At 41.9% G+C, this 89,167-nt stretch carries 71 protein-coding genes and 2 pseudogenes (1 of these 73 running past the window's edge); 34 read left to right on the top strand and 39 right to left on the bottom strand.

The window, feature by feature from the left end:
* On the top strand, positions 1–1,336 hold a 1,336-nt coding region (locus V7K49_RS34445), incomplete at its 5' end, for a bluetail domain-containing putative surface protein (RefSeq protein ID WP_335209736.1).
* A 22-nt stretch (positions 1,337–1,358) separates the two neighbouring features.
* Here V7K49_RS34445 and V7K49_RS34440 read toward each other — a convergent pair.
* Positions 1,359–1,754, bottom strand: a complete 396-nt coding sequence (locus V7K49_RS34440; protein WP_335209734.1) for a hypothetical protein — start codon at positions 1,752–1,754, stop codon at positions 1,359–1,361.
* A 605-nt stretch (positions 1,755–2,359) separates the two neighbouring features.
* On the opposite strand from V7K49_RS34440, the gene V7K49_RS34435 reads away from it, so the two are divergent.
* On the top strand, positions 2,360–4,201 hold the full coding sequence (locus V7K49_RS34435) for a choice-of-anchor Q domain-containing protein (RefSeq protein ID WP_335209732.1): 1,842 nt from the start codon (positions 2,360–2,362) through the stop codon (positions 4,199–4,201).
* 301 nt (positions 4,202–4,502) lie between these two features.
* Here V7K49_RS34435 and V7K49_RS34430 read toward each other — a convergent pair whose 3' ends face one another.
* Together V7K49_RS34430 and V7K49_RS34425 are read right to left on the bottom strand one after the other, a co-directional pair.
* The gene (locus V7K49_RS34430; RefSeq protein ID WP_069069307.1) at positions 4,503–4,772 is read right to left on the bottom strand and encodes a hypothetical protein; all 270 of its coding nucleotides are present in this window, start codon (positions 4,770–4,772) and stop codon (positions 4,503–4,505) included.
* 58 nt (positions 4,773–4,830) lie between these two features.
* The gene (locus tag V7K49_RS34425) at positions 4,831–5,148 is read right to left on the bottom strand and encodes a hypothetical protein (RefSeq protein WP_335209730.1); all 318 of its coding nucleotides are present in this window, start codon (positions 5,146–5,148) and stop codon (positions 4,831–4,833) included.
* Positions 5,149–5,220: 72 nt separating this feature from the next.
* Between V7K49_RS34425 and V7K49_RS34420 the strand changes: the two genes are divergently transcribed.
* Positions 5,221–6,519: a cation:proton antiporter gene (locus tag V7K49_RS34420; RefSeq protein WP_335209728.1), complete on the top strand. Its 1,299-nt coding sequence runs from the start codon at positions 5,221–5,223 to the stop codon at positions 6,517–6,519.
* Between the two features lie 186 nt (positions 6,520–6,705).
* Here the strand turns inward: V7K49_RS34420 and V7K49_RS34415 are convergent, their stop codons facing one another.
* The 5 genes from V7K49_RS34415 to V7K49_RS34395 form a co-directional block, all read right to left on the bottom strand.
* Positions 6,706–7,134: a hypothetical protein gene (locus V7K49_RS34415; RefSeq protein WP_334867139.1), complete on the bottom strand. Its 429-nt coding sequence runs from the start codon at positions 7,132–7,134 to the stop codon at positions 6,706–6,708.
* A gap of 519 nt (positions 7,135–7,653) precedes the next feature.
* The gene (locus V7K49_RS34410) at positions 7,654–8,760 is read right to left on the bottom strand and encodes a saccharopine dehydrogenase family protein (protein WP_335209726.1); all 1,107 of its coding nucleotides are present in this window, start codon (positions 8,758–8,760) and stop codon (positions 7,654–7,656) included.
* A 116-nt stretch (positions 8,761–8,876) separates the two neighbouring features.
* Entirely contained in the window at positions 8,877–10,391 is a 1,515-nt protein-coding gene (gene crtD, locus V7K49_RS34405) for a C-3',4' desaturase CrtD (RefSeq protein ID WP_335209724.1), read from the bottom strand.
* A gap of 425 nt (positions 10,392–10,816) precedes the next feature.
* Positions 10,817–12,793 carry a pentapeptide repeat-containing protein gene (locus V7K49_RS34400; protein ID WP_335209722.1) on the bottom strand — a complete coding sequence of 659 codons (1,977 nt, stop codon included), beginning with the start codon at positions 12,791–12,793 and terminating at the stop codon, positions 10,817–10,819.
* 473 nt (positions 12,794–13,266) lie between these two features.
* The gene (locus V7K49_RS34395; protein WP_335209720.1) at positions 13,267–13,470 is read right to left on the bottom strand and encodes a hypothetical protein; all 204 of its coding nucleotides are present in this window, start codon (positions 13,468–13,470) and stop codon (positions 13,267–13,269) included.
* Between the two features lie 429 nt (positions 13,471–13,899).
* Here V7K49_RS34395 and V7K49_RS34390 point away from each other — a divergent pair, with 429 nt between their 5' ends.
* The 5 genes from V7K49_RS34390 (at position 13,900) to V7K49_RS34370 (ending at position 18,562) form a co-directional block, all read left to right on the top strand.
* Entirely contained in the window at positions 13,900–14,373 is a 474-nt protein-coding gene (locus V7K49_RS34390) for a DUF29 domain-containing protein (RefSeq protein ID WP_335209718.1), read from the top strand.
* A gap of 292 nt (positions 14,374–14,665) precedes the next feature.
* Positions 14,666–16,453 carry an aspartate--tRNA ligase gene (aspS, locus tag V7K49_RS34385; protein ID WP_335209716.1) on the top strand — a complete coding sequence of 596 codons (1,788 nt, stop codon included), beginning with the start codon at positions 14,666–14,668 and terminating at the stop codon, positions 16,451–16,453.
* A gap of 121 nt (positions 16,454–16,574) precedes the next feature.
* Positions 16,575–17,747, top strand: a complete 1,173-nt coding sequence (locus V7K49_RS34380; RefSeq protein ID WP_335209714.1) for a DNA cytosine methyltransferase — start codon at positions 16,575–16,577, stop codon at positions 17,745–17,747.
* Between the two features lie 3 nt (positions 17,748–17,750).
* Positions 17,751–18,332, top strand: a complete 582-nt coding sequence (locus tag V7K49_RS34375; RefSeq protein ID WP_335209712.1) for a restriction endonuclease — start codon at positions 17,751–17,753, stop codon at positions 18,330–18,332.
* An 83-nt stretch (positions 18,333–18,415) separates the two neighbouring features.
* Positions 18,416–18,562 (top strand): hypothetical protein, encoded by a 147-nt coding sequence (locus V7K49_RS34370; protein WP_335209708.1) that lies wholly within the window; start codon positions 18,416–18,418, stop codon positions 18,560–18,562.
* A gap of 124 nt (positions 18,563–18,686) precedes the next feature.
* On the opposite strand, the gene pirA is transcribed toward V7K49_RS34370, so the two are convergent.
* Positions 18,687–18,842, bottom strand: a complete 156-nt coding sequence (gene pirA / locus V7K49_RS34365; protein ID WP_335209706.1) for an arginine synthesis PII-interacting regulator PirA — start codon at positions 18,840–18,842, stop codon at positions 18,687–18,689.
* A 111-nt stretch (positions 18,843–18,953) separates the two neighbouring features.
* Between pirA and V7K49_RS34360 the strand changes: the two genes are divergently transcribed.
* From V7K49_RS34360 to V7K49_RS34350, 3 genes are all read left to right on the top strand, one after another.
* Positions 18,954–19,757 carry an SAM hydrolase/SAM-dependent halogenase family protein gene (locus tag V7K49_RS34360; RefSeq protein WP_335209704.1) on the top strand — a complete coding sequence of 268 codons (804 nt, stop codon included), beginning with the start codon at positions 18,954–18,956 and terminating at the stop codon, positions 19,755–19,757.
* A 292-nt stretch (positions 19,758–20,049) separates the two neighbouring features.
* Positions 20,050–21,495 (top strand): alpha-L-fucosidase, encoded by a 1,446-nt coding sequence (locus V7K49_RS34355; RefSeq protein WP_335209702.1) that lies wholly within the window; start codon positions 20,050–20,052, stop codon positions 21,493–21,495.
* The gene (locus tag V7K49_RS34350; protein ID WP_335209700.1) at positions 21,492–21,632 is read left to right on the top strand and encodes a hypothetical protein; all 141 of its coding nucleotides are present in this window, start codon (positions 21,492–21,494) and stop codon (positions 21,630–21,632) included. The genes V7K49_RS34355 and V7K49_RS34350 overlap by 4 nt, the downstream gene beginning before the upstream one ends.
* Before the next feature lie 359 nt (positions 21,633–21,991).
* Here V7K49_RS34350 and V7K49_RS34345 read toward each other — a convergent pair whose 3' ends face one another.
* A complete protein-coding gene (locus tag V7K49_RS34345) occupies positions 21,992–24,010 on the bottom strand; it encodes an ATP-binding protein (protein ID WP_335209698.1) in 2,019 nt (672 codons plus the stop codon).
* Complete coding sequence (locus tag V7K49_RS34340; protein ID WP_335209696.1) at positions 24,007–25,278, bottom strand: DUF4255 domain-containing protein; 1,272 nt, start codon at positions 25,276–25,278, stop codon at positions 24,007–24,009. The genes V7K49_RS34345 and V7K49_RS34340 overlap by 4 nt, the downstream gene beginning before the upstream one ends.
* A gap of 670 nt (positions 25,279–25,948) precedes the next feature.
* Here V7K49_RS34340 and V7K49_RS34335 point away from each other — a divergent pair.
* Complete coding sequence (locus V7K49_RS34335; RefSeq protein ID WP_335209694.1) at positions 25,949–27,862, top strand: protein kinase domain-containing protein; 1,914 nt, start codon at positions 25,949–25,951, stop codon at positions 27,860–27,862.
* Positions 27,863–28,326: 464 nt separating this feature from the next.
* Here the strand turns inward: V7K49_RS34335 and V7K49_RS34330 are convergent, their stop codons facing one another.
* Positions 28,327–29,928: a peptide ligase PGM1-related protein gene (locus V7K49_RS34330; RefSeq protein ID WP_334867115.1), complete on the bottom strand. Its 1,602-nt coding sequence runs from the start codon at positions 29,926–29,928 to the stop codon at positions 28,327–28,329.
* Between the two features lie 738 nt (positions 29,929–30,666).
* Here V7K49_RS34330 and V7K49_RS34325 point away from each other — a divergent pair.
* Both V7K49_RS34325 and V7K49_RS34320 read left to right on the top strand, forming a co-directional pair.
* Positions 30,667–31,530 carry an SDR family oxidoreductase gene (locus V7K49_RS34325; protein WP_335209692.1) on the top strand — a complete coding sequence of 288 codons (864 nt, stop codon included), beginning with the start codon at positions 30,667–30,669 and terminating at the stop codon, positions 31,528–31,530.
* 565 nt (positions 31,531–32,095) lie between these two features.
* The gene (locus tag V7K49_RS34320; protein ID WP_273768621.1) at positions 32,096–32,353 is read left to right on the top strand and encodes a hypothetical protein; all 258 of its coding nucleotides are present in this window, start codon (positions 32,096–32,098) and stop codon (positions 32,351–32,353) included.
* A 76-nt stretch (positions 32,354–32,429) separates the two neighbouring features.
* Here V7K49_RS34320 and mgtE read toward each other — a convergent pair whose 3' ends face one another.
* Positions 32,430–33,827 (bottom strand): magnesium transporter, encoded by a 1,398-nt coding sequence (mgtE, locus tag V7K49_RS34315; RefSeq protein ID WP_335209690.1) that lies wholly within the window; start codon positions 33,825–33,827, stop codon positions 32,430–32,432.
* Between the two features lie 1,177 nt (positions 33,828–35,004).
* Between mgtE and V7K49_RS34310 the strand changes: the two genes are divergently transcribed.
* Positions 35,005–38,037: a PA14 domain-containing protein gene (locus tag V7K49_RS34310; protein ID WP_335209688.1), complete on the top strand. Its 3,033-nt coding sequence runs from the start codon at positions 35,005–35,007 to the stop codon at positions 38,035–38,037.
* Positions 38,038–38,083: 46 nt separating this feature from the next.
* Here V7K49_RS34310 and V7K49_RS34305 read toward each other — a convergent pair whose 3' ends face one another.
* From V7K49_RS34305 to V7K49_RS34295, 3 genes and pseudogenes are all read right to left on the bottom strand, one after another.
* Entirely contained in the window at positions 38,084–39,634 is a 1,551-nt protein-coding gene (locus V7K49_RS34305; protein ID WP_335209686.1) for a mercuric reductase, read from the bottom strand.
* Between the two features lie 360 nt (positions 39,635–39,994).
* Positions 39,995–40,231: pseudogene (locus tag V7K49_RS34300) on the bottom strand (glycosyltransferase); the annotation flags it as partial.
* Positions 40,228–40,629, bottom strand: coding sequence for a CU044_2847 family protein (locus V7K49_RS34295; RefSeq protein ID WP_335209684.1), 402 nt, complete (start codon positions 40,627–40,629; stop codon positions 40,228–40,230). The gene V7K49_RS34295 and the pseudogene V7K49_RS34300, both read right to left, overlap by 4 nt.
* Positions 40,630–40,763: 134 nt before the next feature.
* Between V7K49_RS34295 and V7K49_RS34290 the strand changes: the two genes are divergently transcribed.
* Positions 40,764–43,661, top strand: a complete 2,898-nt coding sequence (locus V7K49_RS34290; RefSeq protein WP_335209683.1) for an nSTAND1 domain-containing NTPase — start codon at positions 40,764–40,766, stop codon at positions 43,659–43,661.
* Between the two features lie 173 nt (positions 43,662–43,834).
* Here the strand turns inward: V7K49_RS34290 and V7K49_RS34285 are convergent, their stop codons facing one another.
* The gene (locus V7K49_RS34285) at positions 43,835–44,173 is read right to left on the bottom strand and encodes a hypothetical protein (RefSeq protein WP_335209681.1); all 339 of its coding nucleotides are present in this window, start codon (positions 44,171–44,173) and stop codon (positions 43,835–43,837) included.
* Positions 44,174–44,424: 251 nt separating this feature from the next.
* Here V7K49_RS34285 and V7K49_RS34280 point away from each other — a divergent pair, with 251 nt between their 5' ends.
* Complete coding sequence (locus tag V7K49_RS34280) at positions 44,425–44,886, top strand: cupin domain-containing protein (RefSeq protein ID WP_335209679.1); 462 nt, start codon at positions 44,425–44,427, stop codon at positions 44,884–44,886.
* 234 nt (positions 44,887–45,120) lie between these two features.
* Here the strand turns inward: V7K49_RS34280 and V7K49_RS34275 are convergent, their stop codons facing one another.
* Together V7K49_RS34275 and V7K49_RS34270 are read right to left on the bottom strand one after the other, a co-directional pair.
* On the bottom strand, positions 45,121–45,678 hold the full coding sequence (locus V7K49_RS34275; protein WP_335209677.1) for a DUF2808 domain-containing protein: 558 nt from the start codon (positions 45,676–45,678) through the stop codon (positions 45,121–45,123).
* Between the two features lie 22 nt (positions 45,679–45,700).
* Entirely contained in the window at positions 45,701–46,138 is a 438-nt protein-coding gene (locus V7K49_RS34270) for a DoxX family protein (RefSeq protein WP_335209675.1), read from the bottom strand.
* Between the two features lie 204 nt (positions 46,139–46,342).
* Here V7K49_RS34270 and V7K49_RS34265 point away from each other — a divergent pair, with 204 nt between their 5' ends.
* The gene (locus tag V7K49_RS34265; RefSeq protein ID WP_335209673.1) at positions 46,343–48,517 is read left to right on the top strand and encodes a DEAD/DEAH box helicase; all 2,175 of its coding nucleotides are present in this window, start codon (positions 46,343–46,345) and stop codon (positions 48,515–48,517) included.
* A gap of 34 nt (positions 48,518–48,551) precedes the next feature.
* On the opposite strand, the gene V7K49_RS34260 is transcribed toward V7K49_RS34265, so the two are convergent.
* Positions 48,552–49,436 (bottom strand): SMP-30/gluconolactonase/LRE family protein, encoded by an 885-nt coding sequence (locus V7K49_RS34260; RefSeq protein ID WP_335209671.1) that lies wholly within the window; start codon positions 49,434–49,436, stop codon positions 48,552–48,554.
* A gap of 255 nt (positions 49,437–49,691) precedes the next feature.
* Between V7K49_RS34260 and V7K49_RS34255 the strand changes: the two genes are divergently transcribed.
* On the top strand, positions 49,692–50,417 hold the full coding sequence (locus V7K49_RS34255) for a Uma2 family endonuclease (RefSeq protein ID WP_334864264.1): 726 nt from the start codon (positions 49,692–49,694) through the stop codon (positions 50,415–50,417).
* Between the two features lie 54 nt (positions 50,418–50,471).
* Here V7K49_RS34255 and V7K49_RS34250 read toward each other — a convergent pair.
* The 3 genes and pseudogenes from V7K49_RS34250 to V7K49_RS34240 form a co-directional block, all read right to left on the bottom strand.
* Positions 50,472–50,591: pseudogene (locus V7K49_RS34250) on the bottom strand (NAD-dependent epimerase/dehydratase family protein); the annotation flags it as partial.
* A gap of 324 nt (positions 50,592–50,915) precedes the next feature.
* A complete protein-coding gene (locus tag V7K49_RS34245; RefSeq protein WP_335209669.1) occupies positions 50,916–51,854 on the bottom strand; it encodes an NAD-dependent epimerase/dehydratase family protein in 939 nt (312 codons plus the stop codon).
* Positions 51,842–52,117: a hypothetical protein gene (locus V7K49_RS34240; RefSeq protein ID WP_335209667.1), complete on the bottom strand. Its 276-nt coding sequence runs from the start codon at positions 52,115–52,117 to the stop codon at positions 51,842–51,844. The genes V7K49_RS34245 and V7K49_RS34240 overlap by 13 nt, the downstream gene beginning before the upstream one ends.
* Before the next feature lie 15 nt (positions 52,118–52,132).
* Between V7K49_RS34240 and V7K49_RS34235 the strand changes: the two genes are divergently transcribed.
* The 6 genes from V7K49_RS34235 (at position 52,133) to V7K49_RS34210 (ending at position 57,639) form a co-directional block, all read left to right on the top strand.
* A complete protein-coding gene (locus V7K49_RS34235) occupies positions 52,133–53,275 on the top strand; it encodes a glycosyltransferase (protein WP_335209665.1) in 1,143 nt (380 codons plus the stop codon).
* 112 nt (positions 53,276–53,387) lie between these two features.
* The gene (locus V7K49_RS34230; protein WP_298917371.1) at positions 53,388–54,146 is read left to right on the top strand and encodes a sugar transferase; all 759 of its coding nucleotides are present in this window, start codon (positions 53,388–53,390) and stop codon (positions 54,144–54,146) included.
* A gap of 517 nt (positions 54,147–54,663) precedes the next feature.
* Positions 54,664–55,743 carry a GDP-mannose 4,6-dehydratase gene (gmd, locus tag V7K49_RS34225; protein ID WP_334864256.1) on the top strand — a complete coding sequence of 360 codons (1,080 nt, stop codon included), beginning with the start codon at positions 54,664–54,666 and terminating at the stop codon, positions 55,741–55,743.
* A 23-nt stretch (positions 55,744–55,766) separates the two neighbouring features.
* Positions 55,767–56,711, top strand: coding sequence for a GDP-L-fucose synthase family protein (locus V7K49_RS34220; RefSeq protein ID WP_334864254.1), 945 nt, complete (start codon positions 55,767–55,769; stop codon positions 56,709–56,711).
* A 73-nt stretch (positions 56,712–56,784) separates the two neighbouring features.
* A complete protein-coding gene (locus V7K49_RS34215) occupies positions 56,785–57,360 on the top strand; it encodes a 5-formyltetrahydrofolate cyclo-ligase (RefSeq protein WP_335209663.1) in 576 nt (191 codons plus the stop codon).
* A gap of 90 nt (positions 57,361–57,450) precedes the next feature.
* A complete protein-coding gene (locus V7K49_RS34210) occupies positions 57,451–57,639 on the top strand; it encodes a hypothetical protein (protein ID WP_335209661.1) in 189 nt (62 codons plus the stop codon).
* 301 nt (positions 57,640–57,940) lie between these two features.
* On the opposite strand, the gene V7K49_RS34205 is transcribed toward V7K49_RS34210, so the two are convergent.
* Complete coding sequence (locus V7K49_RS34205) at positions 57,941–60,418, bottom strand: DUF3883 domain-containing protein (protein WP_335209659.1); 2,478 nt, start codon at positions 60,416–60,418, stop codon at positions 57,941–57,943.
* Positions 60,419–60,911: 493 nt separating this feature from the next.
* On the opposite strand from V7K49_RS34205, the gene V7K49_RS34200 reads away from it, so the two are divergent.
* The gene (locus V7K49_RS34200; protein ID WP_335209657.1) at positions 60,912–61,748 is read left to right on the top strand and encodes a carbohydrate ABC transporter permease; all 837 of its coding nucleotides are present in this window, start codon (positions 60,912–60,914) and stop codon (positions 61,746–61,748) included.
* Positions 61,749–61,769: 21 nt separating this feature from the next.
* Here the strand turns inward: V7K49_RS34200 and V7K49_RS34195 are convergent, their stop codons facing one another.
* Both V7K49_RS34195 and V7K49_RS34190 read right to left on the bottom strand, forming a co-directional pair.
* Positions 61,770–62,423: a sugar transferase gene (locus tag V7K49_RS34195; RefSeq protein WP_334864246.1), complete on the bottom strand. Its 654-nt coding sequence runs from the start codon at positions 62,421–62,423 to the stop codon at positions 61,770–61,772.
* 413 nt (positions 62,424–62,836) lie between these two features.
* Positions 62,837–66,886, bottom strand: coding sequence for a hypothetical protein (locus V7K49_RS34190; protein ID WP_335209655.1), 4,050 nt, complete (start codon positions 66,884–66,886; stop codon positions 62,837–62,839).
* Positions 66,887–67,448: 562 nt separating this feature from the next.
* Here V7K49_RS34190 and V7K49_RS34185 point away from each other — a divergent pair.
* The 4 genes from V7K49_RS34185 (at position 67,449) to V7K49_RS34170 (ending at position 71,107) form a co-directional block, all read left to right on the top strand.
* Entirely contained in the window at positions 67,449–68,150 is a 702-nt protein-coding gene (locus tag V7K49_RS34185; RefSeq protein WP_298917304.1) for a Crp/Fnr family transcriptional regulator, read from the top strand.
* A gap of 10 nt (positions 68,151–68,160) precedes the next feature.
* A complete protein-coding gene (locus V7K49_RS34180; protein ID WP_298917301.1) occupies positions 68,161–68,898 on the top strand; it encodes a DUF2232 domain-containing protein in 738 nt (245 codons plus the stop codon).
* Positions 68,899–68,960: 62 nt separating this feature from the next.
* Entirely contained in the window at positions 68,961–70,214 is a 1,254-nt protein-coding gene (locus tag V7K49_RS34175; RefSeq protein WP_335209653.1) for a nicotinate-nucleotide--dimethylbenzimidazole phosphoribosyltransferase, read from the top strand.
* Positions 70,215–70,891: 677 nt separating this feature from the next.
* Positions 70,892–71,107: a PEP-CTERM sorting domain-containing protein gene (locus tag V7K49_RS34170; RefSeq protein ID WP_335209652.1), complete on the top strand. Its 216-nt coding sequence runs from the start codon at positions 70,892–70,894 to the stop codon at positions 71,105–71,107.
* Positions 71,108–72,088: 981 nt separating this feature from the next.
* Here V7K49_RS34170 and V7K49_RS34165 read toward each other — a convergent pair.
* Positions 72,089–72,460 carry a hypothetical protein gene (locus V7K49_RS34165; protein WP_334864236.1) on the bottom strand — a complete coding sequence of 124 codons (372 nt, stop codon included), beginning with the start codon at positions 72,458–72,460 and terminating at the stop codon, positions 72,089–72,091.
* A gap of 356 nt (positions 72,461–72,816) precedes the next feature.
* Between V7K49_RS34165 and V7K49_RS34160 the strand changes: the two genes are divergently transcribed.
* Positions 72,817–73,974, top strand: coding sequence for an extracellular solute-binding protein (locus tag V7K49_RS34160; RefSeq protein ID WP_335209651.1), 1,158 nt, complete (start codon positions 72,817–72,819; stop codon positions 73,972–73,974).
* Positions 73,975–74,063: 89 nt separating this feature from the next.
* Here the strand turns inward: V7K49_RS34160 and V7K49_RS34155 are convergent, their stop codons facing one another.
* The 4 genes from V7K49_RS34155 to V7K49_RS34140 form a co-directional block, all read right to left on the bottom strand.
* A complete protein-coding gene (locus tag V7K49_RS34155) occupies positions 74,064–74,639 on the bottom strand; it encodes a hypothetical protein (protein ID WP_334864232.1) in 576 nt (191 codons plus the stop codon).
* A 54-nt stretch (positions 74,640–74,693) separates the two neighbouring features.
* A complete protein-coding gene (locus tag V7K49_RS34150) occupies positions 74,694–75,467 on the bottom strand; it encodes a class I SAM-dependent methyltransferase (protein ID WP_335209650.1) in 774 nt (257 codons plus the stop codon).
* Between the two features lie 414 nt (positions 75,468–75,881).
* The gene (locus V7K49_RS34145) at positions 75,882–77,135 is read right to left on the bottom strand and encodes a hypothetical protein (protein ID WP_335209649.1); all 1,254 of its coding nucleotides are present in this window, start codon (positions 77,133–77,135) and stop codon (positions 75,882–75,884) included.
* A 126-nt stretch (positions 77,136–77,261) separates the two neighbouring features.
* Positions 77,262–78,293: a hypothetical protein gene (locus V7K49_RS34140; protein ID WP_335209647.1), complete on the bottom strand. Its 1,032-nt coding sequence runs from the start codon at positions 78,291–78,293 to the stop codon at positions 77,262–77,264.
* 301 nt (positions 78,294–78,594) lie between these two features.
* Here V7K49_RS34140 and V7K49_RS34135 point away from each other — a divergent pair, with 301 nt between their 5' ends.
* Positions 78,595–78,825, top strand: coding sequence for a type II toxin-antitoxin system HicB family antitoxin (locus V7K49_RS34135; RefSeq protein ID WP_334864226.1), 231 nt, complete (start codon positions 78,595–78,597; stop codon positions 78,823–78,825).
* Between the two features lie 61 nt (positions 78,826–78,886).
* On the opposite strand, the gene V7K49_RS34130 is transcribed toward V7K49_RS34135, so the two are convergent.
* From V7K49_RS34130 to V7K49_RS34115, 4 genes are all read right to left on the bottom strand, one after another.
* Positions 78,887–79,504, bottom strand: a complete 618-nt coding sequence (locus V7K49_RS34130) for a Uma2 family endonuclease (RefSeq protein ID WP_335209738.1) — start codon at positions 79,502–79,504, stop codon at positions 78,887–78,889.
* Positions 79,505–79,665: 161 nt separating this feature from the next.
* Positions 79,666–81,474, bottom strand: a complete 1,809-nt coding sequence (locus V7K49_RS34125; RefSeq protein ID WP_334864285.1) for an ABC transporter ATP-binding protein — start codon at positions 81,472–81,474, stop codon at positions 79,666–79,668.
* A 439-nt stretch (positions 81,475–81,913) separates the two neighbouring features.
* The gene (locus V7K49_RS34120; RefSeq protein WP_334864224.1) at positions 81,914–83,044 is read right to left on the bottom strand and encodes an aldo/keto reductase; all 1,131 of its coding nucleotides are present in this window, start codon (positions 83,042–83,044) and stop codon (positions 81,914–81,916) included.
* A 99-nt stretch (positions 83,045–83,143) separates the two neighbouring features.
* The gene (locus V7K49_RS34115; protein WP_273768592.1) at positions 83,144–83,641 is read right to left on the bottom strand and encodes a bifunctional nuclease family protein; all 498 of its coding nucleotides are present in this window, start codon (positions 83,639–83,641) and stop codon (positions 83,144–83,146) included.
* Positions 83,642–83,981: 340 nt separating this feature from the next.
* Here V7K49_RS34115 and V7K49_RS34110 point away from each other — a divergent pair, with 340 nt between their 5' ends.
* Positions 83,982–84,662 carry a riboflavin synthase gene (locus tag V7K49_RS34110; protein WP_334864221.1) on the top strand — a complete coding sequence of 227 codons (681 nt, stop codon included), beginning with the start codon at positions 83,982–83,984 and terminating at the stop codon, positions 84,660–84,662.
* Between the two features lie 55 nt (positions 84,663–84,717).
* Here V7K49_RS34110 and V7K49_RS34105 read toward each other — a convergent pair whose 3' ends face one another.
* A complete protein-coding gene (locus V7K49_RS34105) occupies positions 84,718–86,274 on the bottom strand; it encodes a M23 family metallopeptidase (RefSeq protein ID WP_335209645.1) in 1,557 nt (518 codons plus the stop codon).
* A gap of 90 nt (positions 86,275–86,364) precedes the next feature.
* The gene (locus V7K49_RS34100) at positions 86,365–87,183 is read right to left on the bottom strand and encodes a biotin--[acetyl-CoA-carboxylase] ligase (RefSeq protein ID WP_334864217.1); all 819 of its coding nucleotides are present in this window, start codon (positions 87,181–87,183) and stop codon (positions 86,365–86,367) included.
* A gap of 77 nt (positions 87,184–87,260) precedes the next feature.
* Between V7K49_RS34100 and pgeF the strand changes: the two genes are divergently transcribed.
* Positions 87,261–88,037, top strand: a complete 777-nt coding sequence (gene pgeF / locus V7K49_RS34095; protein WP_334864215.1) for a peptidoglycan editing factor PgeF — start codon at positions 87,261–87,263, stop codon at positions 88,035–88,037.
* A 5-nt stretch (positions 88,038–88,042) separates the two neighbouring features.
* Here pgeF and V7K49_RS34090 read toward each other — a convergent pair whose 3' ends face one another.
* Both V7K49_RS34090 and V7K49_RS34085 read right to left on the bottom strand, forming a co-directional pair.
* Positions 88,043–88,411: a hypothetical protein gene (locus tag V7K49_RS34090; RefSeq protein WP_335209643.1), complete on the bottom strand. Its 369-nt coding sequence runs from the start codon at positions 88,409–88,411 to the stop codon at positions 88,043–88,045.
* 123 nt (positions 88,412–88,534) lie between these two features.
* Positions 88,535–89,167, bottom strand: partial view of a hypothetical protein gene (locus V7K49_RS34085; RefSeq protein WP_335209641.1) — the 3' portion only. It continues 33 nt past the right edge of the window; only the last 633 of its 666 coding nucleotides appear in the window; its start codon lies off the right edge, out of view; the stop codon is at positions 88,535–88,537.

Here is an 89,167-nt window from a genome sequence, read left to right as displayed (position 1 = left end):
TTCTGTCCAAACCTCTACTTATGATGCCAAGGGCAACCAGACATCCACGAGCAGTGACTACAACGGCGACGGCAAAGTTGATTCTGTCCAAACCTCTACTTATGATGCCAAGGGCAACCAGACATCCACGAGCAGTGACTACAACGGCGACGGCAAAGTTGATTCTGTCCAAACCTATACTTATGATGCCAAGGGCAACCGGACATCCATGAGCACTGACTACAACGGCGACGGCAAAGTTGATTCTGTCCAAACCTATACTTATGCTTATGATGCCAAGGGCAACCTGACATCCACGAGCACTGACTACAACAACGACGGCAAACTTGATCGTGTCGAAACCTCTACTTATGATGCCAAGGGCAACCTGACATCCTTTAGCACTGACTACAACGGCGACGGCAAAGTTGATTCTGTCACAACCTCTACTTATGGACGCGCATCCGCTAGCTATGACTTTAACAATGATGGTGTAATTGATGCTGTTGGCATCTACAGCTACGATTTTAACGGCAAGCTGACATCACAAAAAATTGACAAAAATAATGATGGCATCTTTGATGAAGTCACCGCTTATAGTTACGACGCTAACGGCAAACAGACTGCACAGGTAGCTGACAAAAATAATGATGGCATCCCTGACGAGATTACGACTTTCAACTATGATCGCAACGGCAAACTAATTTCCGCAGATATTGACAACAACAGTGATGGCATTACTGATGCAGTTGCCACTTATCTGTATGATACCAATGGTCAATTAATCAGCAAAACCACCACAGACGGAAATGTGCCAAAGATTACCTTAGACGGTGGTAACGGTGCAGATGAACTCAGTGGTGGGGCTGGTAATGATCAAATTTCCGGCAAAAATGGCAACGATAAACTCTTTGGATTAGCCGGAAATGACAAACTAGTTGGTGGTAATGGTAATGACATCCTCAATGGTGGTGCTGGGCGTGATACCCTCACAGGCGGTTGTAGCGCTGATAAATTTGTGTTCAGTAGTCTGAGTGATTCGCTGCTGTCTAGCTTTGATAAAATAACTGACTTGAACATTTGTCAAGATAAAATTGATGGGCTATATGCAGTTAGCGCGACTAATTTAGTTCAACTTGGCAAAGTTGCAAGTCTAAATCTCTCAGATGTACAACAGATATTGACTGCAACTGCTTTTGTAGCTAAAGGTGCGGCAACTTTTACCCTTGGTACAGGCAATCATCAGCAGACTTTTCTGGCACTCAACGATAACACTAATGGATTCTCTGCCCTCACGGATGCCGTGATTGAGATTAGTGGCTACAAGGGTAACTTAGCCTCCTTAGCAGTTGTATAATCAGACTACCGTTCAGGTGTGACTATAAACCGACTAATTCCCTAGATTCAAAATCGGTAAGTTGTTGAGCGATCGCTAATCTTGCTTCTAACTTAGCTACACTAAACTGGTTACGCAGATATTCCAAATGAGCGATGGCATTTGCTTTATCAACAGTTAATCGAATTTGGGTGTCTATTGACTTTTGATATTCCTGATTCACAAGCAGCACTTCAAAGCGACGAGCCTTGCGTTGAGCATCATTTTTCAAATCCATCTCAAAGGCGGCGGTGCGATCTGCATTGCCTTCAAATCGGTTAACTTGGTGCTGCACTGCCATCAACTGAGAGTCTATTTCATTAGCCCGTTGGGCAGCTTGTGCGATGCCTTCGGCAAGGGCTTCGCCCAACGCAGCTGGATAATGACTCAGTTGCATCATTTAATAATTTTCCTCTCATGTCAAGAATCTAGTGTTTAAGCATAAGACCAACCCTGGAATCCATTTTCCAAAAGGCTGTCACAGAGCAGTTTTACACTTAACCAAGCTGGGTGGACGCTATATATCTATTATAGTATAAATGTACTGAATTAGGGGATTAAAAGCTATGTCTGAGGTGCAGATATAGCGATCGCTATCCACCAAAAACTTACAGTAACTTTACTGTATCCTAGCAAAAATGAAGTTAAAATGAACTCTCAATAAATTTTCAATCATAATCTCCTATTTGTATATAATGTTTGCTAAACAATTGTTTTTAGTTTAAGTATATTTTCATAACCCTCCAGAGTTTGAGAGGATAATTCCCTAGAGATTTGGCTTTGAGAATAAATAGTTTTGGTTGAGTAGTCGCAAAACCCAATTCAATTTTGGGCAACGTACCTCACCAAATCCTGTGACTGATTTCTTGCACACCTGACACAGCGCTGTTTCCGGCAGTGTACTGGTTTTTAGTGGTTCCTAAAATACTCGAACCACTACAAGTGCGAGTTTTTAGCGGCATCTTTTAATTCCCCTGAGAATGAGAAAAAATCGGAGTAACATCAATGTCTACATTTACCGTCACTAACACCAACAACAGCGGTGCTGGTTCACTTCAGCAGGCAATACTAAATGCCAATACTCTAGCAGGAAAGGACATCATTAAATTTGGTGGGTTGTTTACTGATGCGATCGCTGATACCATCATTCTTGCTGGTAGTAGTCTAAGTATCACAGATGACCTGAAGATTGACGGTACAGGGGCGGACTTGCTCACTGTTAGTGGTAATAATGCTTCTCGTATTTTTGAGATAAGCAGTCATGCCACTGTTGAAATCAAAGGATTGACTATCACCAAGGGCAATAGTTATAGTGATAATTCTGAAATTCTGGGGGGTAGTGGCATTTACAATAAAGGCACCCTGACGTTAAGCAACACCAGCATCAGTAGCAATAATGGAGACACGGGGGGCGGCATTTACAATACTGGCAGCCTCACGGTGAGCAACAGCACCATCAGTGAGAATACAGCGGGTTTCCGCGGCAGTGGCATCTACAATACTGGCACTCTGAAAGTGAGTAATAGCACGATCAGTGACAACACGGCAAGTTTCTACGCTGGCGGCATCTACAATGATGGTGGTATCCTCACAGTGAGCAATAGTACCATCAGTGGCAATAATGGAGGATCAACTTACGACTCAGAAGGCTTCGGCGGCGGCATCTACAATAGTGGCGGCACTGCGACCGTGAGTAACAGCACTATTAGTAACAATGGTGGAGGCAATGGAGGTGGCATCTACAATAGTGGCACTTTGTTAGTGAATAACACCACCATCAATGGCAACTCTATATTCGCTTTCGTTGGTGACAGCGACATCGGTGGCGGCATCTATAACAGTGGCATCGCAACAGTGACTAACAGCACCATCAGTGGCAATAAAGCGCACTTTGGCGGTGGTATTTACAATAATGGTGGCACCTTAACGGTGAGCAACAGCACTATCACGCTCAATACTGCTTTCGGGCTCGAACTTATACATTATAGTGGTTACGAGTATGGCGATGGTGGCGGCATTTACAACTCTAACTCTGGCACCATCATAGTGAAAAACAGCATTGTCGCTGGCAACTTTGACACCTCCGACTACGATCCAGGTAATGCTATCAACCTTGATCTAGTAGGTAAGTTCATTAGCAACGGCTATAACCTCATCGGCAGCCTTGGTAGCAGTACAGGCTTTAATGCTAGGGAACAGTTAACTGTTGCCATCACAGAAGTTATCGATACTACCTTGCGGAATAACGGCGGCCCGGTAAAAACTCACGCCCTAGTCACCGGTAGCCCTGCCATCAACGGTGGCAAGAATGCAGACGTACCTCTTGATACCACAGATCAGGATGGCGACGGCAACATCACTGAACAAGTACCATTTGACCAACGTGGTTCTGGCTTCGCTCGCATCTCTGGCGGTAAGGTAGACATTGGTGCATTTGAGGCAAAAGTCAATGTCATCAATGGCAACTGTGGAAGCAATACTCTCAATGGTACTGCTGGCGATGATATTATCACTGGCTATCACGGGAAAGATACGATCATAGGTGGTGCAGGCGCAGACTCGTTCGTTTATACAAATATCCAGGATGCGGGCGATACGATCGCTGACTTTAAAACAAGTACTGACAAGATTGTCCTACGGCAACTTTTCCAAAATTCTGGTCTAGCCAACCTGAATTTTGCCAGTGCGATCGCCGGCGGCTATTTGCGCTTCGAGACTAAGGGAACTAGTGCGATCGTTTTAATTGATCCAGATGGTTCATCTGGAAAAGGTCATGCTGTCAACTTTATTACCGCCAGCAATGTGTCTACCGCTGCTTTGAACAACGCCATTAATTTTGCGTTCTAAGATTAAGTCCGCTCATATACCCCAATCCGCTTGGGTTGAGAAAATTTGGCGTTGCTGATCATGAAATGATTTCGCCCAATTTGAAACGAATTTTCAATGGTTTCAACCGCCAATTCATCCCGCATTTATGCAACACCGAAAATTTATCTGTTTAGGTAGGCAGGGGGAGAGAAAAAGGTTTATCCCAAGCGTATTGTCATATACCCATGATTTCGTTAGCCATCAGACTGAAGTCTGCGGCTACACAAAGTAAGCCTGTTTATACAGGCTAATTATTCTCTACTAAACTTTGCACTATAGCTCAAGCCGCTTCCCGCAGTTGTGGTTGTGAGGGCACACTCACCTCTGGAAATGAAAGCGAGAGTTGTTCTGCTTGAGGTACCGCCGCTTGCTGCAAAACTTGAACTTCGATATTCACGCTCACCAAATAACTGCCTGTATCAGCACCAACCGCTTCAGCAATTAATTTGGCAATGTCTGGGCGTTTTGCAGTCAGGGGGTCACGTAAAATACACCGATCCCATTCATGCTTGGCAGTCGGATTGAGGTTGAGAATGTAATGCTTCATCATCGAACTAACCCTTGAATCCATCTTCCAGAAGGTTTTCACAAAACCCTTATGCATTTGGCTAGGCTTTGTGGACGCTATCTACATTATAGTATATTTGTACTAAGAATGGTGATGTCTGAGTGAGAAAGTAGAGAATATAGACCATTCGGAGGAGCGCACAGCTGTGCATTAGCGATATTCGCGTGCTACATCCCATTGTTTTATCCAGACGCGAATAATCTAAAGCGTGATGCCGTACCCCTACGGGGAAGCAAGCTACGCGGAGCGTCTCGTAGAGAAAGCGGGCAAAGCCGACGCCAAATTTATCTATTTCTTTCTTCTCTAATTTGGTAGCCTGTTTGAATCGCCAATTCCTAATACCAGAAAATCTGCCCATAGGTTATTTGTAATAAAAAGCTATTGCAACTAAGCTTACAAAGCAACACCTAATTTTTATATAAATCGCTATATGGTAGATACCTATATTATTGACCTATTTGTGATTGGTCTACTTTTGCTGATGGTCACATTAGGGTCAGGTTGGATTGCTCGCTTACCTCTTTCTTTTGCCCTTATTTACCTACTAGTTGGTATATTTCTAGGCCCTTACGGCTTAAAACTTGTTCAATTACGTCAAAATGAAGTTTTCAATGCCGAACTGCTGGAGAAAATAACAGAACTTGTAGTAATTATTTCTGTATTTGGCTGCGGCTTAAGAATTATTCGTCCTCTAAAGTTAGGGGTTTGGGATATTACGGTGCGATTGATTGTATTTCTGATGCCAATTTCAATTTTTGCTCTGGCTGTTGTGGGTAAATTGTTTTTAGGGATGAATTGGGGAGAAGCGATTTTATTAGGAGGAATTCTTGCACCCACAGATCCAGTATTAGCATCAGAAGTACAACTGACCGATACAAATGACCAAGATGAATTGAGATTTGGTTTAACTTCTGAAGGTGGTTTAAATGATGCTTTAGCTTTTCCCTTCGTTTATTTTGGCATTCATACATTAGAAAATGATAACTGGGGCAGCTGGTTTAAACAATGGATTGCAGTTGATTTAATTTGGGCGATCGCAGTTGGCATTATTATGGGAATTGTTATTGCCAAATCTATAGTTTGGATTGAACAAAAAATCCAAAAACGCCGTGCTACTGATGAGTTAATGGAAGATTTTGTTGCTATCAGCACAATTCTACTAACTTATTCTTTAACAGAAATGGTTAATGGCTATGGATTTCTGGCAGTATTTGTTGCTGGGTTAGTTGTCCAACGCAGTTACAGAAATCCTGAAAAGCCGCTAGCACAATTGGAATTTGTTGAGCAAATTGAAAAGCTACTGGAAGTTGGGACAATTTTACTATTAGGTTCAATATTATTATTAAAGCCAATGCTCAATTATGCTGGGCAATCTTTGATAGTGATAATTTTGTTATTCTTAATAATTAGACCTGTAGGAGTTTGGATTAGCACAATAGGTAAACGTCCTCTAGAATCACACCGTCGAACCATGCACCCAGGAACTCGGTTGTTATTTGGCTGGTTTGGTATTCGCGGTGTTGGTTCTTTATATTATCTTGCCTACGCGTTTGGTCATGGCTTAAAAGGTGAAGTAGCCGAAAAAATTGCTTGGATAACTTACACTACTATTATCGCTTCTGTGATTATACATGGTATTAGCTCAACTCCATTAATGAAGTGGTATGAGCGCAATCTTGCTAATCAGAAAAAGACTACCCCTCGTGCCACAATAGATGAATTTGAGTAAAAGCAATTTTTGTATGTTGTGTTATTGCTGAGAGTACGGCACTATCAATAATTTAAGGTGCGTTAGCCTTCGGCATAACACACCCTACTATTTAATTTTCTAAACCTGACTCCAAACCGGAGAGAGGCTTTGAATCTTACTTTGCGTCGTTTGTCGAGAAGGAGTTAGGGATTAGGCTTATATTTCCTATTTACCTGTCACCTTTTCAATAACTTCTTTCGCTTTTTCACCGAAACTTTCTGGGGGATTTTGTTCTCTCTCAGCCTTCAAATTCCTTTCGTAAGCCTTCTCCATAGTAGTAAGGCTTCCTGCATCTTTTACTGCTTCTTCATAAGCTTCTTCTCGTTCTTCCTCTTGAACGCCAACGCCTGGGTCATATTCGTTAGCGCGATTAATTTTTTCTTCAGAAATTGGTTTATACTCTGGAGGTATTAGCTTTAATTCTTCAAGAGTAGTTGCATAACTAGCTTGCTGAATAAAAATGAACGAACCTGACAAGCTGATGGAAATCATCAAAGCAAGAACCAAAAAGCTGGAACGTAACGTTTGCTTTAAAGTTAATAGAATTTTTTGCATGAAAAAATCTCCTTTTTTTATTTTATGAGCCTTGGTCATGTATAAATATATTCAATATTTAAGGCTCACAGGCATCCTAAGTGTTTAAGTACAGTTCTTCCTTCTACCGCAGGGTATATTAATTTTTACCTATAGTTCAGTTAATGCTATCTGAACCTTTTAGGTTTTAGCACTACCTACATTTTTGTAATAGTCAAATTGTCGTCCTTACTGACATCCTCTCCAGAAATAAATTTCAGCACCTCATAGCTAAAGTCCATCCAAGTGGACTGATATGATTGACAAAATTCCATATTCTGGTAAATGTGTCATTGGCTGGGGCTTAGAGGATGTCTGAAAAGTGTACCAAATGTATAATTTGTCATTCTGAGCCTGACAAAGTGGAGCAAAGAATCGCAATTTACTGTAGGTTGATGAGATGCTTCACTACGCGATCGCTTCCAGCATGACATTTATAACTTCTCAGACATCCTCTTAGAGCAGTGTTGATGGATTTGTAAACAGGAGTGGAAGTTACAGGAAATGAGGAGATGATTCAGGTTTTGGCATTTTCTAAAGCTACAACCAACTTTGATTAATTTTAATTCCTCGACTTTGCATTACCTCTTCAAATAAATTTGTTGGTAGTGCTTCTTCCACAGCAAAAACACCTGGTTTGTTGAGTTTACCTTCTAGCAATAATTGGGCAATAGTACCTGTGCCGCAACCAGAAGCCACCGCTGTATTTTCATGCACTACAGTTGAACAATAAACGGCTGTTTCACCATTTTTTTGCCCTGTAACTTCTGAACGAACTGCTACCCCAATTCCACTAAAATTATTAGTGACATCTGTCATCGAATGGCTGACGTGAGACAGAAATTCAATCATGTAACGACGCTGCATTAACCACTTGGGAAAAACGTGTGCCGCAATCCAAGTTAGGTGATTGTAAAAATCGGGAACAGAGCCAAACTTAGTAATTACAGTTTTTACTGATGGGAAAGCTTTGGGCAGTGTAAAGGTTTCTGGCATATCAAACCAGTAAACTCCGCTGCGTCCATAGGGAGGTGGAAACTCAACTAATTCTCTTTCACTATAAGGCTTGATTACCTGCCATTTTCCATCTATCCAAGTCTCAAAAGGATACTGCAACCCCAGAAAAGTTGTCCGCATCACTGTAATGCCAGCACCACCAGAACCCGAAACCAAATAACTTAAATGGATCTTTTCTGCTTGATCAAATTGTTCAACGCCTTGACGGACCATGCTGTTAGAAATACCAGGAAAAATGCCAGTATTAATAATTGCTGTCACACCAGCAGCAGCTGCTTGTTCATTATACTTGAGAGCTTTGCTGGTATAGGAACGATGGTCGCTGACATCTACATAGTTAACGCCTAGAGCAATACAGGTTTCGAGAACATTAGTATCTCGATAGTGAAATGGGCCAGCACAATGGATGACTAAGTTAGAGTTTGCGATCGCATCTCGCAGCTTGTCAACTTCTGCCAAGTCCAATACCAAAAACTGCACTTGTCCTCCTGAAGACAAGCTAACAGCCTTCCCAAACTCCGCAGAACGTCCAGTAATCGTAATTTGTGCCTGCGTATGGGTAGCTAGATCCTGAGCAACAGTGCTACCAATCCGCCCCCGTCCACCAAGAATTAAAACGCTGTCTGTCATTACTCCAGATTAGCAATACTAACCTTATTTCAGCAGTTTTCTGTCCCATTTGTCATCAGTTACAAGTATGACTTGCCTGCAAACGAAGGAGGACTTATCAATTATTGGTAGTTAGATCAGTTTTGTGCCTCAATTTGCCTGACTACCGTTAGCGCCGAATAACTTACCCCAGCAGTACCTTCGCCGGGATGGGTAGAATCACCAACTAACCACAGATGCGAGATTGGTGTCCGATTGGCGAACCCAAAGGGGCCAAAGGTGGGTATTCTTTGACCAATGCCACCAACTATACCGCGATCGCGGGCTGTGAAATGGGCAAAGGTGCGCGGTGTTGCGGCTTCTTGATGAATAATCGTTTCTGGTTTGAGATAGAAGTATTGGGCAAGACGAGCGATCGCTTGGAGGGTAAACTTTTCTTTTAGTCCTTGATAATTTTCAGTCTGCCACCACTGTGCAGGATCGACAAATGAAGAAGCAATAATTGTGGCTTTACCATTTGGGGCGCGGCCGTCTCCAGGATGACTGACGGAAACAAATAGAGAATTATTTTCGCCAATGGGGCCATTGACATCGTACATAAATTGCAGATGGGGAGGGCATCCAGGCGGAATCGCGCTGGCATCTACACCCAAATAAATCACAAACGCGCTCGATGCTTGGGGCAGTTTTTCCACCCGGTTTTGATAACCAGATGGGGCTTGTTCTCCCAATAACTGCACCAAGTTTTGCACGGTGACGTTAGTAACTATGTGGTCAGCGGCTTCTGTCCAGACATCGCCAGTTTTCTGATTTCTAATGACTACAGCAGTAGCTTTGCCATTCTCTACTTTGATTTGTTCTACAGTGTGGCGCATCAACAATTTGCCGCCATCTCTTTCTAAGGATTGTACCAGGCGATCGCTTAGTACTTGCATACTTCCCTGGAGGTGAAACAATCCTTGGGGTAGTTGGGATACACTCAATGCTGTTGCAGCATAAAGTAATGCTGTCTTCTCTGCATCCACCTGGGAATACAACTTCAGTTGCAAATCTAAAAAAGTCCTCAGTCGTTGGTCATTTCCCAGTCCACATAAGCGTAAAGCATCTCCTACCGTAAACAAGGTGAAGGGTACAGTAATTAATGTACTGGGACGCAGCGCTTGCGTTAGCTGCCACAAATCCCATAAATTACGTGGTGGTAGCACTGGATCGCGTCCTTGAAATTCCCAACTGGCATTAAATAAAGTTGCCATCAATTGCCAGAACGGTTCGCTACCAGGAAACTGTTTTTGTCGTTCCTCTTGCCATTTCTCTTGGTCGCGCCAGACATTAATCGGTGTGCTTTCCCCAGGTAAATAGACCGCACAAGCAGGATCACAAGGCGTTGCTTTTGGTAAATCTATTGACAATTCTGAGAAAATGCGGTGGTGAATTCCCCCTGGTTCCAACCCTGCCACCTGAGTTGCTCCCACATCGAAGGTAAATCCCTGCCGTTTAAACGTCGAAGCACAGCCTCCGGGGACAAGAGCCTGATCCAAAATTAAGACGCTGTAACCTTTATGAGCTAATAATGCTCCAGCAGTCAGTCCACCTATTCCGGCACCGATAACGATGACATGAGAGTTACTTTTGTCAAGAGAAATGCTGGACATTGATTAGTTTATTTAAAATTCTTAATACTTTTACTTATAATTTTACCTTAATCTCAAAGTTGAATGGGGTCGAAGAGTGCTGGTGTACACAAGTCATCGAATTACCCCCCTTAATCCCCCCTTATAAAGGGGGGAAACCGGAAAATCTGGTTCCCTCCCCTTTATAAGGGGAGGGTTAGGGTGGGGTAAATTTACGCCTAAATGCAAGTGAGTAGACTGTTTCAGACTTGTGTATACACCATAGCCTTACTAAGGAGAGGGACAGGTTTTGCGTAGCATAACCTTTCTTGAGGTATCTCAGGGGTTGCACGATAAATCTTAAATGGCCTCATCAAAAATTTGTATGTACACGGGGGTTAAGGGGGATCTAAAAGTGCCTAAATTCACAGCGAAACACTTTTTAAACAACCTCTTAATTTGACACGCTACCCTAAACCCAAAAAATTTGAAATCAACGGTAACAGATTGCTGCACTGTTCAACCAACTTTGTGGCACTGGGTAAACTAGAAATTGTCCCTTTTAAAATCTTTATAGCCGTTTTTGCCGCCTTTTGCATCGTCCCCTCTTGAGGACTTTTCCCCGCTTCAGCTAAGGCTTTCACCTGTTCTAATGCCTCAGCTTTATCTTCTTGCGGTAAATTTGTATCTGCCTCAATCGCTGCTTGCAATTGCGTCAACAATTCCTTAATTCCCGGTTTATCTGGTTCGGGAGACGCTGCTAACTCCTTGATAGTATTTGTTACCGTACCGCTAATATCGCCCAAATTCAAAGCTTGTCCACTGGCATTAAAGTCTCTGCCAACACTGCCAATTTCAATTTTCCGGCTGGCATCATTGCTGTTAGTCATATTTTTATTCTCAACTTTATTGTCAACTTGAACATTAATTGGTTTATTCGCTAATAATCTTACAATCTCTGTCATCTCTCCACTTTGTTGTCGATAAACGACTATCTGCTCATCTTTAGCTTGTAATTGTGCTTTATATTTTTCTTCTACAGCTTGCAATGCCAGTTGATAACTTTGTGTAAAATCACTATGAATCTTTTCTTTGTCGGCATCAACAGGTACACCAACTTTAACGACTACTACGCCATCACCTTTATTTTCAATACTTTGTAGGGCTAACTCTGTATCTTCATTTTGATTTTTTACATTTTCAAAGGCATTAACAAAAGCCTTCCAATTAATGCCATTATCAAAAATTAAATCAACAGTATTTAAAACCTCTTCAAACAGTTTAGTAAATTCGCCTGGTTGAAAGTCGCCACTACTGGGACGGCGTTCGCGGTTGTCAGTTCCAGGATTGGGGTGTTCTAGAAGATAAACAAAGCGACAATCAACATTATTTAACTGAGTTGTACTTTCAATATTCCATGCTTCCACACAAGCACCAGTCATTTGGGCGCTAGTGAAATTAGTACCAACAGCCTGAGCTAGAGTTAAATTTGCCCACTCTAAACAAGCGCCTTGGAAGGTTGCTTCAGAAATATTAGCATCTTTGAGATTTGCCTCTTTTAAATCTGCACCTATGAGGTTAGCGCCTTTAAGGTTAGCACCAAGATATGATTTTTTTCTCCCATTGCAGCTGATGAGTAAATTGAGAACAGCAAAGTTAATTAGTATAGTGTTGTCTACTCTGGCAAGGTCGAGTTTTTTGACTTCATAAAAACGAGTGCGTGTGAGGTTGGCATTTCTGAAATCTGTATTTTTGAGAATTGCACCTGTAAAGTCAACATCAGTTAAATCAGCGCCACAAAAGCTAGTTCCACCTGTAGCAGCAAAGGCTATAGCGAACGAGCGAACCCAAGCGTCTTTTTCATTTCCAGCTAAACTACGCCAGCCAATGTAAGCGTTAAATAATGTAAAGGCTAAGGCTCCGGCTAAGGCGACGGCTCCGGCTAAGGCTCCGGCTAAGGCTCCGGCTCCGGCTAAAGCTCCGGCTAAGGCTCCGGCTCCGGCTAAAGCTCCGGCTAAGGCTCCGGCTCCGGCTAAGGCTCCGGCTCCGGCTAAGGCGACGGCTCCGGCTAAGGCGACGGCTCCAAAACCTGCTATTAAACCCTTACGAATGGTAATAATACAAAAAACCAGCAGCAAAATTAGGGAGACTATCCCGATGATAAAGTTTTGAGTATTATGAAAGTTAAAAATATATGCTACCAATATACCAAGGAAGATTGAGAAAAACCCTGATAGTCCTGATAGCAGCCACGAGACTATGAGCAACCCAATTGTCCAACGTCGCTGTAGTCCTGCCTTAACACCTGTAAAATTAGCATCTTTAAGAATCGCGTTGGTAAAGTTTGCCCCTCTAATATCCGCCTTGCTAAAGTTGGCTCCAGTCAAGTTTTGACCTTTAAAAGAGCGGCCTTGGAGGTTTTGACCGGAGTAGTCTGGCGGCATAATCACTAATTTGTAATATTTCGACTGCGCTCAATACAAGTTCGTAATTCGTAATTAAGAAAGTCAGATTAAATCTGGGTTTGCGGGTTTGAATCTGGTGGCAGATTTTAGATAACTGGTGTTACTGAGATTTTATACAACTTTGCCCTGTGATATTCCCGATTTTGGGAAATTTTCATCAATATTGCAACTGTAGCGGTCTAACTCGTGACAGGAGCGGTCTCCCTCGTGCCGGGAGCGGTCTCCCTCGTGCCGGGAGCGGTCTCCCTCGTGCCGGGAGCGGTCTCCCTCGTGCCGGGAGCGGTCTCCCTCGTGCCGGGAGCGGTCTCCCTCGTGCCGGGAGCAGTCTCCCTCGTGACGGGAGCGGTCTACCTCGTGACGGGAGCGGTCTCCCTCGTGCCGGGAGCATTGCGTAGCAAAGAGAAGCGATCGCAAAGCCTTTTGGGAACGCTCCACGAACATTCTGCTTTGCTTCATTCGCAATGACAATCTATCATCATGCCAAAGACAGGTTTATCAGCTTGAGGGTTAGCCATCAAATAAGCTAATGCTTGTGGCAAAGCTGACCAAACCGAAAGCGTAGTTTTTTGAGACACCAACACCATCACCCACAACTGATTTTGCAGCACCAAAACGTCAATCCGTCCACGCAGTAATTCTTCTCCATCATTTAGCACTAACTTTACTGTTGACTAGGCGGCAATTTTAAAAGGAGGATCGTAAAATCCGGCGATCGCTACTAAGGGAGACACCACCAACAATTTCACTGTCCCCTCTAAAAAATCACCTTCAGCCCGATGATATAGATATCTGCGCCGCAGTACATCGAGAGAAGTTTTTTCAGCTTCTGTAATTCCAGGTAATTCTTCAGACCATTCTGGAAAAAACTCCTCGTCCTCAATTCGGACTAAACCGAATCGGGTATGGGCATCTGTTAAACTAATAATCGCTGCTGTCTACGTCATAGCTTTTCACTTATCAATACAACTAAACGCCACTTTATTAGCATAAGTTCTTCTACTGGCGATCGCATGTCCTGGGCTACTCTAAAATTAGATTATTCTCCGAAATAACAATTTCCAGATGTGCCAAAAATTTAATGTTATATGAACAATCAACTGTATGAACGAGATTTTAATCTGTGGCGAGAAAGCATTATTGAGCAGATTAAAGAACATCGATTTAATGATATAGACTGGGAGCATTTGCTTGTAGAATTAGAAGACATGGGGAAGTCAGAGAAACGGTCATTTATAAGTAACTTAACAATCTTGATTGCTCATTTACTCAAGTTAACCGTTCAATCTGATGCTCCTGAGATGATGAAAACAAGCTGGTATAGTTCTGTCACAGAACATCGTTTCCGAGTCAACAAGGATTTAGAAGAAAATCCTTCTTTTAAGAACTATATTACTGAAGTCCTTTCTCAAGCCTATGCCGATGCTCGCAAACTGGCAATCAAAGAAAGTAAAAAAGCTAAATTAGGAGTCAGAAAACTAACGGACACAGAATATCCTCTCGATTGTCCTTTTTTGATAGAACAGTTATTAGATGAAGATTTTTATGGAGACAGTGATTAATAGTTATCAGTTGTGTTCCATAGTTAAGTTACCCAAAAAATATTGTAAAAATGAGAACATTGTATTATGGGAAACATGGTGGTGCTGGGACACGGTGAGAGTATCTGATAATTTCTTAGCCTGATCGCGTCTTCTTTCACCTTTTGCGTCTCACCTACTCCCCCAATCGACCTTTGCCAAATTGGCGTGAGATTATTGTATGTTTATTACTACAATTACTATTGATGCTAGATAATGGGAAGGCTTTGACATTTTCTTGCCAATCTAGCCCAGATAAACAGAACTAACACTTATGCGAACTCACTATTGCGGCGAACTCCGAAAAGAACATATTGGAGAAACAGTTACCTTTTACGGATGGGTAGACCGTCGCCGCGATCACGGTGGTGTGATATTTTTAGATTTACGCGATCGCTCTGGAATTGTCCAAATCGTCAGCGATCCGCAACGCACCCCAGACTCATACGAACAGGCGAACGCCCTACGAAATGAATATGTTGTCGAAATCATCGGTAGGGTAACGCACCGTCCCGAAGAATCCCTGAATCCCCGCCTACCAACAGGCGAGGTGGAAATCTACGCCGATAAAATTCAACTCCTCAATGCTGTTCGCAAACAGTTACCTTTCCAAGTTTCCGTAGCTGACACCGAGACAGTGCGCGAAGACTTGCGGCTGAAATATCGCTATTTAGATTTGCGACGCGAACGGATGGCACAAAATTTGCAACTGCGTCATCAAATTGTCAAAGCGATGCGTCGTTATCTGGAAGATTTGGAAGGTTTTATCGAAGTCGAAACCCCAATACTTACCCGTTCAACCCCAGAAGGGGCGCGGGATTATGTTCTACCCAGTCGCGTCAATCCTGGTGAGTGGTATGCTTTGCCGCAATCACCCCAGCTATTTAAACAATTGCTGATGGTATCCGGCTTAGACAGATATTATCAGATTGCCCGTTGCTTTCGTGATGAAGATTTACGCGCCGACAGACAACCGGAATTTACCCAGTTGGACATGGAAATGAGCTTCATGTCCCAAGAAGAAATTATCGAACTAAACGAGAAGTTAGTTTGCCATATCTTCAAAACAGTTAAAGGAATTGAGTTACAGCGCCCTTTTCCCCGTCTCACTTATGTCCAAGGGATGGAACGCTACGGTAGTGATAAACCAGATACCCGCTATGGTTTGGAATTAGTTGACGTCTCAGATATTGTGAAAAACTCTAGTTTCAAAGTCTTTCGGGACACCGTTAACAATGGTGGGATTGTCAAAATCCTCCCCATTCCCAACGGTAACGATGTAATTTCTAATGTCCGGATTAAACCAGGCGGTGACTTATTTAAAGAAGCCAGCGAAGCCGGTGCGAAAGGTTTAGCTTACATCCGCGTCAGGGATGATGGCGAAATTGATACCATTGGCGCGATAAAAGACAACCTCAGCGTTGAACAAAAACAAGAAATTTTACGCCGCACAGATGCAAAAGCTGGACATTTGCTGTTGTTTGGGGCTGGTGATGCTGCTACAGTTAATAAAACATTAGATAGATTACGGCAAGCGATCGCTAGGGAATTTGAGTTAATTGATCCAGAAAAAATCAACTTGCTGTGGATTACAGATTTCCCAATGTTCGAGTGGAATGCTGACGAAAAGCGCCTAGAAGCACTGCACCACCCGTTTACAGCACCGCATCCTGATGATTTGAGCGACTTAAAAACTGCACGCGCCCAAGCTTACGACTTGGTACTCAACGGCGTGGAAGTTGGCGGTGGAAGTCTGCGGATTTATCAGCGAGAAATTCAACAGCAGGTGTTTGAAGCAATCGGTTTATCTGCTGAAGAAGCACAAAGTAAATTTGGCTTTCTCTTAGAAGCATTTGAATATGGTACACCGCCGCATGGTGGCATCGCTTACGGTTTAGATCGTTTAGTGATGTTGTTAGCTAGAGAAGAATCCATTCGAGATGTAATTGCTTTTCCGAAGACACAACAAGCGCGTTGTTTGTTAACAGATGCACCTTCGAGTGTAGATGCTAAACAGTTGAAAGAATTGCACGTTGCTTCGACTTATAAACCAAAGTCTTAGTGAACTAGGGAATTGTCTAAGTAGGGTGGGCAATGCCCACCATTTAAATGAATTGAAAAGGCAAAGATAATGAATAATATACCTCTTTGTCCACAGCCATAACTTGTTTCAAAATCTGTAGATGACAACAAACAAACTCAAAGCCTTAAAGCTTTTTGCTGGGATCGGTGGCTTTCGCCTGGGTATGGCAAATGCAAATATTCAAACAGTATGGGCGAATGATATTAACGAACTTTGCTGTAAAGTTTATGAAAGTAATTTTGGCAAAGACTCTATTGTTTTAGGCGATATCAACGAAATCTCCATCTTAGATATTCCCAATCATGATATTTTAACTGCTGGCTTCCCTTGTCAACCTTTTAGTCCTGCTGGTAAAAAACTTGGCGTGAGAGATATAGTTAGGGGAACACTATTTGAGCGCATTATAGAAATATTAGACCAGAAGCAGCCAAAATACTTTTTTTTGGAAAATGTAAAAAGACTTTTGACGATGGAAAACGGCTATCATTTTAGATTAATTTTAAATGCACTTTCTGAATTAGATTATTTTCTCGAATGGCGAATAATTAGCCCCCTGAGCTTTGGTATCCCTCAAAATAGAGATAGAATTTTTATTTTTGGCACAAAATTAAACTCAACAGATATAGTCCCTAATAGTTTAGAAAAGCTCTCAGTTTTTTTAACTAAAGAAGACAATATTTTACTGCCAAATCTCGAAGCTCCATTGGTAAAATACATGTTGCCAATTATGACGATGAAAAGGAAAAACGATAATTGGGGAATTGCCTATAAAAATCAGATGTTCACTCAAAATATTTCATCATTGCCTAACATCAAGCCGAGAAAGAGGCTTCAGGATATTCTTCAGGATGAGTCAATGGTAGACACCCAGTTTGATTTTACTGCCGATACATTGGAGCGGATTAAGCAAAGTAAGCCTGTAAATCGTTATTGTAATGGAGTTGAAATTTTGTACAATCAAGATGGAGGCGCGAGACTTGGTTATACCATATTCGGAACTAATGGCATTGCATCAACATTGACTGCCTCAACATCAAGGCATTATGAACGCTACCAAGTAGACGATAAATTTCGACGTTTAACTAATACTGAATATGCCCGACTTATGGGTTTTCCTGATGATTGGTGTCAAGTTGCCAGAACTTACGATCAATACGCATTATTTGGGAATGCAATTGTACCAGCTTGTGTAGAGTGGGTGTGCAAAAGAATTGGTCAAAGAAACTTTGAATTGAGTAAATCTGGTTGGCAACAATTAACTTTGGCTATTTAAAAAATGGAAGTGCTAACCTTATCTTTCCTCAAAACTGCTGCACGAGATTTTTGTGTTGTACTTAGTGCAACACCGATTCCTAATTTGTACGGGGTTACAGATGGCAAAGCAGTAGGAACATATGTTGAGTTTACTTTTAATCAAGATTTGTCTACAAAGTATGAATACATCCTTGGTAGTGCTGCTTTAGGAATTGATTTTCCCGGATTAGAAGTTGATTTAAAAGTGACATCAATTCGTCAGCCCCAATCTTCTTGCCCCTTTCGTAATGCTAGTCAAAAGGTGTATGGATTGGGCTATCATCTGCTGATATTGGCATATGAAAAGATTGATAAGCATAGCTCTCGTACTGCTAATTTAAAATTCCAGAATATTGCCTTTGTATCAAGAGAAAGAACTGGAGATTATCAAACAACTTACGGGCTAAGAGAAATCCTACGCCGTAATGGCAATAAAGAAGATGTAATAGCATTTTTAGAGGAACGCAATTTTCCATTAGATGAAATTGGGCGTGAGATACTTGCAGAAAAAATTTTGCAGCAACCGCCAGAAATTGGCTACCTGACAATTTCTAATGCACTATAGCTACAAGCGAGCAATGGCTGACTGAAGTTGAGTTAGGTTTATGTCTGTGGGAAGGCGTATATGAAGGTAAGCGAGATGTTTGGTTGCGGTGGTGTGACGCTGAAGGTAATGTGATTCCTACTGGTGCAGAACGAGCCGAACAAGAGCGAGAAGCTAAAGAAACTGCCCTGCAACGGGCTGAACGGTTGGCAGCACAGTTACGAGCCTTAGGTGTTGAACCAGAAGTGTGAAGATAGAGAGTGATGTAGTCCAATTAATTGAAAAATGCTCTGAAAGCGAAATTGCCAGAAAACCACCTAAAAAAAACCCGCCGTAGCGGGTTACACAACAAACTAAGAACATTGAAAACTTGATTTAGCTGGAATACCTCATCTCAGCTTCCAGTTGACGAATCAGTTGTTCGTCGCCTTTTGCTCTGGCTACTTGCAAGCGATGCTCTAGGCTTTTTTGAATATTCTCTCTGTGAGCTTCTCGTGATTTCCTGGCACTTTGTAGTCTACTTTGATTCATAGTGATTACCCTGTTTAATTTTTTGTTTTATATCTTATATCCTTAACATAACATACATTTTGTAGCTTTTGCTACAGAAAATTCTATTTTAATATATGTTTTAGCAAAAACATGTCTAAGAACCAGATAGATCAACAACCCCTCATGACTTTGTTGAGCGATTTCGGCGATCGCGATGTTTATGTAGGCATAATCAAGGGAGTCATCGCCCAACTCAACCCCAGACTGACGGTGGTAGACTTAACGCACCAAATTCCGCCGCAAGACATCGCCGCAGCCAGGTTTTGCTTGATGAATGCTTATCCCTATTTCCCAGTTGGGACAGTGCATCTGGCAGTAGTAGATCCGGGTGTGGGAAGCAAGCGACGAGCGATCGCAGTAGAATTTGCTCAAGGGTTTCTGGTAGGCCCAGATAATGGTATCTTTAGTGGGGTACTTAGTCAAAGTCCAGCGATCACAGCCGTTGAACTCACAAATCTTAACTATTGGCGAACTGCTCAACCAAGCAAGACTTTTCACGGTAGAGATATCTTTGCACCAGTGGCAGCTAATCTTGCTAGTGGTGTTTCCCTCAAACAGCTAGGACAAGAAATTGATCCAGCAAGTTTGGTAAAGCTGAATATAGGCGAGTGCAAGCAGACAACCACTGGCATAGTGGGTTGCATTCAATATATTGACAATTTTGGCAACTTAGTGAGTAACATTGCAGAGAGTTACGTACAAGGCAAAACTTGGTGTGTGCAAGCTGCTGGGTTGAGTATACCAGGCTGTGAAACTTACAGTGATGTCAACGTAGGAGAGATAATAGCTTTAGTTGGCAGTCATGGCTGGGTAGAAATTGCCATTAATAGCGGCAATGCTCACTCGCAGTTACAGTTAGATTTGCAAGAAACGCTTCAAGTTGTGCTAACTTAAATACCGCACTTCGTGAGTGCCGCATCAAGAAAAACATCAAATTTTGTACCCGTCTCAAGAAGATGTCCTCCAGACTACCGGGAATTGGTGCTAGTAGTGCGATTGAGTTGCTACAGTCGCCTTATTCCTTTTCCCTCAAGACATTAATTCCTCTTGTCATCTCAAAATGAGCCAACGGACAGTTCTAAATGGGGTTTGCAATGCATTCTCCCTGGTGATACTTTTAAACGCTTAATTGCTGCTGACGAGATCCAGTTGTAAAATTATATATCCCTCAGTCAGGAGCATTCTGATGTTTAGGCTTTTACTATTTATACTAATTGTTACAGGATTCCTAAGTAGCTTTTTGAATCTGACAGCCTCTACTGCCTTTGCAGAACAAATATATAAACCAACAAATGAGTCGCTATCAAAGCATGAAGTTCCAGAGTGGTTCAAAGATGCTAAACTCGGCATTTTCATTCACTGGGGCGTGTACTCCGTACCTGGTTGGGCACCACTCACTGGTGAACAGAACAAGGTAGTTGCAGAACGCGGTTGGGAATATTGGTTCCAGCACAACCCTTATGCTGAATGGTACTACAACTCCATGAAACTTGAGGGCAGTGACACCTATAAGTATCACCGTGCAACCTACGGTAAAAATTTCACCTATGACGACTTCATTCCCACCTTCAATGCAGCCATCACAAGGTGGAATCCATCTCAATGGGCAAAACTGTTTTCTCAAGTAGGTGCGCGGTACGTTGTGCTGACGACCAAACATCATGATGGCTTCCTCTTATGGCCTAGCAAAACCACAAACCAGTCAGGACGAGTGGCGGCGCGGGATATTGTAGGCGAACTGACACAAGCAGTTCGTAAACAAGGTATGCGTATGGGTCTGTACTACTCCGGCGGTATTGATTGGTCTAAACAAGACACAACGGTGACAGACTTTAACACCTTGATCGCAGCTATTATCCAAGAAAAAGCTTACGCTGAATATGCTAACGCTCACTGGCGCGAACTCATTGACCGCTATCAGCCATCTATCTTATGGAATGACCTTGGCTACCCTGTTGGTCAGGCGAACGGGATTATGGCTTACTTTTACAATCACGTACCTAACGGTGTCGTTAATGACCGCTTTGACTTAAATGGGCAATTCGGTTTACACTTCGACTTCTCCACACCTGAATATAGTCAACTCAAAAAAATCGAACCAAAGAAATGGGAAAGCACAAGGGGTTTAGGTTACTCGTTTGGTTACAACCAGAATGATACCGACTTGAACATGATTTCAGTAGATGAACTGGTTGATTCATTCGTTGATATTGTTAGTAAAAACGGCAACCTACTGCTCAACATTGGTCCAAATGCCGATGGTTCAATCTCCAAACTGCAAACTGAACGGTTGCTCGGCTTAGGTAAGTGGCTAGATGTAAATGGTGAAGCCATCTTTGGCTCGCGCTATTGGATACGTTCAGAAGATGTATCTACTCAAGGTATCCGAGTGCGCTACACCACAAACAAAGGTAATTTGTATGCTATCTTGCTTGATACTCCGATGAGTCAGACGCTGACAATCCCAGGACTAATTCTGCCGAAAAATGCAAAGATTACAATGCTAGGGGCAACAGGTAAACTTAAGTGGCAACAGTGCGGACAGAATTTATTTGTCACTCTACCGGATATGTCTGCGGTGAAAAAATCACCAGCCTACACGTTGAAAATTAGCCAGATACCTCTTTCATGAAGCTCAGAACGTACTGGCTTCGCCAACGCCAACTCTTGGAGACGCTGCGCGTTGGCGTTGGCGAAGCCTTTGGTAGAGAAGCCTCTGGTAGAGTTGTGCGGTATCCTGCGGGTTCCCCAGTTCCTTTATGCCGGTGAACTCGTCCACCGGACTGGCTCACCGCTAAGAGCGTCTACGTTAAAAAATTGACTTTGATAATAGGGTTTTAGCCTTAACCCAAGGTATTGTTACAAGCAGATATTTTTTCTAGTCTTGCACCATAATTTTAGTACAGAAGATGGACAGATTGCTGCCGATGCTACTAATAATGGGAAATAAACAGCAAGTGATCTGTTTAGTTGTCTTAGTTTAAGGAGATAAACAGCAAAGATTGATCGCTGCTCAATCATTCACAGCGTTTAAAGTGGGTGTGAGGAAGCAGATGCGGTTAATCGGGCGACGATAAACCCATTTATGATTTATTTCCCGACAATTCTAATACTAAGTTGATTTCAAATCACATCCACCCCCCAACTTCCGCGTCAGTTAAAGGTTTCTCTAACTTGGTATATTCTGCCTGAGCAGCCCGCAACACATGTTTCATCTGCACTGGTTCCCCAGCATCGGCAGCTATAAAAGCTGCATTTAAGGCTATGTTACGGATATTACCCCCAGCGACATTTAGCCGTGCCAATTGCAGAGCATCTAAGTCTGCGGTTGGGGTGTCGGCTGGAAAGACGCGTCGCCAAATCTGTGCTCGTTGTGTTGTATCTGGGAAGGGGAACTGCACTACGAAGCGAATCCGCCGCAGAAAGGCTGTATCAATTGAACTCTTCAGATTAGTAGTCAGCACTGCTAAACCTGGGTAGCTTTCCATGCGTTGCAATAGATAGCTGACTTCGATGTTGGCATAGCGATCGCGGGCATCTTTGACTTCACTGCGTTTGCCAAATAAAGCATCAGCTTCATCAAATAACAAAATCACGCCGCCTTGTTCTGCGGCATCAAACACCCGGCGCAAATTCTTCTCTGTCTCCCCAATATATTTGCTGACTACCGATGATAAGTCAATACGATAAAGGTCGAGGCGCAATTTCTGGGCCAGCACTTCTGCCCCCAAGGTTTTACCTGTGCCACTAGCACCTGCAAATAGAGCGCTGATTCCCAATCCCCGCGCACTCTTGCCACCAAAGCCCCAATTGTTATATACAGTACTTCGTTGACGGACATGAGCCGCAATGTCCCGGAGAACTTGTTTCTGTGCGTCTGGTAATACTAAGTCCTCCCAATCACCAGATGGCTCAATTCGCTGGGCGAGTTCATCCAAGCGGGGACGTGCTTGCACCCGGCAGGCATCCCATAAAATGCTAGTGATATCTTTTTCTGGTGTTTGTGCTAATTGTCCTGCGGCTTCTACACAAGCAGCGCGAATAGTTGCGGCACTTAGGTTAAACTGCTCTACTAGGGTTTTAACTTGCCCGTTCATTTGCGGTGCGTAGACGCGAAGCGTCTTGTCGTCAGACATCGCACCTAGTGCATCTTGCCAAACTGCACCTTGTTCTTTGATAGTTGGTTGATGCACGTCAAAGTTAACTACCAGGCGTTGTGATAAGCCTATCCGTTCCCGACTCGTAACGATTAAAAAGCCTTTTGTGCATTCCATGAAACGAGCGATCGCATTCAGCCGCGCCGGATCATTGGTGTCCAGTTCGTTGCAGTCTAGAAGTAAGGCACTGTTACTTAAAATTGTCTCGCGAGTCCACAGGCGGATGAGATTATCCAACTCGCTAGATGCTAATGGAATGACTTGTGCAGGCATTACCCACAGGCTTAAGCCCTGGAGTTGACAAATTGTGGCGGCAATGGCGCGTTTGCTATCAGTTTCTTTACTACATAACTGGATAATTGGCAAGCTATTAACCTTGTAAGCTTGTGACCAAACTGCTGCTACTCGCTCTGCTAAATCTTGGTGCGAGGGGACTAAATCACTAACCTCTTGCAATGGTTCAATGATGCCAGCTAGCCGTTCGTCAAGATATTGAATGCCCGTGAGATAATGTAAAATCCGCTCCTCAATTCTTAGGGGACTGAGGGTAAGGGAATGACCGTCACCAATTTGAATTAACCGCCAATGACGTAAGGGAGCATTTGGAGCGATCGCATCCCAGTGGACGTGAGGTAAAGCTGCCAGAGCTAAACTCAAGGTTGGGTAAGCTCGTTGTGAATCGCCGTTTATTGTAGCACACAATTTCACAAAATTTCCATTCAATTCCATCCCTGCACACAACAGCAACAAATCACGTTCAAAGGATGAGAGGCGAAACATTTTGCATACTCTCTCCAATGCTGATGGTGCAGGCATAGCAGCAGCTGCTTCCTGTAGCGCTTGCTGTAAATACTCTTGGTTTTTCTCCTCTGGTTGATTTTGCTCCCTTGCCGTGTAATTTTCTAAAATACCAGACACCAGCGCTAGGGCTGCTGATAGATAGCGGTAGTTTGCCTGATTCCAATTATGATTAATTGTTGTAGCATTCATAGAATTGTCACCTGTGGCGAATCATATTCTCCAGACTGATTCTTGTGCAGTGGACTTTGTGCCCCATCTACCTGCGCCCGGACAATATAAGTTCCTGGTTTGACATTTTTGACAGGAATCGTGATTGCATCAGTATCTTCGGTGCGTGATGCAACCAAGAAAGAGTAAGCTACCGGACTATCACCTGCCACTTCATTGAGTAACAAAAATACCCGCTGTGCCTTACCAACTTTGGGCTGGAATTTAACGGTAATTTCTGCTGCGCGTAAATTGTCGCCGCTATTTTCCACTTGAGTGACGAATGCTGTAATTGTTGGATGGAGGACAAAAGCCGCAACGTTTGATTCAACTAGATGATCCGTTTGCCCTGCATTGCCCATTGTTAGATGTACAACTTGGACACTCTGCACACTTGCGTATAAATTTGGCGGGACTAACAGGCTGATCTGTGTTTCTTTGACTTCCTGAGGTACTATTAATGTCTCCGTATTACCCAAACGAACTTGTGTGATCTTACCGCGTAACCGCTTACCACGAATCACTAATGTTGTGCCTGCAACAATCATTTGATCAGTCTTTGCCGGAGCCATAACTTGCTCTATATTCGGTTGAGACAAGGGCATCATGTAGAAACCTTCAGACTTGTCATTGCTACTCTCAATCAATACCATTGACGCCAGATAGGTAGCTGAAGGTCGATAGTGCGTTTGGAAAGCAGACCATAACTTAGAAGTTTCTTCCATGTTAAAAAACTCTGGAGTCAGTTTTATCTGCCCAATTTCTTCAGCTAAATCAGATACAGATATACCTGCCACAGCTTGCGAAAAAGCACTTGAGGTATTGGTTGTAGATGCATTTATCAGAGTATTCTTAATAATATCAGATGTAATAACTGATGTTTTGTGTAATAAATGCATTGCATAGCCTAGTAAAAGCTCCGTCTGAAAATCCTTGGCTCCGTAAGCTGTTATTAAGTAATGAAGGTCAAGAGCTAGTGGTGGAGTCAAAGAGCGCGGTTTTCCATTAATCTGTGAGTGCTTGCTCCGAAATTCCTGAGATACCCAATCGACATTTCGATTCTGCGTCACTTGATAGAGAAAGAGATTCAGTTGAGCACGTGCGTCAGCTTCAACTGAAATTCGATCAGGCGGTAGGGCAGTTACAATTACATCACCAACACTAGCAGTGATCGGATCACTGACTAAACCATTTTCCAGCAAGACTTTTAGTACTGCTGTCACGGCGGCTATAGAGAGCACATTACTCATTCTCATTCCTCATGGCAATAGCACGTATCAATCATGGATGTCAGAACAAACTGACAAAACATATTTTGCAAAACTTGAAATATTCTGTAACGGAGACTATCTGCACGGCATACAAAAGCACATTAATAACTACTAGTACACCACGGCGTAAATAGAGCAACCATTTAAAATCCCTAAGGAGCTTATTCCATAATACTTTTGACTTTTGACTTTTGAATGAGTTACTTCCGCCTTGCGGTACTAGTGTGTCAAGCTTGACTTGCTAGGTTCGTAATTTGCGTTTTAGTGATAAACTGCAAACTACGAACAATCCCACCTCTCAATTACTTCTTGATCCACTACTACTTATTAGCAGATAAAAGTAACCTTAATTCGATGAGTAGAGTCTGCTATAGCTCAAAATGAGTAAAAAATAGTCACGCTGACGACCCTCGTCGAATTTGCGTTAAGTTAACATCAGGAACAAAGTTCAACTGTCATCGGTCTTAATTTTAAACATTTTATCAAATTGCTAGGATTACTTTTATGTTAATCTAAGTATAATTAAAAATATCAGTTGTAAAAATTACGAGTATATATTTAGTTTACGAAGCAAGCACTTATATTTGTAATACTAGTACTATCTCTGACTAAAGCTAACACTTTAAAGTAACTAGGATGGGTTGCCCAGATGAAATCCCCACCTTCTTCAAATTCTTGGATTGGTCGTTTCGTAGGTGATAATCAGCGATATCGTTTAGACAGACGGTTAGGCGGGGGTGGCATGGGAGAAGTCTTCCTGGCAACGGACACCCGTGTAGGTCAGCAGGTAGCGTTGAAGTTGCTCAAAGATACGCTGGTGGCATCGCAAGAAATGAGAAAGCGTTTTGAGCGTGAGGTGGCAGTTTGTGCTGCTTTGCAAAGTGACCACATTGTTAAGATTAGTGACTGTGGAGTCACCCCAGAAGGTTTTCCATTTTACGTAATGGAATATTTGCGGGGGCAAACGCTCGGACAACTACTGCTGCGCGAAAAGCGGCTACCTGTTGAGCGGACGGTGAAGATTATGGCGCAAGTTTGCAAGGGTCTACAGCTTGCCCATCAAGGAGTTACTCTCCAACGGGATGGCGGAAAAACTACTGAACATATTCAGGTAGTTCATCGTGACCTGAAACCAGATAATATATTTTTAGTGCCTACAGATTTGGGAGAGTGGGTAAAGGTTTTGGATTTTGGTGTTGCCAAAATTCGGAGTGAATCTTTAGAAAATTCCAACATTACAAATATAACTAGTACATTTATCGGGACATTTCGTTACGCACCTCCTGAACAAATCCAAAGCGATAAAAACCTAGACGCTAGAGGTGATATTTACAGCTTAGGGATTATCCTTTATGAAATGCTGAGTGCAGCCGACCCATTTGGAATTAGCATTAAGGGTAGTCATATCAGTGAAGCTTCTTGGGTATTAGCTCATGCTTATGAGCCACCGAAACCACTGCGATCGCAACCAGGGTGTGAGAATTTACCCGTACAAATAGAAGCGGTGGTGATGAAATGCCTCCACAAGAACCCAGCTAACCGATTTGCAACAGTAGAAGAACTGAATCAGGCTTTGCAAGCTGCTGCCAAATTTGTCACAGGGACTACTCCACCGGAAGAGATTACTGGGCAATCGCAACCTCCTTACAATCAAGGTTCAAATCACGAAACTGTTCCGAGACAATCGAACGACGACACCATTCTGCGTCCTCCATCTCCGTATAATCAAGGTTCAAATCACGAAACTGTTGCGAGACAATCGAACGACGACACCATTATTCGTCCTCCATCTGAGTACAATCAAGGTTCAAATCACGAAACTGTTCCGAGACAATCGAACGACGACACCATTATTCGCCCCCAATCTGCATCCAATCAAGATTCAAATAACGAAACCGTTCCGAGACAGTTTAACCCGATTGAGCAAAACCAACCTGAGTCAAGCGTTCCTCCCCTTCAGACTGGGCACAATCAAGGTTCAAATAACGAAACTATTCCGAGACAGTTTAACCCAGTTGAGCAAAATCAACAGAGTCCTGTGAATAATCCGAACGCTAGCAAACAGGATGTAACGTTGTATCAACCGCGACCTGCATCTAATCAAGGTGGGCAACAAGTGCCACCAGATAAGACGTTGTATCAACCGCGACCTGCATCTAATCAAGGCAAACCACAAGTGCCACCAGATAAGACGTTGTTTCAACCGCGACCTGCATCTAATCAAGGCGGGCAACAAGTGCCGCCAGATAAGACGTTGTTTCAACCGCGACCTGCATCTAATCAAGGCAGACCACAAGTGCCGCCAGATGTGACGTTGTATCAACCGCGACCTGCATCTAATCAAGGCAGACCACAAGTGCGAACGGATGACACTATTTACCAACCAAAGCTAAACGAGCAGCTAGCTAGGAGAATTACTCCCAATTTCTTGCGAATCCTGGGAGTGGTCTTAGCTATTGGGCTGACTTTAGCATTAGTAACCTATATATATACTCAATTTCAATCTCGTAAACAGCCAAGCAATCAGCAAGGTTTACCTAATAAGGAACGGATTCAGAACTAATTAGCTAATTAGCAATGAACTACCCCGCTCATCTAAGAAGATGGGCGAGGTTTCTGACGCATCCTAAACGGCTAGTTACTTAAACCCACCGCAATGGGTAGAAGTAGAGCTATCCGATTCTGCCTCAAGACTAGCGGTAGAGCCGCAATTGAAGAGCATTTCCAGCCAGAGGCTGGAAACGAGGTTTTTAAAAGGGTTTGAGCTTAAGTTGACACCAATGGACCGCGCTGGCTCCCCAATGCACTGGCCCGTCTACACGAGGCAAATTCAAGCCCTGAATTTTTCCTTAGTCCGCGCAGGCTAACTACCCTGCCAGAAGCCTTTGACTACCTTTGTATAGCCAAGCCAATGCGATGGTCGCGAAGCGAACCGCCTTCGGCATCGCAATCCGGTTCGGTTAAGATCCCCCCGTCTACGGCGATCCCTTAAATAAGGGGGTTAAAGAATGTTGCAAACGACATTTATTAACTATATTCATCCCAAGCCACGGGAAAAGAATAATCTGAAAACGCCGATAAATTCTGATTGTTGCTGCGGGTTTCTTCATCCAGAACTTTGATAACTTTGTTATAAATGTCTTGTGCCTGCTGCGGGGAATCACCGATGCTGGTTAATCCCAACTTGCCAAACTGCGAAAGACAACCTATAAGATGAAACACTGTGCCCGTTTCACTACAGCTGTCAAAGTGCAATCTGTGTTCAGCAATGATATCCATCAAATTATTCGGTAATAATCCCTGGTAGCGCTCTTTTTGCAGATTATCAGTGGCGGTGTAGTATTTTGGACGACCTTGCTGAGTATAAAATAAACCCGTGGAAAGGTCATAGCGACCGTTTGTTAATAATTTCAGGGTCATGAATGGATGAGTCGTGCCGCCTTTACGCAGGTTAATTTCGATCGCCTGAATATCCCACTCTCCGTTACCCTTGTCAACGGCGATAAAATCTAATCCAAATCGTTCTAAAGTACCTTTCTCTGCTAGTTTTCTGCCAACTTGTAATCCCAATTGCTGTAATTGCAACCGATAGCTTTCATCAGCTGGGAAGCGACAACCAAGATAAATCTGACCGTCTGGTCCTCCGAGAATTTGGTCGTGGGTTGAAAGGATTTCCACTTCGCCATTGGGTGTGATCCTTCCTTGGACGCTGGGCGATCGCTTAATTTCCCCTTCCACAAATGCTTCAGCGAGCGCCCCTAACTCAGGGATTCTTCCGGAAAAATGATCCCAAGTCTCTTGTTTTGCTTGAAAGCGCATTGTTGAGAAGCGATCGCTAATTGCTGCTACCCTTTGGGCCCGAGTTCCTTTGCCTGGAGCGACATTCTCAATTGGTCTAAAGTCTAGCAGCGCATTCCCTTCTCCAGAAATGCCTTCGTTGAGTTTCACTACTACCCGTTTTAATGTTGGTTGGCGTTCCCACAAATCACTAGTAGCTTCTGCCAGATCTGTGTGGTTCCAAACTTTTTCGCAGCCATCTGGATAAGGTACTCCACTTTCGGCAAAGATTTGCCGACTGCCACTTTTTGTCCCCCAAATCTGTAAATCTGGTGCAGCAGCATACAGTGGTACACCTAATTTTACAGACAACTCGCCTTCCCACTGCGTAGAGTTGTAGCAGATCATAAACGATTTGTCTAGCCTCAAAGCTTGATGAATCCGCTCTAGCAGGCGGGGGCGTTCTAAAATCTTTTGGCTTAGAGGCTTAAGAGAGGAATCGTAAGTAGAAAGTAGCAGCAAGCGATTGCGAGCATGAGAAAAGGGAATTCCTGGCAAAAGTTGCAAGTAATAATCAATGATACTAGGATGCAGTGGTACTGATGTCACATAGATCAGCCGAGTCCGGGGATTCTGCAACCGGATCAAGGAAAATAGTAATCTTTCTTCATAATGCTCGCAGCCTTCGATCTTTTGGAGTTCGCCCTGGTCGATACTCAGAGAGGGAATAATTAAAATATCTGCTTCACTATTGTCAAATAGCTCGCTCGTTTTCCAGCGATCGCGTAGAGTTAATTGTAAGTTGCGAAACTTTTCAACTTGTTCTAACTCAGAAATATTTTCTATTGCCATAACCCCAGCCCTCAAATGATTTCAATGTAGCGCACCATGCAGGCTTTTGGATTATTAGTTTCAGGACTAGTCGTCAGATACTTTTGTAAGGAGTTTAGTTTGCAAGAAAATAGCTATGCAGATATCAGCCAAAATAAATATTAAAATTAACGAAAATTGATGGTATAAAGGTAGGTGTTTTTGCAAAGACGAAGTGAGAAAGTATAAATCTTTATTTTCATTGAAATCTTTATTTTCATTTATCGAAAATGGCACGATTATTGAGCCGATAGAGATGATTATAAACTAATTAAGTTACTCTCACTTATTTAATTGATTCTCCGTCTTCAGGTTGAGTAAATTTCAGTTTTTTTACCTCTCAGGAGCGATAAAGTAGAGCAATATAATAGTTAACTTGAAAGCAGGTGAAAACGAGAAATCCTTCATCAGATGAAAGTTGTGTACTTATTTTTCGTTATCAGCTTCATAGCGTGTATCAACTGTGAAGATAAATGATCTAAGCTGCGTGTAGTTGCCAGCAATAAGTACGTTTAGCAACTATTGGGGTGTATAAACGCCTAAAATTGCAAATGGCATGTGGGAGCCAAAGCAAAAAACAAACCTTGGATCGAAAATTCTATCCGAGGTTTAGTTTTGGAATGAGAATTGCTGGGATGAAGGAAACAAGGAGAACACGGGGAATAACCAATGCCCCATGCCCAATTCAATATTCAATATTCAATTACCAAGACAAAACCTATGCCTAAATCAAAAGAGAAAAAATTACAACCGCCACAGGAACAGCAAACACCAGGTGTTGAATCAGAAATGACACCAAAACCCAAAGCAGATGATGCCCAGTATCAGGGTAGTGGCAAGTTAAAAGATAAAGTAGCATTAATTACGGGTGCAGATAGTGGTATTGGTCGTGCTGTAGCGATCGCATTTGCTAAAGAAGGTGCAGATGTGGCGATCCTTTACTTGAATGAACACGACGATGCCAAAGAAACAAAACATTTAGTAGAAAAACAAGGGCGTCGTGCAGTAACTATCGCAGGCGATATTGGCGATGAAACTTTTTGTCAGCAAGCTATCCAACAAACAGTTGGTGAGTTTGGTAAACTTGATATTCTGATCAACAATGCCGCCGAACAACATCCTCAAGAAAGTATTGAGGAAATCACCAAAGAACAATTAGAGCGCACTTTCCGGACTAATATATTCTCGATGTTTTTCATGACTAAAGCTGCACTCAAGCATTTACAAGCAGGTAGTTCTATCATCAATACCACATCAGTAACAGCTTATAAAGGTAACCCAGAACTACTAGATTATTCTTCCACAAAAGGTGCGATCGTTGCCTTTACTCGTTCTTTATCACAAAATTTGATGTCAAAAAAGATTCGAGTTAATGCTGTTGCACCAGGACCTATTTGGACACCTTTAATTCCCTCAACTTTCCCCGAAGATAAAGTTGAAATTTTTGGCAAACAAGTACCAATGGAACGAGCAGGACAACCAGAAGAAGTTGCTCCTAGCTACGTATTTTTAGCCTCTGATGATGCTTCTTATATGTCTGGTCAAGTGTTACATGTCAATGGTGGAGAAGTTGTCAATGGTTAAGTAAAATAGTTAGGAGTCATTCAATTTGGGATTTTAGGTTTTTCCTTTAATCCCAAATTCAAAAACCCAAGTTGGCATTTGAAATTTAGAGTTATAAATTTTTAACTTTTAACTCCTAACTCTACCGAATTTACAATGTTTAAATTTTGGATAATGGAATTGTTGGCGGAGCTTCTCGTAGAGAAGATTTTTGAGATCCATTATTTAATGCATGTTTGTCCCTTGCGCGTCTGGTAGAGTTGCCCCCGAATTGAAACGCGAGTATAATTCTATTATCCAAAATCCTTGCATTAATTGACTTGCCCACTTCGGCTACGCTCAGTGCATCGCCTGACTTGATTGCTGGGGTCAATCCAAAATCTAAAATCGTTCGACTGAGCGACTTGTACTAAGCGACTTATACTGAGCGACTTGTACTGAGCGCAGCCGAAGTAAGTCGAGATAAGCCGAAGTCTAAAATCCAAAATTGATTGACCCTAATTGTCTTCCATTGGAGGGATGAGTCAATGTGGAAATATTGATAATCTGTCTAGCAGTAAACATTTAAGAAATAATAACTACGTCTATGGCATCTCCTACACCCCTGCATGGCACGGAACTAGTAGATTGTGCTAGAGCAAATGCCAAGGAAGGAATTGAAACTGCTGCTTATCAATGTGGCTATGGTCAAGACCTCAACAAATTTGCACGAGAACTGAGACAAGCTTGTGAAGAAATGAATTTACAAGTGAAGGAACTCAGCGGATTGATTACTGACCAGGACGCGATATTACAATTGGGTACTGGCGAAATTGTTGCTCCAGATACGGAATCAGAATTGTAAAAGTTAGGAGTGAGCAGTGAGGAGTTAGGAGTTAGGAGTTTTGAATTAAAAAAATATTTAACTTATAACTCATAATTCATAATTTTAAAATTACCCGCGCCAAATTGAAGTAAATTAAAACGCCAACAACATCAACTGCTGTGGTAATAAATGGTGCTGACATTAATGCCGGATCTAAACGAAGGTAGCGAAATAGAAACGGTAATGCTGAACCAGAAATAGAAGCTAAAATAGAAATCGCTACCAGACTAGCGCCTACAGCGATCGCAACTTCTAATCTTCCTTGGAGAAAATAAGCCCAGACAGTAGCGATCGTACCTGACATTCCTCCCAATAATACCCCAGCCATCGCCTCCCGGCCGATTACCTGCAATGCCCCAAGCGATCGGATTTCATCGGTATTCATCCCACGAATCACGACTGTGGAAGACTGGGCACCCACATTACCACCAGTACCAGTCAGCAACGGCATAAACGCTGTCAGTGTCACCACTTTTGCCAACATATCTTCTTGCGACTTAATAATTGTTCCTGTGATGGTATTGGTTACAAGTAAGACCAATAACCACACGACCCGCTTCCGAGCAATTTCCAGTAAATTCATCTGAAAATAATTGTCGCCCCCCGACTGCACACCACCCAAGGCATAGATATCCTCGGTGGTTTCCTGTTGCAGAATATCAATCACATCATCCACGGTAACAATACTTACTAGACGCTGTTCCCGATCTACCACAGGCACAGCCAGAAAGTCATATCTTTGGATTAATCTTGCAACTTCTTCCTGGTCTGTATCAGTGTGGACAAACACCACATCACGGGTCATAATTTCGCCAATAATTTGCTCAGGCTCAGACGTGACCAACTCCCGTAACGAGACAATCCCCGTTAAGCGCCTTTCTGCATCAGTGACATAAAGATAATAAATCATCTCACTGGCATTAGCAAAGTTGCGAATTCGCTCTAGGGCTTGAGATACTGTAAAGTTTTCTTTCAGCGAGATTAACTCTAGCGTCATGATTCGCCCAGCAGTATCAGCTTCATAACCCAATAGTTGGGCTGTAGCTTGACGTTCTGCTGGACTCAGTTGTTCTAGCAGGCGATTGACGACTTTTGCTGATAATTCATCAAATAACCTAGCTCGGTCATCTGGCGACATTTGATCGACAATATCGCGGACTTCCTGGCTTTTAAGTTCGTCGATTAACTGTTCTTGAACACTGTAGTCGAGATATTCATAAACTTCGATTGCCTCATCTTTAAAAAGCAAGCGAAAAGCCAAAGCGTGCATTGCTTCTGGCAAACCCTCAATCGCCTCGGCAATATCCGCAGGCTGCACAGGTACGAGAATAGCTTTTGCTCCCTGCAAGTCTCCCGCTTCTAGGAGCATTTGCAGCTGAGTCCGCACTAAACCTCGCAATTCCCTGCGTGAGACATTCTGGATGGTAGAGCTTAAATTGTTTGTCTCAGTCAAAGTCCACTTTCCTCAGCCAGTTTGAACAAGGTTGCTGCCCCTAGTCTAGGGGAAAGTGGGAATGTAGAACGTCAAACTTGTAATTTTTCCGACTTTGAGTAAATTGAAACTTTTTGTAACTTAACGAAATAATCGGGGTTTCGGACGCTGGATAGTTCACCTATAACAGGGTGAGGAGAAAAGTACGATCATCGAGTAATTCCAGCAGATTGTGTTCCCTAGCTTAAATGCACGATTGGTGGGGCATTTGCAAAACTTTTCGCTCCACTGACTTTAGGTTACTACTATATGGTTCTTGTAACAAAGATATGAATTTACAGTCAATATCAAGCAGAGATAAATAATACTTCTTCAAATCTTTAAATATAAAAAACTTTTCTTTATACAACTTTTATATAAATTTTATTTATCTGGACAAAAAACATGGGATTATTCGGTAGGTTGACAAGTTTATTTAAAGATCATCAAAAATTTGATTATTCCTTTAAAAAGGTATAAATCAATGTGAATTTTTAAATAAAGTTCCACAAAAAAGATAGACATAACACTGTGATCTAGTGTCAAATGTGTAGTTGATTAATCCAAGAACAATACTTAAACTAAAATATGTAAAGTTATCATTTTTAACTACTTAAGTATGCACCTGCCCTGATTGGGTGTTGCTTTACTCAAACTTAATGCACCTGCATATCAGTAAGATTAGAAGCTTTCAATAATGGTGATTTATAATTTTTTTTGATTAAATTCACCAAATTGAATTTATATATATCAAAAACTCAGAAATTTGTCGAAAGAAAACAAAGATTCATAAGGACTAATACGCCCTTCAAGTAATCTTTAGTATTTCTTGTCATACATATTTTTCTATATATCTGCTTTCCGAAAAGATATAGGAAAATATGTCACGTCATGCTCTTTTATTTTTATGTTGATACAAATAGGCAGCACAGTAGTAAAGCGGATGAGGGAAGGAGAATACATCTAAGGAATAATTTGTATCAGCAATTAAGTGAAATCGGATAAGCATTCATTAATAAGCTAATCTTTATTAGCTTATTAATATGTTTAAACCTATCATTATTACGCATTTTAACCTTGAAAACATTAAACATAAAACTAATCCTAAAGCATTGATGACTGGCATTAGTTTTAGCTCTATTGTGAGGCATATATCTCAATGAATTCACAGAATAAACAGTTGTCAACAGCTGCAAGTCCAACAATTGCTGCTCCACCATCTGGTCTAGATCAGGCACAACTCAGCAGTATTTCTGCTAAGTCTAGCAGCAGCGTACTCTCTCAAGGAGATGGACTCAAAGCCGAGTACTACGACAACAAAGACTTCACTAACCTGAAGGTAACTCGCACAGATCCGACGGTGAACTTTAACTGGGGCCAAGGTTCTCCAAATCCATCCATAGGTGCTGATACCTTCTCAGCGCGTTGGACAGGTCAGGTGCAAGCCAAGTACAGCGAAACTTACAAGTTCTACACCACTGCTGATGATGGTGTGCGACTGTGGGTCAATGGTCAGCAAATCATCAATCAGTTTGTCAATCAATCTGCCACAGAATCAAGTGGCTCAATCGCACTGGTTGCAGGTCAGAAGTATGATATTAAACTTGAGTACTACGAAAATACCAGCTATGCCGTTTCTAAACTGGCTTGGTCAAGTTCCTCTCAGACCAAGGAAATCATTCCCCAGTCCCAACTGTATAGTAATGTCAACACACCTACTAATGGCAACGGACTCCAAGCTGATTACTACGACAACAAAGACTTCACCAACCTGAAGGTAACTCGCACAGATCCGACGGTGAACTTTAACTGGGGCCAAGGTTCTCCAAATCCATCCATAGGTGCTGATACCTTCTCAGCGCGTTGGACAGGTCAGGTGCAAGCCAAGTACAGCGAAACTTACAAGTTCTACACCACTGCTGATGATGGTGTGCGACTGTGGGTCAATGGTCAGCAAATCATCAATCAGTTTGTCAATCAATCTGCCACAGAATCAAGTGGCTCAATCGCACTGGTTGCAGGTCAGAAGTATGATATTAAACTTGAGTACTACGAAAATACCAGCTATGCCGTTTCCAAACTGGCTTGGTCAAGTTCCTCTCAGACCAAGGAAATCATTCCTCAGTCCCAACTGTATTCACCAGTCCTTCAGTCCACTATCACCTTAGGATCATCTTCTACGACTGTGAACGAAGGCAGTGGTAGTGTTACCATAAATTTGCTGAGAACTGGTGATTTAAGCAGCACTTCTTCAATCAAGTATGCAACCATAGCTGGTACTGCCAAAGCAGGAATTGACTACGGAAGTGAAGGCACCGAAAGCGCTGGAACACTTATTTTTGCGGCGGGACAAAGCAGCAGACAGATATCCATTCCGATCAATGACGATTCATTAGCAGAACCAGATGAAACTTTTAATTTTGTGATTGATCAGCCAGGGGGGGCAACACTAGGACTCCAAAGAACTATCGGAATTACGATTCAAGATAACGATCGCTCTAGCCTCGATTTCACTCAGCCAGTAGTTAATGAGGGTGCGGGTACTGCTACGGTGACAGTTACACGGGGTAATGCCTTGGGGGCTGCTAGTCTGGACTACATAACTGTGAATGGGACTGCTAAAGCTGGATCTGACTACAAGGCTGTATCTGGAACCTTAGCCTTTGCAGCAGGACAAGCCAGTAAGAATATTCTTATCCCCATTATTAATGACACCGTTGGGGAGCAAAATGAAACGTTTACTTTGAAGTTCAGTAAGGCAGTTGGAGTGCAACTAAATACTCAACAGACAACTGTCACTATTATCGATAATGACTCTGGTAACTTTGCAGTAGATACGGTAGCTTCTGGTTTGACTCAACCTACAGCTTTTGACTGGACATCTGACGGTAAGCGCATGTTCATTGCCCAGAAAGATGGGGTAGTGCGAGTCTTGAACAACGGCACCTTATTATCAACACCATTTATTGATATTTCTGGACAAGTTAATGATACGCGCGATCGGGGTTTGTTAGGCATTGCCGTACATCCAGATTTTGGCAAAAATCCAAATGGCAACAACTATGTTTACCTGTTGTATACCTACGATCCACCAGAAACCAATCCAAAGAATTCTAAGAACAATCCCAATAGCACATTGGACAATCCTGATGAGAATGGGAATCGGACTGCACAGCTAATTCGGGTGACAGCTGACCCCAAGACTAATTACACTACTGCCATTGCTGGCAGCCAAGTTGTGCTGCTGGGTACTAATGCCACTTGGGATAATATCAGCCACCCAGATGGAAATAGTACAAATGTCTCACTTGGCTACGCACCATCAGGAATTATCAACAAAGATACTGGTAAGCGGTTTACCAGCTTGCAGGATTATCTGAATAATCTCGATAAAGTCGAAGATGTCCAGAATTTTATAGCCAACGATAGTGAATCTCACTCAATTGGTTCTGTGCGCTTTGGTACTGATGGTTCTCTGTTTGTGAGTATAGGAGATGGCACTTCCTACAATGGCATAGACCCCCGAGCAATTCGTGTCCAGGATGTCAATAGTCTGTCCGGCAAGATCCTGCACATTGATGCGATTACTGGTAAAGGCTTATCAAGTAATCCTTTTTACAACGGAGATCCCAATAGCAATCGTTCCAAGGTTTATGACTTAGGTTTGCGTAACCCCTTCCGTTTCACAATTGATAAGAAGACTAATACCCCTGTTATTGGTGATGTTGGCTACTATCTTTACGAAGAGGTCAATGTCGGAAAACCAGGAGCTGACTTTGGCTGGCCGTTCTATGAAGGTGGCCTTGATGCGAATGGCAATATCGTCAGCCTGAAACAACCAAACTATGCTAACCTAGATGCAGCGAAAGCCTTCTATAGTAGTGGCAAAACTGTTACAGCACCAGTTTACACCTACAAGCATTTTAGTTCCAATTCGATTGTTTTGGGTGATTTTTACACAGGCAATACTTTCCCCTCAATCTATCAAGGTGCCTTATTCGTTGGTGATTTCAGTCAAGGAACTATCGATGCTTTGACATTCGATAGTCAGGGCAAATTTGTCTCAGTTAAGCGGTTTGCTACCCTGACAGAAAAACAAGGAGTGGCTGTACAAATCACTACTGGACAGGATGGCAATCTGTATTACGCAGACATCGCCAACGGCAACATTGATCGCTTCCGACCTGTTTAAAGATCACATAACAGTGAACAGTCAGATAACTGTTCACTAATTTTGGTCAAGATAACTTTGTCAAAAATCCCAACAATTTTTTAGTATTTGATGTCAAGAGGGTAAGACAATAAGCATCAGCTGCTTTTTTAATAGCTTCGGCTTGAGTGGGATAAGGATGAATTACACTGCTTAACTTACTCAAACCGATCTTATTCACAATTGCCGTAGTTACAACTGATATCATCTCACTCGCGTGACTGGCGACAATAGTTGCACCGATAATTTCATCAGACCTTTTTTTATGGTGGATTTTGAGAAATCCTGACTCTTCACCATCTGCGATCGCTCGGTCTACACTACTAAAAGGGATCTTAATTGTCGTCACCTCAATCCCCAACTTCTGCGCCTCGTGTTCGCACAATCCTACGTGGGCAATTTCTGGGTCAGTATAAGTTACCCAAGGCATCACCAAACTACTAAGTTTGGAGCGTCCCAAGCCAAAGGGAGAAAACAGGATATTTTTAATCACAATCCGCGCCGCTGCATCAGCAGCATGGGTAAACTTCCAGTTCATACAGATATCACCAGCTGCATAAATTTTGGGATTGGTCGTCTGGAGATAATCGTTTACTTTCACACCTTGGCGCTGATCATATTTTACCCCCACTGCTTCTAAATTCAGACCTTCCACATTTGGCGATCGCCCCGCACCGACTAAAATTTCATCTACTGTTACCGAATCTCGATGACCATTGGAGGAAAAGTAAAGCCGTTTCCCCTGAGTAACTGTTACCACTTCTTCCAACTTGGAATTTAGTACCACGCGAATTCCTTCGCTAATCAAAACCTTTTGGAGAATTTCAGCGGCCTCAGCGTCTTCTTTATTCAGAAGATGAGAACCGCTATGGAAAAGTACCACCTCAGAACCCAAGCGTCGGAAAGCTTGCGCCAATTCGCAACCAATGGGGCCGCCACCAATCACCGCCAAACGTTCCGGTCGTTGAATCAGGGAAAAAACCGTCTCATTAGTTAGATAACCCGCCTTTTCAATTCCCGGAATCGACAGTTGTGCAGCCCTAGTGCCAGTAGCAATTACAGCTTTTTTAAACCGGAGGGTTTTGTCGCCAACTTCCACGGAATTTTTACTCGCAAATCGACCGCTACCCAAAAAGACATCAACACCCAAGAATGAGAAGCGCTCCGCCGAGTCGTTATGGCTGATACTAGCCCTTATCCGCCGCATCCTTGCCATGACTTTGGGAAAATCAACATCAATATTATGTTGGGGAATATTAACTCCCAAGTCTTTAGCATCCCTGATTTCGCCAACGACGCGAGCAGAGCGAATAATAGTTTTAGATGGTACGCAACCAACATTTAAGCAATCCCCACCCATGAGATGCTTTTCAATTAACGCCACTTTTAAACCCAAATCCAGACCTGCTGCGCCTGCCGCCACCACTAATCCCGCCGTACCAGCACCAATTACTACCAAGTCGTAAACATCTGCCGGTTGAGGATTAACCCAATTTGGGGGATGGACGTGAGACACCAACTTTTGGTTATACTCATCCATTGGGCGAACTGTGACTCTCTCTAAATCTGAATTGGACATTGGTGGAACCTCATTTGAGAATTAAAAATGCTCAAGTCAACGCCTTTGCGGTATTCAAAATTAAGAATTCCGATAAATTTAGGCGGCTCAATCTTTTATTGTTAATGGTTGTTTAACAACGAATACAGCCTTTCAACTGTTTTGTCCGTCTGGAATTGACAGATTCTATTGAAGTTTTCCTGTATAAAGGTTTCAGCAATGGATAATTTATCTTTAGCTGATTAGATATTGGTGTAGAGACGCGTTAAAAGCGGCACGAAGTGTAATTTCGTGTTTCTAGAAGGTTTTTGAAATCACGCAAAATCATTTTCATCCCTGAATTCAGCAACGCCTGAATTTTTAATTGCCACTTACTTCCTCGTTCATTTGCACAGCCCGACCGGGAGACGATGAGATAATTTTGACACTTAAAGACTGAGCAATTTCTACTGTGCCATCCTCTAAGCCAGCATCTACTATGATTACTTCTATATCTTTACTGGGTTGAGTAGTTGCGTTGGCGTAGCCCACCGTAGGTATCGCTTCTTTGATATTCCCCGCTTCATTGAGTACCGGAATAATAATATAAATTTTGACAGCACTAATATTCTGACTCATGATTGCTGAGTTTTCTTTTCCAGTTGGTCAGGAAATGAACACTCTACCGTTACCTTAAGATTGCTCTCAGCCGTGCCTTTAGTTACGTAAGGTATACCTGCTTCACCACCAACTTTGATCCCAAATTCAAGAGTGACTTTATTAATATTAGCAATAGGAATTTTCTTAAAAGCATTGAGTGTATAAACAGTGTAAGCCCGGATTGTACCTTCAATTGCTTGGAAATTTTGCACTATCTGTTTTTGTGCAACATCAGCATCCCATCCCTTATCAATTAGGGCTTCTTCCTCTCCCTGTGGGGAAACTTCGATGCTAACTGGTGGTGCATCTACATTATCTGTGGCTTCAATGTAAATAATCGTGCCATCTTCTAACTGGATAGGTGTGAGTTGAGTCATGGGTAAATCTTGGATAAAAGAATTGCGTGTAAGGTAGCACAGCTGTAGTAACCTACAAATTTTTACGGAAAATGCGGTAAATTTCTTGTAAAAGCTGGAAATAATTCGGCACAACTATCATAGGGCTTTCCAGGATGAGTCGAGACGCTTTGGTGGTGGGAATTAATACGTATGACCGCTTAAAATGTCTCAACGCACCAGCTGCGGATGCTGAAGCGATCGCTCAAATCTTACAACAATATGGTGAATTTCAGGTAACGCGGCTCCCAGCAGTCAAAGATAAGGAAAATGAGACGATTCGCATTGGTAAGCAAACTAAAGTTGCTTTAACTCAGTTAGAAAAAGCGATCGTCCAATTATTTAAGCCAGATGGGAAGCCGCCAGACACAGCGCTACTGTATTTTTCTGGTCATGGATTGCGGAAAAATCTCGGAATTCAGGAAGGTTTTTTAGCAACGAGTGAAGTCAACCCTGATACAGGTAATTGGGGATTATCTCTACAATGGCTGCGACGACTGCTGCAAGAAAGTGAAGTAAGACAACAAATTGTGATTTTGGATTGCTGCTATAGCGGGGAAGTGCTAAATTTTGCAGAGGCAGATCCAGGCGATCGGGGTAAAGGAAGAGACAGGTGTTTTATTGCTGCTTCTCGTGATTTTGAAGTAGCTTTTGAAGAGATTAACAGCCAACACAGCGTCCTAACTGCCGCACTACTCAAAGGTTTGGAACCAAAACAATACTGTTGGGTGAGTAACTACACCTTAGTAGACTTGCTTAATCAAGAACATCACCCCTTCCCCCAGCGTCCCATTTTTGCTAACTCTGGTGAAGCAATTAATTTCACCCGCAAATGGAATTCTTCTCCTGTTAACTCTACGGTACAGGTATCAGCTATTTGTCCTTACAAAGGGTTGTCATATTTTGATTGCACAGAAGCAGATGCCAATTTATTTTATGGCAGAACAGTGTTAACCGACGAGTTATTAGAAAAAGTGCGATCGGGTAATTTCCTCGCTGTGTTGGGAGCATCAGGAAGTGGCAAATCTAGTGTTGTCAGAGCGGGTTTACTTTATCAATTAAAGTTAGGACGCAGGTTATCAGGTAGCGATACTTGGCAGTTGAAAATATTTCGACCAGGGATTAACCCCTTACAAAATTTAGCCCTAGCATTTGTAGAATCAGAATTATCAGATATTGAACGCGCATCACAGTTAGCAAAAGCAGAAGAATTAATTGCTAAAGGCGCAGTTGGTTTAGGACAGTTGATTACTGCTGCACAAACTCAGCGCGTAGTGCTAGTGATAGACCAGTTTGAGGAAGCTTTTACTCAATGTCAAGACATTACAAAACGACAGCAGTTTTTTGAATGTGTGTTAAGTGCTTTGCAGCGTGATGATAATAAACTCTGCCTAATAATCACAATGCGGGCTGATTTCTTGGGCAAATGTCTGGAACAAGAGTATGGCGGACTAGCTAAGAAAATTCAAGAGCATTTAGTAACAGTAACACCGATGAATCGGGAAGAATTAGAAACAGCAATTATCAAACCTGCTGAATATATGAACTTAGCAGTAGAACCGGAATTAGTTTCTCAGATGATTGCAGATGTAGAAAATTCACCAGGGAGTTTACCGTTGTTGCAGTACACGCTGACAGAACTATGGCAGCAAAGAACTGAAGAACGGTTAACCCTAACTATGTATAGCAAACTAGGTGGAGTCAGGGGAACCCTGCAAACACGCGCTACAGAAGTTTATGAGTCATTATCACTTGAGGAACAGCAAGCAACAAAGCGGATTTTTTTAGAATTGACGCAGTTGGGAGAAGGAACAGATGATACGCGTAGACAGGTTGTGCAACGAGATTTAGTTACTTCAGAGTATCCAGAAGCTACGATCAATAGAATAATTCAACGGTTAGCTGATGAGAAGCTAGTTGTCACCAGTACCTTATCTAATCAAATTGCTGTGGTAGATGTGGCACATGAAGCACTAATTCGCCATTGGTTACTATTACGCGAGTGGATTGAGGAAAGTCGAGACATACTGCGACAAAAGCGGAAAATTGAAGCGGCGGCTGTTGAATGGCGAGATAGGCGAAGGGTAAAGGATTATCTCTTTCAGGGGAAGCGGTTAAGAGAAGTAGAAGATTTTCAGAAGCAACAAACTGAGAACTTAAGATTATCTGACTTAGCTATTGAGTTTATTCAAGCAAGTGTCACACAAAGACGGGATAATCGCTTTTGGTCAATTGCTTTTTTCTTAATTATCCCGCTGGTTTTATCAGTAGTTGGCATAGTTATTGAGAAATCGATTAGGATAAACCAACTTTGGCAAACTGTTGATGCTGCTAGAGGAAAGGAGTTTAGTCCGGCAAGAATTGAAGCACTTGAAAAACTGATGCAAGCTGGTGAGAGTCTAGCTAAGAATGATTTCAGCCATGCCATCCTCATCGGTGCCAACCTCAGCAGTGCCAACCTCAGGGATGCCGACCTCAGGGATGCCGACCTCAGGGTTGCCAACCTCAACAGTGCTGACCTCAGCAGTGCCGACCTCAGGGGTGCCTACCTCAGCGGTGCCAACCTCAGCAGTGCCAACCTCAGCAGTGCCAACCTCAGCCGTGCCGAACTCAGCCGTGCCGACCTCAGCCGTGCCGACCTCAGCGGTGCCAACCTCAGCGCTGCCTACCTCAGTGATGCCTACCTCCGCAGTGCCGACCTCAGCCGTGCCGACCTCAGCGGTGCCAACCTCAGCGCTGCCTACCTCAGCGGTGCCGACCTCAGCAGTGCCAACCTCAGCAGTGCCAACCTCAGCAGTGCCAACCTCAGCAGTGCCAACCTCAGCGGTGCCGACCTCAGCAGTGCCAACCTCAGCAGTGCCAACCTCAGCGATGCCGACCTCAGTGGTGCCGACCTCAGGTACGCCAAAAACCTTACTCCTGAGCAAGTTAAATCTGCTAATAGTTGGAAGAAGGCAAAATATAACGAGGATTTTCGTGCCAAGCTCGGTTTACCACTAGAACCAGCTAAGTGAATACTTTGGGGTTGCGTTTTTACTTCTAACCAATCCTGCAATGCAACTTTTTGCAAACTTTTTCTACATTATTATTCGACTAAAATGTAGTTGTTTTGCGGTCTTCTTTGCGTCTATGGGCAAAACAAAAAGATTTATTTGTCAGAGCGAGTAAAGCTCACAAGACTTAGAGATTACTTTGCTGGCAATGAGTTTTTATAATTAAGCGATCGCAGCAAACAAAAATGAACCTTAAAGTTAGTTTGAGGAACCTTAAAGTTAGTTTGAGGAACCTTGAAGTCGGTTTGAGGAACCTTAAAGTTAGTTTCAGGAACCTTAAAGTTAGTTTGAGGAACCTTGAAGTCGGTTTGAGGAACCTTAAAGTTAGTTTCAGGAACCTTAAAGTTAGTTTGAGGAACCTTAAAATCGTTTTGAGGAACCTTGAAGTCGTTTTGAGGAACCTTGAAGTCGTTTTGAGGAACCCTAAAGTAGCTTTTGCGAACTCTGCATCTAATTTGAGAAAATGGCATCAAAGAGCGATCGCTCTTTTCAGAGATTGCTTCGTTCGCAATGAGTTTTTATAATTAAGCGATCGCAGCAGACAAAGACAAACCCTGTAGTTAATTCCGGGAACCTTGTAGTTAGTTCCGGGAACCCTGAAGCTACTTCCGTGAACCTTGTAGTTAGTTCGGGGAACTCTACATCTAATCTTAAAAAATGGCATCAAAAAGCAATTATTAAGTGCAATAATTCACAATAAATCTGTTTCTCAATTGGTAATTCAATGATTATTAATCCCCAAGAAGTACCTAGTGAAATACGCACAAATTACCCTGATGAGTTCAAGCCAATGGTTGCAGGAAGAATACGGCAACAGTTAGGTAACTTTGCAGGATTGCAGAACTTTGGAGTAAATCTAGTAAAGTTAGAGCCTGGAAGCTATTCTTCTATAAGACACTGGCATTCTCATCAAGATGAGTTTATCTATGTTTTGGAGGGTGAACTGACATTAGTCACAGATAGAGGTGCAGAAATTCTCACACCGGGAATGGCAGCAGGATTTCCCGCAGGTGAGGCAAATGGACATCATTTCGTAAATCGCTCATCGGTGGTTGCTATTTATTTAGAGGTAGGAGATCGTACTCCCAATGACAAAGTTACTTACCCTGATGAAAATTTGATGACAACAGCTAGCCCTGATGGTAAGTCTAGAAAACTTATTCGTAAGGATGGCACACCCTATTAAATTTAGTCCTAATTTGGTCTATTGGTTCTCAATCAGGTGATCTGTGATTGAAAAGCGATACCTACGGTGGGCTACGCCAACGCTACCGACAAGTTCGCTTACAATTTAGCTAAATTTGATGTCATCTTGAGGATAATCCCCATGAGTGCGATCGCTCACTTGCCGTATTGGTTCTCAATCAGATTAAACTGTCGTGATTCCACAAAGCGTTTGACGGAATGCACCCTATGGAAACTACCACCCTCCCCTATTGCTGTAAAACTGAAACCGTCCAAAGCCGAGAAATTGTCCGTGGGAATTTTCACCCACTGGGAACGCTGTCACACCTAGTAAATAGACACCAGAAAAGCTCGGATTCTTCACAGGGCGGAGGGCGATTGTGACTGTCTGTCCTGGAGTCACAGGCGGATCAAAGTTCACAGTAACTGTTCGTGTCTTGCGTTCGCTGGTGACTGCGCCTAGTGTAAGTCGCGTTTCTTTGCGATCGCTTTTTCCGACAAACGCGTAGGTATCATTAAGATCGTAGCGGATGTTTTCTGATCCCTCCCTCTGGGCGATCGTTACCTTCTGAAGAGGTTCTCCAGCATTATCCGGCAGGTTGATAGTGAAATAGTAAGTTGCGCCCCAAATATTCACATCTTTGTAAGTAGTTGTCGCGTCAACGAGTTTCGGCGGTTGGACAAAGTAGACTATGCCATCTCTAAGCTGCACCGCTTGAGTCACCGGAATGGCAACTCCCCCAATACTTATTGCTAACGAGAGTGTTATCCCAAACAAAATTGCAACGCGCATGATTCTGATATAAAAAACGCACTTATTTCAATTTTAGTTCTTTGGGAATGAGTGACTTGGGAATGATAGAAGCTTGTTTTTCCGAATTAGAAGATTTCGTGTACCACCAAGCCCAAGCAATTAAAACTGCTTGAAAGGGAAGCCTGACTACGTGTACCCAAGGTGAATTTGGTATATGTTCTAACTGAATATGATTAACCGCCATATTGATATTGGCAGGGTAAACCGCAATAAAAAGAGCAATAAGTCCCCAAGCAGCAGCTTGACTTACAGGCGGGACTAATAAGCCGATACCACCCAAAATTTCATAAAATCCACTGAGATAAACTAATCCTAAAGGGTAAGGAAGTTGCGGTGGCATAATTTTGACATACGGTTCTGGAATAATAAAGTGTGTCGCTCCAACCACAATGATGCATATAGCAAGGACGACACGTAATATTTCCTTATACTTATTCATGGGTTTTGCCTGATTATATACTTGTCCCTATTGCTTCAGTTTGGTTTATGGATGTTAATCTGTCTTGAGTCAATAGGAGTAAAAATCGGCAAAATTTTCTAAAATACCACTTACTTCAGAGATTCATCTAATTGCCCATCATATCTTACAGCTATGTGAGCGATTCTTTAACGCTCACGTCGCTAACAATTATTCATAAAAAATATGAGCGATGCCTTTAGCCGACTTGCACCCTTCATCCAAGAATATATTTATCATCACCAGTGGACTGAATTGCGGCCAGTTCAAATTGCCGCTTGTCAAGTTATATTTGACACTGATGCTCATTTGCTAGTTACTGCTGCAACTGCTGCGGGTAAAACAGAAGCAGCCTTTCTGCCAGTTTTGACTTTATTACATGCTAATCCTGCTGCAACAATAGGAGCATTATATATTAGTCCCATTAAAGCTTTAATTAATGATCAATTTGAGCGTCTCAACGACTTACTCAAGGAAGCAGATATTCCAGTTTGGCGCTGGCACGGTGATGTTTCTCAAAGTCAAAAAAGTAAGCTTTTAAAAAATCCTCAAGGCATTCTCCAAATTACACCAGAATCTCTAGAAAGTTTGTTAATTAACAAAAATAACGACCTAGTTCACTTATTTGGTGATTTAAGATTTGTGATCATTGATGAAATTCATGCCTTTATGGGTTCAGAACGCGGTTGTCAAATTATTTGCCAATTACAACGTTTAGCAAAGTTGACACAAAAACAACCGCGCCGTATTGGTTTATCGGCGACTCTGGGTGATTATTCAACAGCTGAAAATTGGTTGTGTTCTGGAACAGAGAAGCCAGTAATTACACCGCAAATTCACGGGATAAAACGCCAAATCAAACTAGCTGTAGAACATTTTTATATTACTGATGAAGTAGATGAATCAGAAACAACAGCTTATGAACAATATATTTTCAACCTCAGCAAATCTCGTAAATGCCTGATATTTGCTAATAATCGGACACAGACCGAATCTGTAATCGCGTCTTTACGACAAATTGCTACAGAACAAAAACTACCAGATATATATCATGTGCATCATGGGAGTATATCTGCTAGCTTGCGGCAAGCAGCTGAAAATGCGATGCGTGAACCCAACAATCCAGCTGTTACTGCCGCCACCCTGACTTTAGAATTAGGCATAGATATCGGTCATTTAGAGCGAATTATTCAGTTAGAATCACCCTTGTCTGTAGCTAGTTTTTTACAGCGCTTAGGACGCAGTGGTAGAAGAGGTGAAGCTGCCGATATGCGCTTTATCTGCGCTGAAGAGAAACCATTATCAGAAGCTTCTCTACCAGAGCAAATCCCGTGGCAACTTTTGCAGTCTATCGCTATAATTCAACTTTATTTAGAGGAGCAATGGATTGAACCAATCAGACCGATTAAATACCCTTTGAGTTTGCTTTATCACCAAACAATGAGTATTTTAACCGCAGCGGGCGAAATTTCACCTAATACCCTAGCTAAACAAATTTTTAATCTGTCAAGCTTTGCTGCTATTTCCAAAGAAAATTTCCAATTATTGCTCCGCTATTTAATTGATATTGGTCATATTCAGCATACTGAACAAGGTAAATTAATCCTGGGTTTGGCAGGAGAAAAGGTTGTGAGAAAATTTCAGTTTTATGCTGTCTTTGCTGAACAGCAAGAATATATTGTTAAGCAAGGTGCAACAGAAATTGGTAGTATCGTTACACCGCCTGCTGTTGGCAATCAATTTGCTTTAGCTGGGAGAACTTGGGAAGTCGTAGAAGTTGACTTTAAAAAGAAGGCTATTTTTGTTAAACAAGCCGAGGGGAAAGCTAGTATTTATTGGCGTGGTGGTGGTGGCACTATTCATACCAAAGTTCTGCAACGAATGCAGCAAGTTTTATTTGAAAATGTCGAGTATAGCTATTTGCAAAAAAATGCTTTGCAACGTTTACGTAAAGTTCGCCAATTAATGCAGCAGGTCGGATTAGATAAACAAAATATATTGCAATTGGAAAAAGGTAAATGCTGTATTTTTCCCTGGATGGGTACAGTTGCTTATCGCACTTTAGAAAGATTACTCAACTCCTACTGTCGAGAATCGTTGGAAATTATCAGTATTGGCGGAGTAAATCCATATTATTTCACAATTAAATTAGGCAAAGATAAATTTAAATATCTTTATCATGAAATTAGTTCATTGTCTGAGCAAAGAATTAGCCCAGAAGATTTACTCACTACTTCAGAAGCACCGGAAATTCAAAAGTATGATCAATTTATTCCTCATCCACTTTTACGAAAAGCTTTTGCTAGCGATTATTTAGATATGAGAGAGCTAAAACAGCAAGTGGCACTGTGGAGAGAATAAACAATAGCACAATACTTTAATTACCTGAAAATCGCTATAATTCCTGAAAACCATTAGTAGGTAATCCAGTAACATCAGTTTGGAGAGCAAACAAATCACCAGAGGAGAAACTTTTTTCAATCTCTGCTTGGCTGAGTCCAACTGAAGCAGTGGTAATGTAAAGTGTTTGCAAATCCTCGCCCCCAAAAGTACAGCTGGTTGGCAATTGCACAGGTAGCTTTATCCGCAATATCTCTTCACCCTTGGTGTTGAAACGAATCACATACCATCCATCCCACATAGCTGACCAAATATTTCCTTTACTGTCTATTGTCAACCCATCTGGGTAAAAGGATTCATTAGTTAAATCAACAAAAATACGGCGATTACTAATGTTTCCTGTTACTGAATTAAAGTCGTAAGCGTATATTTTTTTGTGGGGAGAATCTGTCAAGTAAAACGTCTTTTCGTCAGGACTCCACCCCAGACCATTAGAGACAGTCAATCCCGTTTCCATCACATGCAATGAACCATCATTGTCATAGCGATAGAGGCTAGCATGAGGTTTTTCCAAAGAAGACATTGAGCCAAACCAAAAGCGGCCTTGAGAGTCGCATTTGCCATCATTAAAGCGATTATTTGGCAGATTTGATTCAATTTCCAAAATAGGGGTAACTACACCTGTGTGGGTGTTGAGGAATGCCAGGTGATCACGCAGCGCCATAATTAATCTATCTGCACCTGCTGTTGCGATCGCACCGATGACATCTCCCACATCAAAAAAGCTGTTTTTCCCCGTGGCAGGATGAAACTGATGCACCCGATGGTTATAAACATCGACCCAGTACAGTAGGTTTTGGGTAGAGTCCCAGAAGGGCCCTTCACCTAAGCGGGCACGGGCTTCTAGAACATTGTGGAGTGGATATTGCAACTCGTTCATTTTATCACCTAATAACACCATTTATAGAAAGTAATTTCAGTGAAATTGACAGAATTTCTTAATAAAAGTCTACCTTACTAATAGATATCTCTTGAAAATAAACAAAAAGAGAAAGTCTTTATTCCTGTTTAAGTAAAAACTAAAAATCAATTAATCGCGTCTTTCCCAGGTAAAAGAAAAGATTCTTTCTTTTGACTTTCGCCAAACCTTTGCCCTGATCCGTTAACTTAAAGTTAGTCGGTCAAGATTCCCCTTATGTACCAAACAGACCCGCCTCTCTCCCCCAAAGAAGTCCTACCTACCATGTATGATCTTCCCAGTGAATACCCTGAGGACTCTGGTTTGCCTGACGAATTTCACATTTTTCAACCCCAACTTCTGCGCGAAACCTTCTGTCCACCTAACTATCCAGCAGAGGAGGTATTTGTTGCCACTGACTTAAACCTTTACTATGACCTCCGGCATACACTGTGGTACAAACGCCCGGACTGGTTTGCTGCTGTGGGAGTTTCGCGTCTCTACGAACAGCAAAACTTGCGTCTCAGTTATGTCATCTGGCAAGAAGGGGTTGCTCCTTTTGTAGTGGTAGAATTGCTGTCACCAGGAACAGAAAAAGAAGACTTAGGACAAACTTTGCGAGAGATTAGCCAACCGCCGACCAAATGGGAAGTTTATGAGCGGATTTTGCGAGTTCCTTACTACATTGTTTTTGACCGCTACACTGACAAACTCCAAGCATTCCAATTAGTTGCAGACCGCTACAGCGAATTGGACTTAAGTACCCCACGGGTGTGGATGCCGGGTTTGGAAATGGGCTTAGGACTTTGGCAAGGTTCTTACCAAGGAATTGAGCGATTGTGGCTACGTTGGTATGATGCATCCGGGAATTGGCTTTCCACGCCGCTAGAACGAGAAAGTGAACGTGCTAACAGATTAGCAGTACAACTGCGAGAGTTAGGCGTTAACCCTGATGAGTTATGAAAATGCGATCACATCAGTAGGGGCACATAGCAATATGCCCCTAAACATCTTTACTCACAAGGCTTTTAAAATCTCCTCATCTACAGAGAAATCTACTTCGGCTTTGTCTTTTGCATTAGCTAAATAGTCATTTTCCAGAGAGTCTTGTAACCCAGAAATCAAATTATATTTAGGATATTTATCTTTTGCCACAAAAAGCTAGCACTGCTGATTGAAAACATCTCTCGATAAATTTATTTTTTACCGCCAAAACTTGGCGAAAATGAAATCATACATAAACAACGGTAATAACGGATAAATCATCGTTGCAGTTAAGCCCATCCGAAGGGCTAAATTATACCTTCCCGGACTTTTCAAACAGCCTCTAAAAGTATTAATCCAAATTATGCATTATCATATTTTGGATAATAATTAATGATAAATTAACGCGAAATTGACGATTGCCACTAGGGCAACCGTCGCTCAAACCCAACCAAAAGTACAAGCCTTAAATTAGTTTTATAAGGCTTGCAGGATTTCTTCATCCAGAGAAAAATCAACGTCCGCTTGATCCCTTTGAGATACTAAATAATCATTTTCCAGAGAGTCTTGTAACCCAGAAATCAAATCATATTCAGGTTGCCAGTTTAATTCTGTTTGCGCTTTGTTCACCGAAGCAAAGAAATGCTGCACCCGCATCGGAAAAGCTTTGCGCTTGCCGAAATCAAACTTTTTCGGGTCGTAATGGACGATTTTTACAGCATCAGGTGATTTACCAGCAGCTACAGCACTAGCACGGGCTAAACCATCAAAAGTGACAAAGCGATCGCCAGAGATGTTATAAATCTGTCCTGTGGCCTGTTCATTGCCCAAAACCTGAGTCAAAGCCTTTGCCAAGTCTTTTACATGACCTAGCTGTGTGATATGCAAGCCATTTCCAGGGATAGGAATGGGGCGATCGCGCACAATTCTGTCAAAAAACCAGCCTTCCAATTCATTATAATTACGAGGCCCGTAAATATAAGTAGGACGAATAGAGGTAAAGGGCAATCTTAATTGAGTCAGGTAAGCTTCTGTTTCATGTTTACCCTTGTGGCGACTTTTGGGATCTACTGGATCACCTTCTACATGGGGCAATTGGTCAGATTTGAGATACACGCCCGCAGAACTCATATACACAAAATGTTGCACCCGGTCTTGAAAAATCTCTGCTAATGGTTGAGTATCAGTAAGTTCCCGTCCGTTATTGTCAAAAATGACATCAAAATTTTCTTGTGATAACTTTGCTTTTAATTGGGTAGCATCCGTGCGATCGCCTATAATTTGTCCTACTCCCTGTAAAGAAGGTGCTGGCCGATTCCCACGATTGAACAGCACCACCTCGTGTCCTTGTTCCACTAGTAGTTGAGTCAAATAGACACCAATGAACCGAGTACCACCGATAATTAGAATTCGCATAAATTCCCCATTCCTATGTCAGTTGTCGTCAAAGGATTGGGAACTGGGGACTGGGGAAAAGGCAGAAGGGCAAAAGAAGAATAAAAATGCCCAATCCCCAATCCCCAACACCCAATCCCCAATTTGAGGTTATCAGGTTGCAGCATCCATCTGGAACCTCTGAGGGAAAGATTCGTCTTATGTGCTAATCTGCGGCGCTTCCCGTTAATTAATCGGGGAAACTTTTCAGTTAACCTCATCAAGTTGACCTTTGTATTTTCCATTTATTCAAGTTAGCTGTGCCCTTGAAATATGCTCTGGTTCATGAGTGGCTGACACCCAAAGCCACCGGTGGTTCAGAACTCGTTGTCCGAGAAATTTTGAATCACATTGATGCTGATTTGTATGCCCTCATCGATTTTGAATCCAGCAATAGAGAAAGTTATTTATATAAGCGTCAGATTGGTAAGACGTTTCTCCAGAACTTTCCCTATGCCCGGAACGGTATACAAAAATACTTGCCAATGTGGCCTTTGGCAATTGAACAACTTGATTTGCGGCATTATGACATAATTTTGTCTTCATCCCACGCTGTTGCCAAAGGAATCCTTACTACTCCCGAGCAGATGCATATTTGCTACTGTCATAGCCCTATGCGCTATGCCTGGGACTTGACCTTTGATTATCTGCACCACAGCAAAATGGGTAGTGGCTTACCTGGGTGGGTGACGCGATATTTATTACATCGTTTGCGTCAGTGGGATGTATTAAGTGCCAATCGAGTTGATTACTTCATTGCCAACTCGCAACATACAGCTCGGCGGATTTGGCGTTGCTATCGGCGAGAAGCAACAGTCATTTACCCACCAGTGAATATTGCGGAATTTCCATTTCTGTCTGAAAAAGAGGACTTTTACCTGACAGTTTCCCGATTAGTGAGTTACAAGCAAGTATCGTTGATTGTCAAGGCTTTTAATCAACTCAAACGACCATTAGTAGTCATTGGTACAGGAGATGAAATGAAAAAGATTCGCGATATGGCAAACTCCAATATCCAAATACTAGGATGGCAACCCGATAATGTGGTAAAAAAATATATGTCTAGGGCTAAGGCGTTTGTGTATGCAGCTTGTGAAGATTTTGGTATTGCCCTAGTGGAAGCACAGGCCTGTGGCACGCCAGTGATTGCCTACGGTGCAGGAGGTGCTCTAGAAACAGTGCGAGATATCCGCTCTTGTGTGGATACAGGGACAGGTATATTCTTCAGGACGCAAACAGAGGCGGCTTTAGTGGAGGCAGTAGAAAAGTTTGAAGTGGATCAGGGTTTGTTCAGTTCCGAGTATATGCGATCGCACGCCGCGCAGTTCTCACCGCAAATCTTTGCGGAGCGTTATCTAAATTTTGTAAACAAGTGCAACGAAAAAAGACCGTTTTTGGAATGATGCTGTTGGTTAATGTCTTATTTTTTTAGGCTTTTGGCAATTTCCCCCCAGAAGAACCTCATTTTGGCTTTAATATTGGGACTATGTGTGGTGTGGATTATTAAGGAGTATGATGACTGCCCAGAGCTCACTCCTCTCCGGCAAGCGAGGCGTACGGCAAGACACTAGAGGGTCTACGCGTACTTTCTTAAAACGCGGTCAAAAAACAAAGACGCCAAAAGTTAAACCCAAAGGTTTCTCTTTTCAGGGTTTAAACGGAGAGTTTGCCAAACGACTGTTCGATATAATGTTTTCACTGTCGGTGTTAATTTTGTTCTTCCCCGTCTACTTAATCTTGGCCTTGCTGATTGCTCTCAGCTCAGAAGGTCCAATTTTTTATGTCCAGGAACGGGTAGGGAAAAATTACAAGGCGTTTAATTGTATTAAATTCCGAACAATGGTGAGCAATGCGGACGAAATCCTCATGCAAATGATGGAAACATCGCCCCAGTTGCGACAAGAATTTGAAAGCAGTTTTAAGCTGAAACAAGACCCCAGGATTACCAAAATTGGTCGATTTTTGCGAATTACTAGCTTAGACGAATTTCCCCAGTTCTGGAACGTTTTAAAAGGGGACATGAGTGTAGTCGGTCCCCGACCTTTGGTAGCAGAAGAACTGCCAAAATACGGTTGTCACATTGATCAGATTTTAACAATCCGTCCAGGAATTACTGGTTTGTGGCAGGTGTCTGGGCGTAATGACATTCCCTATCCTCGGCGAGTCCAAATAGACCTGCATTATGTCAAATTTAGGAATTTATGGCTTGACTTATGGATTATCTTGAAAACTGTTGATGTAGTTATTCTGCCCAAAAATAACGGGGCATACTGAGATAAGTACTTAGGGTCGATTCTGTGGGACAGTTAATGCCCCTAAGTACCAATTCTTGCCGTAAAACTAAACCAATATTCATCTTTGTTTATTGTTTATATAGTTATTTATCTATCTATATTTATGCCTTTCTACCTAACTCAGACTTCTCTGAGTGTGCATCTGTGGCTCGTTTTACTCTTATTCGGATTTTGCCAAAAGTTTAATTTAAAATATTTATTTTATTCAGTCTTCACAAAACTAGAGATATATAAAGTTTTGACAAAAAACAACGTATATAATACAGAATCTTCATCTATCTGGTAAAAGAAAAAATATATATAATTAAACAATCTTCATTTATCTAAGGTTGATAGAACGTGTTAAATTAATTTTTATTAAGTATATCTATTTATGGAAAAAGTTTTCTAACAACAAGAAATCGTATGTTTCCCATTAGCCAATTCAGCAATTAGCTGCTAGGTTGTATAAGATTGACTGTAACTTTTTAATCAAAGACAATAGGGGATAATTGAGGATGACGCAACAGAAGCGAGCGTTGATTACTGGTATTACTGGTCAAGATGGTTCATATCTGAGCGAGTTTTTGCTGGAACAAGGTTATGAGGTTCATGGCATTATTCGCCGGACTTCTACCTTCAATACAGACCGCATCGATCACATTTACGAAGACCCCCACAAAGACGGAGTGCGGTTGTTTCTTCATTATGGTGACTTGACAGATGGTACGACGTTGCGGCGTATTTTAGAAGACGTCAAGCCAGTAGAGATTTACAACCTGGGCGCTCAATCCCATGTCAGAGTCAGCTTTGATTCACCAGAATACACAGTAGATGCTGTAGGAATGGGGACACTGCGTCTGTTAGAAGCAATTCGGGACTACCAACAGCGTACCGGAATTCAGGTGCGATTTTACCAGGCGGGTTCTTCTGAAATGTACGGTTTAGTACAAGCAGTACCTCAAACTGAGACAACGCCCTTTTATCCCCGCAGTCCGTATGCCTGTGCAAAAGTTTACGCCCATTGGCAAACTGTAAATTATCGTGAGTCTTATGGTTTGTTTGCTTGTAATGGCATACTTTTTAACCACGAGTCACCAAGGCGGGGTGAAACCTTTGTAACCCGTAAAATTACTAGAGCAGTGGCTGGTATAGTTGCTGGTAAGCAGAAAAAAATTTACATGGGTAATCTAGATGCCAAGCGAGATTGGGGCTATGCCAAGGATTACGTCAAAGCAATGTGGTTGATGTTGCAGAAAGACCAACCAGAGGATTACGTAATTTCTACTGGTGAAACTCACTCGGTGCGGGAGTTTTTGGAACTGGCATTTAGTTATGTGAATCTCAATTGGCAAGATTATGTAGAGTTTGATGAGCGTTACCTGCGTCCATCTGAGGTTGAGTTGTTGATTGGCGATTCTACCAAAGCACGGCAGAAGTTGGGCTGGACACCATCAATAACCTTTGAAGAACTAGTTTCCCTAATGGTAGAAGCAGACTTACAAGCATTGGGTCACACTTCACCCAATGGAAATGGTTCGCAATTTCCAAATGATATTGCGACTATTCGTCAACAACTGGGCGCTTTGCACTTCTGATTCACACCACAGAGGATAAAAATATGACCGCCTTAGAATTAAAAAATAAACGCATTCTCGTCACTGGTGGGTCAGGGTTTCTAGGTCGTCAGGTGATAGATCAACTAGGTAAAGCAGGGGCTGATCGTGAGAAGATTACAATAGTGCGATCGCGCGATTGTGATCTGCGTGTCTGGGAAAATAGCCAACGTGCAGTTGACCAACAAGACATAATTATCCACCTAGCAGCTCATGTCGGTGGCATCGGTCTGAACCGCGAAAAACCCGCAGAGTTGTTCTACGATAACTTGATCATGGGAACCCAGCTAATTCATGCTGCCTATCAAGCTGGAGTACAAAAATTTGTTTGTGTTGGCACAATCTGCGCCTATCCTAAATTCACTCCAGTGCCATTCAAAGAAGATGATCTTTGGAATGGCTACCCAGAGGAAACCAACGCCCCCTACGGAATTGCTAAAAAAGCACTTTTAGTCCAATTGCAATCTTACCGCCAGCAGTACGGTTTTAATGGGATTTACCTACTGCCAGTGAATTTATATGGCCCAGAAGATAACTTTGACACTGGAAGTTCCCACGTCATTCCAGCATTAGTTCGCAAAGTTCACGAAGCCCAAATTAAGGGAGAAAAGCAACTCCCAGTTTGGGGTGATGGCAGTCCCACGCGCGAGTTTCTGTATTCAGAAGATGCAGCGCGGGGGATTGTTATGGGGACTGAATTTTATAACGAATCGGAACCAGTTAACTTAGGAACAGGTGATGAAATCTCCATCCTTAATTTAGTAACTCAAATCTGTGAATTGATGGAGTTTAAGGGTGAAATTGTCTGGCAAACTGACAATCCGAATGGTCAACCCCGCCGCCGTTTAGATACTGAACGGGCAAAGCTTGCCTTTAATTTCACGGCTCAGGTGGGCTTTGAAGAAGGGTTAAAGAATACGATTGAATGGTATCGTCAACACGCTGCATAACGATGTACTGGTAAATGTAGGGTGGTATAAGCTGGGCGATGCCCAGCTTATTTGTTTGACGCTATAAATTTTCATGGACAAAGTTAATCATCAACTAAATAAAGCAGAACTACGCCGCACTCTACTCAAAACACGTCAATCAATGTCCGTCGAAGAGTGGAGAGAAAAAAGCGATCGCATTTGCTCTCATTTACAAAACTCTACTTTGTTCAGCCAAGCAAAAACAATCCTCGCTTATTTCAGCTTTCGCCAGGAACCTGATCTCAGTCCACTATTTACAGACAGCAAATACCGTTGGGGATTTCCTCGCTGCATTGATAAATCCCTATGTTGGCATACTTGGGCACCTGAAGATTCTCTCCAAAGCGGCGCTTATGGCATTCCTGAACCGCACCCCGATGCTCCAATATTAGATCCGGCTGAAGTGGATTTGATTCTCGTCCCCAGTGTAGCTTGCGACTATCAAGGATATCGTTTGGGTTATGGCGGCGGATATTACGATCGCTTGCTCAGTTTACCGCAGTGGCAGACAAAGCCGACTATCGGAATTGTCTTTGATTTTGCCTATTTGTCCCAAATACCTATTGAACCTTGGGATAAACCACTACAAGCTGTTTCTACAGAAACCGGATTGACTCAAAAAGGCTGAAGGATTCAGGATGATCAAGACACATCATCAAATGTTTTAGATTTTTGATCAGAGGTTACGATAAAATTAATCAAACTCTCAAGGAAAGCCATGTCTGACTCAGTTCAGTATGTCACTAACGCACAGGGAGAAAAAGTTGGAGTACTGTTAGATTTAGAAACTTACCAACAGCTAACCAACTTGTATGTAGATTCTGAATTATTGATTGGTTTAAATCTAGATGAGTTGCAAGCTTTAGCAGAAAGTTCTTTATCTTCCAAAGCTCAGATCCAATTATAGGAATTATTAATTAAAAATTCGGAAAATTATTTGTCAAATAAAGAAACTGAAACTTTAGACAGATTATTAGCACAAATTGACCAATTAAATATTATTAAAACTAGAGCTAGATATACATTAAATATTTTTACCAATAAATAGCAAGTAGCGTGAGTATTTACATTCCTCTTGAATTAAAAAGTCAAAAATCAATTTCGGCATTGCTGGAATCAGGGGATAGATTTTGATGTATTGAAATCTCAAACTCCTTATCCTCTCCGCGTCTCTGCGTGAGATAAATCATCCCACAATTATCCAACGCTTAAATTTCTTGTATATTTGAACTTAAATAAGTTGCATTCTGAGCTAATCTTTTCCAATTAAATATTATGTCATTACCTGAATTATTGGAATTACTTTGTAGACCAATCAATACTTCTATTTGATTACTATCATATCCACAAGAAGTACGAGATTGCTGACTAAGTTTTGAGAAGATATCTTGTAATGTTTTCCATGCAGATTTAATCCGAATCATTTTCGTAACTAATTCGCCAACATGGAGAACTATTAGTAATTCATATTTGTCTTGATTGTCAAGTTTACACATTTTGTCCCATTCATTTGGTGTAATCCGAATCACACCATTATAATTAGGATTAATTGTTTTGACTTCTACAAATAATTCACTTGTTGTTTTGACACACTGATAATCATAACCAGTTCCATCTGGCTGTTTGTAAACAGTATAACCAAGATTTTGGTAAAATAATTCAGCCTTGTTTTCTCCAAATTTACCCCATTGTTCTGGTTCGTATCCTTTACCTGGTTCCTCAATTGAAATAATACTAGTTATTTTTGTTTCTTCACTTTCTATAGAAGGAGCGTTATTAATATTCAAATCTTTTGGTATGTCGGGAGATGGATCAGGAATATCAAAACCGCCTTCTCTGAGATAACTAACTATTTCATCTAGAGGATCATCTAAGAAATCTAATAATTTTTCACTACTAATTTTTTTCTCATCTAATCCCAATGCTTTGATGAGGTATTCCCCAACTTTGGCATTTTTTCTGCTATTCCACCGACCAACATAAAAAATTCCATTGCTCCCATAAAAGTTGTAAAATGGTTCTTCATAGTCTATATCTTTGACAGAATAGTAAAGTTTTCTAGGATTACTAATAGTAAGTTTATCTAAAGCACTAAGAATTTTTTGGCTTTGATCATCAACTAATTCTAGAACAGTAGAGTTCACTAAGTAAACACTAATATAGTAAACTCTATCACGTATTAATTGCGGTAAAATTTCACAAGGTTTATTTACATCGTAATAACCCGGAGCATTTGGAATTTTTTTAACATTAAGAATAGACAATAAATATTCAAAAGCACTATAATTACTCAAATTTTCTGGAAATTTAACCAGTCGAGGATTCCGTTTATAAGGTAACCCAAGTGATGAATCTAGATAATACAATTCATTAATAGGATGTAATTGATCATCACAACCAAGAAATTTACCAGTTTTACTCCATTGATTGATCAAACTTTTATCTTCAGAATTTCCTCTCTGTAAAACTTTAGATAATTTTTCATAAATAGATAATAATTTTTGATTATGTCTTTCTTGTGAAAAATTGGTATTTATATTGTCTATTATTTGCAGATATGCTCTTACATCTAGTTTTATCTTAATTCCTAAAAAAGACTCAATTGTACTTGTAATCGGAAATTCTATTGCTGATATCGGTAAATCCAAATTAATTAAATCATTTCTGAGAGAATATGAGTAAATCTCAGAAGGTTTACGACATCGTTTATCTATACAAGGAATTGATGGATATTGGGTAAATAAAAACTTGAAGAAAGAAGAAACGTTTTGTGTATTGTGCGAACTAATCCGAATTTTGGAATCAATAGCTGGTACAAGTTGACCATTTTTGACTAAAGTTGGTAATTCAGATAATTTTTCAAAATCCTCCTGGCTTAGATCACGATGATAATTAAATATTTCTCTAATAATTTTAATAACATTATTAGAGTTAATTAACTCCTTATTATTTTGTAGTAAAGCAATTTTTTTCTTGATTAATTCAAGCCCATTAATTTCCTTAACACCTATATTCAGTAAAAATTGTCTCCATTTTTCTGGTGATTCACTACTAGTACAATAATCATTGCTAACAAGATTAGGTAGTTTAAATTCTTGAAGAAAATTTAATGATTCAGAAACATTGATATAAAAGTCTGGCAAATTACAATCAGCAACTTGTTTTAAACCATCATTAGTCAGCAATAAAAAACTACTAAGTTTATGTTTGATTGCAGTGCTTATTGTTTGGTTATAAAGCACACTAAACATAAATCTGGTAATTTGTATAGTATTAATCTCATTAATTTGATGATTATCAATCAGAGGGAGAATAAACTTTGTAATAATTTCTAACCCATCAGGTTTAACAATATTAATCTTTAGGAAAAATTGTCTCCATAAGGTAATATTTTTCTCATACTCACAATAATTAGATACAATAAATTTAAAATTATTATTTTCGTCTAAATTTTTAGCTATAGATTCCAAAGGGTACTTTGGCTGATAGTAATCAGACAAATAACAAACAGAAGATAGAGCAGTATAATATTTATCTAATATTTTATAAAGGAGTTTGAGGTTACTTAATCTTTGATATTCAATATCCGTAAGTTGATGACGATATTGAAAAATAAAACGAACATGATTAATATGATCATTAACTGTATTGGCTAAACCGCTATACTGAGTATAGCCAGCTTTCAAACAAAGATTTAGTAATTCAGTAAATACACTTAACTTGCATACATAATGTTTGTCGCATCCTAAGCAGCATAAGTGTTTTAGACAATAAAACAGCTCTGTACGTAAAAAGTCATTGGGTCTTTAATTTACCAGAGTGTATCTATTTGAAACTCGCTTTAACTAATCTCCAGTTTTTTAAGTACCGTTTTTTTTGCTTTGCGCCGTAATTTCCACTTGCGTATGCTCATGACAATTGAGCCAAAGTCCCGACTGGCAAAGGCTGTTGTTTTATTCGCACTGTGCCAAATTGTATCCGCCTCAGTTAGTTTAAAGAATACCGTCCCTGTCGTTGGTTCAGAAAAAGTTAAAGTGACTGTATTGATGTCAATATAATCAACACTCCCGTCTACTGTCCTGCCATTTCCAGCTATTATGTGGATGAAAGTAAGGACAGGGAATTTTAGTAAAGAAGGTTGTAATAAATATTTACAAAACTCGGAAAGTTATTAATCAAATGCTCAACTGGAATAAATCACGATCGCAGATTCTGCTAATGTATGCGCTATTGGGAGCGATCGCACTGGTGATGCTCTTTCCTTTACTATGGCTAATTAGTACATCCTTAAAATCGCCTACGGAAAATATTTTTCAGTCGCCGCCACAGTTGTTGCCTACCTCACCAACACTAAATAACTTTTTTAGTGTGTGGAACTCTCTACCTTTTGGACAATACCTGTATAACAGTACTTTGGTGTCAGTGCTGACTGTGGGCTTAAATCTGCTGTTTTGCGCTTTAGCTGCGTACCCGTTGGCAAGATTGTCGTTTGTCGGGCGAGATTGGATTTTTGTGGCGATCGTCTCCACGATTATGATTCCCTTCCAAATCGTGATGATTCCCCTCTATATTTTGACAGTCCAGTTGGGTTTGATAAATACTTATTTAGGGATGATCTTTCCTAGTTTAGCTTCTGCCTTTGGCATTTTTCTGTTGCGCCAAGCTTTCATGAGTGTCCCCAAAGAAATAGAAGAAGCCGCTCGAATGGATGGCAGTTCCGAGTTAGGATTGTGGTGGCATGTGATGTTACCAGCAATTCGTCCAGCACTGGTAACTTTAGCTATTTTTGTATTTATTGGTGCTTGGAGTGACTTTTTGTGGCCTTTAATTGTCATCCAAGACGAAAATTTATACACTCTTCCCTTGGGAGTCGCAAAGCTAGTAGGTACATTTTCCCTTGACTGGCGGTTAGTAGCTGCTGGTTCAGTGATTGCGATCGCCCCAGTATTATTACTATTTTTGTTTTTACAACGTTACATTGTACCTACGGAAACTGGTAGCGGGGTCAAGGGTTAAACAGATGTGAGTAGCAACAAATTAATAAGCACCAGTCTTTTTTAAGACTACCCAGATAGTTTTAACAATCAAACTCAAGTCGTAAGTTACAGACCACTTCTGTTGATAATCTATATCCATCTTGACAATGGTTTCAAAGTCTTTGATGCTCGAACGACCATTAGCCTGCCATTCTCCGGTAATACCTGGTTTGACTCGCAATCTATCCCAGTGATGTGGATCGTAATGCGTGACTTCATCAGGAGTCGGTGGACGAGTACCAACTAAACTCATGTCCCCTACTAGAACATTCCAAAATTGGGGGAATTCGTCCAAGCTAGTACCCCGCAAAAATTTACCTACAGGAGTAATCCGAGGATCATCAACAGATTTAAAGATGTGACCTTTGGCTTGGTTTTCGACCAAATGCTTGAATTTATCGGCATCGACGATCATAGAACGGAATTTCCATATTCGGAAAGTTTTTCCGTTCAAACCACAGCGCATTTGGGAATAAAATATTGGACTTGGTTGATGAATAACGGTAGCAATTGCTACGGGAATTGCTATTAAAAATGTAATCATCAGCCCTACAATGGCTCCGATAATGTCAATTAATCGTTTAGCCACACTTACAGTTGAGGGATGTAAGGGCTGTTGTGAGCAATTAACTGAATAAAGATAAAGATCATTCACAAGGGCTAGCTTATCTACAACAGGACTTTTGCATCAGTAGTGTAGACATGGACATAATTTTTTTGATGCGATTTTTAATGCTTTGACCATTTCTACTGAGTGTTAACATACACAAAAATCAAACAAAAGAAAAACCGAAAACTCCAAATTTACAGAATCTTTCAATTAAGATAATGAATTATAAATTTCCAGTATTTTTCCGTAAAGAATACTGCTACGATTCATAACCAGTAAATTCTAAGTAAACAGTAGTTTTCCTCAGAAAATTACGTATTGTAGCTGGGAAATTTTTTAGAGAGTAGGTTGTGCTGAAGTAATAGTACCGCTTTGTAGAATTCAAAATTCAAAATGCTTGTGAGGTAAGCATTTTGAATTTTGAGTAGTATCTCTATTTACACTGTGATCTACTAGTCTCAATGATCAACCTCTAAGGCGAAATTCACCGTATATGGTTCCTCCAATGATTGCTGATTACTAGCCTTAATTGCATCTAAGTAGCGACGCAAAGACAACAGTTGTTGGGAATTGGGACGATAAGTGAGACTCCCTTGTTTTTCAAAAAGTGGGGCTGTGGCGATCGCCTGATAGTCAGGATTTTCTTGTGAACCCTGAGTCAGCCAAGTTGAGTCTGTAACTGAAGGTATCAAACCCGAAGGCAGTTCACCTTCCAAAAAAGCCAGCAGCCGTTGCTGACAAGTGCGAGTATTGATCCCACGACCCTCAAATAACTGGATAACTTCACCAAAAGATAAGGGTCGATCTGGTAGCAGCCGCAGCAATTCTGTAAATAGGAAATAATCAGTGTATTGTTGCCTGGGTATATCTAATATTTGGGGATGCAGAGGCAGCATCGCCAATCCATAAGCAACCCGACTACAATTGGGAGCGCCGTTTTCGCCGAGATATAAATCTTGAATAATCTTAGCGTTGGGGAGTTTTTGCCGTAACCAGCGGTTCACCGTCCCGACACAAGCCACTCCACCAGTCAAGATCGCTTGATTAATTGCTTCTGTAGGAATGCCACGAGCTACCAATAACTTATTGAGTTCTCGGTTCAAGCGGCGCACAAACGGGATAAATACCTGGCTTTCTAAGTCTCGTCGCTGCAAAATCCAAAGATGATCGGCCAATTCCAGAGTAAAAGAGTCTTGGTGTTGCAAAATCAACTTTAGGGCAAGTGCCGCATCTAATACCGCCTGTCCCAGCAGGGAACTTTCTAGACGCTGCTGGAGGCGAATCCGAGCGGTAATATCTGGTTCTCCGACTCTAGGTAGTTCTAATTCTTCCAACCCTAAACTCTGCCAACGCATTTGGTCTAAACCAGGAATTGACGGTTGCCATTGCCAAGAATTACTAGTAATAGTTTTGCGATCGCTTTGTGTTTGGGAGCGTGATTGCCGAGATTTCGGTGGCAATAGCAGCTGGCAGATAATATCTTGTTCAATTCCCTTGCCAGCATAGGCAAAACTGTGGAGCATGAAATCATTGTATGTCAATTGCAGCAATGTTACTGGTATATCTACCAGTAACATTTCTGTGGCAGTTGTCCCAATGTTAATCACCAGGGTGTTGCCCACAAGAGGATCTTCGCTGGTTTTTGCCGGATGAGAACCCTGAACTTGGCTTAATTTTATTTGCTCACCGTTAGCAGCATCGAGTTCCGGGAGTAGACTAGCGATCGCTTCTTCCACAAAAAAGACTTGCTGCGGATGTTGGATGAGTTTGCTGGTGAGCAAAGCTTCTCGCACGTTGAAGCGGTATTGTTCCGACCAACTAGATGGACACGTGCAAATCACACCAGCAATATTATTGATAATCTGCGGAAAATTTTGTTCGCTGATCCCAACAGCAGCAGCCATTAAACTAGGGGTGGTACTAGTCTGATCGGATTTGAGGGTTAATAGTAGCTTAGAGAGCGATCGCACAACCCAAATCAAAGGCCCTGCCGAAAATTCATTTAATTGCAAAACAGGTTCCCATTTTTGCCGTTCACTCTTGTAGGGAATGGCTACTTGTAAATAGGGCTTCAACTGCGCCGAGTAGAGATTATTTTTCGTCGGATCTGCTGTCGATCTAGGTGTTGCAGGAGTGGTAGCTGAGTGGTCAGGCACTTTATCTTGGGCAACAGCCGCAGGTGCTATCTGCTCATGTGTTTCGATCCTTTCATTTTCACCGTGGGGTACAGAAGCTGTAGGCAGATAAACCTCTGTTGGTAAACGAAATGATTGCTGAAAGGAACTTGTTCCCGGCGGATTTTCTGCTGACCAGTAGATAGGATGTACAACAAAAGTCGAGCGATTTAATAATGCGGCAGAAATTCCTGTTGTACCTAAATCAATTCCTAAATACCAAACTGATTCTAGAACATTAAGCGAAACTTCTGGATTGGTGATCGAGTCGGAAATTGAAGGTAAAGAACTGTCTTGAACAGGAGTTGTGACTTCCTTTTTTTTTTCAGTTTCTACCTGGGGAACTGCCAAACTGGAGAAAGCAACAGTTGAGGTGTTTTCTGCTGTTTGGATATTTTCTGTTTGCGGTTCAGGGGAAGTTGTGGGGATTGGGTCTTGAGTTTTACCAATTAGTTCGGAGAAAATATCCAAGTTTATAGCTGGCTCCGACTCAGAATTTAGCTGCTGATCAAAATTAGCCAAATCCCGATCTAATTGTTGCAACTGCTCTTCATCTAAGGAAATATCAGGTAAGATTTGAGCCTGGTTTGACTCTAAAGAAAGTAAGTTTTCTTGGGGTGAAGCAGCAATGTAGTTATCTAAAAACGGTTCTGGCTGCTCATCGTTATTTAATACTTCCGATGTGGCGATACCTTCTGTAGGCTTTGCCAACGGAATTTCTGCTACTTCTGGAGTAACTGGTGCTGTAGCTGTGGCATTATCCATAGAAGATGATACTTCCGGCAGTTGCTGATCACTACCTGCATCAGCCAATAGCTCAGTTAGGGTATTAATTGTATCAACACTAGCTGGCTGAGTGTCGAGTTGCAACAAGGAACTGTCTGTTTGTGGCACAGAGTTGCTAAGAGGCGAGTCTTGGTCAGTATCCTCTTCAAAAAATAGTTCTGACTGTGGTTCTGATGAATCTGTGGTTTCTACTGGAGTCTGTTGAGTTATTTGTGGGTGAGTGTTGCTCAGATCCAACAAATCCATATCTGGTGTCACAACCGCAGAATCCACGGTTGCAGGCACAGGTGGACTCTCAGCGATGTTCAACGTTGATGGGGAGGCTAGGGAAGCAAATAAGTCATTTGTGACAACCTCAAGACTTGGATTATTAACATCACCAGTACCAAACAAACTGGCGTAAAGCTGGTCTACTTCATCACCAATTAATGCAGAAATATCTTGCCGTAATTCGGTCGGGGTTTCAGAAGATTGAGACGAGTCTAAGCCAAGCTGCAACAGCACTGCATCTAAATCCTCTGTGAGGGTAGTATCCTGTTGCTTAGAATTAATTGTGGGTGAAGATGAAGTTTCTGGCTGGATCAGCTCCAAGGGTTGGGGCGCAACTTCAGTACTGATCTCGGCTGGGTTAGCCAATGATGGTGGTGTCTCAGATTCTCCCCCAAGGAAAGATGGCTGGGAACTAGGGGATTGTTGCTGCAAATGCTGGGTCAAATTGTTGAGAAAGCTGGCCATCAACTGTTCGCCTTGCATTCCCTTGCTATGCATTCTTGCCAGTGCTTGCGACAGGGACTCGTCATAAGTATTAATATTGCGCTGTAGTGCCTCAAAGACTACATTCACCGTCCCATCTAGCGATAATAAACGTTGATCCAACTCTCTGGCTAGCTGGGTTAACTGCTGCACGCGGTCTGGTGATTCTAATAAAGGTTGAGTTCCAGAGGTTGCGTGATTAATTCCTCCTGAAGAACTGGTGGAATTTTCCCCCGTCTGTGCCACTACTGGCGTTAAAGTTGGTACAAGGCGACTCATGAGTACCTGTAAAAACTCGGTAATTATTTGCTCCTGGTTTGTCAACTGCTGCGCTAGAGAGTAGTTTTGCAAACGCTTTTGTTCTAGCTGGCGAATTTCCTGGATGAGAGTGGCTCGCTCTTGCAAGAGCAATTCTAATTCCGATCGCAATGGCTGTATCAAGCTCGAAAATTCACTTTTTAATTGTCCTGCCCCAACAGTACTCTCTTCCTGACTGAGTTCGAGCGGCGGTAGTGGATACTGGTAATAATCATGAGCAGTAAATTTTGTTAATAAAGGCGATGGCTCCGCCAACGCCAAGGGCGAACGCGGTTCTTCAGAAGACTGATTTGGGATGCCGCTCTCTAATGCTTCTTTTTCTTGTAGCCTCACCAAGAAGTTGCGAATTCGCTCTAAAACTTCTTTAGGCTCTTGCATCTGACCAGGCAGAAATCTAGACAGGCGCTTACCACCGCTGGCAAGTAAGTTGTCAATGTCTGCGATCAGCTTTTGAATTTCATCTGCACTGGAAGTCACTTTTATCACCTTACCTAAAAACGTATGTTAACTAATGTAACAATTCCTTTCCAATCACCGTACCCCTACTCCTGTGGGGATCTTGCTACGCGCAGCATCGACCATAGGAGAAGTTTTGAGTGGCAAAAGCCGCTGCTTGGATTTGTGACTGTCATTATGTTATGGATTACTGGGAGTCGTGGCAATCTTCAGTCAGCATTTGTTTAAGAAGCTTAGTTTTGCAGGTCATTGGTTGCCTATTTTTGAAAATCGCTAAAATACCTGAGCAATAATTTACTCCCTTTAGTATCATTAATGTTGTTTGCCTATATTCTTAACTAATCAAGTTTGCAGTGCAGCTAGCCCCTAAGCAATACAACCGCCGGCTATAAACTACTTTTTGCAAAACTTTTACCCCATTTAAACTTATAGGTAAAGATTATTTATAAAAACGTTCTTGTCGCTTTCTTATGTAGCATAGTTAGTTTTCCCTTTGAAAGGGGGCTGTGCAATGATAGCTTAGGCTATAAAATGGCGCTCTTGTTTGTTGTGTGTACATAGCAGCTTGAATAAAGATGTCGTAATGGAAGACCGATATAGCTTGCAAGCACAGGCTCATCCCTGGATGATCACATCGGCTCCCTTTTTTCAAGGGTTGCCAAAAACTGCTGTGGAATCAGCCCTCATCCATCTTGTCACCCGCACTCACCCAGCCAATCAGGTGATTCTCCTGGAAAATGACTGGGGTGGTTCTGTGTATTTTATTATGGATGGATGGGTAAAAATTCGCACCTACAATCTGGAAGGAAAAGAGGTAACGCTGAATATTCTTGGCAAAGGGGAATTGTTTGGTGAAATGGCGGCGCTAGATGAAGTACCTCGATCAACAGATGTGATTACCTTGGCCCCGACGGTAATTGGCAGTATGCCTGCTCAGGATTTTATCAAGTTACTTCAGATAGAACCTTTGGCGGGAGTTCGATTAGCGCAACTAATGGCACGACGTTTGCGGCAAGTAAATCGCCGATTGCGGTTGCGGGAATCTGATAGCCAGTCACGAGTGGCAGATACGTTGCTATTTTTGGCAGAAGGACAGGGAAAAAAAGGGCAAACAGGAACTGAAATCCCCAATTTACCTCATCGGGAATTGAGTAGTTTGAGCGGACTGGCGCGGGAAACTGTCACACGAGTATTGACAAGGCTAGAAAAAAAAGGGTTGATTAAACGGGATCAAGACAATATTTGTATTCCCGATTTGTCAGCCTTGGAAAGAATGATCGTGTAAAGTACCAGATATGAGTATTTTAGATTCTCTGCCAGATGAGCCGCAGGAAGATCCATCCCCTGAATCTCCAACTCCCCGCAATCATTGGTTAGACAAAGAACAGCAATTAACGCCTCCTCAACTCAAGGCTGATGCGCCCTTGAGGATGGTGGAAACGGCATTTTTAGCCAGTACCGCTAGCTTGATTTGGTTTATTAATTTCTATTTTCCCTTGGGCCCAGTTTTACGGATATTTTTTCCGGTGCCGATCGCTCTAGTTTATCTGCGTTGGGGCAAGCGGGCGGCATGGATGGCAGCACTCACCTCCGGGTTACTGCTGACGGTGCTGATGGGACCAGCTCGCAGTTTGCTGTTTGTCATGCCCTACGGGTTCATGGGCGTGCTTTTGGGGGCGACGTGGTATCGTCGTGTTCCCTGGATTGTTTCTATCACCTTGGGTACACTATTGGGTACTTTGGGAGTCTTTTTTAGGCTGTGGTTGCTGTCTGTTTTGTCAGGTGAAGACCTGTGGATTTATGTGATTACCCAGGTGACTGAATTCATTGAGTGGGTATTTTTGAAGCTAAGTTTGTTGGCGAGTCCCAGTGTATTTTTGATTCAAGTGGGAGCGATCGCTCTAATTGTACTCAACAACTTTATCTACCTTTTTGTGGTACACCTGGCAGCATCGTTTCTTTTTGACCGCCTGGGCAACCCCATTCCCCGTCCACCACGCTGGGTGCAAGTCCTCATGGATTACGAAGGATAGTGACCAGTTGTGAGTTAGGAGTTATGAGTTAAACTCCTAACTCACAACTCCTAACTTTTTAAATGATTAGTATTTATACTCAAGAAGAACAGGGTGAAGAATGGCTACGACGGTATCGTGGTTGTCTACCCGTATTTGCCTGTGTTTTAGGATTTACTGAAACTGGTTTAATTCCAGGGATTTCAGCGGCTGGTCGCACTCCAGAAGATCGAAAATATACTGCTTGTGCCGATGCCGAGTTTTTGTATTACGGCCCAGAACATAAGCCGCAATATCCCCTACCACCATTAGCGGCCGGGGCTTCACCTGTATTGATTTCTCGCGCTGTCTTTGAGTCACTAAAGATACCAGTTCATTTGTTTAATGCTGGTTTACCCCAGCCTCCTGCTGTGCCAGTAATTGATTTGGGTGGCGCTCCTGCTAGATGTTTAAGTGGAGGTGCTGCTATGGAAATCACAACGGTACACCATTTGTTTGAACAAGGGCTACTTTGGGGAGAACGTCTTGCTACCAATATCAAACAGGGGTATCTGATTGTCGGTGAGTGCGTCGTTGGAGGCACTACAACTGCCCTGGCAATTTTAACTGGTTTGGGTGTAGAAGCTGCCGGAAAAGTTAACAGTAGCCACCCTGTTTGTAACCACGCGCAAAAGTGGGCACTAGTGCAAACTGGGCTGGAGAAGATGATGAGGAGCAGGGGGCAGGGGGAGATAAACTTCCAATCTTCAATTCAAAATCCAAAATCTAAAATCGTTCGACTGAGCGTACCCCTGCGGGGAAGCAAGCTACGCGCAGCGTCTGGTAGAGAAGCCGAAGTCCAAAATTCTGTAGATCCTCTAAAACTCGTCGCCGCTGTGGGTGATCCCATGCAGGTGGTGGTAGCTGGGATGGCGATCGCTGCTAGTCGTAGTTGTGGTGTAATGCTTGCTGGTGGGACGCAAATGCTGGCGGTTTATGCGCTGATAAGTGCGATCGCTCAAGCTTATACTTTATCATGGCGACCAGAAGCAGTAGTTGTAGGCACAACCCGCTGGGTGGCAGAAGACCCTACTGGGGCTACGGTTGACTTAGCCCTCAACTTAGGAAAAGGCAGCTTAACTCAGAGTGGAGGAACCCCTCCTCTATTAGCAACTCATCTGAGCTTTGCTGATTCTCGTTATCCCCAACTGAGAGCTTATGAGCAGGGCTTTGTGAAAGAAGGTATGGGTGCTGGAGCCGCTTGTATAGCCGCCCATCTTAGCCAAGATTGGCAGCAAAGCCAACTTTTGGCAGCGATTGAAGCCCAACTTGAACGGCTAAGTACAGCATTTGATTAATTCGTAGCGAATTAAATTTGGCAGGACTTTGCGCCCCCACCAAAGTTATAAGTGGAGGTTTCCTGGGATCATACTTCTCTGTGCGTTTAAAAACGCTACCATTTTATGCAAAGCTGTACTTAGCCAAATCAACAGTTAATAAGCTAATCGTCATTCAAATTGCATCTGTGTGTCTGCCGAACTTTTGATTTCAGGAAGCCAGAAGCTCCTGACTTCTCTGTATGTCTGTGGGTAAGAGCGTCTTTCTAGCAATTTAAACTATGCAACTTTGTTTACCTTGTTGTTTTTCAGGAGAATTATCTGATGAAATTAGTCAAAAAGCTTGGTATTGCTACCGCTAGTGCTGTTATAAGGTATCACTGGTGTCGGTGCATCTTCTGCAGCACAAGCTGTACAGCTATTTGATTTTCAGTACTCTTTTCCCAGTTATGAAGCAAATGGTACAGCGATTTCCACTATCGGCACCCTTACCACCACCGATCTAGATCCCGTAAAAAACAATTACACAATTACAGGAATAACTGGGACAAGGACAGTCAAAGGAATTACCGAGAGAATCATCGGGCTACTCTCACCGGGTACATACGGAATCAATGATAATCTGTTGAATGCGAGTCCGCCGCTGTTAACCCAGAACGGTTTTGCTTACCTGGTTTCCGGAAGCGGGGAAGACGGAAATGGGAACGTTAACGTATTCTACAGTAGTTTCAATGAAGGTTATTCAGAGTTTTCAAGCCGATGCAGATTATGGCAGCTTTAGTGTCATACCATGTCCTGTTCCCGAACCCTATACAGTAGGTGGCTCATTGGTTGCTCTTGGTTTTGGCTGGTGGACAAAGCGAAAGCAAGCAGTAGCTTCCCAGAAGAAGCCCCATAAAGGCATTTATCTGTGAAGTTCATGGTGCATTTCCAATCTAGATTACGTTCAAATATGAATTATCCTACTTTTACTTAAATAGGACTTACGCAAAAATCGTCAAAAAGCTTAATTTATCGTAGACACGTAGTGGCTTGCCGCAGGCTACCGCCAACTCTTGGAGAGGCTTTGCCAACGCGCAGCGTCTCCAAGAGTTGAGCGCCTTCTCTACGAGACACTACGTGAACGCAAAGCGTCTCTCAAAGAAGAATGGTAGAGTCTGCGTAAGTCCTATTTAAGTAATACCAAGTCGCCTTCTTGACCGAAAACGACTCATGATACAAGCCCCTAAATTTATTTATGGAGAAGCAAAAAAATGTATTTCGATTGAACAGCGCGTTCGCCCTTGGCGTCTCGTAGAGAGAAATACGAAGTCCTTATTACAAGTCTCTGAATTTATTTATGGGGATCATTAATGCGTGAATTTTGAATTCGGAGCGTACTCCTACGGAGAAGCAAGCTACGCGCAGCGTCTCGTTAGAGAAGCGACGTGACGTATCCCTAGACGACTTGGTATTAGCATAAAATATCAGCTGTAGCTAAAATTAAAAGCTTTCAGGATTGTCAGCCCCAACTCTTGGAAACGCTACGCGAACGGGGAAGTCAAAAGTCAAAAGTCAAAAGTCAAAAGTCATCAACCAATTTGATAACAAGATACCAAAAACACTGATTAATCAGAAAAGCTTGGTTTTTGAAGTATAAAGTATCCTAACTACACTAGTCTTAGGGTTATTTTTTTTGTTTCATAGTGAGGAATGCACTAAAAGTCTACAAATAGATATATCACACTATTACGTAGATATATGTAATAGCGTGTTTAACTTTTTTATCAATTTGATAGCTGGATTAGTTGCTTATACTTAATATATGCCCACAAAGCCATCACTCGACATTGAACCTAAAGGCTTGTGTTTCCTACCTCCGGCGATTTTTTTAATTCGTTAAACTTAGGTTAAATTTAATGAATTCTCTCTCTGAGTAATTGTTCTTCTAAAGCAGCAATGCGATTGTATGCTGCTGTTAATTGTGCTGTCAGTCGTTGTATTTGAATTTCTGGTGTTATGTTATCTCCACATTGACGATGCATGTCTAGATAAATGCCATCTGTCAATACATCCTTGTGTTCCATTTCTGGATTTAAGCTGATACGTCCTTTGAACTGGTAAGCTCCAGCCACGTCATTTTCCTGATAATTATCCTTTGCTTGTGTATTCGCTAAAGAACACTCTGAGAAAGCTTGAGTGACTTTACCATCAAGCTGCTCAATTACTTGGCACAGGGCATCCAGTTTTTTGCTTAAAGTCAGGATCTGCTGCTGTAATAGCTCCATTTAATACCTTTATCCGTACATTTTCTATATGTTATTCAATTTACTCACAACCTTAACAATACTTATGAATTATTTAAGTATTGATAATTTTTGGGGAAAATGTGACATTTAAATCATTACTTCTAAATATAAGCAAAGATTTACTATAAGTAGCACTAAGGAAATTCATTGGGAAAAATTAATGCTTAGGCAGTTATTTGCCGAAAAACTCGCTAATTTGAGTCAAATACTCAGATTTATCCATATTATCAAGGAAAAATACCGATAATTTTCCAACTCCACTTTTTCAGCTAGTCAGCCTCTGGTGAATCTCTGCTTAATATTAGGTATAATCAAAAATCTCAAATCCAAAATCAATGGATCGACGGTCTTTTTTGCTAGGTACAAGTACACTGGCACTTTCACAACTGCTTTTTGGCTGTGGTGGAAACAAGCAAACGCAACTAAAAGTACAGTTATTAAAAGGTTCTATACCTGGTCAGGTGGTGAATCAGTTCCATAAAGGTTTGCAGCAACAGGTACAGTTAAAGTTTGCTCCAGTCGAGCAGATACAGGATTTATTTCGGCAATTACAAAATTGGCAGCAGAAACCAAAAGCCACTGATGAGCAGGCATGGAAACGTTTTATACCCTTTAGGCAAGATCAAAAAACGGCTGATGTAGACCTAGTGACATTGGGAGATTACTGGCTAAAAGCAGCTATTGAGCAGAAACTGATTCAACCACTCCAAGAAGTACAGGGAAACCAATTAAAGCAGTGGTCTGCTTTAGATCAAACGTGGAAGAAACTGGTAACGCGTAACGACCAAGGGAACTTGGATACTCAAGGGAAGGTTTGGGGTGCGCCTTATCGATGGGGTAGTACAGTGATTGTTTATAACCGTGACAGCTTGCAAAAATTGGGATGGACGCCCAAAGATTGGAGTGATTTGTGGCGAGATGGAATCCAGCAGCGCATTTCCCTACTTAATCAACCACGAGAAGTTATTGGTCTGGTCTTAAAGAAGTTAGGAAAATCTTACAATACAGAAAATCTTGACCAAGTACCAGACTTGGAAAAGGAATTACAGATATTAAATCAACAGGTGAAGTTCTACAGTTCCGATAACTACTTGGAACCTCTAATTATGGGAGACACTTGGCTAGCGGTTGGTTGGTCAAGCGATGTACTGCCAGTTCTGGGACGTTATCCGCAACTTGCCGCAATTATCCCCCAGTCAGGAACAGCAATCTGGGCAGACTTGTGGGTACGTCCCGCTGGTATTACTAATGCTACTTTATCAGATCAATGGATTGATTTTTGTTGGCAACCAAGCACAGCTAAACAAATTTCGGTGCTGACCAAAAGTAATTCACCAATTTCTACAAATATTGCAGCTGACGATATCCAAGAACCATTATGGAGCCTGTTACAGAGCGATCGCAAAGTTTTCGATAAAAGTGAATTTTTGCTTCCCTTACCCCCATCAGCAATAAAACAATACGAGTCTTTATTCGCCAAAATTAAAATTTAATTGGGCATTGGGTATTGGGTATTGGGCATGGGGCATGGGGCATTGAAATTTTTCCATCTTCCTCATCTCCTCCAATTCCTAACTATTTACTAGAATGAACGCTGTAACCCTACCTTGTTCTTAATAGTCGTTTGGATACTGCATAAAGCTGGACTTGTACTAAAGTTGCAAGTGTAGGTTGCCAAGGGTTCTTTTTGATAATTAAATACCCGGACATTGTAACCAAAGTTGCGTGCAGCGCTACCCAAGCGATTTACAAAGTCGTAACGCTCTATATACTCTAGTAAGCTCCAAATTTGCTGATTCACGATCAAGTCTACCCGTGCAGGTTCTTTTTCAGAAGCTGGATATGCTATCCAATTGTCCAATAGCTTTTTCTCAGAGTTTTGTTGTGCCCACCATAAACTGGGAACGGTCAATCGTCCTGGGTTTATGGTGTTAGCTGTGATCACATAGTCTTTTGGCTTGGTTAATAAATCTAGTTCTAGAGGCGCACTAGAAGGCGACGGTATTGGGGGGGTTTGCGCTAGTGAGGGCGGGATTAGTAAAGTAGTGAGGCTAATGGTTAGTAGTAATGAAAACGATATCTGGCGATGGCTGCGCCAACGCCTGCCGGAGGATGCCCAAAGGGCTGTAGGGCGATCGCACAATTTAGGTATATGCATAACTGATACTAATTCGTAATTCGTAATTAAGGCACAAGTCAAAATTCGCACAATTTAAAGTTTAATAGCAAAGATGCGAATTCTTCGATAATCTGCTGTCCAAGTTCCTTGTTGATACAGCGTCGGCTTGAGATATTCTTCTACGGCGCGAATTACTTGTGTTTGTTGGTCAGCAGGGAGCAATGTTAAAAAAGCACTAGCGAACATCTGAATCCAGTTTGCCATACCTGCTTCTTTGTCTGCTAAAGGAGTTGGACGAGCAAAAAGCATGGCATGAATGACATCAAAGCCTTGCTGTTGCAGTAGGCTGGCGTACTCACCAATACTAGGGTAATACCAAGGATTTAGGGTTTGTGCAGAAATATTAAATGGTTCTAAGGCGCTTTCCAAAGCTGTGACGATCGCCTGTATATTCCCCTTACCACCAAATTCTGCCACAAAACGGCCTCCGGGTTTTAGGGCTTGGTGTATGGAAGCGATCGCACTATCTGCTTCTTTCACCCAATGTAATACAGCGTTGGAAAATACAGCATCCAATGGCTTGTCTACTTGAAAGTTCCTAGCATCAGCAACATCAAAGCGGATATGGGGATAGTTTTGTCTTGCCTTCTCGATCATCGTGGCTGCATGATCAACTCCCATTACTTCAGCCCTAGCTTGGGCAATTTTTTCTGTGAGTTGTCCAGTAGCACAGCCAAGATCCAAAATGGATTCTCCTGGCTGAGGGTTGAGGAAGTTTAGTAAGTCCTCGCCATACTGCCAGACAAAGGCGTGTTTATCTTGGTAAAGGGCAGTATTCCAATTATTGGGTATGGAAATATTATGCATAACTGTAAAAGTACAGATTGTTGGCTTGCCAATTCTCAACCATATGTTTGAAGTGGATGACTGGCTGATCATCACACTAAAAAATATTTTTACTTATGTCCAATATATATTTTCACCTTAACTAATATTTTAAAGATATCCGACTCAGTAAAATTTTGTACCCGCATTCTTGCGTTAAACCGATCTAAAGCGAAGTAAATCGCATCTGCCCCACTTTCCACAGCAGCTTTAGCACAATTCCAATTACCTGCTGGTGTGAGTAGTTCTGGACATTGAAGGGAAGGTTGGGCGCTTTTGATCAGATTTAGGGAGGGTTAACTAGCACCATAGTGATTTTATCGAAGTTGGTGGGGGATGGTGGGGAAAGCATAGGGTGAGGTTTGGTTATTTAGCATCCTGATAATGAATTTTTACTTAAGTCCAACGTTGACTGATGCGTTCTCGTAATTTTCTTTGGCTATCATAAATTTGTTTTTGAGGTAAAGAAATATATAGACTATCTTGTTGCAAGCAATATTCAACAAATAATTTAATAATAACTACCCAATCTTGTCGAGTTCTTTTCTTTTTAAGAAAATCACGCACACGCACAAGATAACTTTGACTAGCGATAGGCGTATTTAAAGCCATTTGACCTATATAAATTCCTTCTTTTTCTTCAACAGCAAATTCGTAATGTATACGTCCGCAAGGAGTAATTTTAACTCTTTGTAATTCGTAAATATTTCCATCAGTTGGGTCATAGGTTTCAATGAGGCGATAATCCAGAAGAGCCTTTAAGTGTTCCTTAACTAGAATCCTGTTGATTGTCACAGGCTCAAAATAATTTAGAATATCATCAATATACAGATAATTCTTTTCTGCATCTGAGTTCTCAGAATAGGTGTCAGATAATAAGCGTAGTATAGATAACCTCAGTAGTGGGCTTGTAATATTACTAGGTTGAACTTCAAAAAGGTTTAAAATAAAATTGCTATCTTTTTGATAAAAGTGATTATAATCTCCAACTAATAGTGCTTTTTTTATTTGCCAATGACTGATTTGAGACTTTTTACCAATTACATAAGCATTTACAAGTAAAGAGATATCAGTGATAGGTGAAGTGATAATTCTTCGAGCAATTTGTAAACTTCTTCTGATATCATGATTAGAGAGCCACCCTACTACGCGTCCTATATAATCTTCATTAATAAATATATCTTCTACAGCAAAAGCAAAAGCACTAATGTTAGGAATTGATAAGCGAATACCTTTTTTAGTAAAATATTTTTTGCTCACTTCTGAATCTTCTATTGCTTTTTCTTTTATAAATTCTATCCGTTTAGCTAAAACGTCTTTTGTAGATGGTACAGGAAGATAAAAAGCTTGATTTTCATATGACTGTAGTGGACCTGACTTTGACAACTGCCAAATCGTTCGATCTGTTATTGGACAAATAATAAATGAAAAAACTTTTCTATATATAGATTGTGCATATTGAAACACTGCTTCTTGGAATATCTGTGGGAAATGATCAGTGTTATCAAAAACTATACATGGCATTAATCCTCTTGCTTTTGTAGCATTCTTAATCAATTTCATTACATAATCATTTGGATGCTTTTCTGTAAAATCTGCTATATATTCTCCAAATTTTTCCTTAAATTCATTTTTGTTCCTTTCATACAAAGGCTTACGCTCTCCACATTTCCATCTTTTATATTCTTGAAAAAATACTCCTTGAAGTTCGCTATATAATGGATATTCACCTTTAAATAAGCCATTCTCTAACTCAATTTTTAGTTGCTCTGTTAGTCAACTAGTAATAGTAGCTTGTTCCCCATTTGAATTAGCTAAATCAACCCTAATTAATAAACAATGTTCTCTAAGATTTTTGTCTAATATTAGACGAAAAAATCTATCTATAAATGTAGTTTTGCCAGCTCCTTTATTACCTATTATTAAAACAAATTCTCCTTTCTGTAATTCTACAGCATTACGGATTTGATTTTGTAGCTCAATACCCTTCGCCGAATTAACAATATCAATCCTATTCAATAAATTTCGTGTTATTTTTTGTAAATTTTCATCGGCTTCTTTACTTTCTTTTGATTCCACAAAACACTTGGCAAGCATATCAGGATCGTCTTCCCCTGACATACTAGTGAAAAAGCTGTGGTAGACATTCTCAATATCTTTGAATAATGCAGACTTTGTAAGTAAATATCTATCAGAATTCTCAAGTACTGAATAAAGAGATTCATTATGACTAATTTTTAATCCTTCCGCCTCATATATGTACGTTTTGTATAAATCTTCTAAGATTCCCTCTCGTGAGAACACGTCATAGAAGGTAGCAAAATTCTGTTGAATAGATTCAAGGTTAGGGAATACAATTGCTTTACCCTCACTTGGAGGCGTACCGTCAGTACGAAGGGCCCAGAAGCCAATCCACTCAAAACCTGTTGTCAAAGCACAAAACAACACAGCTTTGTCAGTACAATAGCGTTTTGCTTGATTTAATCCATCTGCTGCTGACTCAAGCGCAGAACCACCAACTTTGTACCAAGCCATACGTGGTTGACGAGTATCAATCAGTAGCTTTGATGTTCGCTTCGCCTCTACTACAAGCCTGCTGCGTCCTCTAGACGTTATTAGGTAATCAATATAGCCACTGTCTGTATAAGGCTCTGTAAGAATTTCTTCTCTCTGCCATCCCAAAACTTCTGTCAAAATGCGGTCAATAACTTGGAACCGTGCATCCTGTTCAGTCTCAATTTTTATGCAGCTTTGTGTTAATTCTGTATATAGTGAGTTAAATTTTTCTTTTGCTTGATCAATATTCATTAGCATCTAATCCTTTGCAGATACTACAGATTAGCGGCTTGAGGCTGCTATTAGTATAAATATACTAATATAATTTAGAGTAAAAAATAATTCTTATTCTCTAATTGTGGATGATACCTTAACTTTTATTGTTACTAACCCTATTTGATAGGTAGGAGAGTTTACGAAATATCCACTATCTGCTTTGGATAAGCAAAGGAATCGCTCAATTAAATCAGATGATCACCTTAGTCAGTAAAGATGAATTAGGCAATCGCCCTATCAACTTTATAGGCAACAAGAATTATATGGAGTATGAAAAATGAACGATCGCTACAGTATGGTAATTCAATGGTCAGACGAAGATAATTGCTACTTGGTACACTTACCAGAATTTCCTTGGCAACAATTCCACACTCATGGTAAGACTTATGAAGAAGCCGATAAACATGGACAGGAAGTGATTGAGTCTCTGATTGAATGGTATGAAGAGCAAGGAAAACCTTTGCCAGAGCCAATTACTTTTCCTCAGAAACCGTTAAAAGTGGCTTAAATCTTTTTAAGAGACTTTGCCCAAGCAGGGCGATATCTCCGATGGGCTACACCTACCCACCTTACCCCAATCCCTCAACATCAGCACTTTCCCCTTCCGACTCAAAAGGTTCAAACTTCACCTTGTTATATAAATCCTGTAGGGAAATCTCAAATGGTACGGTTACAAGTGCGATCGCTTCGTCTTCTTCGTCATATTCACGAAGCGTCCATTGCTTTTTTCCAATTTTGGAAAATTGATCTACATGAATCCGAGTTTGGTCAATTAATAAATATTCTTGGAAAGTAGAAATAGTTCGGTAAGCCTGAAATTTATCCTCGCGATCATAGCCTTTGGTCGATTTTGATAATACCTCAACAATGATCTGTGGGTTCAGAATTATATCCCTTCGGTTGTTAAAAAACTCTGGTTCACCCGCCAGAATCATCACATCTGGATATGTATAAGTACGCTTTTGGGCTATCCACAAACGAACATCACCCATATACACTCGGTAGTTTTGCCTTTTGAAAGCAAAATTTAAATCAGTACTTAACTTAAGTGCTATTTGATTGTGATTTATCGTTCCACCCGCCATAGGAATTATTTGCCCATCAATATATTCACTTTTGTAGTCAGCAGCTTCTTCTAGTTCTAAATATTCTTCTGGCGTGTAGTATCGCTGTTGTGTAACTTGCATAATTTCATCAAATAACAACTGCACTCAAGGGATTTCAGCAATTTATATCGAACAGTCTAACGTAGTTGGATGAGGGGCTAGGTGCTTTGACAAGGTAGGCGTAGGCGCAGCCCGCCGTAGGCATCGCTATCTGAATTCACAAAGACTCCTAGCCCCCTTTCCTACTGATAACCAGCTGCTTGTAACAGAAACAACTTGGCATAACGTCCTCTTAGCTGTAACAATTCTTTGTGAGTTCCCTGTTCTATAACTTCCCCGTTTTCTATAACTAAGATTTTGTCAGCCAACCGTACCGTCGAGAAGCGATGGGAAATTAAAAGTACCATCTGATTTTGAGTAATAGCGCGAAAATGATTGAAAATCTCAAACTCAGCTTGGGCATCTATTGCTGATGTTGGTTCGTCTAACACCAAGATATCTGCTTGCGATCGCATAAAAGCACGAGACAGGGCAATTTTCTGCCACTGCCCCCCAGAAAGTTCCTGTCCATCCTTAAACCAACGACCAAGCTGAGTTTGGAAGCTTTGGGGTAATTGGTCAATAAAAGATTGGGCCATGCCTTTTTGGGCAGCAGTTTGCCAGTTGGTTTTATTTTCGAGATGTTCTACATCGCCCACGCCAATATTCTCACCTACAGTGAATTGATAGCGGACAAAATTCTGAAAAATCACACCAATGCGACGCTGCAACACATCTACATCCCATTCCTGCAAATCCAAGCCATCTAAGAAAATTCGCCCAGAGTCTGGCGTGTAGAGTCGGGTAAGTAGTTTAATTAAGGTAGTCTTGCCAGAACCGTTTTCACCTACAATTGCCAGTTTCTCTCTGGGTTTCAAATGCAGCGAAATGTTTCTCAAGGCTGGCTTGGAACTTCCTGGATAAGTAAATGATACGTTCTCAAAACGGATACCATCTTGAGAATCTAAACCAATGGTTGCCTTACCCCAAGACTTTGGTACTTCTTCTTCCAGGAAATCATAGAGATTTGATAGATATAGGTTGTCTTCATACATCCCTCCAATAGAAGTGAGGGCATTGGAGAAAGTAGATTGTCCTTGGCGAAACACAGTGAGATACATTGTCATATCTCCCAAGGAAATCTTACCTAGCACTGTTTCCAGCACAATCCAAGCATAGGCTAGATAAAAAGCACCAGTACTGATTAAACTTAGCAGATACCCCCACAGTCCTCGCCGCAGAGTCAAATCGCGGTCTTCGCCATAGAGTTGATCAAACAGATTGCGGTAACGTCCTAGCAACATCTCTCCTAGCTGGTAGAGTTTGACTTCTGTAACAAAATCTTCCCTCGCTAGCAGATTTTCTAAGTAGTTTTGTTGACGAGTTTCTGGCGCACGCCAACTAAACAAGCGAAAGCCTTCTCCAGCAAACTTTGTTTCCGCAATAAATACAGGCATAGCTGCCAAAACCAGTACTACCACCGCCCAAACTGAGAAATTTACTAGCAAAATCCCGTAGGTGATCAGGGAAAGGGCACTTTGTACCAACCCAAAGGTGCGGCTTACTAGGGAAAGGGGACGAACTGATGCTTCTCTGCGGGCGTTGGTCAATTTGTCATAAAATTCTGAGTCTTCAAACTGCCTAAGATCCAGTGTCAGCGCCTTTTCTAAGATAAGTACATTCACCCGCTGACCCATTAGTGCCCGCAATAATGACTGACAAATGGTGAGTCCCCGCTGACTGCCTGCTAGTAAAATTACAGCGATCGCTTCTAATCCTACATAAAATAGCGAGGGATAAATATTGACAAAACCATCGCTCTGTGAATTAACTTGAGAGGCAAATACCACTGCATCAACAATTAACTTGCTGATGTAGGATATCGCTGCCGGTAAAAGACCAGCCACTAAAGTTAAACTAGCCAGAAGAATAGTAAGCGATCGGCTAGTAGTCCATACCAAGCTTACAGCCCGTCCACTGTAGCGGAAAACCGTTAGTGATTGGCGTAGGATATTTCTTTTTTTTTAATTTTCATCTTTCTTGCCGCGAGATACCCCAGCTTGGGCAGATTTTCCTGACTTTTTTAATCTTTTATAAATTTTACATTTTTATCAGCTGTAATAGGCGCAAAACATCAAAGGAGAGAGGCTTTAAATTTTACTCCCCTTCTCTTGTAGCGAAGGGATTGGGGGTTAGGTCTATATTCCATGCAATTGAGAACCGCTATAGAAGTCAAAAGTCAAAAATCAAACATTTTGAACCCCATAAATAAATTTAGTTGCTCTGAGTCAACTCACGTAGTATTTCTTGTACTACGTGTCTCGGAATACATTTTTTTATTTTCCATAAATAAATTTAGGCGATGCACTGAGCGACTTGCTCTGAGCTTGTCCTGAGCGTAGTCGCTCGGCACAAGTTGGCTACGCTCAGGGTAAACCTTTTTCTTTCTGGTCAACCCCACAATCTCCGACCTGCTTTCCCATTTAATCTTTCATGAGTATCTTCCAATAAAGCTGGAATATCTAACTTTTCTGGACACCTGGGCAAACAGTCACCGCATTCTGTACAACGGTTGCCTTTCATGCCAGGGAACCAGTGACCAGCATTTTCAAACATTCCATAACGATATTGTCCATAATCTTTCATGTCGTATGCTACTGCAAGATTACGTAACCGCAACACCTCGGGAATATTAATATTTTCTGGACAGGGTAAACAAGCATAACACTGGCTACACTTCTCAGTTTGCAAAGCAACTTTTTGGTGATTTTCTAATTTCTGGAAAGCAGAAATTTCTGCTGATGTTAACTCTCCATCATAGTCAGCTATTTGCAAAGGTTGCCTTAATTCATCTGGGTTTGCTGGCCCGATACTCAAAGTAGTAATACGGCGATCAGCAAGTAAAAATCGATAATTTAGTTCTAAGGGTGAATACGGATGACACAGGTCTGTTAGGGTTTGGGGTGGTGTGTAGAGGCGTCCTCCCTTGTCAGCAGGGGAAATTATAAAAATGCCCATGTCCTTTTCGGCAGCTAGCTGAATCGCTGGTGCGTGCCGTTGGAAAAAATAGTAATAATGCAGATAGACAAATTCAAAAAAATCTGTATTGATTGCTGCCTGAATTAGCTCTAATGGCCCGTGGGTGGAAAAACCAACGTGTCGGACTCGACCATCAGCGATAGCTTCCTCTACGGCTTGCATACAGCCATTTTTGGCTTGCACCCACTCCAAATGTTGCCAAGTGTTCAAGCCATGAACACCTAAGCAATCTAAATAATCTAGCTGTAATCGTTCTAGGGATTCATCGATGTACCGACGCATGGAGTCAGCATCTGCTGTGGCTGGGATTTTGGTAGTAACGTGAAGCCTCGTTCGGGGTACTGACAACCCAGCTTTTAGCGCCCTACCAAGATACTCCTCACTTTTGCCGTAACCTTTGGCGGTTTCTAAATGATTAATTCCTAGCGCTAAGGCTTGTTCGATTGTCTGGTGAGCATTTTCAAAAGAAGCCAGGTAGCGCATTGTTCCCAGAGAAAAAACCGATAGGCGCAGATTCGTTTTCCCAAAACGTCGGTATTGCATCTTTAACAAAGTTAGGAGCCATTCAATTTTAGATTTTAGATTTTAGATTTTAGATTTTTCCTTCAATCTAAAATCCAAAATTCAAAATCTAAAATTGGCCTAGCTGTCGCCATTACCAAAGCGCTTGATCAAATCTTCAGGACGGAGATTGGAAATAAATTCACGGAAGGCTTGCTGTTCAGCTTCATCTGCATCGCGATCAACAGGGATAGAAGCATCGGCAATAACTTCTTCCATTACCCATATAGGGGTATTTGTACGGAGGGCAATGGCGATCGCATCGCTAGGACGCGCGTCAATTTCTTTTTTAACATCGCCTTGCTGAACAATTAAAGCCGCATAAAATGTATCCTTTTGCAGGGAATGAATAATCACCTTTTCTAGAGTCATGTTCCAGGTCTCTAGAAGATTCACAATCAAGTCGTGGGTTAAGGGTCTGGGAGGCTTCTGATTCTCCAATGCACCCATAATTGCCCTAGCCTGTTCCTGACCGATGTAAATTGGCAAAGCCCGCCGATCTGAAGAATCTTTCAAAAGGACGATCGGGCTGCGGGTTATGGCATCTAATGCTATGCCAGCGACTTTCATTTCAATCATTGGCTAAGCCTCTACAATCCTTTGAGAGCCTTGGATGCTGTGTAACAAATAGTACCCATTTTTGGGCGGTTTGACGAGAGTAATAAACATAAGCATTTGTTCTCTATAATTGCTTCTATTAAACTCCGAACTTGTGGTGAAAACCAGAGTAAGTCAAATTGGTCTTCTTAGACAATAACCTTCTTACCCAAGTATGCCTCGTGAAGGATGCTAATGTGTTAATATTCCTAGACGAAAAAAAGTCAGAAAATATACTTGGATGTTCTAGATTTCTGTGACAATTACCAATTGACTTCAGGCACAATTAAGCAATAAATAGAGTTAGTTTGACAAAAAAGCCGTGTTTACAGGATTAATCCAGGCATTAGGAACGATGGAACCCTTAGGGGGTGATTCTTGGCAAATTACTTGTGTAAGCCAACCGGGTGAAGTAATTATGCAAGATTTGGCTTATGGTGACAGTGTTGCAGTAGATGGCGTTTGCCTGACAGTAGAAAAAGTTTTAAACGACGGGTTTATCGCCACGGCTTCACCGGAAACGCTACGTCGCACGACGTTGGGAGGTAAGCAAACGCAACAGAAATATGTCAATTTAGAAGCGTCGCTAAAGGTGGGCAGCAAAATTGGCGGTCATTTTGTGATGGGTCATGTAGACGGCATAGGTCGATTGCAAGTGGCAGAACAAACGGCTAGTTCTTGGGAAATGACCTTTATTGCATCGGAGGCGATCGCCCGGTACATTGTCCCTAAAGGTAGCATTGCTGTCAATGGCATCAGCCTCACAGTAGCCTCATATGAGCCAGAACTCTGCCAATTCAAGGTGGCAGTAATTCCTCTCACCTATGCCGAGACAAATCTTCGCTATTTGGTTCCTGACAGTTTGGTGAATCTAGAAGGGGATATTCTCGGCAAATACGTGGAAAAATTCTTTTCCTCTGGCAACCCACACACCACAGCCCCTGATGAAACTAGTATAGATGGCATTACACCCGCATTCTTAGCAGAACACGGGTATCTCTGAATTTTAGATTTTGGATTTTGGATTTTAAATTAATCCAGAATCCAAAATTTCTAATCTAGCTGCCTGGTTGTTGGCTTACCTGGGCGGTTTGCATACCTCGGACTAACTGGCTGAGAGCGCTTTGTAATTGCACACCTGGGTCAGTAGCAACCCACCCATCTTGTGTTAGGTGGCGAACTTCAAAGTGCAGGTGAGGGCCTGTGGAGGCCCCGGTGCTGCCAACTCGCCCGATCACAGTTCCAGGTTGTACCCACTGACCAGGTTGAACAAGGATCTCTGACATGTGACCGTAGAGAGTTTGTTCAGCGGATTTGTGATTTAGGATAACGGTTAAACCATAACCACCCACCCAGTTAGCAGTTTCCACTTGACCAGCAGCTGCTGCCAAAACTGGTGTTCCCATAGGCGCACCCAAGTCTGTACCAGCATGGAAGCGTTGATTACCTGTGATTGGATGAACTCGCCAACCAAACAAAGAAGTAATGGGAGCGGGAATAGACAATGGATACATCATTCCCGTACCACTATAGGCGACTACCCCAGTGTAGGGGATTTGCGGTAATACTGATGCCAGCGAGAAGTCGTAAGCTACGGTGCTGGGGCGGGGTGCAATGTTGCCATCTGCCATTGGTGGAGGTAAAGTCCCGCCACTCGGTGCGATGGGAGTTGCACTGACTGTTGTGGGGTTGAACTCGCTGGGATTCGGGATAAACCGATTAGGACGAAATGCGCTCTTGGTGTTACCACTAGAACCACTTTGAGTAGGACGCCATCTACTGGTGTTGCTAGTAGTTGCAATCTGCCGCACGGGTGGAACTACTGGTAATTGAGCATTTTGACTTCTTCTAAGCCAATTAGGTGCTGGTTTACCATTAGAATCAGCTACACTCCTCTGGGGTATTTTGGCGCAAACGCCGCCTAATACACTTTGCCCTGACGGCAAAATGGCTCGACAACCACTAGCGCGTTCTGTGAGGATTACGGAATTTGGTGCTTGATAAGTACCTGTAGCACCACTGTCATAACTATTAGGATCAATATAGGCGTTATTATAATCCTTGGTTTTCCCCGCCGTTGCACTGACAGTGCTGTTGGAGTTATTTGATGGTTGAGCAACTTCTGGAAGTTTTTCAGGTAAAGAGCGGGCAGGGGTATTGGGTTTTTCCAGTCTTACCCTTGCAGGAATAGCCTGGGAGGTTTCTACCTTGGGTTTTGACTGTCTGATAATCACAAGAGGTTGGGCAGCTTCGATTTTGGGTGTAGACTGCCTAACTGGCTCTTTTGATTGAGCAACCTTTGGCTTATGTAATCTCTGGCTGAGTCTGGCTCGCCGTTGGGAAAATTCCGGTTGCGCTTGAGCTGCTTCGGGCGCAACAGTCTGTTTTTTAACTGGATTTGTAACTGCTGTTGGTTGGGAACTTTCAACAGTGGGAACGATATTGTCTATTTGTGTTTCCGTTTGAGCAAACACAAAGCCGCCGCTGAGGAGGCTGACGCTACTCAGCCAACAAAGGCTCTGAGCTGGTAGCGTAGAGGCAAAACGTTTTTTCGTTAGACCTTGCTGCCATAAGTAATGCAAACGATGATGGGCAGAATTATTGCGCTGCGTCATTTGTTCTCTCAGTTGTGTGTAATTAGCCTAAAGAGATGATGCTAGTGGTTTGTCTTGCCCAAAGAGCGAAATTTTGAACAAACCTCAAATTTAAACGGAAGATTTATGGTACCCCAAACTGATTGTACCGGGTTCAATATAAATTTCTGGTGTAATTAGTTCCTTTGTATCATCAGTTTCCAAATCAACTCGTAAATTTCCTTGAGGAGTCACCCCAACTACAGTACCTGAAAGATTATTGACGTACACTTTATCACCCATGTTTGTAAGCAAATCTAAATAGCGAGACAAGAGTATGCTTACTCCTTCTTGACAAAGGCACTCCATACCGGATTCTATTCCCAGTAAGACTGTAGAGGTTAGCATTTCCAGACAAGAAATTGGTCTGAAATCTTGGGAAGCTTGCCACGATTCCAGATTGATTCCAGTTTCGGGTACTGGGTTTGTCCAGTTAACACCAACACCAATTACTGCTTGGGTGATTTGTCCTTTGTTTACTTTGGTTTCTGTCAAAATGCCGCCTAGTTTGCGACCATTTAAAACTAAATCATTGGGCCATTTTATCCCAACATCTACACCGCATTGGCGTAATTGAGACGCAATTCCCCAAGCACTAGCGAAAGTTAACTGGTAGCTGTCAGTAGCCTCTATTTTGTAGTCGAAAGAAATTGCTACCGAAACATATAATCCCCCAACCGGAGAAATCCACTGGCGTCCCCATTGTCCCCGCCCAGCAGATTGCACAGTTGCAATTACTACTGTTCCTGAAATAGCCCCTTGGTTGAGCAAGTTCCAGAGGGTTTGGTTAGTTGAGGAGACACTTTCAAAAAAGTGAAGAGAAAATGGTAAATATGTATACTTACGCCCTGCTTTCAAGGCTGCTTCCAAGTTTTGCAGATTAAATCCCACAGCAGTTAAGCCAAATTCCGTTGTTCAAGTTAGCATTGATTGGCTGATGAGTGATTTCTGTTTAGGTTTGGTTGAAGATGCACACTTGGTACTGGCGCAATTGGGAAGGACTGCCCTATTTAACTTGTAGTATTCTGGAACATTGGGATCACGGCTTCTTTACCCAGCAATTTTGGCCGCGATCGCCACAAGTGATCACAGAAGTATTGCAACCAGCGGCATCAGTCTATCGCTTAAAGCAGGTTCATGGCAATACTGTTCTCACTCCCCAAGAAGTTGAGAGCTTCTTAAGCACTGTTGGGGAGGATTTAGCATCGGCGGATGGTTTAATTAGTGAGCAGCCTCTACAAGCAGTCTGGGTAGCTAGTGCAGATTGTACACCCGTACTGATTGGGGATGTGGTAACTGGACGCGTGGCAGCATTACACGCAGGCTGGCGGGGGACTGCGAAGAAAATTGTTCCCTTGGCGATCGCTCGACTCCAATCTCAAGGCAGCAAACTTGATGATTTGAGAATTGCGATGGGCCCGGCGATCACTGGTGAGGTTTACCAAGTCTCTATCGAAGTGGCTGCCGAAATTGGGGCTAGTATTATACCACATGATGATCAACAAAAAATTATAACTGCATTACATGAGCTACCAAATTCACCTTTGCTGGAAGATCCTAATCCGGGAAAGGTAAAGCTGGATGTCCGGCGAGTGAATACCTTACAACTGGAAAATTTGGGGATTAGTGCAGAACAAGTTGCGATCGCACCTTATTGTACTTTCCAAACTCCAGAGCATTTCTTTTCTTACCGCCGGGAGAAAGAGAAAAGGGTGCAATGGTCTGGAATTGTCAGCTTTGCTTAGTTCAATTATCGATTAGCGTTAGCATACAGATCCTGTACAAATTTGATCATCTTGGGGTTATTTTTCTCCCACACAATTTGATCAGCACGAACGGCAGCAAAATGGGGTTCAATCGTCTCTGGTGTCAGCAGTACTCCAAAATCTGAAGGCACAGTTTCCAGATGGTACTGAAACATTCTGTTCAAAATCAAATCTGCGATTCGATACTGGTAATGAGCACCATCTACGTAATTTTTCATCTCACCACTGATAGACTCTGTGTTGATTTGACTGTAGCCAGAGAAATCCCAAGTTGGAATAATTTTGACAACCTGCCGCTGCCAATCTTTATAAGCTGACGACAATCCAGCTACATGCAAAGCTTGCAACTGCACAGCGTGTGTTGGTGAAAAAAAGACTTTGACAGCGATCTTTCGCTGACGACAGGTATCAATGATTGTCTTAAAGTCCTTGAGCCGCTCATTTGAAATCTGATAGTTTTTATATCGGTCTTCTTGTTACAAGTAGCTGGATATCACTACTTGGAAGTTATTCATCACTCTACTATTATTATTGTCCTGACCTGGAGTTATACCGCTTTGATTTTGCAAGTCTGTCAAGCCAGAGACACCAAGCTTTGAGGCTCTATTTGCAGCTAGGGTGTTCCAACTAGATTCAAAGGCACTCAAAGAAAAAATCGCATTCAAGGCGTCTTGAGTCGTAATTCTGTTTTTTTGCAGTCTGTCTTCAATAAAATCGGGTGCTTTTTTAACACCAACGCCAAAAGAGAAAAAATCTAAGCCAATTATCAACTGTTTCAAGTTAGGCTGATTAATCAAGGCGTGTTGAAAATAAAGTAATTCTTCTTGCATACCTGTTCCCGGTAAGCCTAAGTTATAAGCAGGCTGGGTATTTGCCAAAACTGGATGATTTGGAGATAGCCTGAGTGTGGTAGATGAACCCAGCAGAATTGTTTTCGGCTTAATGCGAGTCACATCTACTGCTTTTGCTAGTCTGGTGTGATCAATTCTTGTGGGTTTTTTCTGATTAACACCCGGCATTATATAAGTGTTGAACACGCCATAGGGGTCTATAAGAATATTAAAGAAACCAACAGCGAAGAGATTGAAAGAAACTAGGGTGAAAAAAAT

Origin of the sequence: Nostoc sp., assembly GCF_036919675.1 — a bacterium.
Classification (GTDB): Bacteria; Cyanobacteriota; Cyanobacteriia; order Cyanobacteriales; family Nostocaceae; genus Nostoc.
This window is presented reverse-complemented; position numbering and strand designations above follow the sequence as displayed.

Coding starts and splice junctions, on each gene's coding strand:
- V7K49_RS34440 (WP_335209734.1), bottom strand. CDS start 1,754: ATGATGCAACTGAGTCATTATCCAGCTGCGTTGGGCGAAGCCCTTGCC.
- V7K49_RS34435 (WP_335209732.1), top strand. CDS start 2,360: ATGTCTACATTTACCGTCACTAACACCAACAACAGCGGTGCTGGTTCA.
- V7K49_RS34430 (WP_069069307.1), bottom strand. CDS start 4,772: ATGATGAAGCATTACATTCTCAACCTCAATCCGACTGCCAAGCATGAA.
- V7K49_RS34425 (WP_335209730.1), bottom strand. CDS start 5,148: ATGGGCAGATTTTCTGGTATTAGGAATTGGCGATTCAAACAGGCTACC.
- V7K49_RS34420 (WP_335209728.1), top strand. CDS start 5,221: ATGGTAGATACCTATATTATTGACCTATTTGTGATTGGTCTACTTTTG.
- V7K49_RS34415 (WP_334867139.1), bottom strand. CDS start 7,134: ATGACCAAGGCTCATAAAATAAAAAAAGGAGATTTTTTCATGCAAAAA.
- V7K49_RS34410 (WP_335209726.1), bottom strand. CDS start 8,760: ATGACAGACAGCGTTTTAATTCTTGGTGGACGGGGGCGGATTGGTAGC.
- crtD (WP_335209724.1), bottom strand. CDS start 10,391: ATGTCCAGCATTTCTCTTGACAAAAGTAACTCTCATGTCATCGTTATC.
- V7K49_RS34400 (WP_335209722.1), bottom strand. CDS start 12,793: ATGCCGCCAGACTACTCCGGTCAAAACCTCCAAGGCCGCTCTTTTAAA.
- V7K49_RS34390 (WP_335209718.1), top strand. CDS start 13,900: ATGAACAATCAACTGTATGAACGAGATTTTAATCTGTGGCGAGAAAGC.
- aspS (WP_335209716.1), top strand. CDS start 14,666: ATGCGAACTCACTATTGCGGCGAACTCCGAAAAGAACATATTGGAGAA.
- V7K49_RS34380 (WP_335209714.1), top strand. CDS start 16,575: ATGACAACAAACAAACTCAAAGCCTTAAAGCTTTTTGCTGGGATCGGT.
- V7K49_RS34375 (WP_335209712.1), top strand. CDS start 17,751: ATGGAAGTGCTAACCTTATCTTTCCTCAAAACTGCTGCACGAGATTTT.
- pirA (WP_335209706.1), bottom strand. CDS start 18,842: ATGAATCAAAGTAGACTACAAAGTGCCAGGAAATCACGAGAAGCTCAC.
- V7K49_RS34360 (WP_335209704.1), top strand. CDS start 18,954: ATGTCTAAGAACCAGATAGATCAACAACCCCTCATGACTTTGTTGAGC.
- V7K49_RS34355 (WP_335209702.1), top strand. CDS start 20,050: ATGTTTAGGCTTTTACTATTTATACTAATTGTTACAGGATTCCTAAGT.
- V7K49_RS34350 (WP_335209700.1), top strand. CDS start 21,492: ATGAAGCTCAGAACGTACTGGCTTCGCCAACGCCAACTCTTGGAGACG.
- V7K49_RS34345 (WP_335209698.1), bottom strand. CDS start 24,010: ATGAATGCTACAACAATTAATCATAATTGGAATCAGGCAAACTACCGC.
- V7K49_RS34340 (WP_335209696.1), bottom strand. CDS start 25,278: ATGAGTAATGTGCTCTCTATAGCCGCCGTGACAGCAGTACTAAAAGTC.
- V7K49_RS34335 (WP_335209694.1), top strand. CDS start 25,949: ATGAAATCCCCACCTTCTTCAAATTCTTGGATTGGTCGTTTCGTAGGT.
- V7K49_RS34330 (WP_334867115.1), bottom strand. CDS start 29,928: ATGGCAATAGAAAATATTTCTGAGTTAGAACAAGTTGAAAAGTTTCGC.
- V7K49_RS34325 (WP_335209692.1), top strand. CDS start 30,667: ATGCCTAAATCAAAAGAGAAAAAATTACAACCGCCACAGGAACAGCAA.
- V7K49_RS34320 (WP_273768621.1), top strand. CDS start 32,096: ATGGCATCTCCTACACCCCTGCATGGCACGGAACTAGTAGATTGTGCT.
- V7K49_RS34310 (WP_335209688.1), top strand. CDS start 35,005: ATGAATTCACAGAATAAACAGTTGTCAACAGCTGCAAGTCCAACAATT.
- V7K49_RS34305 (WP_335209686.1), bottom strand. CDS start 39,634: ATGTCCAATTCAGATTTAGAGAGAGTCACAGTTCGCCCAATGGATGAG.
- V7K49_RS34295 (WP_335209684.1), bottom strand. CDS start 40,629: ATGACTCAACTCACACCTATCCAGTTAGAAGATGGCACGATTATTTAC.
- V7K49_RS34290 (WP_335209683.1), top strand. CDS start 40,764: ATGAGTCGAGACGCTTTGGTGGTGGGAATTAATACGTATGACCGCTTA.
- V7K49_RS34280 (WP_335209679.1), top strand. CDS start 44,425: ATGATTATTAATCCCCAAGAAGTACCTAGTGAAATACGCACAAATTAC.
- V7K49_RS34275 (WP_335209677.1), bottom strand. CDS start 45,678: ATGCGCGTTGCAATTTTGTTTGGGATAACACTCTCGTTAGCAATAAGT.
- V7K49_RS34270 (WP_335209675.1), bottom strand. CDS start 46,138: ATGAATAAGTATAAGGAAATATTACGTGTCGTCCTTGCTATATGCATC.
- V7K49_RS34265 (WP_335209673.1), top strand. CDS start 46,343: ATGAGCGATGCCTTTAGCCGACTTGCACCCTTCATCCAAGAATATATT.
- V7K49_RS34260 (WP_335209671.1), bottom strand. CDS start 49,436: ATGAACGAGTTGCAATATCCACTCCACAATGTTCTAGAAGCCCGTGCC.
- V7K49_RS34255 (WP_334864264.1), top strand. CDS start 49,692: ATGTACCAAACAGACCCGCCTCTCTCCCCCAAAGAAGTCCTACCTACC.
- V7K49_RS34245 (WP_335209669.1), bottom strand. CDS start 51,854: ATGCGAATTCTAATTATCGGTGGTACTCGGTTCATTGGTGTCTATTTG.
- V7K49_RS34240 (WP_335209667.1), bottom strand. CDS start 52,117: ATGGAAAATACAAAGGTCAACTTGATGAGGTTAACTGAAAAGTTTCCC.
- V7K49_RS34230 (WP_298917371.1), top strand. CDS start 53,388: ATGACTGCCCAGAGCTCACTCCTCTCCGGCAAGCGAGGCGTACGGCAA.
- gmd (WP_334864256.1), top strand. CDS start 54,664: ATGACGCAACAGAAGCGAGCGTTGATTACTGGTATTACTGGTCAAGAT.
- V7K49_RS34220 (WP_334864254.1), top strand. CDS start 55,767: ATGACCGCCTTAGAATTAAAAAATAAACGCATTCTCGTCACTGGTGGG.
- V7K49_RS34215 (WP_335209663.1), top strand. CDS start 56,785: ATGGACAAAGTTAATCATCAACTAAATAAAGCAGAACTACGCCGCACT.
- V7K49_RS34210 (WP_335209661.1), top strand. CDS start 57,451: ATGTCTGACTCAGTTCAGTATGTCACTAACGCACAGGGAGAAAAAGTT.
- V7K49_RS34200 (WP_335209657.1), top strand. CDS start 60,912: ATGCTCAACTGGAATAAATCACGATCGCAGATTCTGCTAATGTATGCG.
- V7K49_RS34185 (WP_298917304.1), top strand. CDS start 67,449: ATGGAAGACCGATATAGCTTGCAAGCACAGGCTCATCCCTGGATGATC.
- V7K49_RS34180 (WP_298917301.1), top strand. CDS start 68,161: ATGAGTATTTTAGATTCTCTGCCAGATGAGCCGCAGGAAGATCCATCC.
- V7K49_RS34175 (WP_335209653.1), top strand. CDS start 68,961: ATGATTAGTATTTATACTCAAGAAGAACAGGGTGAAGAATGGCTACGA.
- V7K49_RS34170 (WP_335209652.1), top strand. CDS start 70,892: ATGGGAACGTTAACGTATTCTACAGTAGTTTCAATGAAGGTTATTCAG.
- V7K49_RS34165 (WP_334864236.1), bottom strand. CDS start 72,460: ATGGAGCTATTACAGCAGCAGATCCTGACTTTAAGCAAAAAACTGGAT.
- V7K49_RS34160 (WP_335209651.1), top strand. CDS start 72,817: ATGGATCGACGGTCTTTTTTGCTAGGTACAAGTACACTGGCACTTTCA.
- V7K49_RS34155 (WP_334864232.1), bottom strand. CDS start 74,639: ATGCATATACCTAAATTGTGCGATCGCCCTACAGCCCTTTGGGCATCC.
- V7K49_RS34150 (WP_335209650.1), bottom strand. CDS start 75,467: ATGCATAATATTTCCATACCCAATAATTGGAATACTGCCCTTTACCAA.
- V7K49_RS34140 (WP_335209647.1), bottom strand. CDS start 78,293: ATGAATATTGATCAAGCAAAAGAAAAATTTAACTCACTATATACAGAA.
- V7K49_RS34135 (WP_334864226.1), top strand. CDS start 78,595: ATGAACGATCGCTACAGTATGGTAATTCAATGGTCAGACGAAGATAAT.
- V7K49_RS34130 (WP_335209738.1), bottom strand. CDS start 79,504: ATGCAAGTTACACAACAGCGATACTACACGCCAGAAGAATATTTAGAA.
- V7K49_RS34120 (WP_334864224.1), bottom strand. CDS start 83,044: ATGCAATACCGACGTTTTGGGAAAACGAATCTGCGCCTATCGGTTTTT.
- V7K49_RS34115 (WP_273768592.1), bottom strand. CDS start 83,641: ATGATTGAAATGAAAGTCGCTGGCATAGCATTAGATGCCATAACCCGC.
- V7K49_RS34105 (WP_335209645.1), bottom strand. CDS start 86,274: ATGACGCAGCGCAATAATTCTGCCCATCATCGTTTGCATTACTTATGG.
- pgeF (WP_334864215.1), top strand. CDS start 87,261: ATGCACACTTGGTACTGGCGCAATTGGGAAGGACTGCCCTATTTAACT.